A 102,468-nucleotide genomic window follows, 5' to 3' on the forward strand; every position below is an offset into this window, starting at 1 on the left:
TGTCGCAGCTCCGCGGACGAGGCTGCCGGGTGTCTCGGGGGCGGAGCGTATCCATCCCCTCTCTGTTCGCTGAAACGGTGAAGCTGCTGTGAAGGTTCCGGCCGGATTACGCCTTCCGGCGTAGCCGCGAGGTGAGGATTGCGGAGAGGCCGACCGGGGCCGGCCCCATGGGATCGACCCCGACATCGTACTGCTTCGGCAGCGGCTTGAGCTTGCCGTGGCTGTGCCCGTGCAAGCTGATCGAGCCTCGGCCCATCCCGTTCCACGTGCGGAACGCATAGTGGCACAGCACCACCATCCGGTCCTCGACCAGAAGTTCGGCGTAGTGGCGCACGGAGGCCCAGCCTGGAGCCCCGAGGGTGTCGGGGCCGTCGTTGTTGCCGACGATCAGGTGCTTGTCGCCGTTGAGCCCGTCGAGGATCTCGCGGATCCGCGATCCGCTCGGGCCGAGGGCGAAATCCCCGAGGTGCCAGACGGTATCGCCCGGGGCGACCGCGCCGTTCCACGCGGCGATCAGGCCAGCATCGTGAGCGTCGAGGTCCGGGTAGGGTCGGTGGTCGAAACGCAGGGCGCGCGGGTCGCCAAAATGGGTATCGCCCGTAAAGAAGGTGGCCACAGGCCCGCTCCGTGGAATGTTCGACTCGCTCTCGAGCCCGTGAGCTAGAGCGCCGGGCACCGAAGGGGATGCCGGTCCGCTGATCGGGCGTGCGGATCTGGTGGGCCCCGAAATGCCGATGCGATCGCAAACGGCTGGTGCCTCGGCCCGTGCACGGGCATCCATCGGCTCGGTGCGATGTCGCGATGATGTTTCGCCGCACCTCAAGCAATCATTGTAAAAAATGTACATTCATATGATAGCGACAGCTAAATATATTTGGTCGTAAGAATTTTACATTGCAGCGCGCCGGCGCAGACATTAGCGAGACATGTCGTCAGCTTCGTTCAGGGCGTTGATAACCGAGGGAGCGCGTGTGCTCTCTCCCGCTAAGCATGAGTATCCGTGGCACATCTCCGTCAGGCAGACCTACGCAATCGCCTCCTCCGCGCCCTCGAACCGGAGGATTTCGAGGCCCTGCAGGATGCACTGCGGCCGGAAGACATGCTCCTGCGGCAGCAGTTGATCTCCCCGCACACGAAGATCGAGACGGTCTATTTCGTGGAAGCGGGCATCGTCTCCGTGACGAATGATGGGGCGAGCGGCCGGGTGGAGATCGGGCTGATCGGCCGCGAAGGTTTGGTCGGTGGCAGCTCCATCCTGCTTGGAGACGACCGCACCCCCTACACGCACTTCGTCCAGGCGGCCGGGCGGATGCTGGCGATCGACGCGCAGGTGCTGCTCGCGGTCGCGGAAGCCCGCTCGACCATTCGCTTCCTGCTTCTCCGCTACATCCACACCCATTTCGCGCAGACCGCGCAGACCGCGTTCGCCAACGCGCGCGGCAACACCGCGATGCGGCTGGCCCGCTGGTTGCTGATGTATCACGACCGAAGCGATGGGGACGCCGTCACGGTCACGCATGAATTCATGTCGCTGATGCTGGGCGTCGAACGGCCGGGCGTGACCCGGGCCCTGAGAGTGCTGGAACGGGACGGCCTCGTGCGCACGTATCGCGGGCTCGTCGAGATCATCGACCGAAACGGGCTGCTCAGCCTCGTGGGCGACAGTTACGGCACGGCAGAGGCCGAGTACGACCGTTTGATCGGCGGGCTCGTCGCACCGACCGCCTGACGGTCGCGGACGCCGGGACCGCGCCGCCGCCTCACACCGACCGCGCCATCCGGCCGGAGGACGCAGGCGTAGCCGTCTCCAGGTGATCGCCGCCGCGATGGTCTCCTCTTGCTGCGCCGTACCACACCGATCGGGCGGGGCGACGGGCGGCGCAGGTTTCGATCTCAGGCGCAGTCGTGCCGTGATTGAACGAGACGTGGGATTCCCTCTCCGGAGCGGGAGAGCGTCTGTCGTGCGCCCGGGACGGCGGCGCTGAGAGGCCCGCGCCCGGGTCGCCAGGCTAGGCCGTGTCCGCTCCCGGTCGGCGGCTGGACGAGGCCCCGGTTGACGCCGACTGCCCCCGGGGCAAAGCCTGCGAACCAACAATAGAACGGCGGAGGATCGGGCGATGCTGGGGATTGTCGGATTCGCCTTCCTGGCGGGGCTGCTGTCGGTGCTCTCGCCCTGCGTCCTGCCGCTTGTGCCGATCGTCCTCGGGACCGCAGCTTCGGAGCATCGGTTCGGGCCTGTCGCGCTGGCGCTCGGCCTGGCCTTGTCCTTCACCGCCATCGGGTTGTTCGTGGCGACGATCGGTTTTTCCATCGGGCTCGACGGCGACGTGTTCCGCAGCGCCGGGGCGGTGCTGTTGTTGATCCTCGGCGTCGTGCTGATGCTGCCGCGGCTCCAGGCCCGGTTCGCCACCGCGACCGGGCCGGTGGGGGCCTGGGCGGAAGAGCGCTTCGGCGGGTTCGGGTCCGGGGGATTGTCGGGCCAGTTCGGCGTCGGCCTGCTGCTCGGCGCGGCCTGGAGTCCCTGCGTCGGGCCGACGCTCGGGGCCGCCTCGCTGCTGGCCGCCCGGGGCGAGCACCTGTGGAGCGTCGCCCTGACCATGCTGGCCTTCGGGATCGGGGCCGCCGCACCCTTGATGCTGCTCGGCTTCGTGTCCCGCGAGGCGCTGATACGTTGGCGGGGCGGGCTCGCAGCGGCGGGCAAGGGCGTCAAGGTCGCCCTGGGGCTGGTGATGGTGGCGCTCGGCCTGCTGATCCTCACCGGATCCGACAAGCGGGTCGAGGCCGCGGCGGTCGCCGCCGCGCCGGACTGGCTCAATGCCGTGACCACGCGTTACTGATCTCCAAAACGGAGTCCCGCGATGACCGACGCCCCCCGCCTCACCAGTCTCGCCCATGGCGGCGGCTGCGGCTGCAAGCTCGATCCGGCGATCCTGCGCCGTCTGCTCGCCGAGCAGCCGGCCGCCGGCCCGTTCGAGCGGCTGCTCGTCGGCAACGAGACCTCCGACGACGCGGCGGTCTGGGAACTCGACGACGGCACCTGCGTGATCGCCACCACCGACTTCTTCACCCCGATGGTGGACGATCCTGTCGAGTTCGGGCGGATCGCCGCGACCAACGCGATCTCGGACGTCTACGCCATGGGCGGGCGGCCGATCTTCGCCCTGGCGATCCTTGGCATGCCGGTGGGCAAGATCGAACCCGAAGTCGTCGCCCGAATCCTGCGCGGCGGCGCGGAAAAATGCGCCGAGGCCGGGATCCCGGTGGCCGGCGGCCATTCCATCGACACGCCGGAGCCGATCTACGGCCTCGCGGTGATCGGCACCTGCCGCCGGGAGGCGGTGCGGCGCAACGCCGACGCGCTGGCCGGGGACGCGGTGATCCTCACGAAGCCCCTCGGCGTCGGGGTCTATTCGGCGGCGATCAAGCGCGAGGCTTTGGACGCGGTCGATTACCGCGATTTCGTCGCCACCACCACGCGGCTCAACACGATCGGCATCGCGCTGGCCGCCGAGCCGGCCGTCCACGCGCTCACCGACGTGACTGGCTTCAGCATCCTGGGCCACGGGCTCGAGATCGCCCGCGGTGCCGGCCTCACCTTCGCGCTCGAGGCCGACGCGCTGCCGTTCCTGCCCCGCGCCGAGGCGCTGGTGCAGGAGGGCTTCGTCACCGGCGCCTCGCACCGCAACTGGAACGCCTTCGGGGCCGAGGTCGATCTGCCCGTGGACTTCCCCGACTGGCGCCGCCACCTGCTCACCGACCCGCAGACCTCCGGCGGCTTGCTGGTGACCTGCGCGGCTTCTCAAGCGGATGCGATCCTCGCGCACATCCGGGCGGCCGGCTACAGCGCCGCGAACCGGATCGGCCATATGGAGACCGGCCCGGCCCGGGTCCGCGTGGGCGGCTGATGACGCGCGCGGCCCGAGAGGCAATGTTCACCCTTCGCGGCCAGACTGCCTGCCCGGCCCGACCCGCGAAAAGCCCTTGACCGACGCCGTCCCCCCATCAATGCCCGCCCATGGCGTCGCCGGCTGGCCGTTCGGAGCCGCCGCCTTGGGCGCGGCGCGGCCGCTCGCGCTGCCGGACGGACGGCCTTGGCCGCGGATCCGCGTCGTCACGCTGGTGCCTGCCGGCATCGACCTGCGCGAGACCATCGCCTCGGTGCTGCGCCAGGATTACCCCGAGGTCCGACACGACCTCGTACCGCCGGGTTTTTCGGGGCGTGCCCAAGTCGAGACGCTGCTGGTCGAGCCCGGATGCGACGCGCTCCTGTGGTTGCGCGCCGGCGATCTCCTCGCCCCTGGGGCGCTGACCGCCCTGGCCCTGGAAGCCGCCCTGACCGGCGCGGTGGCGGTGGCGGGGCTGCGGATCCTGTTCGCCAACAGGGTTCTGGCACTCGACATTCCCGGGCTGGCGGCCTCGGACACGCCCGACGGCGTGCCGTTCACCGGCGGCGAGGTGCTGTGGATACGCGACGCCTTGCAGGCGCACGCGATGCTCGACGCCGAGGGTCGCCTGGACGCGGGAGCCGCTTGGTCGGCGCTACCCGCCGCATCACGCAGGCGCATCGGCCGCCCCGTGCTGCTGCAACGGGTCAGCACGGCGCCGACGGAAAAACTCGATGGTCTGTCGATCGTCTCGCTCACCGGCACCGGCACGCAGGGCGGCGCCGGCATCGCCCAGAGGCGGCTCTCCGACGCGCTGGCGCTGGCGGGCCATCGCGTGACGAGCCTCGCGCTGAGCGACCGGCCGGAAGCCGCCGAATGGACCGACCGGTTCCCGCAGGCCGAGGCGGCGATCGCGGCCGCCGCACCCGACCTCGTGCTCGCCGGCAACCTGCACGGCGCCACCCGCAGCCTCGATGTGGTCGGGCGTCTCGCCCGGCGCGGCCCGGTGGCTTTGGTGCTGCACGACCTGTTCCCGCTTACCGGCCGCTGCGGCCACCCGCGCGACTGCACACGCGCCGCCATCGGCTGCGATGCCGCCTGCCCGGGGCCGGACGAGTATCCGCAGCTCGCCCCCGGGCGGATCGCCGGGATGCATGCCCGCAAGCGCGCCGTGCTGGCCGGTCCCGCCGTGCCGTGGCTGCTCGCCAATTCCGACTGGACCCTGGCGCGCGCCCGGGACCTGGCACCGTCCGGCACCGTGGCGGAGCGGGTCCGGCTGGCCTTCCCGACCGCCGCGTTCCGGCCGGGCGACCGCGCCGCCCTGCGCCGCCGGCTCGGCCTGCCTGCGGGTGACGTGCTGATCCTGATCTCGGCGGTGATCGTCGACGGTCCCGACAAGGGATTTTCGGATCTGCGCGCCGCGCTTCGAGCCGTGGCGCGGCCGGGGGTCGGTGTCGTGGCGATCGGCCGGCTCGACGATCCGGCCCGGCTCGGCGTGCCGAACCTGTTCGCGCCGGGGCTGATCGCCGACGAGGAGACCTTGGCCGCGTGGTATGGCGCCTGCGATCTCCACGTCACCGCGAGCCGCCACGAGACCCTCGGTCAGACCCCGATCGAGGCCGGCTTGTGCGGCGTGCCAACGCTCGCTTACCGCACCTCCGGGTTGACCTCCGCGGTGATCGACGGCGTGTCCGGCCGCCTCGTGCCGGTGAAGCCCGGCGCCCTGGCGCAGGCGCTCACCGAGCTGGTCGAGGACAAAGAGACCCGGGGGCGGCTCGGGGCCTTCGCGCGGATCGCTCTGGAGAGCCGCCACAGCCCCGCCGCCGCCGCCCTGTCGCTAGACGTTCTTTTTCGGTCTCGCGGGCTCCTCTCCCACACCGCGCGGCTGAGCTTCGCCCCCACGATGCTCGGCCATTTCCCGTTCGCGGCCGAGCGCCTGCCGGGCGCGATCGGCACCGTGCCGGCGGCCTCGCGCCCCCTGGTGCGGCGGCTGCGGCGGGCCAAGCAGATGATGCTCGGCCGGCGCATGCCTTTGTTCGTGCGCCGCTGCCTGTACTTCGCCGGCACCCTGCGCCGGAGCGTGCCGTGAAGCCCGGCACCAAGCGGATCTATCTCGACCAGACCCATCTGCGGTCCCACGTCACCGGGATCGAGCGGATCACCCTCGACCTGTTCGCCCCCGACCGGCTGGCACCGCACGATGTCCGCCCGATCACCAGCGGCTCGCTGCCCGGGATGATCGGCCAGCAGCAAGTCAGCCTGCCGCTGCGGATGCTCCGAGACCGGGACGCGCTGTTCCTGTTCCCGGGCTTTCCGCCGGGGCCGCTCTGCGCGGTCGCGGCCGAGCGTTGCCTGTTCTATGTCCACGATACCTTTCTGCTCGACCGACCGGAGGATCTGAGCCTCAAGAGCCGGCTCTACATGAGTCCGAGCTTCGCGCGGGCGCTGCTCTGGTGCCCGAACCTGTTCGTGAACAGCCGCACCACCGGCGCGGCCGTGCGAGCCGTCTGCACGCCCAAGGCCCGGGTCGCCCTGCTGCGCCCGTCCGTGCGCGACGCCTTCGGCCTCGGTGACCTGCCGGGACCGGCTCCCTACGCCCCGGGGGCGCCGTTACGGATGCTGGCGATCGGCACGATCGAGCCGCGCAAAGATTACCCGGCCGCACTCGCGCTGACGGCGGCGCTCAACCGGGCCGGGATGCCGGCGGAGCTGCATCTGGTCGGCCGGGTCGGCTGGGGCCGCCACGTCTTCCTGGACGACCCGCCGCCGTTCCTGCACCGGTACGGCTACCTGTCCGACGCCGAGTTGCGGGATCTGGCCGGTTCCTGCCATCTGCTGCTCTCGACCTCGAAGGCCGAGGGGCTCGGCCTGCCGCTGCTGGAGGTCCAGCATGGCGGCCTTCCGGTGGTGGCCCCGGACGCGCCGGTCTTCCGTGAGGTGCTGGGCACGTCGGGCCTGCTGATCCGCCCCGAAGCGCCCGACGCCGCCGCCGCCGCGCTCGCGGCCTGGATCGACGAGAACGGCCTGGCCCGAGCCGCCGCGGCCAGTCGCGACAACGTGGAGCGCTGGAACGATGCGGCGACCGAGGACCGTGTGCGCTTCCAGAACTTCCTCGCGGGCGAGTCCGCGGCCTACGCGGTAGCGGGTGCGACGATTCTCGCGTGAATCCGTTTACGTAGTCCCCAACAATTCCTGGCCTATCGGCGCCACAAAATCGTGACAGAGCGCCCTAGTTCTGTAAGCAAGATCTACAGGAATCCTGCTGTAGGGTCTGGTTCAAGGCGAGAGTACTGCTTCGGTATGCCGATTGCTGCAGTGTCTGAGAAGACACCGCCTCGGTCGAGGCTCTGTCCCGGATCGGCACGGAGGTGACCGAAACGGGGACGGGCGCAGGAGTGCGGTGGAGGGCGGCACCGGCCGCACTCCGACAGGTCAGGGAGCGTGGCGCATGTTCGACTTCTCGACGCGCATGAGTGGTGAGCAGCCGATCCGCATGGTGCTGCCGCAGGTCGATCCCCGTGAGGAGAGCCGACCTGAGGCGCGCGTGATCCTGCGCCGGCTGTGGCGGGGCAGCGGGTTCATCGTGCTGGGCGGCCTGTTCATGGTGGCGGTCGCGGTGGCGCTGCTCGGCCTGATCCCGCCGCGCTACACCTCGGCAATCCAGGTGCTGGTCGATCCGAGCGACCTGCGGGTGGTCGAGAACGACGTGAACGCCCGGCAGCCCCAGGCCGATAGCGGCGTCTCCATCGCCGAGAGCCAGGTGCGGGTGATCCAGTCGGACAACGTCCTGCGCCGGGTGATCGCCAATCTGCATCTCGACCAGGACGACGAGTTCGTGCTGCCGGACGGCAACAACCCGACGCTGGCCTGGATCAAGGGGGCGCTCGGCATGCTGCCCCCGGCCGCGAGCCGCGACCCGGTCAACATCGCCCTCGACACGCTCCAGACCAAGCTCAGCGTCCGCCGGGCCGAGCGGACCTTCGTGATCGACGTGTCCGTGCAGTCGCGCGATCCCGAGAAGGCCGCCCGGATCGCCAACGCCATCGGCGACGCCTACTTCGCCGAGGAGAGCGCCGCCCGTACCGACACCGCGCGACGCGCCTTCGACGCGCTGACCGGACGGCTCGGCAACCTGAAGCGCGATGTCGAGCAGGCGGAGGGCGAGGTGGTACGCTACCGCGAGGCCCACAAGCTCGTGGCCTCGAGCGGCCGCCTTCTGACCGACCAGCAGCTCGGCGACCTGAACCAGCAGCTCGTCACGGCCTCGATCAAGACCGCGGAGGCGAAGTCGCGCCTGGATCAGGCCCGCAAGATGCGCACGTCGGACCCGAGCACCGCCCTGCCGGAGATGCTGCAATCGCTCGAGATGCAGGCGCTGCGGCAGCAATACGCCACGCTCTCGCGCAATACCGCCGAGCTCGCCACCCGCCTCGGTGAGCGCCACCCGGCCATGGCCGAGCAATACGCCCAGCAGCGCGACCTCCAGCGCCTGATCCAGCGCGAGAAGGAACGGATCATCGACACGACCCAGAAGGATTACGACCGGGCCGCGGCCAGCGAGGCGGCGATCCGCTCGAGTCTCGACCGGGTGAAGACCGAGACCGTGAGCAGCGACCGGGCCTATGTCGGCCTGCGCGAGCTGGAGCGCACGCTTGAGTCCCGCCGGGGCGTGTACGAGGCCTATCTGAAGCGCGCTCGCGAGGCGAGCGAGCAGGAGCGGCTCAATACCACCAACGTCCGGATCATCTCGGTGGCGACCCCGGCGCGCCAGCGGACCTTCCCGCCCTCGCCGAAGATCGTGCTGCCGGTCGCCCTGGTGCTCGGCCTGCTGCTCGGCGGCGCCATCGCCCTGGCGCTCGGCGCCGACAGCGACCGCCGGCGGATCCGCCGCGCCGCAATCCGCCCCGGGACCAGCTTCCGGGCCGCCGATGCGTGATGTCGAGGCCCCGGTTCCGATAGATTCCGCGGCGGTCTGGCTGGACCATGCCGTCCCGGCGCCGTCAGCGGCGACGACCGTCCGGCTGTTCGGCTACAGTTTCCACACCGGCACGGCGGCCGCGATCGTCGAAGCGGTGGCGGCGCGGCACGCGGACGGGCCGCGGACAATCGTCACCGCCAATGTCGACCACGTCGTCCAGCTGGCCGAGGATGCGGATTTCCGGGGCGCCTACACGCGTGCCGCCGCCCGGACGCTGGACGGCATGCCGCTGGTCTGGCTCGCCCGGGCGGCGAGCCGTCGGCCGGCCGAACGGATCACCGGGCACGACCTGCTGGCCTGCGTGCTGGCCGACCCACCGCCCTTCGCCCGGAGGGTGTTCTTCGTCGCGGCCCGCCAGGATGCCGCCGACACGCTGACCACGCGCCTCCAGGCCGCCGGCCTCCCGGACGGCGCCGTGGCGAGCGCGGTCCCACCCTTCGGCTTCGAAGACGACGAATCCTACGGCCGCGCCCTCGCCGAGCAAATCCGCGCCCACGGCACCACCCTGCTGGTGATGGGCGTCGGCGCCCCGAAATCGGAGATCTGGGTCGATCGCCAGGGCAAGGTGCTCGGAAGCCCTGTGGTGTTCTGCGTGGGTGACGCGCTGTCGGTGGCGGCGGGCTACGTGCCCCGTGCCCCGTGGCTGATGCAGCGGCTCGGCCTCGAATGGGTCTTCCGGTTCCTGTGCGCGCCGCGGCGGCTGTTCCGGCGCTATTTCATCGAGTCGTGGCGCTTCATCGGCATCGCGATGCGCGACCGGGCTTCGGGACGGCGGGATTGAGGGGGCGGGCCGGCGCCCGGTGCACCCGTTTCATCCCGTCCACGCCCGCAACCGTCATTGCGAGCGGCGCGAAGCAACCCAGGGAAACACCACATTCCGAGATCGCACGCTGCCCTAGGTTGCTTCGCTGCGCTCGCAATGACGGCGAGAGGCGTATTCCGTCATTCCAAGGCGTTGCAGGCGAGCTACGCAAACAGTCCCGGCCGCCGCAATTGCAGTGCGAACAGCAGCAAAAGCGACTTCATGTCGGTGAGCGCGCCGCGGCGGGTCATCGCAACCAGCTCCGAAAGCGGGATCTCGTGGACGGCGACCGCCTCGCCCTCGGCCGCCAAGCCGCCGCCGGCGCCCGTGCGGTCGGATTCGGCGTAGGCCGCCAGGAACAGGTCCATCCGCTCGGTGGAGATGCCCGGCATGGTCCAGGCGCTCGCCACGAGATCGAGTTCGCCGAGGCGCAAACCCGTCTCCTCGGCGGCCTCGCGCCGGACCTCGTCCTCCGGGGCACCGTCGTCGAGGAGGCCCGCCGGCACCTCGACATGGCTCGGCGGCCCGCCGGAATAGAGTACCGGCGCCCGGAACTGCGAGACCAGGGTCGCGACCCGCCGGACTGGGTCGTAGGGCAGCACCGCGACGGCCCGGCCGTGATCTTCCATCTCGCGGGTGATGCGCGAGCCGTCGTCCTGCATCACCTCGGCCACGAGGTACCGGGCCCACCCCTCGTGCACGAGGCGCACGCCCCCGATCCGCGGTGCCATGCCGTCTCCGCCTCATCCCTGGGAACGGGACCGATCGCTCAGGAATGCGGCGGCTTCACGGAGGTTCTCATGCGGAAGCACAGGCGATCACCGTCCCGCTCGGCCGCATCGAGCCGGGCGCCCTCCTCCCGCACGAGGTTGGGGATGTCGATCATCGCCATCGGATCGGTGCAGGTGACCACCAGGACCCGCCCGGCGCCGAGCGCGCGCAGGGCCTTGCGGGTGCGCAGGACCGGGAGCGGGCATTTCAGCCCCGTGAGGTCGAGCTCGACACGATCCGGTTCGTCGTCCCGCAAACGGATGGCTCCCGAGCCGGCCCCGCTACCATTCGTGATAGCCGAGGAGCGGACCGCGATACGTGTCCGGCGCGAACACATAATAGGTCGGGCCGTAATAGCCGTATTCCATATTGCGGCCCGGGGTCGGCGCATAGGCGTAGCCGTAACCGAACGGCAGCGGATAGCCGTACTCGCCATAATAACTGTATTCCGGCCGGACGACCCGCGCCTCGGCGGCGATCCTAGGACCTACGGACGGGCGCGAGACAGGAGCGCGATACGGGCCGAGATCCGCGGCAGAACAGGCTCCGCCGGCGGTCGCGGCGGATACGATGCCGGCCACGAGAGCGGCGGTGAAGCGGGTCATGGCCGCGATCTCCTCGACTCGGCGATTCGGCCTCGGAGGGATCCGATGACATGGCCTGCATCCGATAAGCCTCACCGGCCTTGTTCGAAGCTTGCGGCGCACGTTTAACGTGAAGCGGTTCGCGGGCCCTAGACGCAGCGGCCACACCCGAAAATCGGCAAACAAAAGCTCCCGGCCTCGTGAAGACCGGGCGCCTTCGAGGCGATCCGGATCAGGCCTTACCAGCCGTAATCGTCATAGCCGTAGGCCGGGTAGCCATAGGCCGGATACGCGTAGCTGCGGACCGGGGCGTAGCCGTAGCCATAGGCCGGGTAGCCGTAGCCGCCGTAATAGCCGTAGCGGGGGGCGGCGCTCGCGGCGAGCGCACCGCCGATGATGCCGAGGGCCGCACCAGCAGCCACCGCACCGGCAACCCGGCCGCCATAGCCGCGACGGTAGCCGTAGCCGCCACCATAATAGCCGCGGCGCCAGCCGACATTGTCGACGGTCGCGTTCTGGCCACCGACCTGCACCGCGCTCTGCGCCGGAAGCGGAGCCGCTTCGGCGGCGGTGAACGAACCGGCGATCATGGCCAGGGCCGAGGCGCCGGCGACGACGGATGTGGTGATGCGGGACATGGACATCTCCTCCACGCGCTGAACGATCGGCGTGAGAACCGTCAGGTATCGCACTTCGTTCCAGGCTACGGTGTGCGGCCGCACGGCGCTCCAGGTCGGCGGGTCAGAACACGCATTCCGTGAAGGCCGGGCGCACGCAGGCGCCCCAGCGGCCCTCGTAAGCGGCGAGGAGGTCGTCGGCCCGGGTGCGCCCGGCGGTGACGATCGCCTCGAGGGGCTGGAGGTAGAGGGTTTCGTCGTGGCCCTCGGCGTCGCAACGGGCCCGGGCGCGCAGGCCCGCGCGGGCGATGGCGAGCGCTTCCGCGGCGACCGCGCCGAGCGTGGTGTTGGCGACCGGAGTGGCGAGGCCAAGGCGCGGGGCGGTGGCCCGGGCCGCCTCCCGGTTGGCCGGGCTCCAGCCCTTCACCAGGTCGAGGGCGGCATCGAGCGCCGATTCGTCGTAGAGCAGCCCCGCCCAGAAGGCGGCCTGGGCGGCGATCATGCCGGAATCGCCGACATCGGCGCCGCGCATCTCCAGGAAGCGCTTGAGCCGGACTTCGGGGAAGGCCGTCGAGGCGTGGTTGGCCCAGTCGGCGACCGTCGCGTACTCACCCGGGAGCTGCGCGAGCTTGCCGGCCATCAGGTCGCGGAACGAGGCGCCCGAGACGTCGTGGTAGATGTCTCCGCGCTTGACGAAGTACATCGGCATGTCGAGCAGCCAATCGACATAGGCCTCGTAGCCGAAGCCGGTGTCGAACGCGAAGGGCAGCATGCCGGTGCGGTGGGGATCGGTGTCGCGCCAGATCTCGGAGCGCCGGGACAGGAAGCCGTTGGGCCGCCCGTCGGTGAACGGCGAGTTGGCGAACAAGGCCGTCGCCACCGGCTGGAGCGCCAGGGACGCGCGCAGCTTGCGCACCATGTCGGCCTCGGAGGCGAAGTCGAGATTGACCTGCACGGTGGCGGTGCGCAGCATCATGTCGAGGCCGAGCGCGCCGACCTTCGGCATGTAGCCGGCCATGATCTTGTAGCGGCTCTTGGGCATGACCGGCGTCTCGTCCCGGCGCCAGCGCGGGCTCATGCCGAGCGTCAGGAAGCCGATATCGAGGGAATCGGCCACGCGCTTGGTCGCCGCGAGATGGGTGGCGAGCTCGGCCGCGGTCCCGTGCACGTCCGGCAGCGCCGCACCGGACAGCTCGAACTGCCCGCCCGGCTCGATCGAGATCGCCCCGCCCTCCTCGGCCGACAGGCCGATGATGTTGCCCAGATCGAGGATCGGCTCCCAGCCGGTCTCGCGGGCCAGCCCCTCCAGCAGGGCGCGGATGCCGCGCTCGCCGTCATAGGGCACGGGCTCGCGGCTCGCCCGGTAGAACGGGATCTTCTCGTGCTCCGTACCGATGGCGAATCGCGCGCGCGGTTTCTCGCCGGCGGCGAACCACTCGATCAGTTCGGCGCGCGTGGTGAGCGGCGTCGTGTCGTTGCTGTCGCGCGCCATGCGCTGCCTACTCGTGCCTGTGAACTATGCTTGGGATGGGAGCGCACCGGACTGCTCCAGCGTGTCCGTCCGGTTCGACCTCGTCCCGCGCCCATCCAGCGGGCGGAGTCCGGATGGACACCCGCGCCGGCCTCCGAGGAGCGCGGCGCGGGTGTCCATCCGCTCCGGGACATAATCGAGGCGCCCGGAACCGACAACGCGGCGCCGTGGACCGGGGCACCCGTTCGCCCCGGTTCGGCGGTACAATCCCGCGGCGCACCGCTCCGATGTGCGCCGGCACACATGCACCCAGACGGCACCGGCCTCAGCGCGCGTCGCCGAGCACCGCCTGGACCAGGGTCAGCACCGCCACCGCGGCGGTGTCGGCGCGCAGGATGCGCGGCCCGAGGGACAGGGCGACGGTGTTAGGGCGTGCCCGGATTGCAGCCCGCTCCTCCTCGGAGAAGCCGCCCTCCGGGCCGACCAGGACGGCGAGCGGCGGTGTGGCGGCGGGATCGGCCGCCTCCCGCAGGGCCCGCACCGGGTCACTGACGGAGGCGTCCTCATCGCAGAACACCAGCAGCCGCTCGGGCGCGAGACTCGCCAAGGCCGGGGCAAGCTTCTCGGGCTCGGGACAATCCGGGATCGCCAGGATGCCGCATTGCTCGGCCGCCTCGACGGCGTTGGCGCGCAGGCGGTCCATGTTGATCCGCTCGCCCTGCGTATAGCGGGTGATGACCGGGCGGATCGTACCGGCCCCCATCTCGACCGCCTTCTGCGCGAGATAATCCAGGCGTGCGCTCTTCAGGGGCGCGAACAGGTAATGCAGGTCAGCGCGCGGCGTCTGCGCACGGGTGCGCTCGGCGACGTGGAGGTCCGCCCCCTTGCGGCCGGTCTGCACGAGGTGGGCGCGCCATTCGCCGTCCCGTCCGTTGAACACCAGCACGGGATCGTCCGGCCCCCGGCGCAGGACGTTGAGCAGGTAATTCGCCTGGGCGCGGTCGAGCGGCAGGACGGTTCCCGCGGCGAGATCCGATTCGACGTGGAGGCGCGGGGCGGTGAAGTCGTAGGCCGGCATGGCCGGGTGGTCGCGCGGCCGGGCGAGGCTGTCAACGCGCGCCGGCAGGCCACGCGCCCCGCAAACCTGTTGCTCAAAGGTTACGGACGCCGGTTTTTGGCACTTCCCCCACACCAGCATCGCCTCGCCGGTTTGCCGCTCGATTGACGCCACATTCCTATGGCGAACCCAGGGGAACGAAGGGAGCCGGCGGCGCGCAGGTTCCGGCACGGCGTCGAGGGAGTCGCGGGATGGCAAACAGGAGCTTCAGTCTGGGGGCGGCGGCACTCGTCGGCAGCCTACTGTTCGGAACGGCGGCCTTCGCGCAGGGCGCGGCGCCGGAATGCGGCACGATCCAGAAGACCCTGGCCGAGCGCAAGGCGCTGGTCTCCCGCGCCAACGCGGCCTCGAACAGCAAGAAGAAGATGACCCCGCAGGAGGCCTGCGCGCTGTTCGGGAAGCTGCAGTCCAACGGCGCCGAAGGCATAAAGTGGATCACCGCCAATAAGGAATGGTGCTCGATCCCGGATTCCTTCGCCGAAGGCTTCAAGGCCGACCACCTCAAGGTCAGCGGCATCCGCACCAAGATCTGCGGCGTCGCGGCCCAGGCGACCAAGATGGAGGCGCAGGCCCGCGCCCAGGCGCAGAATGGCGCCAGCAGCGGCCTGCTCGGCGGCCCGGGCTTGACCGGCAGCTTCAAGCTGCCGCAAGGCGCCCTGTAAGGCCGTCCGGGAGGATCGCGGGTCCGGCGCGGCCCCCCTCTGAAACGGGGGGATGCGCGCGTGGAGCGACCGGAGATCCGACCGATGAGCGGGACGGCAGCGGAGGATGGCCGTCCGGCCGACGCGGTGACCGGACACTGGGTCGAGCGCGCGGCGCCGCGGCCCTGGCGGCCGTATCTGCGCCTGGCGCGCATCGACCGGCCGATCGGCTGGTGGCTTCTGCTCCTGCCCTGCTGGTGGTCGTCCGCCCTGGCGGCGATCAAGGCCGACCTGTCCATCCCCGATCCCTGGCACTGCCTGCTGTTCCTGATCGGGGCGGTGGCGATGCGCGGGGCGGGCTCGACCTACAACGACATCGCCGACCGCGATCTCGACGCTCAGGTCGAGCGCACCCGCCAGCGCCCCCTCCCCTCCGGGCAGGTCCGGCCGCGCCACGCCGCCCTGTTCCTGCTGGCCCAGTTGTTGATCGGGCTGGCGGTGCTGCTGCAGTTCAACGAGCCGGCGGTGCTCGTCGGGCTGTGCTCCCTGCTGCCGGTGGCGATCTACCCGTTCATGAAGCGGGTGATGCCGATGCCGCAGGCGGTGCTGGGCCTGGCTTTCGCCTGGGGTGCGCTGATGGGCTGGGCGGGCCTGTTCGCCCGCCTCGATGCCCCGGCGCTGCTGCTTTACGCGGGCACGATCTGCTGGGTGGTGGGCTACGACACGATCTATGCGGTCCAGGACATCGAGGACGACGAGATCGCCGGGATCCACTCCTCGGCCCGCCTGTTCGGCCGGCACGTGCGGGGCGCCGTGGCCCTGTGCTACGCGCTCGCCGCGCTGTTCATCGCGCTGGCGGCCCGGGGCGCGGGCGCGGGGCTCGTGGGGTCGCTCGGGGTGGCGGCCTTCGCCGCGCATCTCGGGTGGCAGGTCCTGTCCCTGCGGGAGCGTGACGGGCGCGGTGCGCTGACCCTGTTCCGCTCGAACCGGGATGCCGGCCTGATCCTGTTCGTGGGCCTCTCGGCGGACGCGCTGCTGCGGAGCCTGTCCTGAAGCGTTTCAGGTGCGGGCGATGATCTCGTTCTCACCGCGGAAGATCTGCGGCCGGGCCGGAAGCCGGCCGGTCTTGCGGCGGGCCAGGAAGCGCGGACGGCGGGCGCCGAGCCCGGCATGCCGGCGGCGGATCCGGACGCGCCCGAGGATCAGCCGGCCGATCTGCTCGGAAACCGGCACCAGCGCGCCGTCCTCACGGACGATCATCCGGACCAGGCCGGCCCGGGCGGCGATATCGCGCCACACGGCGACGACATCGTCCTCGTCGAAGCAACCGAGGCGGTGAAGCTCGTCGTTCTCGGCATCCACCAGGATAAGGCTGAACCGGTCGGCGCCGCAGATTTCGGCCTCCTCGGTAGCGTAGGCCAAGGCGATCCCGGCGGCCTTGCGGGCGCCGGAGACCCGGCCGATCACCGGAAGCGGCGACGGGGCGAAGGCGGAAGCGGCCACAGCTGCGACCCCTTGGGCATCCATGGAAGATCCTTCGCGGCGTTCGTCGGTGAACGAGGAAGTGTTCATCTGTCCGAGTCCCTGGAGCAAGTGGCGACCCGTGTCGGGCCGTCCGTTATGCCAAGCAAAATCGCACCCGAACTCCTCCGCACAGCTTAAGCACCGTCGTTAAGCGATTCTGGACGGCGATGTCATTTGAGGAATGCTCAATGCTTCCTTGAATGCTCAACACTTCCTTGCGAAGATCGATCACTCTCGATCGATCCCGGTGGCAGAGTGCGGATCCTTGTGGCCGTGCCGGTGGCGCCCTACAACGGGAGCGACCGGGCGGCGCGGCCCTCCGGTGTTTCAGATCTCCTTCCGATCCGGCTCTGCGCGTCCGACCAGCCGGGCAGAGGCCCCGACGTGGCCCGATCCGGGCCTGACGCTATCCCCCCGGAGCGCGATGCCCGAGCCCATCACCGACGCGGCCGTCTCCGCCCTGATGCCGGACCTGCGCGCGGTCATGCGTGAAGCCGCCGAGATCGCGCGCCCGTATTTCAAGCTCGGCGGCCAGACCTCGGCGCGGATCTGGTCGAAGGCCGGCGGCTCCCCGGTGACGGAGGCCGACGTCGCGGTCGACACCTTCCTGAAGATCCGCCTGAGTGCCCTGGTGCCGGCGGCGGCATGGTTGTCGGAGGAGACCGCCGACGATCCGGCACGGATCGGGCATGACCTCGTCTGGATCGTCGATCCGATCGACGGCACCCGGGCGTTCCTGTCGGGCCATCCCGATTGGTCGATCGCAGTCGCGCTCCTGGCGGGTGGCCAGCCGCGGATCGGGTTCGTCCACGCCCCCGTCGGCAACGCCGATTACGAGGCGGTGCTCGGACGCGGCGCGACCCGGAACGGTGAAGCGATCCGGGTGGATGCCAAGGAGACCCTGCCGGGCGCGCGCATCACTGGGCCCAAGCCGATGCTGGACCGCCTGTCCCGGGGGGCCGGCACGGATGTGAATTTCGAGCGGATCGACCGCATCCCGTCGCTCGCCCTGCGGCTGGCCCGGGTGGCTGAAGGGTCGGTCGATGTCGGGCTGATTTCTGGCAATGCCCGCGATTGGGACATCGCGGCCGCCGACCTGATCCTGCGCGAGGCGGGCGGCGTCGTCTGCGACCTCAAGGGACAGGCGACGACCTACAATCGGGCGGATCCGGTCCACGGCGAATTGCTGGCGACACCGGTCGCCCTGCGGGACCCGGTCCTGACGGCCTGGGATCGGTAAGGTACGCCGCGCGGCTCACAGCGCGCGGCGCCTTTTCCCGGACACCTGGAACGCCAGTGGAAGGTGATCCGGGACCCAGCAGGCAAAGCACCGCGCAGCGGCACGGTCGGAGAGCCAACGATGCCGCTGCGCGGTGTTGTGTGCTGGATCCCGGGTCGCATTCCGCTGGCGCTGCATGCACCCGGGAAAGGGGCGGCGCGGACTTGGCGCCGTCTGCGAGATCAACGACGCACAAGAGCCGCGCCCGATCTGAGATCGAACGCGGCTCCATACGTCATGAGCGTCTAGAGAACCTCGAACGGAACGTCGGCCCTCAGGCCGCCGCCGCCTCGCGGATGACCACCGCGTTGGGCGCAAGGCCGAGACGCTCGGCGATATGCCAGTGCAGTTCCCGCGGGGAATGGTAGTTGTAGGACCGGTCGATCAGGTTGCTGAGATCGGCCGCGGTCTCGGTCGCGGAATTGGCCCGCGCCAGCCGCCCGACCCGGAAGGTCGGCGCATCGGTGACGGGGGAGCGGACGCCGCGGCGCCGCGTATATTCGAACATCATTATCGCGTGTGTCTTTTCTTTTCTGGACCGGACGTCTGTGCGCGTCCGGGGTCGTTTCTGATGGTTGCCTCCGACGCCACCTTGAGCCGGACGATCTCGTCGCGGTGGAAGCGTCGGAAGGGGGAGCCGCTGCGTGCGGCCGGTTCGATCCCTAATGCGGCCTCAGGCGGCCTGAAGGTTGCCGGCGGCGTCCTTGCCGCTGCGCTTGTCCGTCAGGACCTCGTACGAGAGCCGCTGGCCCTCGACCAAGTTCCGCATGCCAGCCTGCTCTACGGCAGAGATATGAACGAAAACGTCCTTGCCGCCGTCATCAGGCTGAATGAAGCCGTAGCCCTTGGTCTCGTTATACCACTTCACAGTGCCGGTATTCACGTAGGGTACCTCGTTCGTCCATAGGGCGAGCGCGCGGCGAAGAAGCCGCGTCCTGCACCACAGTCTTGCTGGGTTGGCCAGTTTGGCAGGGCGCGAGACGCTGGGCGCTGAAACGCTCCGGTCTCGGTGGAAATGCCCCCCGAGGCTCTATTTAGGCGCTGGCTGCGGCAGCAACAAGGCACCTCCGGCGCGGCGTCTCCGTCGCAGGCCACGCAGCGCACTCGCGGCGGCGCGGCGCCCCCTGTGCTTTCCGGCAATCTCGTTGCATATACGGAACACGGACAGACAGTTAAGGCGCGTGGCTCCCGGACGATACATGGCAGGCATTTCGGTCTCGCTGGACGGTGCAAACATCCAGCTTTCCTTCCAGAAGGACGATCAGGCGACGGCGGTGGTGATGGATGCCCGCGCCGCCCGTGCCTTGGTGCGAGCCGTCGGCCAGTTGCTGACGGCGATCGACGACACCGACGAGCCCGACCTGTCCGATGGCCTGGGCGACGAGGAGGTCGCGATGCTCGACGTGACCTCCTCGGCGATCGAGGTCGGCACCGACGAGGAGGGCCAAGCCGTCGTCGCCCTGCAGGCCGGCGCGTTGCCGCCGTTCCAGCTGCGCCTGACGGACGAAGAGGCCCGCCACGTGGTGACGAGCCTCTCCGAAATCCTCAGCGCGCCGCGCGACGTGCGCACCTCGCACGGCGGCCACTGATCTTACATCCGCGTGCCGGGATCGGTCGGCGTACCGGGGAAGATGTCGGGCTCGGAACCCGGTCCGCCCGGCTCGCCGATGCCCGGATCGTTCACCGGATAGGGAGTGCGCGGCCCGGTCGGCCCGATATCGGGCTCCTCCTCGGGCGGAAGCGGCGGAAGCGGCAGATCGCCGGGCGTAGGCTCGGGTAGGCCAGGATTGGCCATGGCGGTCTCCTGATGGTTTTCGGGATGCCGGATCAACGGGCCGCCCTTCCGTGGGTTCCGCGCGCCGGCCTGCCATGTCGCTCGCCTCGGAACAGCACGAACAGGCCTCCGTTGACCGGGCAGACCCCCAACAAGGAGGCCCGCCATGCCCGATATCCGCCAAGCCAAGATCCTGATCCTCGCCACCGACGGCTTCGAGGAAAGCGAACTGACCGTACCGCAGGCCAAGCTCGCCGAGGCCGGCGCCACCGTGACCGTCGCCGCCCCGCAATCGCGCGCGAGCAAGGGCACGATCCGCGGCTGGGACAAGACCGACTGGGGCAAGGAGGTCGCGGTCGACATCGATCTCGATCGCGTCGATCCTGCGGCCTACGACGCCCTGGTCCTGCCGGGCGGCCAGATCAACCCGGATAAGCTCCGGCTCGAGCCGAAGGCGCTCGCGGTGATCAAGAGCTTCCTCACCTCCGGCAAGGTGGTGGCCGCGATCTGCCACGCGCCGTGGCTGCTGATCGAGGCCGGCGCGGCCAAGGGCCGCGACCTGACCTCGTTCGCGTCGATCCGCACCGACGTGATCAATGCCGGCGGTCGCTGGCACGACAAGGAAGTGGTGACCGACCAGGGCATCGTCACCAGCCGCAACCCCGGCGATCTCGACGCCTTCTGCGCCAAGATCGTCGAGGAGATCCAGGAAGGCGGCCACGGCAGCCGCCAGCTCGCCGCCTGACATCCTGTCCCCACATGCGCCCCGGATCGGCTCCACCCGGTTCGGGGCGTGCCCGGCATTTAACTATTCCTGCCGGAGAGCCGGGCTCGATAGACCAGATCTCGACAAGCTTTACGCTTCGTGCGCCGGCACGAACGATGCCGCCATCTTCGGACACGTCTTCTTTACACGGGCCAGCGATGCTCACGGCAGCGCATCCCGGCTTCAGCCTTTGTACGAGGGTCCCTCTTGTCTGGCAGGAATGAACGCCGGGATCGGTGCGCCGACCTGGATGCGTTCAAGACGCTTCTCGTCGTGGGGATGATCCTCGCCCACGTCGTCCAGATCGTTCAGGCCCCGATCGACACGCTGGCGGGGTGCCTGTCGAACTTGGTCAATCTCATCAGTTTTTCGGGATTTCTGTTCGCGTTCGGCTGGGGAACGGCCCTGTCCTGCTGTACGGCTCGGGTCAGGACGCTCTGGGACAGGCTCAAGGGGCCTGCGAAGATCCTGCTTGCGTTCTACTTGTCGGGGATCGCGCATCTGGTGCTAATCGACGGAAACGGGTTGTCCGCCGCGAGGATCCTAAGCGTGGTGACGCTGGCAGACCTGCCAGGCCACAGCGAATTCCTCGCCTCGTTCTTCGTTCTGAGCCTCGCGATGGTCGGGCTCGGGCAATGGCTCGGACCCGTCGCCAAGAAGCCGCCCTTTCTATTGCTGGGCCTCGCCATGTCGGCCCTGTTCGGGTGCGTGCAGGTGAACACCCTCGATCTGCCTTGGCTGAGGATCCTCTTCGGCGCTCCGAACAACATGTATTTCCCGCTCGCCCCCTATGCGATGTGGTTGTTCCTTGGAGCGTATCATGCCGGGAAACCGGAATCGTTCGACCGGATCGCGCTGTATGTCGCCGCCCTGGCGACCTGGGGGTTTCTGGCCGTCGCGATGATGGCAGGGCATCCGCCCTCCCGCTTCCCGCCCTCCACCCTGTGGGTCATGGGATCGGCCCTGTTCCTCTTGCTCTATCGGGCGGCCAGCATGTCGATCGTCAGGCGCTTCGCACTCCCTCACCTCCTGACGAGCCCGGGGCGGCATATCCTGATCTACCTGGTGGCCTCGAACCTGGCCCTGTTCGCATGTCAAAATCTGTTCGGCCACGTCATCCAGAACCTGTGGCAGGCAGCACTCGTGACCGCGGCCATGCTGATCATGATCGCGGCAGCGATCGAAGCGGTTTCGACCGCGACGCGGACGTCGCGGTCGCTCGCACCGGCAGCACAGACGTAAACCGTCAGCCGCGCGCGCCGTCGCCGGTGACTTCGAGCACCGCGCAGGACCGGATCGGCCGTCCGTACTCGTCCGTCCCCTCCACGGTGACTCGGTGAGCACCGGGCAGGAGATCGTCCGGCAGGCGGGCGGTCCAGATATGGGTCGAGGGCGTGGCCTGGACCCAGCTCTTCTTGGTCTCCGGATAGCGGGCGTAGAGTTCGGTCACGAACGGGTCGAGCCGCCGGGTCCGCGTCATGGGCTCCGGCGCCCGCTCGCCGATCCGCACGGCCAGGCTGGTGCGCGGGCCGCCGTCGAACACGTTGACCACGAGGTTGGTCGAGGCCAGCGCCTCCTGCGGGACCGGCGTCCGCAAGCCCTGCATCGGGTGGCTCGCCCGGATCGTCTCCGGGGCAGCGGGACGCAACTCGCTCTCGAAGGCGATGCGCATGGTCGCGTCCGGCTCGCCCTGCGCGGGGACGAAGCGGGTGGTGTAATCGATGCCGCGGATCGAGAGGACGTGGAAGCCGTTCGGCGTGCCGTCGCGGCTGTCGGCCGAGGGGATGCCGGTGCGGGTATCCGGCCCGCTCCACCACGAGCCCGACACGGCGGTCATCACGTGGTGATGGTGCCCGTCGGCCAGGTCGTGATGCTCGGTGGTGTGGGTGTGGCCGGCGAGGCTCAGCACCTTGCGCCCCGCCAGGACATCGAGGAGCGCGGTCCGGTCGATCGTCGCGCTGCGCGGGTCGTCACCCGTATCCGTGACCAGGGGAATGTGGGTCGCCAGCACGATAAGGTCATCCGGCGGGATCTCGGCCAGGAGGTTCTTGAGGAAGGCGAGGGTCCGTTCACCGATATGGCCCCGGTAGGTGTTGGCCCCCACCGGGACCGGCGGCCCCAGCCACTCGACATTGTCGAGCATCACGAACAGCGTGCGCCCGTGCCGGAACGCGTAGGTCGGCGCCCCGAACACCCGCTTCCAGGTCTCGCGGCTGTAGCGGGCATCCGGGGCCTGCATGTTGAGATCGTGGTTGCCCGGCAGGCTGTACCAGGGCAGCCCGATCCGCCCGACGATGCGATTGGAGCGGCCGTAGAGCGAGAGATCGTCGAACAGCACGTCGCCGGTGGTGAGGCCAAAGGCCGCCGGGATCGCCATGGCCCGGGCGACCGCGGTGTCGCGCACGTGGTCGAGCTCGAACCGGCTCTCGGGCTGCGGATCGGTGAACAGGATCACGTCGAAATCCGCGGGCTCGTCGACCTTCGTCAGGATGAAGTCGATGGACGCCGGCAGCGGGCCGGTGGGTGCGAGGCCTTTGTAGCGCAGGCCCAGGCTCGCGGGCGTGCCGCCGGGCTGGTGGATGTAGGAGTGCCGGGGTACGTTGTCGGCATCGCGCGGCAGGGCGTAGCCCGGCGGCTTGATCACGAAGACCGCGCCGTCCCCGGGCATCGGCAGGCGGTAGCGCCCCTGCCCGTCGGTGCGCACGACCTCACGGCCGTTGGAGACCAGCACCCCGGGCAGCGGCGCGCGCTCGGCGTCAATCGCCTGGACGGCGTAGACGATGCCCGTGGCCTCCCCGGAATCTTGCCCGGATTCCTGCGCCCCGGCGCGTCCGGCCACGAGCCCGAGGGCGGCGGCGCCGGCCACGGTCTCCCGGCGGGTGAGGCGTCCGGTTGCGGGGATGGAATCAGGCGTCATCGGAAGCTCCTGCTCGGCGGCAAAGGCCAAGCAGAGGCGTTTGACCGCCCGATGACACTGCCCCCCAAACGCGCGAGGCCCGCACCCCGGATCGGGGTGCGGGCCTCGGAGGAAACCGCAGGCGTGAAGCGCGGCGACCTTACTCTTCGTCGCCGGGCTCGAAGGTCTGGGGCAGCGGCTCGGCGCTGGCGACCGGGGTCGGGCCCCCGATCGTCGACGGCACGTTCACGCCGTCGCGCTTGTAGATGTCGTCGCGGAACTGCACGAGGCCGTCCGGGGTCGCCCAGGCCGTGATGTAGGTCCAGTAGACCGGCACCGGCTGGGCGATGTTCGCGTCGACGCGCTTGCCGCTCTCGATCGCCTGCTCGACCTGCTCGCGGCCCCAGCCGGGCGTGTCCTTCAGGAGCCACGTGATGTACTCGCGCACGTTCTGCACGCGCACGCAGCCCGAGGAGATGAAGCGGAAATCGTCGCCGAACACGCCCTTGGTGTTCGTGTCGTGCATGAACACGCCGTAGGGGTTCGGGATGTTGATGCGGACGATGCCCATCGAGTTGAAGTCGGCCCCCGATTCCTGCCGGTAGGTGAAGCGGGTACCCTCATCCGAGTTCCAGTTGATCGAGCGCGGCGAGACCTCGCCGTTGCCCGACAGGATGTGGATCTTGTTGTCGGTGAGGTAGTTCGGGTCCTTCTGCATCTTCGGGATCAGGTCCTTCTTCACGATGGAAGCCGGGACCGTCCAGGTCGGGTTGAAATTGATCTGGGTCGCCTTGGTGTTCATGATCGGCGACTGGCGGTCGATCTTGCCGACGCCGGCGGCGTGCAGCGTGACGACCTGGCCGTTCTCCACGGTCTCCACCAGGGCGGCCGGGATGTTCATGATCACGAAGCGCCGGCCGAGATCGCCCGAATAGGAGCGCAGCCGGACGACGTTGGTCTCGAGCTGGTGCAGGCGCACATCGGCGGGCACGTTCATCGCCTGCTGGGTGGCGAGGCTCATGGCGCCGGTCTGGCTGAGGCCGTGCCGGGCCTGGAACCGCTTCACGCCGGCCGCGACGTAGGAATCGTACACGCCCGAACCGCCGGCGGCCGGATCGAGGTCGCCGGTGACGATCAGGCGCTGGCGCACCGCCGACACCGCCGGGCCCTTGGCGCCGACGCGGAGGCGATCGGCGCCGGAGACCGGACGCCAGCCGCCGCGGTTGACGATGTCGCGATAGCGCTCGACCATCTGCTCGGTGGCCGACACGGTCTGGGCCGACAGGATCGGCACGGTCTCGCGCTGCACCTGCATGCCGGCGGGCGAGGCGTAATCCTGCGCCCACTCGGCCTGAGCGTAGTTGCCCTGGTCACGGGCCTCGGCGGCACTGAGGCCGAGCGTGCCGAGCGCGGCGACGCCCAGCAGGGCCGTGAACCGGTTTGTTGCCTTGATGCGCATCAGTCGCTGGCTCTTGTCCGGAGTTCGTCAGATCATGGCGAGAGCGGGTGTACTCGGTCGCCACGGTGTCGGGATGGCCTTAAGACTCCCTATCGAAGGGGCCGGATTGTGGCATCGGCGTGCGGCAACGCACGTCGCGTTTGCTTGCGGCATGGCGACGACTGTCACGGGCCGGCCGGTGTGGCAGAGATGCCACCGCCGGGCTGGCCGCACCGGGATCCGCCGGCCCGGGCATCACGCCGCCGAAGCCCCTTGCCCCCTCGAGAAAATTCAGGACGGAAGCATGCCGATGAAGATGTTGTGCGCGGCCCTTTTCGGCCTCGGCCTGTTCGCTGGCGCGGCCCAGGCGGACCCGATCAAGGCCGGCGATCTCACGATCGAGACGCCCTGGCTGCGGGCTACGCCGAACGGCGCCAAGGTCGCCGGCGGCTACGTGACGATCGTCAACACTGGCACCACCCCGGACACGCTGACGGGCGCCGCTGTGCCGTTCGCCACGTCCGGCGAGATCCACTCCATGTCGATGGATGGCGGCGTGATGAAGATGGCCGCGGTCCCCGGCGGCCTGACGATCAAGCCCGGCGAGACCGTGGAGTTGAAGCCCGGCGGCTATCACCTGATGTTCGAGGGCCTGTCCGGCGCCCCGAAGGCCGGCGACACCGTCTCCGGGACGCTGACCTTCCAGCGCGCCGGCGCGGTGCCGGTCACGTTCTCGGTAGCGCCGGTCGGCGCGAGCGCGCCGGGCGGCGGCCACCAGCATCAGCACCAGCATTAGCCCACGGCCCGGTTCGTGGATCGGCCGGATCCACACGTTGCACGTGTCTCGAGAGGGGCCGCGCAACTGAATATCGTGCCGTCGAACCCGGCGTTCGGGGCGCGAAGAACTTGCGCGCGGGGTCGGTTCCACGCCCGGTTGAAGGCAGCGCGTATTCGCCGGTGTCCAGATCTCCTTTCGAATGCTTGCACGCGGCGGCGCGCGCCATATCTTAACCATCGGCCGGCTCATTAAGGTTAAGAAAGATCTAACCCTGATGCTGCCGCGGTTCGGCGCTAGGATTGCTGCGTCGCCCGAGAGCCATGGCCGGAATGTCCCGGTCCGGGACGGCTTGGCCCGTCGGCGGCACAGGAGAGGCAGCATGAACGGCTTCGATGTCACGTTCCGGGACGATCGGGACTGGGTCGACTTCGGCAAGACCTACGTCAATTCCGTGGCGTTCAAGACGCTGTTCCGCGACGGTATGCTGCTCGTGGAGGAGACGGCCGCCTATCTCGATGGCGAGGGCCGCGACGAGTCGCGCCTCGTCTCGCGGGACGCCACGTTGAGCTATGCCGCCGAAAGCATGCGCCTCACCACACTGCTGATGCAGATCGCGTCCTGGCTGCTGGTACAGCGCGCGGTCGCCGAGGGCGAGATGACCCCGGCGGAGGCCCTTCAGGAGAAGCACCGGGTCAAGCTCGGCAGCACCGAGCCGCCGAAGCAGGCGGATTTCTCCCTGCTGCCGGTGCGCCTGCAGCAGCTGATCCTGCGGGCGCGTCGCCTGCACGCCCGCATCCTGCATCTGGATTCCCTGATCACCGACGACCGGCCGACACCGATGCCGGTAGAGAGCCCGGTGGCAGCCCAGCACGGGCTGCTGCGCATGGCGTTCCGGTTTCGGGAAGGGTGAGAATCGCCGCGCGTTCGGAGGACGAAGCCTCCACCCGCGCGGCGCCTGCCTTAGAGCCGTTCCCGATCGCGCTGCAATCGAGCTCGACTCTAAGTCCCTGATTTCACGCGCTCGCTGACGCCGAACCGGTCTCCACTTCGGCGGCGAGCACTCTAGAAGGCCGGCAATTCTCCGGGGCGCTTGTCCTTGATGTATGTCCGGATCGTGTCGTTCTGGTAGGCGCGGACGAGCTTGGGCACCCAGGGGGCGTTCTTGTCCTTCTCCCGCACTGCGATGAAGTTGTTGTACGGGTTGTTGACCGACGACTCGATCGCGATGGAATCCTTGCCCGGCTTCAGGCCGGCTTCGACGGCGTAATTCGTGTTGATCACCGCGGCGTCGACATCGTCGAGGCTGCGCTGCAGCTGGGCCGCGTCGATCTCGCGGAACTGAAACTTTTTCGGATTGTCGATCACGTCGAGCACGGTGGGCAGGATGCCGACGCCGTCCTTCAGCTTGATCTGCTTCTGCGCCTGCAGCAGCAGGGCGCGGCCGCCGTTGGACGGATCGTTCGGGATGCCGATCGACGCGCCGGTCTTCAGCTCGCCGAGGCTTTTCACCTTTTTGGAATAGAGGCCGATCGGCGAGACGATCGTGTCACCGACCGGCACGATCTTGTAGCCCTTGGACTTGTTCTGGTTCTCCAGGAAGGGCTTGTGCTGGAAGGCGTTAGCCTGAAGGTCGCCGGCGTCCAGGGCCGCGTTCGGCAGAAGGTAGTCGGAGAACACGACCAGATCGAGGTCGAGCCCGTCCTTGGCGGCGATGTCCTTCACCTTCGCCCATACATCCTCGGAATCGCTGAAGATGCCGACCTTGACTTTCTCGCCGGCGAAGGCCGGGGCGGCGAAGGTCAACAGGATGGCGAGGACGGAAAACAGCCAGCGTTTCATGGATGACGACCCCGAAAACGTCGCTCGCAGCTTTCGAGCGCGTGAAATGATGTGTTGGTTTTTCTCAATGGCCTAAGAACGTGCCGAGCGATGATCCCGCCGGAAACAACAGCAGCCTTCAGATCTCTCCGAGATCGCGATCGCCGAAGATCGCTTGCCGGTCAGATCATCGACAGCATCAGACATTACGACGGCTTGGCTTGGCCGGAAAAGAGGCCGCGGAGATCATGCCTACCGGCCGACGCGATGGGCAGCCGCTCTGAGAGAAGAAAATTTTCCCTCTCTGACGCAGGTGAAGATCAAACTCACGAGCCGCTCAGAAAAATCGCGACAGAATTTCGCTGAAAAATCCGCATCGTGCCCTGCTGAGACACGGTGCGCGCCAAAAAAAACGGGCGGCCCCGCGAGGGACCGCCCGTTCTGATTCGTGCCGGCGCGATCCGCGAGGGATCAGCGCTTGCCGAGGTTGCCGAACCGCGAGTTGAAGCGCGAGACGCGGCCGGCGCGATCGAGCATCTTCTGCTCGCCGCCGGTCCAGGCCGGGTGGGTGAGCGGATCGATGTCGAGGTTGAGGGTGTCGCCCTCCTTGCCGTAGGTCGAACGGGTCCGGTACTCGGTGCCGTCCGTCATCACGACCTTGATGAAGTGGTAGTCGGGGTGCTCGGTCCCCTTGGCCTTTGCGGCCGCGTCCTTCGCCATGACCTGTCGTTCCTGTTCTGGCACGCCGGCGGGGAGCGCAGGAGGCGCCACCCGGCCCGGAATGCGGAAGGTGTCACCGGTTGCACCGAACCGCAGGTTCGTGGCAACGGCACGTCCAAGCCGACCGTGGTGGCGGCCCGCGGCCATTGAACACGCGCAATCGGATGAGGGGCGGCGTATATCGCAGCCTCTCTCCGGGAACAAGCGCCATGGACCGGATGGGAAGAGACGCGTGAGGCGTGATGGCCCGTAAGACGAAAGCGGCCGCGGCCGGCCGGCCGAAGGCGCCCTTGAGCGCGCTCCGGCCCCTGCTGCCCTTCGCCCTGCGTTACCGCGGGCGGATCGCCGCCGGTATCCTCGCCCTGATCTGCGCCTCGGCCTCGACCCTGGTGGTGCCGATCGCCATGCGCCGCGTGATCGACCACGGCTTCACCGCCGATGGTGCAAACGTCATCGACGCCTATTTCCTGGCCCTGCTCGGTGTGGTGGCGGCTTTCGCGCTGTCGAGCGCGGCCCGGGTCTATACCGTGGTCACGTTGGGCGAGCGCGTGGTGGCGGATCTGCGCAGCGCCGTCTTTGCCCGGCTGACGATCCTCGATCCCGCCTTCTTCGACCGCTCGCAATCCGGCGAGATCGTCTCCCGGCTCACCGCCGACGCGACGCAGATCAAGTCGGCCTTCGGCGTCTCGATCTCGATCCTGCTGCGCAACCTGTTCCTGTTCGTGGGCGCGACCGCCATGATGGTGATCACCAGCCCGCGCCTCTCCGTGATGGTGCTGGCCGCCATCCCGGTCATCGTGTTCCCGCTGATCCTTTCCGGCCGCGGCGTGCGCCGGCGCTCCCGGGCCGCGCAGGACCGGCTGGCGGATGCCTCGGCCTACGCCGCGGAGGCGGTTGGGGCCGTGCGGACCATGCAGGCCTTCGGGCGCTCGGGCACGGCCGCGGCGAAATTCGCCGCCGCCTCCGAGGAGGCCTATGGCGCCGCGCGCGATTCGATCCGGGCCCGGGCCCTGCTCACCGGTGTGGCGATCTTCCTGATCTCCGCCTCGGTGGTCGGGGTGATGTGGTACGGCGCGCAGGGCGTCCTCAACCACACCATGACCGGCGGCGAGCTCTCGCAATTCGTGCTCTACGCGGTGTTCGGCGCCGGCGCGCTGGGCCAGCTCTCCGAGGTCTACGGCGACCTCGCCATGTCGGCCGGTGCGGCCGAGCGGCTCACTGAGATCCTGGCGGCCGAACCGGCGATCCGCGCGCCCTCCCCGGCCCTGCCCCTGCCCGAGCCGGCACGCGGCGCCGTGAATTTCGATTCCGTGCGCTTCGCCTATCCGACCCGCCCCGGTCACGCCGCCCTCGACGGGCTGACCTTCGCGGCCGCTCCGGGCGAGCGCATCGCCATCGTGGGGCCGTCGGGCGCCGGCAAGTCGACGGTGCTGCAGTTGCTCCTGCGCTTCTACGACCCGCAGGGCGGCCGCGTGCTCGTCGACGGCATCGATATCGCCCAGGTCGATCCGGAGGCCCTGCGCGCCCGCATCGCCCTGGTCCCACAGGACCCGGTGGTGTTCTCCGGGACCGTCTCCGAGAACATCCGCTACGGACGCCCCGAGGCCGGCGAGGCCGAGGTGCGGCGCGCCGCCGAACTCGCCAACGCCCACGTCTTCGTCACGGCCCTGCCGCAGGGCTACGACACCCAGGTCGGCGAGCGCGGCGTGACCTTGTCCGGCGGCCAGCGCCAGCGCATCGCCATCGCCCGGGCGATCCTCAAGGATTCGCCGATCCTGCTCCTCGACGAGGCGACCTCGGCGCTCGACGCGGAATCCGAGCGCGCCGTCCAGGCCGCCCTCGACACCTTGATGCACGGGCGCACCACCCTGGTGATCGCCCACCGGCTCGCCACCATCCGCGCCGCCGACCGCATCCTGGTCCTCGACGACGGCCGCATCGTCGAGACCGGCACCCACGAGAGCCTGCTGGCGCAAGGCGCGCTCTACGCCCAGCTCGCCAGCCTGCAATTCACCGACGCCCTGGACGAGACCGCCCGCGGCAAGGGTCTTCGAACCCGCGGCGAGCGCATCCCCGCCGCCGAGTAATTTTGGGACTTGGCCGCGCAGGGTTCGGGGATGGAAGGCGTCTGTCCGTTGCCCGGAGCCGGGACAGGAGCGGTCTTGCGGTGTAAAAACCCGCGATGATTCGCCTCGACCTCGCCCGCTTCCCCCGCCTGCCGTTCCTCGCGCAGCCGACCCCGATCGAGCCCCTGGACGGGCTGACGCGCCATCTCGGCGCGGCCCTGAACGGCGTGCGGATCTTCGTGAAGCGGGACGATGTCGCCGGGATCGGGCTCGGCGGCAACAAGCTGCGCAAGCTCGAATACCTGCTCGGCGCCGCCAGGGCCGAGGGCGCCGATACCGCCATCACCGTCGGCGCCATCCAGTCGAACCACGCCAGACTCACCGCCGCGGCCTCGGCGCAAGCGGGGCTCGCCTGCGAGCTGTTCCTCACCCGCAGCGTGCCGCGCCAGGACCCGGATTATACCGGGAACGGCAACCGCCTGCTCGACGACGTGTTCGGCGCCACCGTCCACGAGCTGCCGGGCGACGCCGATTCCCTGGCGGCCGCGGAGGCCCGGGCGGGCGAGCTGAAGGCGGAAGGCCGGCGCGCCTACGTCTTCCCCTCCGGCGGATCGAGCCCGACCGGATGTCTCGGCTACGCCAATGCCGCGTCCGAGATCCTCGCCCAGGCGGACGCGATGGGCCTCACCTTCGCGCAGATCATCACCGCCAACGGCAGCGCCGGCACCCATGCGGGCCTCGTGGCCGGCCTCGCCGCGATGGGCCTCGACCCGGTCCTGGCGAAATCCTTCGCGGTGCTCGCCGAGGAGGACCGCGCCCGGGCCGAGGTGCTGGAGAAGGCCAACGCCACCCTGGCCCTGATCGGCGCCGAGCGGCGGGTCTCGCCAGCCGACATCAACCTCGACGGACGCCATCGTGGCCCCGGCTACGGCATCCCGACGGAGGGCATGCTGGAGGCGGTCCGGCTGATGGCGCGCACCGAGGGCAAGCTGCTCGACCCGGTCTATAGCGGCAAGGCCTTCGCGGGCCTGCTCCACGACGTTCGCGCCGGGCTCTATCCGACGGGCTCATCGGTGCTGTTCCTGATGACCGGCGGCACGCCCGGCATCTTCGCCTACAAGGAAACGCTGGCCGTACGGTAGCTCAATTGGTCACCATCGACGAACGAGCGACCAGCCGACCCTTGCGCCGCCTATTTGCGTTGCAATCGGCGCCCATTGAGGCCGACATAGCTCATGATGTCGGTTTTTCTCAAAAGCCATGCCGTCATGACAACCATCGACAGCGATGCCACGACGATACTGGCGAGGAGATTCATTGCGACGAACGTGGCGACGAACGACGATGCGATCACGAGCCCGGGAACGATGGCCACGTTCAGATCCGCAAGTTTCATTTCGCTGAAACGCGTCTGCAGGAGCAAGTCCACCAGGACACGCACACACCACGCGACCGCCGCTCCAGCGAGGCCGAACAAGGATATTAAGGCCAGAAGCAGAGCGACAAACGGCAAGAGCTCCAAAGCATGGATCTTCGCGACCGTGTCTGGACGGCCTCTGGCTTGCAAAAGCGTCCAGGGAATGTAGCCGATGCTATTGATCCACATTCCGACGAGCAGGATCGATGCGGCCAGATGTGAGTGGCTCGCGATTTCAGCGTTAATCCAGAAGGCCAGAGCTGGTTCCGCCAGAACGATGGCGGGCGCGCATGTCAGGGCCATCACGCCCGATATGATTTGAAGGGATTTCTCGCTGACCCGCCGCGCATTGTCCTTGTCGAGCGTGGCCAGACGCGGAAACACCGCCCGGTTTAGGGACGCCGGTATGATCAGAACTTTCGACGCCATGCTGAAGGGAACGGAGTAATACGCCGTCGCCTTCGGTCCGAGCGTTGCGCCGATGATCATTTGGTCAAGACCATTCAAGATCGGCGAGATCATATCCGAGATGGTTATCCATCCGCCGTAACGGAACAGTCCTCGGATATATGCGGGGCGGAAGATAGGCCGACCGGCCGGATACATCCATTTCACGCAGACCACCCCAAGCCAGAAGACGTTGAACGCCCTAGCTATGACGGCTCCGAGGATGGCTGATGGCAGATCCTGATATCCGTAATAGAAAAACAGCAACGGAAGGGTTTGAAGAACGATCGACCCCACGGATTGCTGAACGTTCAGTTCGAGGAACATCTCCTGGGATTGCAAGCATCCAGCGAAGACGCCGCCCAGCAAACCGACTGGGAAGAACAGCGCCACCCATGGCAGGGAGCGTACGATCTCGCTCTGAAGTTCGATGTTGTCGGCGAAATGGGCTGCTGAAGCTGACGATACCACATAAAAACAGATGGCCGACAGAAGCCCTAAGCCTAAATTCAATCCGCACGCGGTATAAAAAACACTGGTTCTAATAGCCAGCGGCTGATCGTTGAGTGACGACAACCTGTAAGCAGTTGCACGCGATAACCCAAGATCAAAAACTCCGAAATAACCGAACGCCAGCCAAATGAGCGAGATCAAACCATACCGCGCCTCGCCGACCAATTTGATATAGATCGGGACCGTCAGGAAGGCGATGACGATCGGAGCAACGCTTCCGGCCAAATTGTACATTGCATTGTGGTGTATCTTCTTGCCGGCCATTAATTTTTTGCCATCCGTCGCCTGATTTGGAAAACCCCGAACAGTATGTCCTTCATAAAGAGGCGCCAGCTCAAGCCGCCTTGGCGATAGGATCGATAGCCACCTTCACGCAGAAGCTTCAGGCACAGTGCGAGGCGGCTGAGTATGCAATCGTGGGTGTAGAAGGTGATTCGATCCGCCTCAAACCGTGCAATCTCGGCCCAGTATCTTGACGCGGCCCCGGCCTGATCGCGCAATCGTGACGGAGAAGCCGATTTAGCCAGATCCTTCAGTATTTTTGAACGGTGTGCCGCCACGGAATCACGCCGAAGGTTCTCATGAGCTGCCACACCCAAAAACTTCGAGATCTTTCGTACAATATTGCCTTTCAGGTCCGGAGTCTCGTTTTTATCATGACGACGATACAAAACCAATGGCTGCGGATCAACAATTACTCGGCCCAAACTAGAGGCTATAAAGTAGATCCATAGATCGTGTGACAGCGATCCGGTGAATTCGAATGTGTGCCCCCCACGGTCGTCCGCGGGTATGATGTCGAAGACGTCCCTGCGAAATACCATTGAGAAGCCGTAGAAGACGCCCCACGGCGGGAGGGTCAGCGGAGCCAGGACGGCCCTCTTCCGGATGCCCTGAGTAAATTGCCCCCCTGTAGTGCCGATCGCGTCGACGATCGTCGCTCCATGGACGTAGAGATCGCCGTCGAACGCTTCAATGGCTCTCAGCGACACCTCGATTTTATTGGGAAGCCAGACATCGTCTTGATCGCAAAACGATAAGTATGCGCCACTCGCATGTTTCGTTGCGCTCAGGAAATTACTACCGTACCCGAGCCGCTTCTCGTTCTCGACAATCTTGACTGGGAACGGAGCTGTCGTCGCAAAATTTCTGACGATCTTGATCGTCTCGTCGGTCGACGCGTCATCCGAGACGATCAACTCGGTGGGAGGATGCGTCTGCCTGGCGATGCTGTCCAGCTGCTCAGCGATAAATTGTCCACCGTTGAAAGTGGCCATTACCACCGAAACGCTGAACTTGGTGTCCATTGACAAATCCAGAGGGTTTTTTAGATAAAATTGCAGCGGCTTTCATATCTGAACGGCTATTAAACATTGTTACTAAGGAGTCAACACGAACCACGATCGGTTTACGGCGACCGACTGCCCGGCATGCTTGTTCGGCCGTCAGCCGGGCGAGAAGATGGATTTTAGTGCAGCCGCTGAAGACTCGCCCGGACTTGACACTTGGCGCGGTCCGGTCGAACGGGCAATCAACCCCTATCGCTCCGTGAGCTTCATCTCGATCCGGCGGTTCTTCGCGTAGGCCTCCTCGGTGGTGCCGGCGTCGAGGGGCTGGAACTCGCCGAAGGCACCGGCCAGCAGGTGCTGGGGCGAGATGCCCTTGCCGGCGAGGTACTGCACCACCGCGATGGCCCGGGCGGCGGAGAGCGCCCAGTTCGACGGGAATTGCGCGGTGGTGATCGGCCGCGCGTCGGTATGGCCGTCGACGCGCAGGACCCAGGGGAGATCCGCCGGGATCTGCTTGGCGAGGTCGGCGATGGCCCCGGCGATCCGGTCGAGCTCGGGGCCGGCCTCGGGCTTCAGGGTCGCCGAGCCGCCGGGGAACAGCACCTCGGATTGCAGCACGAAGCGGTCGCCGACCACGCGGATGTCCGGACGGTTGCCGAGGATCTGGCGTAGGCGCCCAAAGAAGTCCGAGCGGTAGCGGGCCAGTTCCTGGACCTTCTGGGCCAGGGCGACGTTCAGCCGGCTGCCGAGCTCGGCGATGCGGACCTGCGATTCCCGGTCGCGGGTCTCCGAGGCGGCCAGCGCATCCTCAAGCGCCGCGAGCTGGCGGCGCATGGCGCTGATCTGCTCGTTCAGCAAATCGACCTGGGACAGGGCCCGCTTGGTCGCGCCCCGCTCCTCCTCGATCTGCTTGTCGAGGGCACCGGCGGCGCCCTGGCTGACGGTCGCGGCCTCGGCCTGGGTTTTGGCTTGGTCCCGCTCGGCCTCGACTCCGACGAGCGTGGTGCGAAGGTTGCGCACCTCGTCCTCCTGGCTGCGGCGGTTCGAGCGCTCCAGGGCCAGAAGATCGGTGAGGTCGGCGATCTGGCGGTTGAGCTTGACCAGCGTGGCGTCCCGTCCGGTCAGCTCCTGCGACAGGAAGAACTGCCCGACCACGAACACCGTGAGCAAGAAGACCACCGCCAGCAGCAGCGTCGCCAGGGCGTCGACGTAGCCGGGCCAGACGTTGAGGGGGCGTCGGGAACGGGCTGCGGTCGAGGCCACTACACCCGCTCCCGGCCCAGCCGGTCGAGCACCTGCTTCAGCTCGCGTTCGCGGCTCGCCTGGGCCTCGACCCAGTCGCGGATCATCTGCTGCTCCGCACGCATGTGCTGGACGAGCCCCTGGATGCCCTCGGCGAGGTTGGTCATGGCGAGCGTGGCGGTCCGGCCGCCGCCGCCCTCGGAGACGATCGCGGTCAGCCGCTCGATCGCCTCCTTGAGGTCCTGCGTGCCGGCAGCCGGCCGAATCGCGACCGGCCCCGCGCTCTCGGCGACCGCCTGGCCGGAGAGCAGCCAGTCCTGAAATTCGTTGTGGAAACGCGCATGGGCCTGGCCGGCCTGGAGCTCCAGGAAGCCGGTGATCAGCGATGAGGCGAGGCCGAACAGCGAGGCCGAGAAGGCGAGGCCGATGCCCGAGAGCGGCACCGCGAGGCCGGATTTCAGCTCGTCGAACATCACACCGGCATCGCCGCCGCCGCGCATGCCCTTGATCACCCCGCCCACCGCCGAAAGGGTGTCGATCAGGCCCCAGAACGTGCCGAGCAGGCCGAGCAGGATCAGGATGCCGGCGATGTAGCGCAGGATCTCGCGATCCTCGTCGAGGCGGGCCGCGATCGTGTCGAGATAGCCGGAAGTCCCCGGCAGGAGCGTCCCGGTCGTCCGGGCGGCGATCATCGGCACCATCGGGGCCAGCAGCGCCGGCGGCTTCTTGGCCTGGCCGCCACTCGCCACCGCGTCGACGTAGCCGACCTCGCGGTAGAGCCGGACGACCTGCCCGAAGGCGATCAGCACCGCGATCAGCAGCACCCCGAGGATCAGGCCGTTGAGCCCCGGATTGGCCAGGAAGGCCGGGGTGATCTGCCTGAACAGGATGAAGGCCAGGAAGCCGACCAGGATCAGGAAGATCACCATCCGCCCGAGATAAATCCCGGGCCGTGCCAGCGGCTGTATTTTATTCTCGTTGTCGTCGCGGGCGGCCATCGGTCGCTCTAGCCTGGTCTCACCATGAAGCCGCCGGCGGGCGGGATCCGTCGGGGCCACTGTGGGGGCAGCCCCGCACGCGATCAAGTCTCGCCACGGACACGCTTGTGTGGCGATCGCGAGGTTTGGAGTCGATCACGGCCGTGCGAGGGCGGATGGCGCACGCGCGATACAACCGGGCCTACGGAAATTATTGCTGCCGTCCGGAAGCGGTACCTACCGATGCTGATAGTAATCCCAGACCAGAAAGGCCGGGAATGGAATCATGATGGCGAAGAAAATCCAGTCGAACATCTGAGGCATGGCGAGATCCGTTCATTTGGGGGTCTCTGCAATCTACGGATGCGACCAGCCGAAGTTCCTGGCACGGGCACTTGTCTGCCGGGCTAATCCCAGAACCGGGGCCAGCTCTCTTCAAGGTTCGGCCCGAGGCGGACCGCTGCGACCTTGGTCGCGAGGCCGTCCGCCTGGATCTCGACGGCGACGCCGCACAGCGTCGCCTCGCCCCCGGCCACCTCCCAGCGGGAGCCCGGCGTCTTCTGGATCATCCGGCGGATCGGCTCGTCCTTCTGCATGCCGATGACCGAATCGTAGTCGCCGCACATGCCGGCATCGGACATGTAGGCGGTGCCGCCGGGCAGGATCCGGTGGTCGGCCGTCGGGGTGTGGGTGTGGGTCCCGACCACGAGGCTGGCGCGGCCGTCGAGGTAGTGGCCGAAGGCCTGCTTCTCGCTGGTCGCCTCCGCGTGCACGTCGACCACCACGGCGTCGGCGGCGGCCCCGAGGGGGCAGGCGGAGAGCTCGCGCTCCACGGCCGTGAACGGGTCGTCCATGGCGTCGAGGAAGACCCGGCCCATCACGTTGACCACCAGAACCCGGGCGCCGCCCTGCGTCTCCACCACGGTCGCGCCCCGGCCGGGCGTGCCGGGCGGGTAGTTCGCCGGCCGCACCAGGCGCGGCTGGCGGGCGATGAACACCAGGGCCTCGCGCTGGTCGAAGCTGTGGTTGCCGAGGGTCACGGCATCGGCGCCGGCCTGGATCAGCTCGTCGCAGATCGACTCGGAGATGCCGAAACCGCCGGCGGAATTCTCGCCGTTGACCACGACGCAGTCGAGCCGCCAGCGCTCCCGCAGCTTGGGCAGGCGCTCGCAGACGACGGTACGGCCCGGGCGACCGATGACGTCGCCGAGAAAAAGCAGCCGCATGGCTCAGGACTTCCTGTCGAACCGGATCACGTCCGATTCGGTAATCACGAACTGGAGCGGCCGGTCATGCGGCTCGGCCGGGACGCGATCAACCCGCTGGACGGCGAATCCGACCCCGACGGTGAGAACGGGCCGCGTGCGGGACAGGCGCGCGATCGCGCCGTCATAATAGCCGCGCCCGTAGCCGATGCGCTGGCCGGCCCCGTCGAAGGCGGCGAGCGGCACGATCAGGGCGTCGGGCTCCACGGGCGGCAGGGACGGATCCGGCTCGCTCAGGCCGAAACGGCCGGCGACCAGCACATCCCCGGCCCGCCATTCGCGGAAGACCAGTCCCTCGGGGGTGACGTGGGGCAGCGCGACCCTCTGGCCCCGCGCGAGGAGGCCCTCGGCGGCGGGGCGCGGATCGACCTCGCTGCGGATCGGCCAGTAGGCGCCGACCAGCCGGGCCTCGGCGAGCTCCGGCAGGGCGAGGAGCGCCTGGACGATGCGGGCGGAGGCGTCATGTCGAACCGCCTGCTCCAGCGCGTCACGGGCGGCGAGCGCGGCACCGCGCAACTGGGACTTGAGCGCCGCGTCGGTCTGGGCAGGGTCGGTTTCAGGAGAAGGTAAGTGCGGAGCCACGTGAGCCGTTGGAGGATCGATCCCGGGAAACCTACAGAGTAGGTGGGCGCCGTGTTGGCCAAGTCCAGGGACGAGGCCAGGGACAGCTCCCGAGGGAGTCGATAAGGCCCCGGGGAAAGTGCTCCTGACGAACTCTGCAGCCCCGCCTTCGCAATGTAGCGATCTCGCGGGGCTCCCGCCAGGGCCGGACCCGGCAAAATATCGATGCGGCCGGGATCAGGGCTGCGGCATTCGGTGCTGTCCGGATTTGTCAGCGCGACCGGCCATTCGTCCCGGCGACCACGGCACGGGTGCCGGCCAGGATCTCGGCCCGCATGGTCTCGGTGGCGGCCGAGTCCCAGAGCCGGATCAGCTCGACCAGCCCGGATTGCGGCGCCGGTGCGGATTCGGAAAAGAACGCCTCGATCGGGACACCGGCCACCGCGGCGATCTGCGCGAGCCTGGCATTCAGACCGCTCCGCGCAGGCGTATTCGGCTGAATCGTCTCGCTCGCACTCATGAAACAGCCTTCCCGGTGGATCGAAAGCCCTCGTTACCAGACATCCTCACGGCAAAATACAATCTATGCAATTAGTCCAAGCGAATTAAAGCACGCGCAAGTTGCGTTATCCACCAATGAGGTATCGGCCCGGTGACGGGATACCGTGTTGGTCCGCGAAGGGCTGGTCAGTCCGGGTTGAAACGCCGGAGCTTGCGGCGTGGGTCAGATCACCTCGTGAGGGCGACCCGGCGCATCGGGACGAGGGGCGGTTTTTCCGACGCCCCGTTGCGCCTCAAATCCAACGCTCAATCCGCGCTGATTGCGCCTGCGTCCGGCGAACGGGACGCTCGAAGCCTTGGATGCGACGGCCCCGGTGCGCGGTCAGACGCGGCCGGGAAACCGGATTCGCGGCGCCCGGGCCGACCCGTCGATGCATTCGATGCCGCCGCCCGTATTCACCGTATGAAGGCGGTTCCCGGCCCAGGCGGGGCCGGGTTCGATGCGGCCGATCAGGGTCTGCGCAAAGCCCTCCGGATCGAGGCGGTCGATCCGCGCCAGCCCCAGGGCGCGGCCGTAGCCCTGCATGCAATCTTGGACCGGGCGGATCAGGCGGCCGCCGCGTTCGACGATGCGCCCGGCGGGCCGCGCGGTCGCGGGATCGATCAGCACCGGATTGGCCGGATGCGGCGTGTAGGGACCGCGGAAATCGGGGGCCGACCAGAGGCAGAGCGCATCGTGGTAGGAACCGCACCCGGCGGGCGCGTCGGGCGCGGCGTCGCGCACGGTCGCGAAGATCCACCAGCGGCCGTCCCGTTCGAGGAGCGTCGCGTCGCTGGCGACGACACCCGAGAGCAGCGTCGCCTCCTTCACCCAGCCGCCGGGGTAGCGGGTCGCCCGGTAGAGATCGACTGTGCCGGAGGCGGAACTCTCCGGCACCATCCAGGCCTCGCCGTCGCGCTCGAACACGAACGGGTAGGACAGGTGATGGGGCTCCTCCAGCACTGGAACCGGCGTTCCCTCGGGGCCGTCCGGCCCGAACCGGACCGCCGAGATGATCGCCTTGCCGGTGGCGTGCGGGAAGTCCTCGACGAAGACGTGCGTGCTCCCGGCGAAGGCGAGCGGGAACGGGTCGGCGTAGAAGCGGCGGCCGTCATCCGGCAGCGTGATCCAGCCGCTGTCGGGGTGGCGCCCGAGATCGATCAGATCCGGCCCGTCGAGGCGCCGCCAGCCGCAGCGCCAGTGCGGGGCGCGATAGCAGAGACGGTACAGGCGGTGGATGACGGCGCCGGCCAGCATCCGCGCCGCCCGGATCCCGAGTTCGCCGCCCGACAGGGTCCGCGTCGGCTCGGAGGACGGCGTCGGTTCGGCCGCCAGCGCGTCGCCGCGTCCGACGACGCGCCGGCCGAGGGCAGCCGCAACCAGCGTCACCGTCCGGGCGAGGGCGTCGTCCATGCCGGCCAGCAGAATGCCCGGCCGGTCGGTGCCGAGCCGTCCCTCCGCGACGATGCGGCCGGCCTCCATCAGCGTCAGCCGTGGAGCGGCGCCGGCAAGCAGACTGGCCGGCAAGGCGCCGTCGCCGAGCCGTCCGTCATAGGCGAGGTGCCAGATAGCCGGGCCGGCCGGGAGATCGCCACACAGGTCGAGCACGAGATCCGGCGTTGCGCCGGGCCGACGCCAGGGATCGAGGGCAGTCGGCGGCAGGCGCTCCGAACCGATACGTTGCAGGCCGTGGATCAGCGCCTCAAGCCGGAACAGCAGTTCGAGATTGTCCGGCCACCCATCCGGGACCGAGGCGGCATCGACGCTGACCGCCCGGATGCCGGGTGTGCCGGCGATCCGGTGCAGCAGCGTGATCTGCCAGCGGCGCGGCGCGGCGCCGTCCAGACGAACTCTCACATGCATGATGAGCGCACTCGCCCAACTGGAGCGCTCGCCGCCGAAGTGGATGCCGGTTCGCGGCAGGCGAGCACGTCAAATCAAGGACTTGGTACCGTTCCCGGATGCAAGGCAATCGGGGACGGCTCCAGACGATCCGCAGGATAACGGCCGCAGATCCGATCTAATTCCCAAACGGTAACGGGAACGATAACTCTAGAGGCAGCCGGTTTTGTCGGAGGGCGTTTACCAGACGCCGAGTAATCCGTGCCGGCAGCCACGTCCCTCGGCAGTCTTCAGGGATTGTCAGCAGTCTGCGCGGCTCTTGCAGTAGGAGATGGAGCCCGCGAGGGACCGACCGAGTTCGAGACGATGGTGACCGATCGTGGCACAGATCGACCGTAACATTGCCGTCGCGACCTGGCTCGCGCCGGTCCATTCGGCACAACCGGAGCGGCCGGGCCCGACCCGGCCCGAGACCACCGCCGAGTTCGGCGACCTGTGGCGCATCCTGTGGCGGCGCAAGCGCACCGTGCTGGGCACCGCCCTGGTGCTCGGCCTGCTGGTCCTGGCCTATGCCCTGATCACGCCGTCCCTCTACACCGCCACTGCGCAGATCCTGATCGACCCGCGCGACCGGCAGGTGGTGCTGAACGACGTCAATCCCGGCGCCCTCTCGCCGGATGGCGGCATCGCCCAGGTCGAGAGCCAAGTGAAGGTGATCGAGTCGGACGCCGTCCTCGGCCGGGCCGTGACGCAGGCGCACCTGGAGACCGAGCCGGGATTCGGTGTCGCCCAGGAAGGCCTGATCTCCCGCACCGTCGCGTCGCTGCGCGAGATGGTGCTCGGGCCCAAGCCCGAGCGGCCGGTGGATTCGCGCGGCCGCGCCCTCGACCAGCTGCGGCGCAAGCTCGCGGTCAAGCGTGCCGACAAGGTGTTCGTGATCGACGTGGTCGTCACCACGGTAGACTCGGATCTCTCGGCGCGGATCGTCAACGCCATCGCCAATGCCTACCTGGCGGACCTGACCGAGGCGCGCTCCGACGCGGCCAAGCGCGCCACCGGCGACCTGCGCGGGCGCCTCGACGAGTTGCGCGCCGCCGTCAACGCCGCCGACAAGAAGCTCGAAGACTACAAGGCCCGCAACGGCCTGATCGCGTCGAGCGGCCGGCTCGTGAACGAGCAGCAGCTCACGGATTCGAACGCCAGGCTGGTGGCGGCCCGCGGCCGCACCGCAGAGGCGAAGGCGCGCCTGCAGGGCATCAAGGATGCGCGCGGCCAGGCGGTCGGGTCCGGGGCGATGCCGGAGGCCGTCCAGTCCTCGGCGGTCGACCGGCTGCGCGGGCAATACGCCGAGCTTGCCGCGAAGGAAGCGGATCTGCGCACCAATCTCGGCGAGCGCCACCCCTACATCGCCGCCGTGCGCACGCAGATGCAGGATGTCCGACGGCTGATCGACGCCGAATTGAACCGCATCGCCGGCGCCGCCGAGACCGAGTACCAGCGCGCGCTGGCCAACGAGAAGTCGATCGCGGCCGACTTGGAGAAGCTGCAGAAGCAATCGGCGGTGACCGCGCAATCCTCGGTCCAGCTGCGCGAGCTGGAGCGGGAGGTCGAGGCGGCGCGAACGGTCTACAACACGTTCCTGGTCCGCACCCGCGAGATCAAGGAGCAGTCGGCCATCGACAGCTCGAACGCCCGCATCATCACCTCGGCCCGGCCGCCGCAGGATGCGAGCTGGCCGCCGCGGCTGATCCTGGTCGCCGCGGCCCTCGCGGGCGGCCTCGGGCTGGGCGCCGGCCTCGCGCTGACCCGGGAATACCTGGAGCCGACGGTGCTGTCGCCGCGCCAGCTCGAGCGTCTGTCGAACGCGCCCGTGGTCGCGGTGATCCCGGGGCTGCAGCCGGGCGGGGCCAGCACCGCGGCCGCGCACTTCACCCTGGACCACCTCGCCAGCGACGCGGGAACGCGCAGCCGCTCGCTGGTGCTGCTGGTCACCTCCGGCGAGGCCGAGGCGTCCGAGCGCCGGGCCGTGATCGGGCTGCTCGCCTCGGTGGCGGTGGCCCGCGGCGACCGGGTGCTGCTGATCGATGCGGACCTGCGCGCCGACGGCGCCGGTGCGGCCGGCCTCCTCGACGTCCTGCGCGGCGAACAGAGCCTCAACGCGGTGACGCAGGTCGATCCGAAGACCGGCGCCCGGAGGATCGGGCTCGGCGATACCCAGAAGCCGATCCGCGACGCGCTCGTGCCTGCCCATATCGAGCGCTTCCTGGCGGGCGTGAAGGGCAGATTCGAGCTGGTGATCGTCGATGGCGGTGTGCTGTCGGAAAACCTGCGGCTCGGCCCGATCGCCGCGGCGGCCGACCGGCTGCTGCTCGTCGTCTGCAACGGCGCCACCCGCCAGCGCGACCTGATCGACCTCGTCGACACCTCCGAAGCCCTGGGCCGGCCGGTCTCGGGCTCCCTGCTGCTCGACCGGCGCAGCGCGTGAACACGGCGCGGCCGGCGGGTTTCGCGCACCGGCAGGCGGCGCGGACGCGGCCCGGCGCCGGCCTGGCCCGGGTGGAGTCGCTGGCCTTCGTGCTGCTGACCGTGGTGCTGGTCGGCGTGTCGGGCGGCCTGCTCTGGGCGCTCGGGCTCAACTACGATGGGATCAGCGGCTCCGCGCCTTCGAAGATCCATCCGGCGACCTACATGGCGGTCGCGCTGGTCGGCTGGACGATGCTGCGGGCCGGCAACCCGGTGATCCCGGTGGCCCAGGCGCTCAACCGCCGGCCCGCCTCCGTGCTGCTCGCCACCTGCGGCGTGCTGCTCCTCGTGCTGATCGCGGCCCGCGGCGGCACGGGCCTAGCCGGCTCGATCGACACCTTCGTGCTGTCCGGCCTGATCCCGATCCTGCTCATGGACCGCGACGCCGCGACCCTGCGGCGGGTCGAGACCGTTTTCCACCTGATGATGCTCGCCAACGCGCTGCTCGGCCTGTTCGAGTTCGCCAGCGGTCAGCGCTTCTTCCCGTTCCGGTTCGACGGCATGGCGTTCGAGACCGACACGCGCTCGGCCGCGCTCCAGGGCCACCCGCTGGTCAACGCGACGCTCACCGCGTGCTACATCCTGGCACTCGCGAACGGCGGCGGCCGGCTGAGTCCGGCGCTGCGGGCCGGAATGATCGCCGTGCAGCTCGTGGCGCTCGTGACGTTCGGCGGCCGGTCGGCCACGGTGACCACCTTGGCGCTCGGCGGGATGGTCGGGCTGTTCGCCCTCAACCGGACCCTGCGGAGCAACCGGATCCCCCTGATCGGGGCGGCCTGCGCGTGCTTCGTCCTGACGGCTCTGCCGGTGATGGTCGCGGTGCTCGCGGCGGTGGGCTTCTTCGACACACTGCTCAGCCGGTTCGTTTCCGACGGCGGCAGTGCCCAGGCCCGGGTCGACATGCTGGCGATCTTCGACGCGATCCCGTTCCGGCAATTGCTGCTCGCCCCCGACCTCCTGCAGGTGAGCACCCTGCGGCGGATCTACGGCCTGGAATGGGGCATCGAGAACTCGATCATCTCCGACGTGCTCTACCACGGCATCCTTGTGACGACGCTGCTGGTGGTTGCGGTGGGGCTCTATCTCGGCGAGATCGCCCGCACCTGCCGGCGCGGCGTCTGGCTGCCGATCCTCACCTTCGTCATCCTGATCAACACCTTCGAGGGCTTGGCGGGAAAGACCACCATGCTCGCTAAGTTCGCGATGATGCTGATCGTGCTGTTTCCGCCGGGTGCCCCTCGGGAGCGGGGCTGACGCTTCGGTCGGCTCCTCGGCTTCTCCCACCCATGCCCTCATCCTGAGGTGCGGCCGCGAAGCGGGCGCCTCGAAGGAGCCCTCCAGGGATCACGCGGCTGGCTGGAGGGCTCCTTCGAGGCCTTCGCTTCGCTCCGTCGCCTCAGGATGAGGTGGAGGGTGGGAGGAGCCCCCCGGGGCGAACTTGCTTATCGGCCCCCTCCAAGTCCAAGCGCCGCCACCAGCGCCGGGTCGATGACGTGGGCGTCGTCCATCAGCCCCAGCCCGTCGAACAGGTTCCAGAACGACCAGGCGAAGCCCGCCTGTTCCGCCGCGCGCCGCACGTCGCCGAGATAGGCTGCGCGGTCCGCCGCCCTGGAGGCCGTGTAGCGGGCATCGGTGCGCAATGCCCCGAACTCCCCCATCAATACGTGGCGGGCCGGGATCCCGTAGAGGTCGGCCCAGGCCGAGACCGGGGCCAATTCCTTCGCCAGATAGGCCGGCCCCGGCTCGGCCTCGCCATACTCGCGCAGCTTCGCCTCGATCACCGCGAGATCCCGGGCCTTCTCGGCTTGCGGGATCTTGGGGTCGGCCGCCATGCGGGCGCGGATCGCGGCGAAGGTCTCAGGCAGGCGCGCCGGATTGCCCGGCCAGGGCACGGCGTTCAGCCAGCGGTAGAACGGCTCCTCGGTGAGCCAGGTCGCGCCCTGGTGGGAGAACAGGTACGGCTCGTAGAAGTGGAAGGTGTAGAGCAGCGGCGCGAACCGGGCGAGATTTGCCGGGTCGAGGGCCGTCAGACCGGAGACGAGGCTGCCGCAGGCGCCGGTCGCTATCAATGTCAGGTCCCGCGCAGCCTCCCGGGCGGCGGTGAGGAGCCCCGCCTGGACGCGGTTCCAGGCGCCGGCCCCGCAGGCCTGCGGCGGCTCGTTGACTGGCTCCAGCGCCACCCGGCCGCTGCCCTTCCGGGCGCAGAGCCCGGCCAGCTCGGCGATCAGGTCGCGATAGGCCGGATAGAGCGGCGCCCGATCGGAGCCGTAGAAGGCGTCCGGCGTGTAGTGGTGCGTGGCGGCGTTCGCCTGGACGTTGACGAGGACGCGCATCCCGGTCGCCAGCACGGCGTCGATCGCGGCCGAGAGTGTGCCGAGGAGCTCGGTGCGGCGGGTGCCGGTGAAGGCCACGAACGGTCCGGGATCCAGGGGCAGCCGCGCGAAGTCGAAGCCCAGCCCGGCCAGACGGCGCAGGTCGTCCCGGGTCGGCACGGGGCGGTCGGCCTGGAACGGCGGCCAGGCATAGTCGGTCCGCGGGGCCGGGAACTCGGTGGTAAGCGAGAACCACGGCCACAGGGCGATGCCGCGGCGGAGCGGCAGCGGCTCGGGGGCGGACGCGGCCGGGAGCGCGCCGGTGCTCGCGACAGCGAGCCCGCCGGCCAGGATCTCCCGCCGGCTCGCCCTCATCCGTCGATCCCGGCCGTGGCCCGGGCGGGGCTCGCCTCCACGCCGGAACGCGAGCGTGGCAGCCGAGGGTAGCCGCCGACCCGGCGCAGCTCGTCTTCGTAGGCGGCGAGAATATCGTCCCAGCGAAAGCGCTCGGCCTGCGCGCGCGCCGCCTCGCGAGCGGCCACCACCGCGTCGTCGTCGGCGAGAACCCGCTCGATCGCGGCGGCGCAGCTGTCGCCGTCGGTGAAATAGAACTGACCGTCGCCGGCCGTGCCGCGGTTGAACGGGTTGTCGTGGGCGATCACGGCGTTGCCGGCCCACAGCGCTTCCACCAGCGACGGGTTGGTGCCGCCGACCGTGTGGCCGTGGAGATAGGCGCGGGCGTGGACCCGCAGGCTCTGGACCAGGTCCGGCTCGTAGATTGCCCCCGGCATCAACACCTCCAGCCCGGCGGCGTCCTCGACCGCGCGGTGATAGGCGTTGCCGACCTTCAACGTTCCGAGCACCACGAGCCGCATGCCCCGCGGCTTGCGTGAGAACGCCTCGACGAGGGTCAAGATGTTGTTGTCGGGCTCAATGCGGGCGATCGAGACCAGGTAGCGGCCGGGGGCGAGCCCGAGGGGCGGCGGCCCGAGATCCGGCGGCGGCGGATCGCCCCCGTAGGGAATCGTCGCGATGGCGCTGCGCGGGCGACGCCGGGCGAGATGATCGGCAATGGCCGGGTGATCGGCGACGAGCCGCTGCGACGACCAGGCCGCGATCCACTCGCTCAGGTAGAAGAACGCCCGCACCGGCAGCGGCCATTTCGGCCGGCGCCACTCGATCCCGTCCATGTTGATCAGGATCTTGGCGCCGCGCGCCCGCAGGTAGGGCAGGAACGCCGCGCCGTTATAGCCGAGCACCAGGCAGACGCCGCCCCGAGCCGCCGCGTCGTGCACGCAGATCGCGTCGAAAGCCAAGGTCGCGGCCGGACCGCGTAGCGCAACTTCCACGGTGATCAGGTCGATGCCGTTCCAGGTCCGGGTCGAGACCCGGTTCCGCACCCGCTCGACCTCCGCCTGACAATACACGCCGACCCGCCATCCGCGACCGGCGAGATAGAGCGCGAGTCGTTCGGCGAAAGTCTCGAAGCCGCCATGGGCGGCCGGAATCCCGCGTGTCCCAAGGATAAGTAGTGTGGGCGCATCGACGGGCACAGCTCTTCCTTTCTTGTTAGCGGCTCATATTGTACGGAGACAGGAATAACGGTCGCCTAAACAGGCGATACAACTCACAGTTGTTATAGCCTGATAAGTATTCATCTTATGGTAGATAGCTCGATACTCGCGACATCATCTAGCCCAGTTGGCGCTCGTGGGGCATCGCATCCGTTCGGTTTTGGGCCGGAGACGACGCAGACCCTGCAGCGTGATGCGGTCACCGCCGCACCGGGAGCCACCGGGGCCGCGGGCTCGTTCGCCTTCGGGCGTGCACACGGAAGCGCGCCGGTCACCCGCATCACCTGCGTGCACCAGGGTTTCGAGCTCTACGGTTCGGATCGCTGCTTCATCGAGACGGTGCGGACCATCCGGGCCGCCCATCCGGCGGCGCGAATCGACGTGGTCCTGCCCCGGCGCGGCCCGATCGTCGCGGCGCTCGAGCCCTATGCCAGCGCCATCGTGATCGAGCCGCTGTGGATCCTGCGGCGCAAGAACCTCGCCCGGCTCGCCACACTGGGGATGATGGCGCTGCCCTTCGCTATGGCCCGGGCGCTTCGGCGCCTCCGCGACAGCGACCTGGTCTACGTCAACACCACCGTGGTGGCCGATTACCTGCTCGCCGCGCGTCTTCTGCCGGGCCGCAGCATCGTGCATGTCCACGAGATCCCGGAAGGCGCCGTGCTGAAGGTGCTGCGCGGGCTGATCCGCTGGAGCGGCGCGAACGTGGTGTTCAACTCGCGCGCCACCGAGCGTGCCTACGCGTTGCCCGCCGAGGCGACGGCGCGCGTGGTCTACAACGGCATCGCCGGGCCGGCCGAACCGAACGATCGGGCCTATGACGGGACACGGCCCCTGCGGGTGCTGATGCTCGGCCGAATCAGCCGGATCAAGGGTCAGGACGTGCTGGTCGAGGCGCTGGCCTCCCTGCCGGAGGCGGTTCGCAGACGGATCGAGCTCAAGATCGTCGGCAGCGCCTTCGAGGACGCGGCGCGCGAGGAAGCGCTGGACGCCCGGATCGCCGAGACCGGCCTGTCGAAGCAGGTCACGCTCCAGCCGTTCGTGGACGACCCGTCGTCGCTCTACCGCTGGGCCGACGTGGTGACGATGCCGTCGCAGCGTCCGGAATCGCTCGGCCGGGTTGCGATCGAGGCGATGTCCTATGGCGTGCCGCCGCTGGTCACCGATATTGGCGGCCTCCCGGAGGTCGTGGCCGACGGCAAGACCGGCTGGATCGTGCCCCCCGGCGGCCCGGAGCCGATCGCCGTATTGCTCGCCCGCATCGCCACGGATCCGGCCAGCTGGAGCGGCTTCGGCGCGGCGGCCCGGGCACGCTACGAGACCCTATTCTCGGAAGCCTCGGCCGCCGAGGGGATCGACAGCATGGTCCGGGCGACCCTGCGGGGCGTGCGCAACTCGGACACGGCAGTGACGGCGGAACGGACCGCGCGTCCGACGGCCTGAGCGGCGAGCCTCCGGTCTTCTAAATGCGGCCCAGGAACCGGAATTCGCCTTTGAGCGATCTTCGGTGGACAATCACCGGTGCTGTCAAATTCGGTAAGTACCGTTCGCCGATAATGGTCTCTGCGCAGATCGTTGGCGGTTCGGCGGGTCTCGAAGCGGCGGCTCGACACGGCGCGCCCCGCCCGCCGCGCGCGTTGGGCGTCTGAGGGTAGCCGGCGGTCTTCCGTCGGCGTGCAAGCCGGACCGGCGGAGGGAACGCCTCGTCATGGATGTCGTCGGGTTCATCACGCAGATCATCGACCGGGTCTCGGCCCAGAACCTGGTCGCTGCGGGGCTGCTGTTCGCCACCGCGTTCGGCTGCGCCCTGATCGCCTACCTGCGCACCGCCGAGCGCTACTCATTCGCCGAGTTCTTCGAATTCGCGCTGCCGCACGAGGTGATGACCCACCCGTCCGCCCGGGCCGACCTGCTGTTCTACGTCACCCGCAAGGCGATCATGCCGTTCCTGCTGATCCCGGCCGGCGTGACCTTCGTGGTGGCTGTCGGCTACGCAACCAACCGGCTGCTGGGCAGCATCTTCGGGATCGACCAACCGGTGTTCGGCGAACCCGGGCCGGTGACCGTGGTGCTGTTCACCCTCACCATGCTGCTCGCCTACGACCTGTCCTACTACCTCTACCACACGGCCCAGCACCGCTACCCGTTCCTGTGGGAGCTGCATAAGGTCCATCACTCCGCCGAGGTGATGGTCGGCATCACCAAGGATCGGGTCCACCCGCTCGACGAGCTGATGAACCGCGCCTGGGACGGGGTGATCCCCGGGATCTGCTTCGGGATCTGGAGCCTGCTGGCCCTGAACCCGGTCGAGCTGACGGTGTTCGGGATCAACGTCTACATCATGCGCAACATCCTGATGATGGATTTCGTGCGCCACACCCATTTCAAGATCTCGTTCGGGAGGCTCAATGCGGTGATCCTCTGCCCGCACTGGCACCAGCTCCACCATTCGACGGCGCCCCAGCATTACGACAAGAACTTCGGCCTGCTGTTCTCGTTCTGGGACCGCCTGTTCGGAACCCTGCACGTGCCCGATCCGAACGAGGACTTCACCTTCGGCCTGGTCGATCGGGATGTCGCCGATTATCAATCCCTATCGGGGCTCTACGTGCTGCCTCTCAAGAAGATGGGCCGGCGGATCGCCCGGCAGGTCCGCCGCCTGCGCGGCCTCCCCGCCCAGCCCCGCTCCGGCGCCTGACCATGTCCCCTGAACGCTTCGAGATCGTCCGCAGCGCCGAGCGGCTCGCCGCCATCAGACCGGCCTGGACGGATTTGTGGGCCCGCAGCGGCGCCCTGGTGTTCCAGAGTCACGCCTGGATCTCGGCCTGGTGGGCCAGCGCCCCGGACCGGGATCGCCGAGCGCTGGCGATCGTGCTGGCCTGGCGCGGCGACACCCTGGTCGGCATCCTGCCGCTGGCCACGGTGCGGCGAAAAGGGTTCCGCGTGCTCGAATGGGCCGCCAAGGACTGCTCCGATTTCGGCGACGCCGTGCTGGCGGACCGCACGAATGCCGGGCTCGTCCGGCGGATGTGGCAGCAGGCCAGCCGGGCCGGCGGCTTCGACCTCGCCTACCTGAACCGGCTCCTGCCCGACGCCGCCGCGCGGGCGCTGCTCACACCGATCGCCGGGAGCACGCGCCTACGCCTCAATCACCGGGACGAGGCGAACTGGCGGGTGCGCGGACCCTGGCCGACCGGGCAGGCCTGGTTCGATGCGCAATCGAAGAAGACCCGCCAGAACTATCGCCGAGGCCAGAAATCCATGGGCGAGCACGGCCCGCTGACGTTCCGGCTGCTCGGCCCCGAGGAACCGCTCGGACCAGTGCTCGACACGCTCACCCAATTCAAGCGGGCGTGGCTCGCGACCCACAACCTGCCCTCCACGGCCTTCTACGATGAGGGCTCGCAAGCGCTGCCCGCCATGGTCAAAGTGCTGGCCGAGACCGGGCTGCTGCACGCCTTCGTGCTCGAATGCGGCGGCGCGCTCGTCGCCGTCTCGATCAACTTCGTCCAGGCCGGCACGATGATGGCCTTCGTCACCACCTACGACCCGGCCTTCGAGCGCGGCTCGCCCGGGATGGTCCTGATGATGGACTACATCATGTGGTCGATCGACCGCGGGCTGCACACGGTGGATTTCCTGTGCGGCGACGAGGGCTTCAAGGGCCGCTTCGGGACCGAGAGCCTGACCCTGGCCTCGATGATGGGCGGACGCACGCCGCAAGGCACGGCAGCGCATCTGGTCGACCGCACGCGGCACGCGCTGGAGCAGCGCTTCGGAAAGTCGGAGACGGCGGAGGCTGAGGCTGCAGCGTGAACGGGTGAAGCGTCTCAGGTGAAGCGGATGCTGAGCCGTCTCTGGAAGGGGCCTCCCAACAGGGGTACCGGGCGGTCGCGCTAGGGCGATTCCGGAGCCGCAGCTTCTTCAGCCCGCGGCCCCCCCGCCAAGCGGCGAAACGCGCCCACCGACCACACAAGCGTCGCGATTTCGGAGGCCAGAAGCCCGAGGAGCGCAGTCGCCGGCGGCAGCAGGAGCAGCAGCGGCACCATGAGGGCGAAGCCCAGAGCGGCGCTCGCAACCGCCCCGGCGGTGATCGTCCGGAAAGCCGCGGAGGCTTCGAGATAGGCGCGCGGAATCGCGTAGAGCAGCGACGTCGTCACGACGGCCCAGACGCCGAGGCCGATCCAGCCCATGGCCTCGCCCGCGAAGCGCCCCTTGAACAGCACCTGCTCGATCAGCGGCAGGGTGGCGGCCATCACCAGGCCGTAGACGAGGCAGGCGCAGGCGATCAGCAGGACGTGGCGCATCACCAGCCGCCGGGCGGCCTGGACCTGCCCGGCGGCCAGCAGGCCGCTGATCTCGGGCAGGACCATGTTCATCAGGGCGCTCGTGGGGATGCGCAGCGGCGCGTACAGCACCAGCGTCGCGGCGATCGGCGCATAGGCGGCCGGCCCGGCCAGCAGGGCGAATAGGAGCGTCAGGCCCTGGCCCTGGACGGTGAGGCTGGTGACGCCGGCAAGCGACCAGGCGAGGGTCCGCCAGATCGCCCGATAGCGCGCCCGGGCCCGGGCGTGGAGCGAGACGCGCAGGCGCCGGCGCAACGCTGTGTAGGCCACCGCGATGGCGATGGCGTGCGCCAGGGCAATGGCGAGGAATGCCCGGTCGAGCAGGGCCGTGCCCTCGCCGCTCAGCCCCCACCAGACGAACAGGCCGCCGCAGATCGCGTAGACGAGGTCGCTCAGGCCCGCGATCCGCGGCCGCCCCTGGGCCAGCAGCACGATCCGCAGGTAGCTGCGGAAGCCGTAGAGACCCACGAACGCCCCGGCCGCCAGGGCGCCGAGGCCGATTACCGGGACCAGGGCCACGCCGGTGGCGAGCGCCATCAGCACGGAGACCAGGGCCGCGCCGGAGCCGAACATCACGTCGTAGCCGAGCGCCGCCGGCCGGCCGAGGCTCCGGGCGAGGTGGAGCGTCGCCGGCACCGCAACCAGGGCGCGGATATAGGTGATGCCGACCGCCCCGACCGTGAACACGATCGCGAACAGGCCGTAATCGTGCGCGCCGAGTTCGCGCACCAACAGGATGTTCAGCGCGAAGTGGAACAGGCTCTGGATCAACTCGCCGGAGAGGATCACGGCGAAGCGTCCGGACAAGCCGGCGCGCAATGTCGTGGCGAGGCGCAGGCTGCGGGCCGGCATGGGGATGGTCTCACCGGGTCGCGGCATGAATCTCGGCATGATGGTGAGGGCGGTATCCCTCCGGGGATTACGGCCGCGCTTCGACCCGATGATCTAGGCGCGGCCCCCGGCGCGGCATCCGCATTCGCCCGACGGACGCACGGAAACTATCACCCGATCGCTTCCGTTCGGTTTCCGGCGCCGCGGCCGACGAGCAGGCGTTCGAGCGCAGCGAGACAGCGTGCGACATCGTCCTCGTCAGCCCAGACATGCGGGCTCAGGCGAAGCGCCCCAGACCGGTCGCTCGCGAAAACGTTGGCCTCCCGCAGGCGATCCACGAAGTTTTCGGATAAGCCGCCAAGCGCACGCGCGCCGACGATGTGGCCTGCTCGCAGATGCCGCGGCGCGACGGCGAGGCCCAGCGCCGCGACGCCTTCGGCCAGATGGTCGGTGAGCCCACGCAGCCGCGCCGCGACGGACGGGACGCCCCACCCTTCGATCAGTTCGAGGCCGGTCGCCGCCATGGACAGGGAAACGGGATCGTTCACTTCGCCGCGGTCGTAACGCCGGGCGCCGGCCACGGGTGCGCGGTTCCCGGTATGCTCCTCGATCGGCATCCCGTCCTGCCGATGGCGCGCGGCATACAGGAACGCGACGCCGTAGGGGCCGAGCGCCCATTTGTAGGTCGGGAAGGCGAGGAAATCGGGCCGCCAGCGCGCGACCTCCACGGGCATCGCCCCTACGGCCTGCGTCGCGTCGATCACCAGGGCAGCGCCGGCGTCGTGCACCGCCGGGGCGAGCCGGTCGAGGTCGATCAGGCCGCCATCGGTCCAGTGCAGCGGCGTCAGGGTAGCGACCGCGAGGGGCTTTGCCCCCGGACGCCGAATCGCCTCCAGCAGAGCGGCCGTCCAGTCTCCGTCCGCCGGCCGGGCGACCGCCTCGATGGTGAGATCATAGGTGGCCGCCAACCGGTCGAAGGCATAGCGCAGGGACGGGAACTCGTCCTCCACCCGCAACAGGCGCCCGCCCCGTGCGGGGACGAGGTTGCGCGCGGCCGTCGCCATGGCGTGGCTCACGGAGCCCACGATCGCGATATCGTCGGTGGCCGCCCCGATCAGTCGCGCCGCCGCCCCGCGGGTCCGTTCGGCGAGGGCCGGAATCTCCAGCCGGGAAAACGTCCAGGGCTGGCTCTTCACAAGGATGCCGGCCTCGCCGGCCGCCCGAACGGTGCGCGGCAACGGCGACCACGCCGCAGCATCCAGGTAGCTGACATCCGCCGGCACCTCGAACAGGTGACGTTGGCAGGGAATCGCATCGACAGTCGGCATGATGGCGGCGAGCGTAGAGGATCGTCCGCACCGCCGCCATGGTCCGGGCTTGATCGGTCAGCCCCGATGCCGCAAGCCGGCAGGCGACAGCCCCGCGAGGCAACCGTGCCGATCCGCTCCCTGCCCAAGACCGCCACCGCGTCCCGATGGGACGCCTGAGCCGCGATTGCTTCGACGCCGGACCCGAGCCGATGCGGGTCGCCGAGGCGGTGGCGCTGCTGCGCGCTCGGCTGCCGGTCCTGTCGGGAATCGAATCGGTCTCCGTCGATCGGACCGACGGACGTGTCCTGGCGGAGGACCTGATCGCCCCGATCGATCTTCCCCCGTTCGATAATTCGGCGGTCGATGGCTACGCCGTGCGGGCCGACGACCTCGCACCCGCGGGCGAGACGCGTTTGCCGCTCGGCGGCCGCGTCCCGGCCGGCTACGCCCCGGCCGATCCCGGGCCGGGCTTCGCGGTGCGGATCTTCACCGGCGCGCCGATGCCGCCTGGGACCGACACGGTGGCGATGCAGGAGGATGTCCGGATCGACGGTGATGCCGTCATCCTGCCGGCCGACCTCGCCCCGGGAGCCAATCGGCGCCGGGCCGGGGAGGATGTCGCGCGCGGCAGCCGCGCGATCCCGGCCGGCACCCGGCTGGGTCCGCGCCATCTGGCGCTCGCCGCGGCGCTCGGCCCGGCGGGGTTGCGGGTGCGGGTGCCGCTCAGGGTCGCCTTGTTCTCCACCGGCGACGAGCTGACTCCGCCGGGCCACAAGCTGCCGCCCGCCGGCATCCACGACGCCAACCGGCCGATGCTGGCGGCTCTGCTGCGCAGACTTGGCGCCGAACCCGTCGACCTCGGCATCCTCCGCGACGCGCCAGGCCCACTGCGCCAACGCCTCGAAGCGGCTGCCGCCGCGCACGACCTCATCCTCACCTCCGGGGGCGTCTCGGTGGGCGAGGAGGATCACGTCCGCACCGCCGTGGAAGCCTCGGGCGCGCTGACCTTCTGGCGGCTGGCGATCAAGCCGGGCCGGCCGGTGGCCTTGGGCCAGGTGGCCGGTACGCCCTTCGCCGGCCTGCCGGGCAACCCGGCTGCCGCCTACGTGACCGCCCTGGCCGTGCTCCGGCCGCTGGTCCTGCACCTGTCGGGGGCGTACGACACGGCGCCGACGCTGACCGTCCGCAGCGGCTTCGCCCGGGAGAAGCGCCCGGGCCGGCGGGAATACCTCCGCGTCTGCCTGCAGACCGGCGCCGACGGCGTGCTCGAGGCGGTGCCGGCCCCCGGCGGCGCGCTGTCGGGTCTGTCGGCCAGCGACGGGCTGGTGGAGTTGGCGGAGGATCTCACCGCGATCCGGGTCGGCGATGCCCTGCCCTACCGGTCGCATGGGGATCTGGGGTGAACTGTTGTTCCAGCCCATGAGCCTGTAGAGCGTCAGCCCCGTCCACACCCGATCTGTTCGAGACACCGTGCCCCTGCTCGCCGACCGCGCCCCCGCCAAAGTCAACCTGACGCTCCACGTGCTCGGGCGCCGGGCCGGAGACGGCTACCATGAGCTGGAAAGCTTGGTGGCCTTCGCGGGCACGGCAGACCGGCTGACCCTCGACCCCGACGCGCCGTTCGGCCTCACCGTTAGCGGCCCGACCGCGGGTCCCGCCGGACCGACACAGGACAACCTCGTCCTGCGCGCCGCCCGCGGGCTGGCGGCGCGGGTGCCGTCGCTGCGGATGGGGGCGTTCCATCTGGTCAAGCGCCTGCCGGTCGCCGCCGGGATCGGCGGAGGCTCCTCCGATGCCGCCGCCGGCCTGCGGCTGCTGGCGCGGCTCAACGAGCTGCCGCTCGATCATCCGGCCATGGTCGCCGCCGCCCGCGAGACCGGGGCCGACGTGCCGGTCTGCCTCGACCCGCGCGCCCGGATGATGCGCGGCGCCGGGGAGGAGATCGGCCCGGTGCTCGGCCTGACGCCGCTGCCGGCGGTGCTGATCAATCCCGGCGTGCCGGTGCCGACCGCCCCGGTTTTCAAAGCTTTGGGCCTCGCGGTCGGGCAGAAACGCGACGGCGCCCCGCATCCCACCATCGCCGGGGGGCTCGACGCCGACGCCCTCGTGACGACAATCACCCCGGCCCGGAACGATCTGGAGGCGCCGGCGCTGACGGTCGCCCCGGTGATCGGCGAGGCCCTGGCGGCTCTGCGCGACCAGGCCGGCTGCCGCCTGGCGCGGATGTCGGGCTCGGGGGCGACGGTGTTCGCCCTGTTCACCGACCGGCGCGCTGCCGTTCGCGCCGCCGCAGCCCTGCGGGCCGCCCATCGGGGCTGGTGGGTGGCGCCGACCTTCCTGCGCTGACCGACGCCGCGCCTCCTCTCAAACCCCGATCGCCCTCACGCGCTCGCGGCCCCGCCGGAAATAGGCCCGGCGCTCGGCCTCCGCGCGGACCGTGGAGGCACGGACCTGCAGCAGGTCCTTGCGGGTGAGCAACCCGACCAGAGCCCCGCTCGCCGGATCGGTGACCGGAAGGCGCCCCTGCCCGGCCGAGAGCATCACGTCGAGGGCGTGCGAAACCACGTCGCCCGGATGAACGACCGCGAGGTCGGCATCCGAGACGCGTTCTGCGAGGGTGCCATCGGTCCCGGCGCCCTCCCCCGTCTCCATGGTCCAGCGCAAGGCATCGTCGCGCGTGACCAATCCCACCGGCCGGTGGGCGCCGTCGAGCACCGGATAGGCGTGATGGGCGCCGGCGGTGATCGCCGCGAGCGCCTCGGCGAGCGGCAGGTCCGCGTCCAGGGTCGCGACCTCGCGGGTCATCACCGCCTCGACCCGGGCGAGGTCGTAGGGATCGATGCCGTATTCCCGGGTCACGTGCTGGCCGCGCCGGGCGATCTTTTCGGTGAGGATCGAGCGCTTGAGCAGCAGCACGGTCACCACGTAGGCCGCCATCGTGGCAGCGAGCAGCGGCGCCAGGGCGGCGACGTCGCCGGTCACCTCGACGGCGAACACCACCCCGGTGAGCGGGGCCGGAAGCGTCCCGCCGAGCAGTGCCGCCATGCCGAGCAGCGCCCAGAAGCCGTGCGCCCCCGGGAGGACGAGACCGATCAGCCAGCCGATCGCGCCGCCCAGGATCAGCAAAGGCGCCAGCACGCCCCCGGACGTGCCCGAGGACAGCGCCGCGAGCCAGATCACCGCCTTCACGACGAGGATCGTCAGCACGGTGCCGGCCAGCAGATGCCCGGAAAGCAGGTCGCGGATCACGTCGTAGCCGACGCCGAGCGCCCGCGGCTCCACGAGACCGCCAAGGCCGACCGCGAGGGCGCCGAGGGCCGGCCACCACATCCAGTGGATCGGCAGGCGGCCGAACCCGTCCTCCAGCGCGTAAAGGGCCCGGGTCAGGACGCCCGAGATCAGCCCGCAGGCGATCCCGAGCAGGGCGCAGGCGGGCAGGCCCCACCACGGCAGGGACGGGTTGTCGGTAAACGGGAACAGCGGCCCGGCCTCGAACAGGGCGGGGCGCCAGCACGCAGCGGTCACCGCCCCGACCGTCACCGGCACGAGGCTACGCGGCCGCCACTCGAATAGCAGCACCTCGACGGCAAGCAGCACCGCAGCCACCGGCGTCCCGAAGATCGCCGTCATGCCGGCCGCGGCGCCAGCCACCAGCAGGGCTTTTCGCTCGGCCGCGCTGAGATGGAAGAACTGCGCGAACAGCGAGCCCACCGCGCCTCCGGTGACGATGATCGGTCCCTCGGCGCCGAACGGGCCGCCGGTGCCGATCGCCACCGCCGAAGAGAGCGGCTTGAGCACGGCCACCTTGGGCGACATCCGGCTGCCGCCGATCAGGATCGCCTCCATGGCCTCCGGGATGCCGTGACCGCGGATCTTTTCCGAGCCGTAGCGCGCCATGGCACCGACGATCAGCGCGCCGATCACCGGGATCGCGATCATCCACGGCCCGGGCGTGGTGCCGGCCAGGGAGGTCAGCGCGGTATCGAGCCGGCCGTACCAGACGGCGTTGGTCACAAGGCCGATCAGGGTGAGCAGGATCCAGGCGGTGCCGGTAGCGGCCGTTCCGGTGATCACCGCCAGTCCGGCAAGCGTCAGCACCCGCCGGTCGGCGCTGAAATCGCCGAGCGCACGCCGCAACGGCCTGTCGCCGCCGCGCTCTTTATCCGGTCCGCCGTCCATAAGGTCCTCCCTTTACCCGCTGTCAATTGTATCGTGATACGATATGTTCAATAGCGGGACGACGGGAGCGTATTGGTGCGGCAGGGTCGGCGAGGCCCTATGGTTGCCGGGCTTGGTGGTGACGAACGCCCAGGACCAGCATCAGGGAGGTCGCTGTGGACACCGACGAGCCCGAGACGGAACCGCTCTCCCGAGAGCAATACGCCGCGCTGGCGGAGTTCCGGTACCGGCTGCGGCGCTTCCTGGCGTTCAGCGAAGCGGCCGCGGCGCGGGCCGGCATCCCGCCGCAGCAGCATCAGGCGCTTCTGGCCCTGGCCGGCCATGCCGGGCGCGCGCCACCGACGGTCGGATTGCTGGCCGAGCAGCTCCTGATCGCCCCGCACAGCGCGGCCGAGCTGGTCGCCCGCATGGTCGAGGGCGGCCTGCTGACCAAGGCGCGGGCCGCGGAGGATCGCCGGCGCAGCGAGCTCGCCCTGACGCCCCGGGCCGAAGCGCTGCTGCGGTCCCTGACCGCGACACATCTGGAGGAGTTGCGCGGGCTCGCGCCGGCACTGGCAGGAGCGCTCAAGCCTGCGGCGTCTTGACGCGCCGCGAAGCCGCTGATCTGTTCCCCCCGGGGGGTGACGGGATGGCGGATCAAGACGGTTCGGAAGCGCGCAGCACCAAGCTCCGTGGCTTCTTCGCAGCCCTGGTCGCGAACCGGAATGCGGCCGACCCGCGCATCGAGGCGGCCTTCGCGGCGGTTCCGCGCGAGCCGTTCGCCGGCCCCGGCCCCTGGTCGATCCTGGCCTCCAACGTCTGGCGATCGCGGGATCGCGGGCCGCTCTACGTGTCCACCCCCGACGACGATCCGGCCTTCCTCTATCAGGACGTGCTGGTCGCCCTCGACGCCGCCCGCGGCATCAACATCGGCCAGCCGAGCCTGCATGCCCTCTGCCTGGACGCCCTTGCGCCCCAGCCCGGGGAGACGGTGATCCAGGTGGGCACCGGCAGCGGGTACTACACGGCCCTGCTCGCCCAGCTGGTCGGGCCGGAGGGCCGGGTTCACGGCCGCGAGATCGATCCCGAACTCGCCGAGCGAACGGCACGCAATCTCGCCCCCTGGCCCTGGGCTCAGGTCGAGGCGCGCTCCGGCGTGGCGGATCGGCTGCCGGCGGCCGACGCGGTCTACGTCAATGCCGGCGGGCCGCGCCCGGCCCAGGCCTGGCTCGAAGCCCTGCGGCCGGAGGGAAGGCTGCTGTTCCCACTCCAGTCCGGCAAGAGCCGGGGCGGCATGCTGCTGATCCGTAGGGGCGCGGATTCCACCGCTTGGCCCGCCCGGTTCGTCTCACCGTCGGTCTTCATCCCCCTCCAAGGCCTGCCGGAAGACGAGGGCGGCGGCTTGTCGAAGGCCTTCGCGCAGGGGCAGATCACGGCGGTCCGCGCGATCCGCTTCGGCGAGCAGCCGGATGCGAGCTGCTGGTACGATGGCGGCGATTGGTGGCTCTCCACGCGGGAGCCGTAGCTTCAGCGCGCCCGGGCGACACAGAACTCCACCGCGCCGTTGAGCGCGTCCTTCACCGACCCGTCTGGAAAGATGTCGAGGGCGGCACGGGCCTGGGCGCCGTAATGGTGGGCGCGGGCCACTGTCTCCTCTAGGGCGCCGTGGCGCTGGAGCAGGTCGAGGGCGGTGCCGAGGTCGTCCTCGCCGATCTCGCCCTGCTGCAGGGTCCGTCGCCAGAAGCCGCGCTCGCCCTCGCTCCCCCGCCGGTAGGCCAGCACGATCGGCAGGGTGATCTTGCCCTCGCGAAAGTCGTCGCCGACGTTCTTGCCGAGCTCGGCCGAGGTGCCGCCGTAATCGAGCACGTCGTCGATCAGCTGGAAGGCGATGCCGAGATTCATCCCGTAAGCGCGGGCGGCTGCCTGTTCCGCCTCGGGCCGGCCGGCCAGCACCGGCCCGACCTCGCAGGCGGCGGCGAACAATTCGGCGGTCTTACCGCGGATCACCGCCAGATAGGCGGCCTCGTCGGTCTCGAGGTTCTTGGCGTTGGTGAGCTGCATCACCTCGCCCTCGGCGATCACCGTGGCGGCGGCGGACAGGATGTCGAGCGCCCGCAGGGAGCCGACCTCGACCATCATCCGGAAGGCCTGGCCGAGCAGGAAGTCGCCGACCAGCACCGAGGCCTCGTTGCCCCACTTGATCCGGGCGGCGACGCGGCCGCGGCGCATGTCGCTCTCGTCGACGACGTCGTCGTGCAGCAGGGTCGCGGTGTGCATGAACTCGACGCTGGCGGCGAGCTTCACGGCGCCGGAGGCCGCGCCGTCGTAGCCGCAGAGCTTGGCGCAGGCGAGCGTCAGGATCGGGCGCAGGCGCTTGCCGCCGCTGGCGATCAGGTGGTTGGCCACCTCGGGGATCATCGCCACGTCGGAGCCGGTGCGCGACAGGATCGTGGTGTTGACCCGCGCCATGCCGTCCGCCACCAGCGCGACGAGGTCGTTCAGCCCCGCCTCGGCCTCGGGCTTCGGATTCTCGATGGAGAGGGCCATACCCAAGATCCGCGACCTCCAGACCGGTTCCCCCGCAGGGAGCGGGCGATCCCTTCGCACGCGCCTCGCGGCGCCGCAACATCGGCGCCACGAAGATATGGTGCGAAGAGAATGCGCGGCGAACGCGACGAATGCGCCGGACGACCGGCATTGCGTCGAAGAATTGCGATGATCGTCCTGATTTCCGCGAATGATCCGGTGCTGATCGGATTCGCCCGCTCGGTGCTCGAGGCGGCCGAGATCCCAGTTCTGGTGGCCGACAGCCACATGAGCGTGATGGAAGGCTCGATCGGGGCGTTCGGTCAGCGCCTGATGGTGCCGGGGGATTGGGCGCCCCAGGGCCGCCGGTTGCTCAAGGATGCCGGGCTAGCGCACGAGTTGCGCGACCCGTGAGCGCGGAGCCGGACGCGTTCCTGGGCGGGATCCTGCGCCTGCACCAGCCGCCCCGGGGGGCGCACCGGGCCGGAACCGATGCGGTGCTGCTCGCCCGGCTGCTGTCCCCGGCGCCGGGGGACCGGCTCTGCGATGTCGGCGCTGGCACCGGCGCGGTGGGCCTGGCCTGCGCAGCGCTCCACCCCGGCACCCGCGCGACCCTGGTGGAGCGCGACCCGGTGCTGGCCGAGTTGATCCGGGCCAACGCCGCCCTCAACCGCATCGACGCGGCGGTGATCGAGGCCGACGTGCTTGCCCCCGGGGCCGCGCGCCGCGCGGCCGGGCTGGTGCCGGACAGCTTCGATCTCGTCCTGACCAACCCACCGTTCTTCATTGCGGGCCGCCACCGCCCCTCGCCGCATCCCGGCAAGGCGACGGCGCACACGTTTCCCGAGACCAGCCTGGACCTCTGGATCCGCGCCTGCACGGCGATCCTGCGACCCGGGGGCCGGCTCGGGCTCATCCACCGGGCCGACGCCCTGCCGGCCTGCCTCGACGCGCTCAAAGGCCGCTACGGCGGACTCGCGATCCGCCCGGTCCAGGCCAAAGCCGAGGCCCCGGCGATCCGGGTTCTGATCGCCGCGACGCGGGGCAGCCGGGCGGCGCTCAGCCTGCTGCCGCCCCTGGTGCTGCATGGCCAGGACTCGAAAACGTTCACTCTGGAAGCCGAGGCGCTCCACCGGGGCGCCCCCTGGCCGCCGGCCTGATCAGGCCGCGAGCGCGGTCGGCGCCACGTCGCGGATCCCCAAGAACCGCTCGACGGCGGGCAAGTCCGAAAACCCCAAAAATTCCGGGCGGAGCGGCTCGGGCAGGCCATCGAAGTTGAGCCCCGGGAAGGTGTCGGGATGCGGGTAGAGCTGCCACTCGGCCCCGGGCTCCACCGGCGGGAACAGGATCGCAACCTTTTCCGCGCCCAACCGGACGATCCGGGTCGGGCTGTACGACAGGGTCTCGATGGTCCAGCCCCGATGGTGGTCCCGGCGGGCCTTCAGGGTCCGGTTGCGCGTCGCGCGATGCATGGCGGTCTCCTGCGGTTGGGGGAATGGTGTGAGGGTCAGGCGGCGCTGCGGCGGCCGGCGCGCTTGGGCCAGCCGAGCGCCACGAGGCGCGCCTTGGCGTAGTCGCGGACCTCGTCGCGGGTGCCGGGCGGCATTGCGGCCAGGATCGCCTGGGTGGCGCCGTCGAGCATCAGGTCGGTCACGTCGTTGATGGTCGCGGCCTCGTCGATCCGCCGTTTGAGGTCGCCCTCGGCCTCGGTGACCTCGTCGAAGGGCTGGGCCTCCTCGAAATCCTCGTCCACCGCCCGGACCGTGGGCAGCTGCGACCGGAACTCGTCGGCCTCCTCCTCGGAATAGACCAAGCCGTGGAGCTCGATCAGCTTGAGGATGACGCGGTCCTTCCCGCGCTTCTCGGCCATAGCGTAGACGTAGGCCGCCTGCTTGCCCGAGACGCGGTAGTTCACGTTGACCAGCGCTTCGCCCATCGACCACTCGATCCGATCGGCGGCCGGCTTTGCGCCGGCCTTGGCCCCAGGCAGGCGCCCGGTCACGAGCAGCACGGCCTCGTCCCGCTCGGCCCGGATGATGGTCGGCGGCTCGAACACGATCCCGGCCTGCGCCGCGATGCGCTCCAGGGTCTTGTGGTAGATCACAGCGGTGCCCTGGACGCGCCAGACGTTGCCCCCGAAGGGCTCCCCGTAGCGCACCAGGATGTCGGCGATCTGCTTGTCGGCGGTTCGCATGCGGGCTCATTCCGGTGAGAGACGGCTGCGTCATCCACAGCTTTCTACGGCGACGCTCTTTGTTCCTGTTTTGTTTCATCGTATATGCTTGATCGTGGTGGTGTGTGCAAGGGTCGGGGCGGGCTGACCTCGGCGATTGAGGCAGGCTGTGTTAGGAAGTCCTGCTCTAACCGGTCGGTCAGCCGAGCCAGCGCGATGTGGCGCTGGGTCTGCCGCTCCAGGCAGCGGCTCGACGGGATGCGGTCGAGGCAGCCGGACAGGTAGATCTTGAGCAACGTCGCCGGATGGTAGGCCGGACACCGACGGCACCGTACTTGCTAAGCCGAGCGTCGTCAGATCAAATTCGTCAACCAACACTTCGGCGAGGTGGCCCGGATGGTCCGAGGTTACGTCGTCGTCCAGACGATGAGGAAGGAACTGGGTCTGACGACCATCCTCGCCTACGATGAAACGCTTCATCGCGACTTCCACAAATTGGAAATTACTTTACCAGATCAGAATATTTTTACACACCTGTACTCATTGTAAAAATTGGGAACGTCTGCCTTCAGACGCTTGGTGACCCAAGGCTAAGCCACCGATACGTCTGAACTTTTGTCGAAAAATCTTCAAGAAAGGCGTACGTAAAAGTAATTTTATGCGCCATATCCCAACAATGATCTCAATTATATACTAATATACGGATCAAAACCCCCACAAATCAATATCAATAATTTGAAAATAGGAAATACTCCTTATCAGCGCCTGCCCATCCCGCATCGCCGCCCTTGTAAGCGATCAGGCGGCATATTTTGTCCTGTAAGCCAGCGATGCACGCCCTGGACTGTAAGCGCATATTGAGCAGCATCTATATTTGGTTGCGTTCGGATCAATATGCATTATAAGCTTGTAGAGACCGCAATAAGCAATAAAAGATGTATTGACAAAGGTATTACAAGTACTAAAAATTTTAAATCCAGAATTTTGCGCTGGTGGATATGGGGATGATCTATGGACGACGAAAGGCATCAAGCAGCCCTCGACGGCGTCCGTGGTTTTGCAGCCTTTTCAGTTGTATTATTCCACATCGGGCACTGGCTTGATGCCCCATTGGCATCCAATAGTTTTTTAGCAGTCGATCTATTTTTCCTCCTAAGCGGTTATGTGCTGACTCTCGCTTACGATGGCCGGCTCGCATTTGATTTGCCGGTCGGCCATTTTATCGTTCTTCGCCTCGTGCGTCTGATGCCGCTCGTTATACTTGGAACAATGATGAGCGCTGTCTATGTAATACTACGCATTCACGTAAAGCACGATGACTTGTCCATATCGGATCTCGCAACAGCAGTCGTACTCGGCGCCGTCGACCTGCCGTACTTGACAGCGCCCCTCGTGATCGGCGGAAATCAGGCATTTCCACTCAATGGTCCTCAGTTTTCGCTGTTTCTCGAAGTCGTCATCAACATTGTTTGGGCCAGTTCAGCCTTCCTTCGAAATAAGTGGGTGGCCTGTTTTATTGCGATTGTCTGCTTCGGCGCCCTCGCGACGATAGGACATCTTGGGGGAGATACGCCTGAAACGTTTATCAGCGGCTTCCCGCGGGTCGGGGCTTCATTCCTGGGCGGGATCGCGATCTTTCACCTTGATCGTGCTTTGGCACCCTCGCGTTGGTGGTCGACGACATTCTGGATTTGCTGCGTCGTCACCCTTGCAACGTTCTACGCCCCGAAGCTGCCGACGGCCTACCAAATCACCTGGATCGCGACTGTTTCGCCTCTCTTGGTGCTATCCGGCGCACGCACCATTTTACGCGGGCGAATTCGCAGTGCAGCCCTCTTCGGCGGTCGATTATCATATCCAATTTATATCCTTCATTATCCTGTATTTGTTTGGATAAATGGTGTCTATCAAATTATCATAAAGCGGCGAGATATTGCAATCGAAGGCGCCGCCCTGATGCTTATTATCACTTTAGTCTCATTCGTTGTTTTAAAAATCTATGACGAACCGGTGCGGAACAGGATCAATAAGTGGCTCAAGCAATCCACCGCCAGCAGGATTTTTCGAACGGCGGATTAAGTCCCGTGTCCAGCTCGACTGGAACCGGGCCTAACTAAGGTCCGCTTGGAGACGGTCATCTGGGTGAATGGAACGCCCAGTGGAGTCGAGATCAGAACGTCTGCTTCGCGGCAAAGAGCCAGGGTCTGGTGCCGCCCTTTTCGAACATGTGGCCTTCAGGCCTTGCCGTAGCAACCGGATCACGTCACGGCACGCGCGCAATCACGAGGCGGGACGAGCGGACCGCCTCAGAAACCTGGTCTCGGTCAGTTCGACGGATAACGCCCACAACCGCTCGGCCTCTCCAGGATCCACCGCGTACGCCTTCACGCCCACGAACGGCTCATCCGCCGCTTCGGCCCGCACGGCCACGTCGCAATCCTCGCAATAGAGGCCGCCCAGCCCGTCGAGCTGCGGCGCGGTCGCCGCCCAGACCTGTGTGGCGGCGCCCTGGGCCGGCGTCTTGAAGGTCGGGTCCGCCGGTGCGCCGGACGCGTCGAGCCAGCCCTCCGCGATCATCTCGGCCTGCGTCAGGTGGCGCTGGAGCGGCGTGAAGATCTTGCCCGGATGCAACGAGAAGGCGCGGATGCCCCGGTCCCGTCCCAGCCGGTCGAGATGCACCGCAAACAGGGCGTTGGCGGTCTTCGCTTGGCCGTAGGCGCGCCACTTGTCGTAAGCAGACGTGAACTGGAGGTCGTCCCAGCGGATCGGCGAGAGGTGGTGCCCGGCCGAGGACACCGCGATCACCCGGGCGCCGGCCCCGAGCAGCGGCAGGAGGCGGTTGGTCAGGGCGAAATGGCCGAGATGGTTGGTAGCGAACTGCGCCTCCCAGCCCGGGCCGACCCGGCTCTCCGGGCAGGCCATGAGGCCGGCATTGTTGATAAGCCAGTCGATCGGCCGGCCGGCGGCCAGGACGCCTTCGGCGAAACGCCGGACGCTGGTGAGGTCCGACAGGTCGAGGGCTTCGACCGTGACCCCGCGAATGTCTCGGGTCGCGGTCCGGGCGGCATCCGGATCGCGGGCGCCAACCAGGATTGTCGCGCCCGCTCCCGCGAGCGCCCGGGTGGTCTCGAGGCCCAGGCCCGAATGACCCCCGGTGATGAGGGCGCGCCGCCCCGTCAGGTCCCGCCCGGCGAGGACATCGGCGGCGGTGCTGCGGGCGCTGAAGCCCGATCCGAGCGGTTTCTGGTGATCGGTCATCATCCTGCTCCGAGGCGGTCAAGATGCGCCGCCGTATCGCCGCGAGGATCGACCCGACGCACCGGACGCCCCATGCTGCGCCGTCCGCGAATCCTGCGCGGGCGTCCGGCTCGTGCCATGGATCCGCTCTCCGATGTGCTGTCGCTGCTCCGACCCCGCAGCGCCCTCAGCGCCGGCCTCGATGCCGGCGGGGACTGGGCGATCCGCTTCCCCGCACATGACGGGATCAAGTTCAACGCGGTGATGCGGGGCGCCTGCTGGGTGGCGGTCGAGGGCGAGGCCGAGCCGGTCGAGATCGCGGCCGGCGACTGCTTCCTGCTGACCCGGGGCCGGCCGTTCCGGCTCGCCACCAATCCCGGATTGTCGGCGATCGATTCCGCCACAATCTACGACCGAGCGGCGGACAATGTCGCGACCTGCAACGGCGGCGGCGATTTTTTCCTGGTCGGTGGGCGGTTCTTCTTCGCGGGCGATGCGGCCGGCCTGCTGTTCGATGCGCTGCCGGCGATCGTGCCGATCCGGGATGCCTCGAACCAGGCGGCGATCCTGCGCTGGGCGCTGGACCAGCTGGCCGTGGAGCTGCGCCAGGGCGCGCCCGGCGGCGCCCTGATGGCCGACCATCTCGCGCAGATCATGCTGCTGCAGGTGCTGCGGCTCTGGCTCGCCTCGAAGCGGCCGACCGGGTGGCTCGGGGCGCTCGCCGATCCCCGGCTGGCCCGGGCGCTCACGGCCCTGCACGCCGCGCCGGCGCGGCGCTGGACGCTGGCGGAGCTGGCCGGGCGCGCCGGCATGTCGCGCACGACGTTTGCGGAACGATTCCGGGCGGTGGTCGGGCAGCCGCCGCTGGCCTATCTCGCGGGCTGGCGGATGCAGCTCGCTGCCGACCGGCTGCGGCGCTCGGACGAGGGCGTCGCGTCCATCGCGTATTCCGTCGGCTACGAATCCGAGACCGCGTTCCGCACCGCCTTTAGTCGGCGGATGCTGTGCACGCCGATGCAGTATCGGCGGAGAATGGCCGCATTGTTGCTGCACCGCACCCTGCGCTAAAGCTCATCCGGAAAGGTGGATGCCGGCTTTCGGACGCGATGATGCGAGACCGAAACCGGACCGCCGGGACGCTGTCCGAGACCGAGCCGCGATGACGCCTTCCCTCTGGACCCGCCTGTCGAACCCGAGCCACTTCATGCGCTGGTCCGGCGCCCTGGTGCCGTGGCTCGCCGTCCTGTCGGTGGGCCTCGTCGGACTGGGGCTGTACCTGACCTTCTTCGCCGTCCCGCCCGACTACCAGCAGGGCGAGACCGTCCGGATCATGTACATCCATGTCCCGGCGGCCTGGCTCGGGGTGTTCTTCTACGGCGCCATGAGCCTGTCGGCGATCGGTACCCTGGTCTGGCGCCATCCCCTGGCCGACGTCGCCCAGCGCGCCGCCGCGCCGATCGGGGCGGCGTTCACGCTGATCTGCCTCGTCACCGGCTCGCTCTGGGGCAAGCCGATGTGGGGCACCTACTGGGTCTGGGACGCGCGCCTGACCTCGATGCTGATCCTGCTGCTGATCTATTGCGGCATCATCGCCCTGTGGCGCACCCTCGAGGAGCCGAACCGGGCCGCCCGCGCCGTGGCGATCCTGACCCTCGTCGGCGCCGTGAACCTGCCGATCATCAAGTTCTCGGTGAACTGGTGGTCGACCCTGCATCAGCCGGCCTCAATCCTGCGCATGGGCGGCTCCAGCATCGACCCGTCGATGCTCTACCCGCTGCTGATCATGATCGGCGCCGCCACGCTCGGCGGCACGACGCTGCATCTCTACGCCATGCGCACCGAGATCATGCGCCGCCGGGTGCGGACACTGACGATCCGCGAGGCCGAGCGCCTCGACCGGACCCAGCCTCGCCTCACGCCGAAGCCCGCCGGGATGCCGGTCGGGCAGCCGGTCTAGGATTTTTCAGATGGATCTCGGGTCTCACGGCGGCTTCATCGTCGCCGCCTACGCCTTTACGGCCCTGGTCATGGCCGGCCTGATCGGCAACGCGCTCCGCGACCGGCGGGCGCAGCTGCGCGCCCTCAAGGGTTTCGGGGAGGACCGGCGGTGACCGGCGACGAGACCCTGGACCGGCCGCCCCCGGTCCGCCGCTCGCTGCTGCTGATCATCCCGGTCCTGGCGTTCGCCATGCTGGCCGCGGTGCTGTTCCTGCGCCTGCGCTCGGGCGCCGACCCGGCAGCGCTGCCCTCCGCGATGATCGGCAAGCCGGTGCCGAGCTTCAGCCTGCCGGCGGTGCCCGGGCTCAAGGCCGGCGACGTCCCGGTGCCGGGCCTGTCGAGCACCGACCTGAAGGGCCAGATCACGGTGATCAACGTGTTCGCCTCGTGGTGCGCGCCCTGCCAGGTCGAGCACCCGATGCTGATGCGGCTCGCCCGAGAGCCCGGGATCCGGCTGGTCGGCATCGACTACAAGGAGCCGAACCCGGCCGCCGGCCAGCGCTTCCTGGCCCGGCACGGTGTGCCGTTCGCCGCCGTCGGGGCCGATGCCGACGGGCGTGCGGCGATCGATTTCGGCGTCTACGGCGTGCCCGAGACCTTCGTGATCGGGCCGGACGGCGTGATCCGCGACAAGCTCGTCGGCATCCTCACCCCGGACAATTACACCAGCGTGCTGACGCGGATCCGGGCGGCCGGGAAAGTCGCCGACGCGCGCTGAACCTTACTCGCCCGGCTGCGGCTCCTTGCGCTCGTAGCGGGTGAGCAGTGGCGTCTGCGCCAGCGCGAACACCACGGTGAGCGGCATGATGCCGAACACCTTGAAGTTGACCCAAAAATCCTCGGTCTGAGTCCGCCACACGACCTCGTTCAAGGCTGCGAGAACAAAAAAGAAAAGCCCCCAGCGGAAGGTGAGCTTGCGCCAGCCCTCCTCGGTGAGGCTGAACATCGAATCGAGCACCACCGACAGCAGCGAGCGCCCGAAGGCGAGCCCGCCGAGCAGCACGGTGCCGAACAGCGCGTTCACGATGGTCGGCTTGACCATGATGAAGGTCTTGTCCTGCAGCGCCAGCGTCAGGCCGCCGAACACCACCACGACGACGCCGGAGACAAGCGGCATGATCGGCAGGCGCCGCACCAGCACGAAGTGAACCGCCAGCGCCACCACGGTCGCCGCGATGAACACGCCGGTGGCCACGAACAGCTTCTGGTCGGGGGCGACGCCGAACTTCTCCGAATAGGCGTTGCCCAGGAAGAAGATGACGAGCGGCCCGAGTTCCAGCGCCAGCTTCACGAGCGGCGGCAGGTGGCGGCGTGGGGGGATGGATTCGATCTGCATGCGCTCGGTTGGCTCGAATGCGGCACTCGCGCTAGGCTGGAGGCCGGGCTGGCTGTGTGTAACGCGGGGCTTGCGATGTCCATCACGATCGACAACGCCGAGGTCGAGGCCCTGCTCGCCGACCTCACAGCGACGACCCACCGCGCCGCGCCGGATTTGTTGCTGGAGTTGCTCAGGCGGGAACGGGCGCGGGTGGAAGACGAGGCGGAGCGCTGCATCGCCGAGGACCTCGCGGCCGATGAAGCAATGCGGCGGCGCTTCAGCGGGAGTCCGAACGTCGATGCGCGGACAATCGAAGAGATCCTCGCCTACGACGAGAACGGCCTGCCGGTATGAGCGCTACGGCGGTCATTGAAGGTTCCAGCATCTCGCCCGTCATTCCGGGGCGCCGTAGGCGAACCCGGAATCCAGAGCCGCCGACGATACCATACCTTGATCTGCTGATGTTTCTGGATTCCGGGCTCCGCTTCGCGGCCCCGGAATGACGGTGTGATCGATAGCGCGGCTTCTGGAAAGCCTCGGCACATTCAGCAAGCGGTGTAGTCCGGGTCGAACACTTTGAAGGGGCTGCCGACAACCGCTATTTCTGACGCTGCTCTAATCCTTCTCCAGCCCGGCGATCGCCCGGGCGAAGTCTCGGGCCGCGAACGGCTCCAGATCCTCCACGCCCTCGCCGACGCCGATGAAGTGCACCGGCAGGCTGAACTTGGCGGCGAGCGCCACCAGGATGCCGCCGCGCGCGGTGCCGTCGAGCTTGGTCATCACCAAGCCCGAGACCGGTGCCGCCTGGGAAAACAGCTCGACCTGCGAAATCGCGTTCTGGCCGACCGTAGCGTCGAGAACGAGGAGCGTCGCGTGCGGCGCGTCCGGATCCTGCTTGCGCAGCACGCGGACGATTTTTTCCAGTTCCGCCATCAGCCCGGCCTTGTTCTGGAGCCGACCGGCGGTGTCGATCAGCAGCACGTCGGTCCCGGCGGCGGTCGCCTGCTTCAGGGCATCGAAGGCGAGCCCGGCCGCGTCGGCACCCTCGCCGCCGCTCACCACCGGGGTGCCGGTGCGCGCGCCCCAGACCTTGAGCTGCTCCACCGCCGCCGCCCGGAACGTGTCGCCAGCCGCCAGCATCACGGTCCGGCCCTCCGCGCGCAGCTTCGAGGCGAGCTTGCCCAAGGTCGTCGTCTTGCCGGCGCCGTTGACGCCCACGGTCAGGATCACGAACGGCTTCTTCGTCGCGTCGATGGAAAGCGGCACCGCCACGGGCGCCAGCGCGCGCTCGACCTCGGTGGCCAGGATCGCCCGGACCTCGTCGGGCGAGATCCCCTTCTCGTAGCGGCCCTTGCCCACGGCGTCCGAGATCCGCGTCGCGGTCTCCAGGCCGAAATCGGCCTGGATCAGAGCATCCTCCAGATCCTCCAGGGTGTTGGCGTCGAGCTTGCGCTTGGTGAACAGGCCGGTCACCCGGTCGGACAGGGCCGTCGAGGTCCGCTTCATCCCGGAGGTGAGCCGGGTCCACCAGCCCTTGGCCTCGGGCTCCCGATCCGGCCCGGCGCCGGCATCGTGGGCCAGCGCCGCAGCGGAATCGACCGGCTGGATGTCGGGTGCCGGCTCGACCACCGGCTCCCGGTTCGCGTCCCCGGTATCGACCGGGTCGGCGCCGTGCGCGGGGTCGTCCCCGGCCGTGCCGGCGGGCGGCCGCTCGGGCTCGCCCGCGATCGGCAGCAGGTCCGCCCCCTCGATCACGTCGGCGACGGGGGCTTCCGTCTCCTCGGGCGGCAGCGGGATATGGGCAACGTCCTCGGCCCCGGTGGCGTAGTCGGGCTGACCTTTGGAGGGCGAGGCCGGCGCGTCTGCGGGCAGTTCCGTCTCCGCGTTGTCCTCGGCCGTGCCTTCGCCCGTGCCCTGGCCCTTGCGCCCGAACAGGCGCCCGAACCAGCCGGGCTTGTCCTCGCTCGCCATGAAATCGCGTCCTCGCCCCACCTTGCTCACCCGATGAGGAGCTATTAGCCCGACCGGATGTCACTCACCTTCGACATAGGTGCCCGCCTCCTCTACCGCGATGCCCTGCTGCTCGTCATCGACAAGCCGCCGGGTCTTCCGGTCCATCCCGGCCCCCGCGGCGGCGAAACCCTCACCGACCATCTCGATGGCCTCCGGTTCGGCCTGCCGCGCCGCCCCGAGGCCGCGCACCGGCTCGACCGCGACACCTCCGGCTGCCTGGCGCTCGGCCGCCACGCCAAGGCGCTGGCGCGGCTGGGAAAACTGTTTGCCGGCAGCGCCGTGGACAAGACCTACTGGGCGGTGGTCAAGGGCGGCCCCGACGCGGAATCCGGCCGGATCGACCTGGCCTTGGCGCGCCGCTCCGACGATCCGCGCTCCTGGTGGATGAAGGCCGACCCGTCGGGCGACCCGGCCCTGACCCATTGGCGCGTCCTCGGCCGGGCCGGCGGCCGCACCTGGCTGGAGCTGAAGCCGGTCACCGGCCGCACACACCAGCTCCGGGTCCATTGCGCCGCCTCCGGCTGGCCGATTTTGGGAGACGCGATCTACGGCAGCGGCCCCCGCGGTGGCAGCCTGCACCTGCACGCGCGGACGCTGACGATCCCGCTCTACCCGAAGCGCGACGCGATCAGCATTGAGGCGCCACCGCCGGCGCATATCGCTGACGCCGTGACGCGAATGGGCGCCTAGACCGGTATTAGGTTTCTGGTGACAGTTTCGCAGCGTCAGCCGTCATTGCGAGCGTAGCGAAGCAACCTAGGGATACGCCTCGTTCGTAAACCGTGCGGTGCACTGGGTTGCTTCGCTGCGCTCGCAATGACGGTGCGGATAAGAATGCTGCGGTTTGAGGGACTTCAGGCAGCGATCAGCCGCGTCCCGTCATGTCCCGCGATCATGACCGCGTGGAACGTCCCCGCCTCGACCTCTCCCGCCAATCGCACCATCGTGAAATCCGCGCTGCGGCCGATGCCGCCACGCTCCGCAAGGACGGTCAGCGTGCGCCCGATCTGGCCGTCGAGGTGCCGGCGCAGGGCGTCGGCGCCGGCCGCGCGCAGGCGGGCGGCGCGGTCGCGGATCGCGTCGGCTGCCACCGGGGGCATGCGGGCCGCCGGCGTCCCGGGGCGGGGCGAGTACGGGAAGACGTGGAGATGCGTCAGCCCGCATTCGGCCACGAGATCGAGGGAGCGGTTGAACTGGTCCTCGGTCTCGGTGGGGAAGCCCGCGATCAGGTCGGCGCCGAACACCACGTCCGGGCGCATGGCTCTCACGGTCTCGCAGAAGCGGATCGCGTCGGCGCGGCTGTGCCGGCGCTTCATCCGCTTGAGGATCAGGTCGTCGCCGGCCTGGAGCGACAGGTGCAGGTGCGGCATCAACCGCTCCTCCTCGGCGAGCGCCGCCAGCAGCGCGTCGTCCGCTTCCACGGAGTCGATCGAGGAGACGCGCAGGCGCGCGAGCTGTGGCACGCCCTTCAGGATCGCCCTCACCAAGCTCCCGAGAGATAGTGCCGGCCCGGAGAGGTCGCGGCCATAGGCCGTGAGGTCGACGCCGGTGAGCACCACCTCGCGGCCGCCATGGGCCACGATGGCCTCGACCTGGGCGATGACGTCGGCGACCGGCACCGAGCGCGACATGCCGCGGCCGAACGGGATGATGCAGAAGGTGCAGCGATGGTCGCAGCCGTTCTGCACCGGCACGAACGCCCGCGTGTGGCCAGCGACGGAGTCGATCCGCGTCGGCGCGACCGTGCGGGCCTCCATCACGGCGCCCGGGCCGGTGCCGGCGGGCGACCAACCGGCTGCGCTGAGCTTCTCCGTGTTACCGACGAGGCGCGCTACCTCCGGCATCGCCGCGTAGGCTTCGGTCTCGACCTCGGCGCCGCAGCCGGTGACGACGATCTCGGTCCCGGGCCGCTCCCGCGCGATCCGGCGGATCGCCTTGCGGGCCTGGCGGCCGGCTTCCTGGGTCACAGCACAGGTGTTGACCACCACCCGGTCGCGCCCGTCGGCCGCCGCGTGGACGCGCAGGGCCTCCGACTCGACCGTGTTGAGCCGGCACCCGAAGGTGAGGGTCTCGACGCCCATCAGGCGGCGCCGGAAAACAGCTCCGGCGCCAGGGTACCCTCGGCGACGAGCGCGACCGGGCCGGTCATCAGGACATGGTCGTCGGCGCGCCATTCCACGAACAGCTCGCCTCCGGGCAGCCGGACGGTGGCCTGCCGGCCGATCATCCGCAGGCGCGAGGCCGCCACCACGGTGGCGCAGGCGGCGGTGCCGCAGGCGAGCGTCAGCCCGGCGCCGCGCTCCCAGACCCGCAGGGTGATCGCCTCGCGCTCGGTCACTTGCGCGATCGAGATGTTGGCCCGCTCCGGGAAGAGCGGGTGGTTCTCCAGCATCGACCCGATCCGGGCGAGGTCGTAGGAGGCGGGATCCCGGTCGACGAAGAACACCGCGTGCGGGTTGCCCATGTTCACGGCGCCCGGCGAGTGCAGGATCGGATCGTCGATCGGGCCGATCTGCAATTCGATCCGCCGCGTGTCGGGGAACGGCTCGGAGAGCGGGATCTCGTCCCAGGCGAGCTTCGGCCGGCCCATATCGACCGTGAAGGCACGCTCCGAGACCCGGCGCACGCCCACGCGGCCGGCCGAGGTCTCCAGGACCAGCCGTCCGCCCTCGGCGGGGCGGGCCATGGCCGGGTCGTCGAGCATCGCGTAGGCGACGCAGCGGGTGCCGTTGCCGCAGGCGCCGGCTTCCGAGCCGTCGGTGTTGTAGATCCGCATGAACGCGTCGGTGCCGGCGCTCACGGGATCGTGCAAGACCATCAGCTGGTCGAAGCGCGAGCCGGGATCCTGCGCGATCGCCCGGGCCTCCTCGGGCCGGACCTTGGCCACCGAGCCGCGCAGGTCCAGCACCACGATCGCGTTGCCGGCGCCGTGCATCTTCAGGAAGCGTCTATGGGCGAGTGCGCTCATGCAGCCAGAGGGGTTGAGGGGATCGGCCAGCTATATGGCAAAACGCTCTGCCGGACGCGAGGGGGCCCAGCGGCGTGGCAGATGCGCCGCACCCGCGGCTCTCGTAGCGCGTGCCCTCGCGGGCGGGCCGGATCGCCACTAGGTTAGCCGGCGGGAGCCCACGCGACGATCCGCCGGGACCCGACCGGAGCGCCACCCGTGATCCGCCTTCGTTCCTTCGTCGCCCTCTCGACCATCCTGGCCCTCGCCGCCGGCGGCCCCGTCGCGGCGCAGCAGCAGCCCGCGCCCCCGCCCTCCACCGCGCCGGCGCCCGCCCAGACCAGCCCGCTGCCGACCACCACGGCCCCCAACCCGGTCGCCGACCCGACCAAGAGCGCGGCTCCGGCGCCCCAGCAGGCGATTGCGCCGCCCCCCGCCGGCCAGGCGGCCGTGGGGACACCCGCGCGCCCGACGCTCATCGAGAAGCCGGGCGAGCCCGGCGACGTCGACGAGGTGACCCTGCCGGCCAAGCCCGCCGCGATCGTCTCGGGCAAGACCAAGTGGGAGGAGGCCATCGTCAACCTGCGGCAGGCTTTCGCGCGGATCGAGACAGACCTCGCCAAGATCGGTGTCGCGCCCGCGGGCCGGCCGCTGGCGGTGTTCACCCGCACTGACGATGACGGCTTCGAGTTCGAGGCGATGATCCCGGTGGCCGCCGCCCCGAACCCGGCGCCCGCGGAAGCCGACGGCCTGCGCTTCGGCACGACCCCGTCCGGCAAGGCCCTGCGCTTCCCCCACCGGGGCTCCTACGAGTCGATCGACGGCACCTACGAGACCCTGACGGCCTATCTCGACGCCAAGGACATCGTCGTCCAGGACCGCTTCGTCGAGGAATACGCCACCGACCTCAAGGACGGCACCGACGACAACCTCGACGTGAACATCTTTGCGTTGGTGAAGTAGGCTGCCGGAAACGGTCGCAAAAAGAATTTTTGTTTTCTTCTTTGGACGAAACCTCGCCGTGAGCTTGATCATCCGCCCTGTCATCCCGGGGCCGCGAAACGGAGCCCGGGATCCATAACCGCCGGCAGCCCAAGGGCTTGCCTGATCGGCGGCTCCGGATTCCGGATTCGCCTGCGGCGCTCCGGAATGACAAAGCGATCCCTTCGGTCATCCGGCTATCGCGGATCGAAGAACGGATTTGGGCGACGGCGCGCTGCGTCGGAAAACTCTTCCCTCGCGCGATGATCCAGTAACCACCCGCGAACGTCGCGCCGTCTTGACCGAAGGGACAGATCGCCGCTGTATTGAGCGACCCGGAACAGCGGCGGCAGCTCGCGGATTCGTCGTGCATGTCGACTTCCCTGTTCCCGACCACCTCCGCACCGCTGTCGCGCCGCCGGGCCGCCGCGTCGCCGGCCGATCCGGCTTTCGCCGACAAAGCACTCGCGGTCCATGCCCGGCTCTGCCCGGTCTATGGCTGCCCGATCCCGTATTTCCACAGCCTCGACCCGGTGAGCGAGCTGGTCTCGTCGCTGCTGTCGCACCGGACCCGCAACGCCGAATCCGGCCGGGCCTTCAAGGCCCTGCGTGCCCGCTTCCCGGACTGGGAGGCGGTGATCGACGCGGAGGTGCCGGAGATCCAGGCGGCGATCGCCGGAGTGACCTGGCCGGAGCTCAAGGCGCCGCGGATCCGCGAGGTGCTCCTCGCCGTGCGCGAACGCTGCGGCAGCCTCGATCTCGCCTTCCTGGCCGACATGGAGGTCGCGGCGGCCCGGGCCTGGTTGGAGGCGATCCCCGGGATCGGGCCGAAGACCAGCGCGGCGGTGCTGTCGTTCTCGAGCCTGCGGATGCCGGCCCTGCCGGTGGACAGCCACCACCACCGGGTCGCCCAGCGCCTCGGCCTGATCGGGCCGCGGGTCGATGTCGGGCCCTCGCACGCGATCCTGCGGGCGCAGCTGCCCGCCGATTGGAGCGCTCAGGATCTCTACGACAATCACGAGATCCTGATGCTGCACGGCCAGCAGGTCTGCCATCATCGCCGCCCGGCCTGCGGGCGCTGCGTCTTAGTCGATCTCTGCCCGAGTGCGGCCGCGGGCGCGCGGGAGCCGTAAGGCGATCCTTGACCGGTCCGGGCCGCGGGTGCGAGTAACCCGGCGCCCGGCAGGCGCAGAGCCCCGGCAATGTACTGCTCAGGATCGGCGCCGATGGCCGCGTTCACCGAATTGGTCTTCTCGGGCGTCCAGCCCACCGGCAACCTGCATCTCGGCAACTACCTCGGGGCTGTGAAGCGCTTCGTGGAGATGCAGGATCGCGACGCGCAGTGCCTGTACTGCGTGGTCGATCTGCACGCGATCACCGTCTGGCAGGACCCGGAGGCCCTGCGCGGTCAGATCCGCGAGGTCACGGCCGCGTTCCTGGCCGCCGGCATCGATCCCAAACGTGCGATCGTGTTCAACCAGAGCCAGGTGTCCCAGCACGCCGAGCTCGCCTGGGTGTTCAATTGCGTCGCGCGGCTGGGCTGGCTGAACCGCATGACCCAGTTCAAGGAGAAGGCCGGCAAGGACCGGGAGAACGCCTCGATCGGGCTCTACGATTACCCGGTGCTGATGGCGGCCGACATCCTGGCCTATCGCGCCACCCACGTCCCCGTCGGCGAGGACCAGAAGCAGCACCTGGAACTGACCCGCGACATCGCCCAGAAGTTCAACACCGATTTTTCGGGCTCGATCGCGGCGCACGGCCACGGCGAGGCGTTCTTCCCGATCACCGAGCCGCTGATCGGCGGGCCGGCGGCGCGCGTCATGTCGCTTCGGGATGGATCCAAAAAAATGTCGAAGTCGGACCCGTCCGACAACGCGCGCATCAACCTGACCGACGAAGCCGACACCATCGCCCAGAAGATCCGGCGGGCGAAGACCGATTCCGAGCCGCTGCCCTCCGAACTCGCGGGGCTCAAGGAGCGCCCGGAGGCGGACAACCTCGTCGGGATCTACGCGGCGCTCGCCGGCATCAGCCGCGAGGCGGTGCTGCGCGATTTCGGCGGGGCGCAGTTCTCGACCTTCAAGCCGGCTCTGGCCGACCTCGCCGTGACGAACCTCGCGCCGATCGCCGGGGAGATGCGCCGGCTGACGGCCGATCCCGGCCATATCGACGCCGTGCTGGCCGACGGCGCCGGGCGGGCCGAGACGATCGCGGCCCAGACGCTCGACGCGGTCAAGGACATCATCGGCTTCGTGCGCCGGAGCCCGAACCTCCAGGCGGTGCGGTGACGATCCGGGCGCTCGTCTTCGACGTCTTCGGGACGCTCGTCGACTGGCGCTCCGGGGTCGCCCGGGAGGCCGCGCGCCTCCTCGCGCCATACGCGCCGGCGCTCGATGCCGGCGCCTTCGCGGATGCCGATTCTTTCGCGGATGCTTGGCGCAGCCGCTACAACCCCGCGATGGAGACCGTGCGTTCCGGCGCCCGGTCGTTCGTCGATCTCGACATCCTGCAGACGGAATCGCTGCCCGACGTGCTGGCGCAGTTCGGCATCGTGGGCGTGCCCGAGGACGTGCGGCGGGAGCTGGTCCTGGCCTGGCACCGGCTCGACGCCTGGCCCGAGGTGCCGGACGCGATGCGTCGGCTGCGGGAGCGGCACCTCCTGGCGCCGAACTCCAACGGCCATGTCCGGCTGATGGCCGACCTCGCCCGGCGCAACGGCTTCATCTTCGACGCGATCCTGGGCGCCGGCTATTCCCGCGATTACAAACCGAAGCCGGCGCTCTACCGCGACGCGGTGGCGGCCTTCGGCTTCGCCCCGGCGGAGACCCTGATGGTCGCCGCCCATTCGAACGATCTCGCGGTGGCGGCGAGCCACGGCCTGTCCACCGCCCACATCGCCCGGCCCCACGAGCACGGACCGGCCGGCGGCGAGACTGCGCCGACCGTCCCGGTCACCCATGCGGCCCGGGACCTGGCGGACCTGGCCGATCAGCTCGGCTGCTGACGACGGAGCAAAGGGGGGCACGATGGCCGATTGGAACCCCGCCCTCTACACCCGCTTCGAGGACGAGCGCACCCGCCCGGCGGCCGAGTTGCTGGCGCGGGTGCCCCTCGACGCCCCGCGCCTCGCCTACGATCTCGGTTGCGGCCCGGGCAACTCCACGGCTCTGATCGCGGCGCGCTTCCCCGAGGCGGAGGTGATCGGCCTCGACACCTCACCGGCGATGCTGGAGAGCGCCCGGGCTCGCCTGCCCGGCTTGGCCTTCGCGCTGGCCGACGCCGCGACCTGGACACCGGAGCGGGCGCCGGACCTGATCTACGCCAACGCCGTGCTGCAATGGCTTCCCGACCATCCGGTGCTGCTGCCCCGGCTGTTCGGTCTGCTGGCGCCCGGCGGCGTGCTGGCGGTGCAGACGCCCGACAACCTCGCCGAACCCTCGCACCGCCTGATGCGCGAGACCGCGTCCGCCGGCCCCTGGGCCAAGGCGATCGGCGATCCGGCAGTCGCCGGGCGTCTCGGGCGGATGCTGGACCCGGCCGGCTATTACGACCTGCTGGCGCCGCTGGCCGCCGACGTGGATGTCTGGCGCACCGCCTATCACCACCCGATGGCGGATGCCGCGGCCATCGTCTCCTGGGTCCGGGCCACCGGGCTGCGCCCGTTCCTCGATCCGCTGGACCCGGACCAGACGGCCGGGTTCCTGGCTGCCTACGAGGCCGCGATCGACACCGGCTACCCGCGCCGCGGCGACGGGCGGCGCCTGCTCGCCTTCCCGCGGGTGTTCATCGTCGCGCGGGCTCCCTAAAGCGCGGCTCAGGCCTCGCCGCGGGCGACGAGCGCCTCATACTCGGCCACCTCCAGTTTGCCCTCTCGCGCGACCCGGGCCTTGTCGGCGTCGCTGATCACGTCGCCGGCGAGGTCGAGGCGCTTCCAGGCGGCGAGCGGGGTCTCGCGGCCGGGGGTCGGGACGTACTTGTTCTGCTCGAGCTTCTGGTACTTGTGGATGTAGCGCGGGCAGTTGACCCAGATCTTCTTCACCGCGACCTTCACCAGGTACTTGGCCTCGGTGTACTCGGCCATCAGGGCGTCGTCGCGCAGCAGCGTCGCATGGCCCTGCACGCGGATCCGGTGCGGCGTCTCGAAATCGATGAACAGCAGGCCGACCTTGGCCTGCCCCTCGATATTGCCCATCGAGTAGAACATGCCGTTGCCGTCGAAGCCCGGGAACACGAGGGTGTTCTCGTCGAGCACCCTCACGAAGCCCTGCGGGCCGCCCTTGTAGGAGACGGTCGGCATCCCGTCGGGATCGACGGTGGACAGGAAGAACATGTCCCGGGAGCCGATGAAGGCGCCTTCGTCCGGGCGGATGCTCTCGTGGACCCAATCCTCGTCCAGGCGCACGGCGAGCTTCGTGGTGCCGAATTCGGTCTGCAGCGCCCGGTGAGCGTCCGAATAGAGCGATGCCATGGCGTGTCCTCTCCAACCCTCGCCGGTCCTCATGCAGACGGGACCGCTGGGGCGTTTATCGCCGGGAACGACCGCGCTCGGCAACCGGCAATAGAAAAGGCCGGCCTCGCTTTCGCGTGACCGGCCATCGCAGGTGCAGCCGAGCAAAGCCCGGCCGCGAGATCCCAAAAAAATCAGTTGCGGGTCTTGTCGACCAGCGCCTTCTCGGAGATCCACGGCATCATGGCGCGGAGCTTGGTGCCGACTTCCTCGATCGGGTGGGTGGCGAGCTTGGCGCGGGTCGCCTTGAACGAAGTCTGGTTGACCTTGTTCTCCAGCATCCAGTTGCGGGTGAAGGTGCCCGACTGGATGTCGTTGAGCACGCGCTTCATCTCGGCCTTGGTCTCAGGCGTGACGATGCGCGGGCCGGTGACATACTCGCCGTACTCGGCCGTGTTGGAGATCGAGTAGTTCATGTTGGCGATGCCGCCCTCGTAGATGAGGTCGACGATCAGCTTCACCTCGTGCAGGCACTCGAAATAGGCCATCTCGGGGGCGTAGCCCGCCTCGACCAGGGTCTCGAAGCCGGCCTTGATCAGTTCGACCAGGCCGCCGCAGAGCACGGCCTGCTCGCCGAACAGATCGGTCTCGCACTCTTCCTTGAAGGTGGTCTCGATGATGCCGGCGCGGCCGCCGCCATTGGCCGAGGCGTAGGACAGGCCGAGATCGTGGGCGTTGCCGGAGGCGTCCTGGGCGATGGCGATCAAGGTCGGCACGCCGCCGCCGCGCAGGTACTCGGAGCGCACGGTGTGGCCGGGGCCCTTCGGGGCGACCATCAGGACGTCGAGGTCCTTGCGCGGCTCGATCAGGTTGAAGTGGACGTTGAGGCCGTGGGCGAACAGGAGGGCGGCGCCTTCCTTCATGTTCGTCTCCAGGGACTCCCGGTAGATGTCGCCCTGCAGCTCGTCCGGGGTGAGCATCATCACCACGTCGGCCCACTTGGCGGCCTCGGCCACCGACAGGACCTTGAAGCCCTCGTGCTCGGCCTTCTTGGCCGTGGCGGAGCCTTCGCGCAACGCGATGACGATGTCCTTCACGCCGGAATCGCGCAGGTTGAGCGCGTGGGCATGGCCCTGGCTGCCGTAGCCGACGATGGCGACCTTCTTGCCCTTGATCAGGTTCAGGTCGGCGTCGCGATCGTAATAAACCCGCATGTCGGTTTCCTCTTCGGGGTTGGTTTCGGGTTGGGTTAGGCTTTCGCCTGGCCGTACAGGGCCAGGAACTGGTCCACGGCGCGGCCCGCATCGCGCCGGATCTCGTCTGCGTCGAGGTCGAGCGCCTCGCCGAGCAGCAATCGAATCTGAATATCCCGGCCGACGAGGCCGAAGAAGGTCCGAAACGCCGCCTCGCTGTCGGCAAAGGCGAGCAGCCCGGCAGCGCGCCCGGCCTCCAGCACCGGCTTGACCCGCTCGCCGATGGCGAAGCGGCCGTTCGCGAGCACGATGCCGCCGAGATTGCTCTTGCGCGAGCCCGCATGGGCCACGGCGATCCGGTTCAGCGCCACCGAGGTGCGGCTGGTAATCACCGTGAGCCACGAGACCGCGAAGTCCTGAAGATGCTCCCGCAGGGTCGTCCCGTCCAGCGCCTGCACGGCCTCGCGGCCGGCATGGACCCGGGAGGCCTGCCACTGCACCGTCGCGGTGAGCAGGCCGTCGCGGTCGCCATACCACTTGTACAGCGTCTCCTTGGAGCAGCTCGCCCGGCGGGCCACCGCGTCCATGGTGAGTTGCTCCCCCCCTTCGACCATGAGGGCAAGCACGGCATCGAGCACCGCCTGCTGGCGCACGGACGGCGGCTGCAGCGCTGCGGCGCCCGCCTCCATCGTCTCCTGCTGCTCTGCGAGGCTCGACCGCATCGTATCCAGTACCGTACCGTACGGTACGCTCGATAGAGCGATTCGTTGGGCACCGCAAGGGGCCCGGCGAGGCTTAGTTCAGGCCGGCAGGCTCAGCCCCTCGCGAGCGAACACCGCCTGGACCGCCGGCCGCTCGGCGACCCGGCGGGCATGGGCGTTCCAGGCCGGGAAGCGCTCGGCCATGTCGAACTTGAGCGACGCACCGGAGGCCCAGACCCAGAATACCATCAGGTAGGTGTCGACCACGCTGTACCGGTTACCGACCGCCCAGTCGCCATTCGAGAGATGGACCTCGGTCATGGTGCAGAGATCGCCGTAGGTGTCGGCGGCCTTGTCGCGGATGCCCGGAAAGGCGTCCTCGTCGGCGGTGTAGCGCTCCGGCCGGCGGACATGCGCGTAGGTGACGTGGTGGTTGGCGGCGAGCCAGCCGAGCCACTCGTCGGCTCGGGCCTGCTCACGCAGGTCGGCGGGCCAGAAGCCCTTCTCGGGCACGGTGCGGGCGACGTGGCGCAGGATTGCCGCGCATTCGGTCAGCACCCAGCCGTCCTCGACCAAAGCCGGCACCCGGCCGCGCTCGTTGATCGCGAGGTATTCCGGCGCGCGCTGGTCCCCCGCTGCCAGGTTGAGCTTGACGCCCTCGAACGGCAGCCCGGATTCCTCCAGGATGATGTGAGCGGCGAGCGAGCAGGCGCCGGGGGCGTAGTAGAGGGTGCGGGTGGTCATTCGGAGTTTTTACCGTTGCTGCACTGAGGGGGCGTCCGAACCGTCGAAAGTCAGGCCGAGAAGACTGCGCAACTTGCCGCGCACTTCGGCGACAACATCGTCCGGTGCCGACCCAAGGCTTCTGAGGATCCGGGTCGCCCGGTCGATCGAACGGACTTGATCGACCAACACCGCGCCTTCGACGATAAGACCGGCCGGCAGGAAGACCTTGGTCGGCCATGGATGCGGGTTACGCGTGATCGGGCATATGATCACCCGGCGCGTCAGGTGGTTCATGTCCGGGTCCGATACGACGAGCGCCGGCCGGATACCATTCTGCTCGGTGCCACGGACCGGTTCGAGATCGATCAGAAGCAATTCGCCAGGATGCGGCTGCCAATCAGTACGGGTCGTTGGCGTCATCGATGATCTCGGAACCGCGATTGGGGCCCCAATCGACAGCCTCAGGCTCCGCCTCCGGCCCCAGACGCCGCGCCTCAGAAATCATCTCGGCCAACGTATAAACGGGCAACCCGTCGACGTACCGACGCACGGTCCATTGCCTGGGCTCGACCTCCGGCCGCCCCTTCGAGACGATCTCGACGGTCTCCCCCTCGCGAATGCCGAGTTCCTCGGCCTCCACACTGCTAAGCCGCACGGCGAGATCATCGCCCCAGCGAATCACCTTGGCTTCCATCGCTCCGCCTCCCGCGAGGATGGCGGAGCATAGCAGATCCGAGCCGCCGGATCCTACAGCGGTTCCGATCCGCGCCCCATGGCGCTGATGCCGGTGCGGCAGATCTCGACCAGACCGATCACACTCATCAGCCGCACGAACCGGTCGATCTCCTCGGTGGCGCCGGTCAGCTCGAACACGAAGGAGTTGAGCGTGGCGTCCAGCGTCTTGGCGCCGAAGGCGGCGGCCAGCCGCAGGGCCTCGCTGCGGTGCTCGCCCTCGCCCTTGACCTTCACCAGGCAGATCTCGCGCTCGAGCGCGTTACCCTGAAGCGTCAGGTCCACGACCCGGTGGACCGGCACCAGCCGATCGAGCTGGGCCTTGATCTGCTCGATCACGGCGTTCGTACCGGTCGTGACGATGGTGATGCGCGAGATATGGCGCGCCTCCTCGGTCTCGGAGACGGTGAGGCTCTCGATGTTGTAGCCGCGACCGGAGAACATGCCGGAGATGCGGGCGAGCACGCCGGGCTCGTTGTCGACGATCACCGCGAGCGTGTGCCGGTTCACCGGCTCGACGCGGCCGGCATCGGGGTAGTGGGTGTTCATCGCGTTCATCGCCGGCTTCGTCCTCGTCCAGTCCTGCTCATGGCGGCGATCCGAGCGCACCTTGCGCGAGGCAAGCGCGACTGCGCGCCGCCGCCCATACGGCGGGCAGCGGCCCCGAAAGGGCCGCCGCCAAACCCATCACACCAGCATCTTGCCTTCCTCGGAGATCACGTCGCCGAGTTCGACGCCGGTCTCGCCGAGGTAATCGGACAGGAGCATCTCGTTATGCGCCTTGCCCGAGGGGATCATCGGGAAGCAGTTCTCGGTCTTGTCGACGATGCAGTCGAACAGAACCGGCCCATCATAGGCCAGCATCTCCGCGATCGCGCCGTCGAGGTCGCCCGGCTTGTCGCAGCGCATACCCTTGGCGCCGTAGGCCTCCGCCAGCTTGACGAAGTCCGGCAGGCTCTCGGAATAGCTCTGCGAGTAGCGCGAGCCGTGCAGCAGTTCCTGCCACTGCCGGACCATGCCCATGTACTCGTTGTTCAGGATGAACACCTTGACCGGCAGCCGATACTGAACCGCCGTCGAGAGTTCCTGCATGTTCATCAGGATCGAGGCCTCGCCGGCGATGTCGATCACCAGCCCCTTCGGGTGGGCGAGCTGCGTGCCGATCGCCGCCGGCAGGCCGTAGCCCATGGTGCCGAGGCCGCCCGACGTCATCCAGCGGTTCGGCTCGTCGTACTTGAAGTACTGGGCCGCCCACATCTGATGCTGGCCGACCTCCGTGGTGATGTAGGTATCGCGGTCCTTGCAGGCCTCGTAGAGGCGCTGCACGGCGTATTGCGGCTTGATGATCGTCCCCGACGGCCAGTAGGCGAGGCAGTCGCGGGCCTTCCAGGCGCCGATCTTCTGGAACCACGGATCGAGGTTGGACTTTTCGGGCCGCGACGGCAGGGCGCGCCAAGCCTCCAGCATGTCGGCGAGCACCGAGGCGCAATCGCCGACGATCCCGACATCGACCTTGACGACCTTGTTGATCGAGGAGGCGTCGACGTCGATGTGGATCTTCTTGGAGAACGGCGAGAACGCGTCGAGCCGACCGGTGATCCGGTCGTCGAACCGGGCGCCGACGCAGATCATCACGTCGCACTCGTGCATCGCCAGGTTGGCCTCGTAGGTCCCGTGCATGCCGAGCATGCCCAGAAACTTCGCGTCCGTGCCTGGATAGGCGCCGAGCCCCATCAGGGTCGAGGTGACCGGGAAGCCGGTCTCGGCGACCAGCTCGCGCAGGAGCCGCGAAGCCTCCGGGCCGGAATTGATCACGCCGCCGCCGGTGTAGAAGACCGGACGGCGGGCGGTCGCCATCAGCTCGACTGCCGCGCGGATCCGGTCGCCGTCGCCCTTGACGGCCGGGCGATAGGTCTTGTGGCTCGCGATCTCCGGGCGCTCGTAGAGGCCGGAGGCGAACTGGATGTCCTTGGGCAGGTCGATGACGACCGGGCCGGGCCGGCCGTTCGCGGCCACGTAGAACGCCTCGTGCAGGATCCGCGGCAGGTCCTCGATCGATTTGACCAAGTAATTGTGCTTCGTGCAGTGGCGCGTGATGCCGACCGTGTCGCATTCCTGGAAGGCGTCGGTGCCGATCAGATGGGTCGGAACCTGCCCGGTGATGCAGACCAGCGGGATCGAGTCGAGCAGCGCGTCGGTGAGGCCGGTGACGATGTTGGTGGCGCCGGGACCCGACGTGACCAGCACGCAGCCAACCTTGCCGGACGAGCGCGCATAGCCCTCGGCCGCGTGGACGGCGCCCTGCTCGTGGCGGACGAGCACGTGCTTCACCGCGTTCTGGTGGAACAGGGCGTCGTAGATCGGAAGTACGGCACCGCCCGGATAGCCGAACAGCGTGTCCACGCCCTGATCCCGGAATGCCCGGATGACCATCTCGGCCCCGGTCATGACCTCGCCGCCCATGCTCTCCTCCTCCGCTCCCCGGATCGTCAGCGGCGATCCTGCGCCGCCGGACGGACCGGTTCCTTTCGTCCTGCACTCTCGTCACGCGAGGCGGCATCCGCCTCGCTCGAAAGTACTGTGTTCGTCGGTATCTCGAACGCGTGGATCTCGTTGGCCGTGATGCGTCACTGGGCAGCGGGCAATAAAAAAGGGTCCCGAGGGACCCTGCATGCGCCACCGCTCGGATTGCAGCCCTGATCTAGGGCCGCCCCGTCGGTGACGCTTCCGCTACAATAAGAACCGTGTTCATCGGATATCCGAGCCTGCCTCGCGGCGACCGACAAATCCGGGAGCGGATTCATGCGAGTCGCGCGTGCAGTGTCGAGCCTCATACCGGAGCCCCGGGGACCGGTCAACGCGTTTGCTGAGGATCGGAGGCGCGCTCAGTGCACGGGCGGCGGCCGGCGGCGGACCCAGTTGCTGGCCGCATCGTAGGCGGCGCCGAGCTGGAGGCAGGCGAGTTCGCCGTGGTTGCGGGCGACGATCTGGATGCCGGTCGGCAAACCGGCCTCTCCGAAGCCCGCCGGGACATCGAGCGCCGGCAGACCGGACATGGTCACCGGGATCACGGTCTGCATCCACCGATGGTAGGTGTCCATCGGGCGACCGCCAACCTCCTGGGGCCAACGCAAGCTCTTGTCGAACGGAAAGACCTGCGCGCTCGGCATGATCAGGTAATCGTAGTTGTCCATGAAGCGGCGCACGGTCTCGTACCAGCGGGTGCGTCCCTCCAGGGCGGCGGTGAGCCGGTCGACCGTGAGCTCGAGCCCACGCTCGGCCTCCCAGATCGCCTCGGGCTTCATCTGTTCCCGGTGGGCGGGCTCATCGTAGAGCGGCCGGAGCACCGGGGCGACCATCAAGGCACGCAACGTTAGAAAATCGCGCCAGAGCTGCTCCATGTCGAACCGCGGCGCGGCTTCCTCGACCACGCAGCCGATCTCCGCGAAGGTCGCCAGCGCGGCGCGGCCGAGTTCGAGCACGCCGGGATCGAACGGGATCTGGCCGTCGAAATCGCCTAGCCAGGCGATCCGGGTCCCGCGGAAATCCCGGGCCAGCGGGCTCGCGAAGGCCGACGGGTCCTGGCGGATCGTGTTCGGGCAGCGCGGATCGTAGCCGGCCTGGACCGAGAGCATCAGGCCGATATCGGCCGGGCTGCGCCCGACGGCGCCGAGCACCGACAGGCCGGGGCTGAACACGTCCTTGGTCTCGACCGGGATCCGGCCCCAACTCGGACGCAGGCCGTAGCAATTGTTGAAGGCGGGCGGGTTGCGCAGCGAGCCGCCGAAGTCACTGCCATCGGCCACCGGCTGCAGCTTCAGGGCGACCGCGACCGCGGCGCCGCCGCTCGACCCGCCGGCGGTCTTTTCCGGATCGTAGGCGTTCCCGGTGGCGCCGTAGACCGGGTTGAAGCTGTGCGAGCCGAGCCCGAATTCGGGAATATTGGTCTTGCCGATGAAGATCGCCCCGGCGGCGCGCAGCCGGGCGACCATGATCGTGTCCGTTTGCGCGATCCGATCGGCGAAGATCGGCGACCCCTGCGTGAACGGCAGCCCGCGCACCGCATCGAGATCCTTCACGGCGAGCGGAAACCCGTGCAGTGGCCCCACGGCCTCGCCGCGGGCGAGCGCGGCATCCCGGGCCTCGGCCTCCTGGAGGAGCGCGGCATCGTCCTGGAGCCCGACGATGGCGTTGTAACGCGGGTTAAGCCGGTGGATCCGCTCGAGATAGGCGCGCATCACCTCGGCGCAGGAGACGATCCGGCCGCGGATGGCGGCCGCGAGATCCACGGCGCCGAGCGCCGTGATGCCGTCCTGTCGCTCATCCTGCATAGTCTGGCCTCCAAATCGGTAGTCGGCTTACCGAATGTCTGCGCGTTGGAAAACCGTCTGCCGTCTCGTAAATTACGGGTCACCGTCGAGGGGCGCGCGCGTCATGCCGATTCGCTCAAATTCCGCATCCACGCGCCTCAAGGCGCGCAATTATCGTGCGCAACTCCGCGCTCAAGGGCTGAGACTCATTCAGATCTGGGTGCCTGACGTCAGGACCCCTGCGTTCAAAGCCGAGGCTCATCGCCAATCGCTTGCGGTTGCCGACAGTGCTGGTGACGCTGAAGATCAAGCTTTCATCGATGCCGTATCCGCCTTGAATGACGAATGAGACGCGGAGAAATCTGGACCGTTTCCGGCGGAAAAACCTACGCTGGGAAACCGCGCCCGACCGTCATCGTCCAGGATGATAGCTTCGTTGCGACGGATTCCATCACGATCTGTGCCTTCACGTCGAACGAGCAGGATGCGCCGCTTTTTCGAATTCCCATCCTGCCGTCTGAGCGAAACGGGTTGCGAACCCCATCGCGCCTGATGGTCGACAAGATTACGACAGTTCCGAAGACCAAGATGGGGGGCCTGATCGGACGCCTTGATGACGAGGACATGCTGCGGCTCAACCGAGCGATTCTCGTCTTTCTCGGATTGGCTGCGTCTGCGAAACAGAGCCGATTGCCCTGAGGGCGATCAATACCGACGCATCGTGCTCGACCCCCGTTACCGTAGGAGGCCCAGTACGGAGGCGTGCCGTGAACGGGGTCCGTTCCCGCCTCTATGCCACCACCGCCCAGGGCAGCGTCTCATCCCCGCGGAACACCACCACGGCGGTGTCCTCCACGGCCACCGCCTCGATCACGCGGCTCTCCCGCCGCTCGAGGGTGACGGTCGCCGCGTTCGGCTCCAGCCCGTGGAAGCGCGCCCCGTTCAGCGACGCGAACGCCTCGAACCGGTCGAGCGCGCCCTCCTCGTCGAAGACCTGCACGTAGGTCTGCAGGGCGGTCGGGCCGCAGAACACACCCGCGCAGCCACAGGAGGCCTCCTTGGCGCCGCGGACATGCGGGGCGGTGTCGGTGCCGAGGAAGAAGCAGACCTCGCCCGAGGTCGCGGCCGCACGCAGGGCCCGGCGGTGACGCTCGCGCTTGGCCACCGGCAGGCAGTAGAGGTGCGGGCGCAGGCCGCCCTGGAAGATGTGGGTGCGGTTGATGACGAGGTGGTGGGGCGTGATCGTCGCCGCCACCCGGGTCCGGTTGGCCCGGACCACGTCGAGGATTTCGGCTGTGGTGGCGTGCTCGACGGTGACCTTCAGGCCCTGGTGCCGGGCGAGCAGCGGGATCAGGCTGCCCTCCATGAAGGCGGCCTCGCGGTCGAAGATGTCGATCTCCGGGTCGGTCGCCTCGCCGTGGATCAGGAGCGGCATGCCGATCCGTTCCATCCGCTCCAGCACGGGCGCGAGCCCGATCAGGTCGGTGACGCCCGCATGCGAGTTCGTCGTGGCGCCGGCCGGGTAGAGCTTGGCCGCGATCCAGACCTTTTCAGCAAAACCCCGCTCGATCTCGTCCGGGTCGGTATCGTCCCGCAGGTAGCAAGTCATTAGCGGGGTGAAGTCCATCCCGTCCGGCAGCGCGGCCAGGATCCGCTCGCGATAGGCGCGCGCGGCCGCCACGGTCGTCACCGGCGGCACCAGGTTCGGCATGATGATGCCCCGGGCGAACTGGGCCGCCGTGTAGGGCAACACCGCCTTCAGCATCGCGCCGTCGCGCAGGTGGATGTGCCAGTCGTCCGGCCGGCGGATCGTGATCCGGTCGGCCGGCTTCGCCTCCTGGCGCTCGGCGGGGAACAGCTCGGCGACGCCCATCTCGGAAAACTCCTCAGGACTGCCCGAAGGACGCGATGCCGCCATGGGCCGCCGACCAGTCCGCCGGCGCGTTGAGGAAGCGCTCGACCTCGGCCAGGGTGTTGGCGTCGAAGGTGCCCATCTCCTTGGCCACCGCCAGCACGTCCCACCAGGTGGTGAGGTAGTGCAGCTTGATGCCGATCTCCTGCATCAGGGCGGCGCTGCCGGGGAAGATGTCGTAGTAGAACAGCACGAAGCAGTGATCGACCTGGGCGCCGGCGTCGCGCAGGGCCTGGCAGAAATTGACCTTGCTGCGCCCGTCGGTGGCGAGATCCTCGACCAGCAGGGTCCGGGCGCCCTCGACCACCTCGCCCTCGATCTGGGCGTTGCGGCCGAAGCCCTTGGGCTTCTTGCGCACATACTGCATCGGCAGCATCAGCCGGTCGGCGATCCAGGCGGCGAACGGGATGCCGGCGGTCTCGCCGCCGGCGATATGGGTGAGCGACTCGTAGCCGATCTCGCGCACGATCGTGGAGGCGGCGAAGTCGATCAGTGTCGAGCGCAGGCGCGGGAACGAGATGATCTTGCGACAGTCGATATAGACCGGGCTGGCCCAGCCGGAGGTGAACTTGAACGGCTCGTCCTTGTAGAAATGGACGGCCTGGATCTCGAGGAACATCTTGGCCGCCTCGCGGGCGATCAGCGTCCGGTCGATGGGCAGGAACGACGTGGTCATGCGGCGTGCGCGCTCCGCTGGGGCACTCTCCGCCGGGGCCGGCCTGGAAGAGCGCGAGGATGGGAAGGCCTGACCGGTCTCCTCCGCCCTGTCTCCGCCAGCGTCAACCCTGAAGCTGACGCTATCCGCCGCTCAGGCCGCGCCGGCCCTGGCCCGAAGCTCCGCCAGATGCCGGATCGCCAGGGCGTAGCCCTGCGTGCCGAAGCCGGCCAGCACTGCGGTCGCGGCGAGAGACACGTAGGAGTGATGGCGAAACGCCTCGCGCCGGTGGACGTTCGAGATATGGCACTCGATCACCGGCACCTCGCAGGTGTTGAGCGCGTCGAGGATCGCCACCGAGGTGTGGGTGTAGGCCCCGGCATTGATCACGATGCCGGCGGACTCGACCCGGAAGGCGTGGATCGCGTCGATCAGCGCGTGCTCGGCATTGCTCTGGCGGAAATCCACATCGAGCCCGAAGCCGGCGGCGGTCTCGCGGCACAGGGCCTCGACATCGGCCAGGGTCTCGCGCCCGTAGATCTCCGGCTGCCGCTTGCCGAGGAGGTTCAGGTTCGGCCCGTTCAGGACCAGGATCGTGTCGTTCATCGCGTTCCTCGCCGCCCGATACGGCCGGCCTCAAAAGCCTCAATGCGCTGAGACCTTCGCTCGCTTGCCCCCACCCGCCGCCTCATCCTGAGGCTGCGGGTGGGTTCGCCCCGTTGTGGCTGTGCGCGGGGCGAGGGTCAAACACCGCGGCGCTCACCCTGTCACCCGGCCGGAGATGTCCCGCGCCGAGGCCTCTGTATTCGCCCGGACGGTTCAGTTTCCCTGCGCGCGGCGTTATCCCGGGCACGGACGAGACGAACCATCAGGGAGAAGACGCGATGGCAGGATCCCACAGCGAAGCGCCCGTGGTGATCGCGGTGGCGATCACCGGCTCGGTGCCGCGCAAAAAGGACAACCCGGCCGTACCGGTCACCGTGGCCGAGCAGATCGAGTCGACCCGGGAGGCTTTCGAGGCCGGCGCGACGCTGGCCCATATCCACGTGCGCAACGACGACGAATCGCCCTCCTCGGACCCGGACAAGTTCGCCGCCGTGCAGGAGGGGCTGCGCAAGCACTGCCCCGGGATGATCGTGCAGTTCTCCACCGGCGGGCGCGGGCGCGATCCCGCCGCTCGGGGACTCTCGCTCAAGCACCGGCCCGACATGGCCTCGCTCTCCACCGGCTCGGTCAACTTCCCGACCATCGTGTACGAGAACGGCGCCGGCCTGGTGACCGACCTCGCCGGCCAGATGAAGCAGTACAGCGTGCGGCCCGAGATCGAGATCTTCGACCTGTCGCACCTGCACGGGGCCAAACGCCTGGTGGAGGCGGGCCTGATCGACGCGCGCCCGCACGTGCAGTTCGTGATGGGCGTCCAGAACGCGATGCCGGCCGAGGCGCACCTGTTGGACATCCTGCTCGCCGAGACCCGGCGGATCCTGCCCGAGGCGACCTGGACCGCCGCCGGGATCGGCCGCAACCAGGCGGTGGTGATGGAGTGGGCGCTCGCCCGCGGCGCCGACGCGGTCCGCACCGGCCTGGAGGACAACATCCGGGTGACGAAGGACAGGCTGGCGGGGAGCAACGCCGAATTGGTCACCCTCGCCGCCGAGGCGGTCCGCCGCCACGGCCGCCGGGTCGCCAGCCCGGCCGAGGCGCGGGCCGCGCTGGGACTGGCCTGAGACCGACTTCTCACGGGCCGGACGGCGTGCTAACGGTCCGCCCGCGCGGGTGTAGCTCAATGGTAGAGCAGCAGCCTTCCAAGCTGAATACCCGGGTTCGATTCCCGGTACCCGCTCCACGCCTGCTCCAGAGCAGCTCGGCCAAGCGCCGCATCGCCCGCCCGGTCAGGTGTCCTCCATCCAGTTCGAGTCCCTCGCCCTGCCGAACACGGCGCGCCCGGGCTCCTTGGGAAGCATCGCCATGAAGGTATCCGCCGATCTGTGCATCGTGCCGATGGGCGTCGGCCCGTCGGTCTCGCCCTACGTGCGCGAGATCAAGGCGATCATCGAGGCGAGCGGCCTGACCGCCACGATGCATCCCAACGGCACCAACATCGAGGCCGAGTTGTCGGAGGTCTGCGCCCTTGCTGAGCGCTGCGAGGCCCGGCTCGCCGAGCTCGGCGTCGAGCGGACCTTCTTCACGCTGATCTTCTCGACCCGCCGGGACAAAGAGCAGTCCATGGCCGACAAGCTCGCCGCCGTCTCCTGAGCGATGGCCGGCCGGGGAGCCGCGGTGACGCGCCCCCGATCCGACCCGCATCCTCGCGCGTTCCCCCCGGTCCGGACGCGAAGGTGCCGGCAGGAGGACGGCATGACCGAGCAGAACACCGGCGACGTACGGATCGAACCCTACGACGGCCCGGCAGGCGGCTGGGGCTCGGCTCGCTCCCTCGTGGAGATCCTGACCCGCGAGGGCGTCCCGGTCACCGGCTCGGCCATGCTGGTGAAGCAGAACAAGCCGGACGGGTTCATGTGCGTGTCCTGCGCCTGGGCGAAGCCGGCCAAGCCGCTCGCCTTCGAGTATTGCGAGAACGGCGCCAAGGCCACCGCCTGGGAGCAGACCCGGCGGCGGGCAACCCCCGACTTCTTCGCCGCCCACACGGTCACCGAGCTGCTCGGCTGGAGCGACTACGCCCTCGAAGAACAGGGCCGGCTCACCCACCCCATGCGCTACGATCCCGAGACCGACCGGTACCGGCCGGTCTCCTGGAGCGAGGCGTTTGCCGAGATCGGGCGGGAGTTGAAGGCGCTGCGCGAGGAGGACCCGAAATCGGCGGTGTTCTACGCCTCGGGCCGGGCCTCGCTGGAGACCAGCTACATGTGGGCGCTGCTGGCGCGCCTCTACGGCAACAACAACCTGCCGGATTCCTCCAACATGTGCCACGAGCCGACCTCGGTGGCGCTGCCGCAATCGATCGGCGCGCCGGTCGGCACGGTGCTGCTCGAGGATTTCGAGACCACCGACCTGATCTTCTTCTTCGGCCAGAATGTCGGCTCGAACGCGCCGCGGATGCTCCACCCGCTCCAGGAAGCGCGGCGCCGGGGGGCGCAGATCATCACCTTCAACCCGCTGCGCGAGCGCGGGCTCGAACGCTTCACCAACCCGCAATCGCCGGTGGAGATGCTGACGCGATCGGCGACCAAGATCTCGACGCAGTATCACCAGGTCAAGGCCGGGGGCGACCTCGCGGCGATCACCGGGTTGTGCAAGTCGCTGCTCGCCATGGACCGGGACGCCACCGCGTCGGGCAAGCCCGCCATCCTCGACCACGCCTTCATCGCCGAGCACACCCATGGCTTCGACGCGTTCGTGGCGTTCTGCGATCGCGCGGATTGGGCGGCGATCGAGCGGCGTTCCGGCCTCACCCGCCCGGCCCTCGAAGCCGCGGCCGGGGCCTATGCCCGCGCCAAGGCGGTGATCGGCATCTACGGGATGGGCCTGACCCAGCACCGCAAGGGCACCGAGACCGTGCGGATGCTGGTGAACCTGATGCTCCTGCGCGGCAATATCGGCAAGCCCGGCGCCGGGATCTGCCCGGTGCGCGGCCACTCGAACGTCCAGGGCCAGCGCACGGTCGGCATCACCGAGAAGCCGGAGCTGGCGCCCCTCGACAAGCTGAAGGAACTCTACGATTTCGAGCCGCCGCGGGAGAAGGGCCTGAACACGGTCGAGACTTGCGAGGGCATCCTCGACGGCAGTGTCCGGGCCTTCGTCAGCCTCGGCGGCAATTTCCTGCGCGCGATCCCCGATACCGGGCGGATGGAGCCAGCCTGGCGGCGGCAGCGCCTGACGGTGCAGATCTCGACCAAGCTCAACCGCTCGCATCTGGTGAACGGCACGGTGGCCTACATGCTGCCATGCCTCGGCCGCATCGAGATCGACCAGCAGGCGAGCGGGCCGCAATCCGTCTCGATGGAGGACTCCACCGCGCGCTTCCACGGCTCCCGGGGCGTCGCCGACCCGGTCGGCCCCGAGGTGCGCTCCGAGCCGTGGATCGTCGCCGAGATCGCCAAGGCGGCGCTGCCGCATAACCCGCGGATCGACTGGGATGCCTGGGTCGCCGATTACGCCCGGGTCCGCGACGCGATCGAGGCGACCTACCCGAAGGTGTTCCACGACTTGAACGGGCAGATGTTCCGGCCCGGCGGCATCACCAAGCCGCTCGGCGCCCGCGATCGGAAATGGGAGACGGACACCGGCAGGGCGAACTTTTCGGTGCCGGAGGGGCTGGAGGCCGATCCCGACCTGCCGGCGCACGGCCCGGACGTGCTCGACCTGATCACCCTGCGCTCGAACGACCAGTTCAACACCACGGTCTACGGCTACGACGACCGTTTCCGCGGCGTGAAGGGCACCCGCGACATCCTGTTCATGAACCGGGGGGACATCGCCCGGCTCGGGCTCAAGGATGGCGGCTCCGTCGATGTCGAGGCGGTGGCGGGCGATCGGATCAAGCGGCGCGTCGGCGGCCTGCGGGTGATCGCCTACGACATCCCGCAGGGCAATTGCGGCGGCTACTACCCCGAGCTGAACGTCCTGCTGCCGCTCTGGCATCACGACGAGCAGTCCAAGACGCCGGCCGCGAAGGCCATCACCGTGCGGGTGAGCGCCGCGGCGACCTGAGCCGAGGGCTCTGGCGCGCCGCCGCTCTCTCCGGCAAAGAGCCAGGATGGATCAGGTCAGCCCTCGATACGTGGAGCCGCGCCTGCGCGGCCTCCTGGACCTGATCGCGGCCGGCACGCCCGTCCGCGAGCCGGGCCTCGACCTCGCGCATGTCGCGGCCGGCAGCACCGCCCTGGTGGCCCTCGGGTCGGCGCCCGTGGATCCGGAATCGGGCGGCCTCACCCTGGCCGGCGCCGACCTGTCGCGCGCGCGGATGGAAGAAGCCGACTTCTCCGGGGCGAACCTGCGCCGGGCCAGCCTCACCGGGGCGGTCGGGCGCTCGACCCGCTTCGCCGGGGCGATCCTGGAGGAGGCCGACCTGTCCGAGGCCGACCTATCGGGGGCGGACTTCACCGGCATCGTGGCGGGACAGGTCAAGCTAGCCGCCGCCATGCTGGAGGATGCGCGCTTCGGACACGCCGCGATGCGGTTCGCGGACCTGTCCGGCGCGCTGCTGGACGGGGCGAATTTCGCCGACGCCGACTTGTGGGGTGCAGATTTCTCCGGGGCCGACGCCGACGACACCGTGTTCCGCAACGCGCGGCTCGACGAGGCCAAGCTCGCTGACGCCAACCTGACCCATGCAGATTTCGAGGGCGCCAGCCTGACCAAGGCGTCGTTGGCCGGCTCGCGCCTGCGCGGCGCCAAGTTCACAGGGGCTAAGCTCGACGGCGCCGACCTGTCCGGCGCCGACCTGTCGGATACCGACCTCGTCCGGCTCAACCTCGCCACCTGCCGGCTGCGGCACGCCCGCTTCGCAGGCGCTTGGCTCAACGGTACCCGGATGAGCGTCGAGCAACTCGGCGGCGCCGTCGGCGAGGAGGTGTCCTGTGCCTACGAGCCGGCGCAGGCGAGCTACCTCGCCCTGGAACAGAACTGGAAGAGCATCGGCAGCCACGATGCGGCGAGCTGGGCCTACAAGCGCGGCCGGCGGATGGGCCGCTTCCATGCCGGGCAGCAAGCGCGCGAGGCTTGGGCCAGGCGCGACGGGGCCGGGATCCTGCGCCACGGCTACCGCTGGAGCGCCGACCGTTTCGTCGAGTGGCTGTGCGATTACGGGGAGAGCCTGTCGCGCATCGCCCGCGCCTTCGCGCTTCTGATCGTCGTGTTCGCCGGGCTCTACGGGCTCACCGGCGGCCTGATCGTGCTGGAAGGCCCCGAGGCCGGACCGACCTACAATCCCATCGACCTGATGAGCTACAGCGCGCTCAACATGATGACCGCCAACCCGCCGGACATCGGCCTCAAGCCGACCGGGCGGGTCACCAACCTGCTGGTCGGCCTGGAAGGCGCGGTCGGCATCATCCTGATGGGGCTCTACGGCTTCGTCCTGGGCAACCGTCTGCGGCGGTGAGATCCGTCAGTCGTTCCCGTTCACGCTCAGCCGCTCGATCAGCACGCCGAGATCCTTGCGCAAAGCCCGGATCTCCGGCTCGCTGAGTTCCAGCTGGCACATCACGCTCTCGCGCACCGTCACAGCCTCCGAGCGCAGAGCGGCCCCCTGGGGCGTCAGGGCGATCTCGACCTCGCGCTCGTCGGACTGGCGCCGGGTCCGGACCAGGAAGCCCGCGCTCTCCAGGCGCTTCAGCACCGGCGTCAGCGTGCCGGAATCGAGCCGCAGGCGCCGGCCGATCTCCGAGACCGTCACGCCGTCCTGCTCCCACAGCACCAGCAGGACGAGATATTGCGGATAGGTCAGGCCGAGCCGCTCCAGGAGCGGTCGGTAAGACTTCGTCATCCGATGCGCGGCAGCGTAGAGTGCATAGCAAAGCTGGTTATCGAGGAGGAGCGGATCCGTCGCCTGCTCCGTCTCGACCGTGTCCACTGGATACGACATGTTTCTCGCCCATCGCGGTCCGAGGGCCGCCTGTCTCGCACCGCGACCGCGGGTCGGTCATCCTTAACACAACACGCTCGATAGGCGTGCAAGCGCCTGCTCGACCAGACCTTTCTCAACAACCCCGGTGATCCTGCGCTCCGTCACCTGCAGTTGACAAGTTCGATAGGCTGTCCAGGAGCCCGGCTTCGTCTTCCAGCGTACGGAGGTCGAGCATGACCGCATCGCCGCTGATGCGGCCGATCACCGGCACCGGCAATCCGCGCAGGCGTTCGGCCAGGCGCTTGCAGCGCCCCCCGGCTCCGCGGCGACCGCCCTCCCCGGTGGGCACCAGCACCAGAGCGGCGCTGGGCAGGGTCTCCACCGGCAGCGCGCCGGAGCCGATCTGGCTGATGCATTCGGCGACCGTGACCGTGGCCCAGCCGGTAAGCCGTTCCGCCACGGCGGACGCGATGGCCCGGGCCTGCGCATCGATCGCCGCCTGCGGGCGGGTAAGGAGGCGCAGGGTCGGCAGCTCCTCGGCGAGCCGCTCGGGGTGGAGGTACAGACGCAGCACCGCCTCCAGGGCCGCGTAGGTCATCTTGTCGACCCGCAGTGCCCGCTTCAGCGGGTTCCTGCGCACCCGGGCGATCAGGTCCTTCCGCCCGGCCACGATCCCGCACTGGACCGCGCCGAGCAGCTTGTCGCCGCTGAAGGTCACCACGTCCGCCCGGGCCAGGGCCGCCCGGACGGTGGGCTCGGGGGGCAGGCCGTAGGCGGCGAGATCGACCAGACTGCCGCTGCCGAGATCCTCCGCCAGGGGCACGCCGTGCTCCCGGCAGAGAACATGGAGTGCGATCGGATCCGCCTCGGCGGTGAAGCCGGTGATCGCGTAGTTGCTCGGATGCACCTTCATGACCAGCCCGGTGCGCGGCCCGAGGGCCTCGGCGAAGTCGCGCAGATGGGTGCGGTTGGTAGTGCCGACCTCGCGCAGCCGGCAGCCGGCCCGGGCCATCACGTCGGGCACCCGGAACGAGCCGCCGATCTCCACCAATTCGCCGCGGGAGACGACGACCTCCTTGCGCATCGCCAGGGCGTTCAGCACCAGCAGGACCGCGGCGGCGTTGTTGTTGACGACGATGGCGGCTTCCGCCCCGGTCAGGCGGCAGATCAGGCCCTCGACGTGGTCGTCGCGCTCGCCCCGTGCGCCAGTGGCGAGATCGAATTCGAGGTTGCTCGCCTGGACCATCACGGCGGACACCGCGGCAGCGGCGGAGCGCGGCAGCAGCGCCCGGCCGAGATTGGTGTGCAGCACCGTTCCGGTGAGGTTGAACACCGGTCGCAGCGACGGCCGACGCTCGGCGGCGAGCATTTCGACGGCCGCGGAGCGGATCGCCGCCGCGTCCGGCACCGGCCCGCCCGCCGCCCGGATCCCGGCCAGCACCGCCCGGACCGCATCGGTGACGGCCGTGCGCCCATAGGCGGCGAGGACTTCCTCCGCAGCGCCGCCGACGAGATGCTCCACCGAGGGGATCCGGCGCGGGGCCTGCGCGGCATCGTCGGGAATCGAGCGGGGTGCTGCTGAGCGTGTCATGTGCCGCTGAGAGATAACCACGCCTGCGCGCAGGACCAGCCCGGCGCAGGTGGCGAAAGCGCCTGCGACGTGATCACCCGCGGCCGATCCGGAACCGGGCGGCCCGTCGCGGGACTACCCCTTAGCGTGAACGCGACGGCCCGGCCGCCTGCGGTGATCGCGGATGTGGGGAAGACCGATGAAGCACAAGCCGCTCAGCGAGCAGGTCGTGGTGATCACCGGCGCATCGTCCGGCATCGGTTTGGCGACCGCCCGGATGGCGGCCGAGCGCGGCGCCCGGGTGGTGCTGGCCGCGCGCAGCGGCGACGCCTTGGCCAAGATCCAGGCCGAGATCGAGGGCGTCGGCGGCAAGGCGCTCCACGTGGTCGCCGATGTCGGCAGCCGTGCCGACGTCCAGGCGGTGGCCGACCGGGCGATCGCGACGTTCGGCGGCTTCGACACCTGGGTCAACGTTGCGGGCGCCTCGATCTACGGGCGCCTGCGCGAGATCAGCGACGCGGATCACCAGCGCCTGATCCAGACCAATCTCTGGGGCACGATCTACGGGTCGCTGGTCGCCGTCGAGCACCTGCACAAGCAGGGCGGCGCGCTGATCAATGTCGGCAGCATCGCCTCCGACCTCGCCTTCCCGTTCCAGGGCATGTACGCGGCCTCGAAGCACGCCGTGAAAGGGTTTACCGACGCCCTGCGCATGGAGCTGATGGACGAGGACGCGCCGATCTCGGTGACCCTGGTTAAGCCCGCCTCGATCGACACGCCCCTGCCCCAGCGCGCGCGCAACTACATGGATCGCGAGCCGAGCCTGCCGCCGCCGATCTATCCGCCCGAGGAGGTCGCCAACGCGATCCTGCACGCGGCCGTGCACCCGCAGCGCGACATCTTCGTCGGGGGCGCCGGAAAAGCCTTCGTGGCCGGCAAGCAATTCGCCCCCGGGGCCTACGATTATCTGGCCCCGGCCATTATCGCGATGCAGAAGCGCGGCTTCCCGCCCCGCGACCCAGCAGGGGCCCTGCATGCGCCGGTGTCGGCCGGCGCAACCCGGGGCGACCCGCCCGTCTACGTGATGCGCACCAGTGCGTACACGCGGGCGAGCCTGCACCCCCTCGCCACGACGGCCGGGCTGCTCGGTGTCGGCGCGGTCGCGGCCCTGGCCTTGATCGGGACCGCCCCCAGCCGCAGGAAGCGGCTGTAATTGGCCGTCGCCGCGCGCTCCCTCCCGGGTCCCGCCCATCCGCCGCAGGATGGCAAGCTCGATCCGCGCATCGTGCCGCGCCGGCTTGTCCACCTCCCGGACGACCGGACCATCGCGTATGCCGAGACGGGATCGGGCCCCGATCTCGTGGCGATCCACGGCACGCTGATGTGCCTCGAGGACCAATGGCTCGGCCCGGTGCCGGCTTTGGCCGAGCATTTCCGGGTGATCGCGGTGGACCGTCCCGGGCATGGCTTCAGCGTGCGGCCGCGGGGCCGCGGCGCCGATGTCTGGGACCAGGCCGCCTGCATCCGGGATGCGGTTCGGCAACTCGGTCTGGAGAGGCCGGTGATCCTCGGCCACTCGTTCGGCGGTGCGGTCGCCCTGGCCTACGGAATGCTCTACCCGGACGAAATAGCCGGGATCGTCTCCCTGGCGCCGGTCTGCTTTCCGGAATTGCGCCTGGAGCACCTGCTGTTCGGCCCGCGGGCGCTGCCGCTTAGCGGCGATCTTCTGACCTGGATCCTGCACGCCTCGAGCGATCCGGCCCTGCTGCCGCTGCTCTGGAACGCGATGTTCCTGCCCCAGGCGATGCCCGCGCACTTTCGCCAGGACTTCCCGTTCGCCCTCGCCGGCCGCGCCGCACAGATCACCGCCGAGGGCGAGGATGCCGGCTCGCTCTGGCCGGCGCTGACGCGCAGCGCGCTGCGTTATCCCAACCTCCGGGTGCCCACCCGCATCCTGTGCGGTGGCGCCGACATCGTGGTGAACTCCTATCTCCACGGCGTCCTGGCGGCCCGGATGATCCCGGGCGCGACCCTCGCGATGCTGCCCGGGGCCGGGCACATGTTCCCGCACTTCCACGCCGACGCGGTCGTGCGGGCGGCTCTATCGATCGGGCGCTAACGCATCGTGCCGGATATCAGAGCCGGCACGATGCGTTAGGTCTTTGATTGTGCATCGCCATTTTCCGAAAGCCGGCAACCACCTTTCGGGGCGGTGCTCTCGTCGCCCGGATCCAGGCGGGGCTCGGGCAGCCAGCGTTCGTCGATCTCGGTGGCGTTGCGGTCAGCCAGCGGCTGCGTCTCGTCACCCTCGGCGAAGATCACCACGTCGCCCGGCCCGACATCGCGGCTGGCATAGAAATCCCAGCACCGATGGATCACCCGTGGGCCTCCGAACAGACGAACTGCGTTCCAATAGCGGTCGTCCCGGAAGCCGACATAATGGACCGACGGTGCGGACGGGCGCTCACCCAAGCCAGAGGACCTTGCGAGCCTCGGCCAGCAGGACGGCGTGCTGTACCGAAGCCGGCCCGGCATTCGGGATCGCGCTGCCGGCCTCGGCGATCAGCCGCCGAAACTTCTTCCGGTCGAGCCCACGCCAGCTCTGGCAGGCAAGGACGGCGGCCAGCACGGTCTGGACCGCCTCCGTCCGGTAATTCGCCTCCGCCAGGGCGAGGTGGCCGCCGCTCGGCCGGACCTTGCCATCGGCCGGATGCGCTTTCTCACGCGCCAGGCCGGGATCGGACCCGTCATCGGGGATCAGATTGATGTCCCAGGTCACGTTCTCCCGCACGACCCGGGCGGGCGACCCATACGCCAAGGTGTTGCCCGGGATCACGCCGCTGACGATCGACTGAGCTCCGATGATCGCGCCATCGCCGATATGCGCGCCCTTGAATACGCTGACATTGCGGCCGAGCCAGACCCGGTGACCGACATGGATCGGCCTCGACGGATTGATCCGGCGGCCGGATTCGAGGTCGACGATCGAAGGGGCATCGCTCACTCAGAAATTGCCCCCTTCCGAGATCAGGCAATTGTGCCCGATGGTGATCGGCTTCGTCTCGTGCACGAAGATCTGGCCCTCGTTGGCGAAGGCGCTGTGATGCCCGATCAGCAGCTTCGTATGCGGGCACACGTAGATCTGCGCGGAGGCCAGCCGCACACCGTGGCTGATATGCACGGTCGAACTCGGCCCGCAGGTGAGCGACATCCGCTCGAACGCATTGGCCCCGTCCCCGATCAGGACATGACTGCCATCGCCGTTGATGGTGATCGTCCCATCCGAAGTGTCGAGAAAATCCTGCGCGATCTGGATCTTGTTGTTGCCGTTGTTCAGCAGACGCACAGGCACACGACATCTCCGGCCACCACCACGCGAGCCCAGGTATGTAGTGTTGGGGCGGCGCGGATCGACCGGGCGTGAGGAATGCGGGTGCAGCGGCCCGGCGTCGGTCAGCCGCCGCAGGCGCGCGCGCCGACGATCCGCTCGGCCATCGCCGCCCGATCGGATCCGCGCACGAGATATGGTTTCTGGAAACTATTTGGGGAGGCGAGGCCCTCCGAAGGCCGGTACCCCGGTGAAGTCCTTGCCGACGCTGGTGGGCGGTGAGGGACTCGAACCCCCGACCCTCTCCGTGTAAATGCGATTCGGAGCGGAATCGCGGGGCGCCGGAAGGCATCATTAGGGATTGTTTATCAATTACTTCGGCGGCATACCCTCTTTCCGATGTGACCGGGCAACAGCGCTGGGAAGCAAAGGCTACGCTTCCCCGCCGCTTCCCGGCAGAGGGTCCCATGCGGTTAACGCGCGCAAACATCGCTACCTTGGAAATCCTGCCCGGGAAAACCGAGCGGATCGTCTTCGATGAGGGGCTTCCCGGCTTCGGCATCCGCCTAAGGGCTGGCGGCAAGCGCTCGTGGATCGTGCAATATCGGGTCGGCGCGAAGCACCGGCGGGTGACGCTGGCAAACGTAGCGGTTCTTGACCCCGAGGCGGCCCGAAAGCGCGCAAAGGAAATTCTCGCCAAGGCGCAGCTCGGCGGCGATCCGCAGACAGAAAAGATGGAAGCCCGCGCCCGCGCAGCCATCACCCTATCCACTGTCGCAACCGAATACCTCAAGCAGGCGGAAATCCGCTTGCGCCCGCGATCGTATGTCGAGGCCGAGCGATACCTGAACCGCTACCTGGTGCCGCTGCACGAAATGCCGGCCCACACCGTTGCGCGGCGCGACGTGGCGACCTGGCTCAATGACGTGGCAGAGAAGCACGGTCCCCACGCGGCCAATCGCGGTCGCACCTGCGTCTCGGCCCTTTTCACCTGGGCGATGCGCCAGGGCTTGGTTGAGGCGAATCCGGTTATCGCCACCGGGAAGGCCGTCGAGGAAACCAGCCGCACCCGCGTGCTAACTCGGACGGAAATAGGCGAGGTTTGGACAGCCTGCCGAGACGACGACCACGGCCGCATCATTCGCTTGCTGCTTTTGACGGGGCAGCGCCGCAACGAGGTTGGCGGCATGCGTTGGTCGGAAATCGACCGAGCCACGAATTTCTGGCGCTTGCCGGCCGAGCGCACCAAGAATGGGCTTCCGCACGACGTGCCGCTCTCGGCAGGTGCACTCGCCATTCTCAACAGCGTGCCGGTCAGACTGGGGCGAGACTGCATTTTTGGCGATGCGGATGGCCCTTTTCAGGGCTGGTCACGGTGCAAAACTTCTCTCGACAACCGCATAAACGAATCTCGAATTTGGTTTTTCGGGGAGAACGCACCCGGTATTCAGCCCTGGCGCATCCACGATTTGCGCCGCACCGTCGTAACTCACATGAATGAGCATCTTGGAATTCTGCCACATGTGGTCGAGGCTGTGGTCAACCACATAACCCGTCCTTCGAAAATGGGTGTTGCGGGAGTTTATAACAGGGCAGTGTACAACAAAGAAAAGAAAAGCGCCTTATCTGATTGGTCTGAATACGTCGATGGCGCTGCCAAGGAATTTCGCAAACGCTAAAATCATTTTAACCCACCTATCGACGAAAGATATTCCATAATGCAGCTTGATCTACCAGATATACCGAAATTATTGCGATTAAATGATCATCAAAGATCGGACCTGACCATTTTTGACATTACCAATGCTGTGCATAATTCGCTACTGTCTTGATAACACCGCTCATGGTCACGTATAATCCGCGTTGCGTTGCCGATACGCAGCGCATTGGAGCGAGCAAATGGCTCACAACTACCTCGAAAGCCTGCCGGCGGACCTTGCTTCCCAGATCGCCCTTAGAGTCCGTCCGAGAAGTCAGGGCGATCGGGCGAGGCGTCTGACGAGGATCATGATGGCTGCGGCGTAGAGGAAGGCTCTGGCGGAGGCGAGGGTCGCTTCCGCATCCTTCCAGAGGCGCCGGTTGCGGCTGATCCAGGCG

At 68.8% G+C, this 102,468-nt stretch carries 102 protein-coding genes, 1 tRNA gene, 1 other RNA gene and 2 pseudogenes; 50 read left to right on the forward strand and 56 right to left on the reverse strand.

Features of this window, described 5'->3' with window-relative positions:
* Positions 1-106: 106 nt before the first annotated feature.
* Positions 107-616 (reverse strand): metallophosphoesterase, encoded by a 510-nt coding sequence (locus MKL09_RS16980; RefSeq protein ID WP_244021997.1) that lies wholly within the window; start codon positions 614-616, stop codon positions 107-109.
* Positions 617-1,000: 384 nt separating this feature from the next.
* Here MKL09_RS16980 and MKL09_RS32230 point away from each other — a divergent pair, with 384 nt between their 5' ends.
* The 7 genes from MKL09_RS32230 to MKL09_RS17015 all read left to right on the forward strand — a co-directional run bounded on the left by MKL09_RS32230 (position 1,001) and on the right by MKL09_RS17015 (position 9,643).
* The gene (locus MKL09_RS32230) at positions 1,001-1,729 is read left to right on the forward strand and encodes a Crp/Fnr family transcriptional regulator (protein ID WP_244021998.1); all 729 of its coding nucleotides are present in this window, start codon (positions 1,001-1,003) and stop codon (positions 1,727-1,729) included.
* Between the two features lie 388 nt (positions 1,730-2,117).
* The gene (locus MKL09_RS16990; RefSeq protein WP_244021999.1) at positions 2,118-2,837 is read left to right on the forward strand and encodes a cytochrome c biogenesis CcdA family protein; all 720 of its coding nucleotides are present in this window, start codon (positions 2,118-2,120) and stop codon (positions 2,835-2,837) included.
* Between the two features lie 21 nt (positions 2,838-2,858).
* Entirely contained in the window at positions 2,859-3,905 is a 1,047-nt protein-coding gene (selD, locus tag MKL09_RS16995; RefSeq protein ID WP_244022001.1) for a selenide, water dikinase SelD, read from the forward strand.
* 76 nt (positions 3,906-3,981) lie between these two features.
* Positions 3,982-5,973 carry a glycosyltransferase gene (locus tag MKL09_RS17000; RefSeq protein ID WP_244022009.1) on the forward strand — a complete coding sequence of 664 codons (1,992 nt, stop codon included), beginning with the start codon at positions 3,982-3,984 and terminating at the stop codon, positions 5,971-5,973.
* Positions 5,970-7,049 (forward strand): glycosyltransferase, encoded by a 1,080-nt coding sequence (locus MKL09_RS17005; protein ID WP_244022011.1) that lies wholly within the window; start codon positions 5,970-5,972, stop codon positions 7,047-7,049. The genes MKL09_RS17000 and MKL09_RS17005 overlap by 4 nt, the downstream gene beginning before the upstream one ends.
* Positions 7,050-7,332: 283 nt before the next feature.
* On the forward strand, positions 7,333-8,820 hold the full coding sequence (locus MKL09_RS17010; RefSeq protein ID WP_244022014.1) for a GumC family protein: 1,488 nt from the start codon (positions 7,333-7,335) through the stop codon (positions 8,818-8,820).
* Positions 8,813-9,643, forward strand: a complete 831-nt coding sequence (locus MKL09_RS17015) for a WecB/TagA/CpsF family glycosyltransferase (protein ID WP_244022016.1) — start codon at positions 8,813-8,815, stop codon at positions 9,641-9,643. The genes MKL09_RS17010 and MKL09_RS17015 overlap by 8 nt, the downstream gene beginning before the upstream one ends.
* Before the next feature lie 185 nt (positions 9,644-9,828).
* Here MKL09_RS17015 and MKL09_RS17020 read toward each other — a convergent pair whose 3' ends face one another.
* The 6 genes from MKL09_RS17020 to MKL09_RS17045 all read right to left on the reverse strand — a co-directional run bounded on the left by MKL09_RS17020 (position 9,829) and on the right by MKL09_RS17045 (position 14,185).
* Positions 9,829-10,395: an NUDIX domain-containing protein gene (locus MKL09_RS17020; protein WP_244022018.1), complete on the reverse strand. Its 567-nt coding sequence runs from the start codon at positions 10,393-10,395 to the stop codon at positions 9,829-9,831.
* Between the two features lie 38 nt (positions 10,396-10,433).
* Positions 10,434-10,691, reverse strand: a complete 258-nt coding sequence (locus tag MKL09_RS17025) for a sulfurtransferase TusA family protein (protein ID WP_244022020.1) — start codon at positions 10,689-10,691, stop codon at positions 10,434-10,436.
* Positions 10,692-10,716: 25 nt separating this feature from the next.
* Complete coding sequence (locus MKL09_RS17030) at positions 10,717-11,040, reverse strand: hypothetical protein (protein WP_244022022.1); 324 nt, start codon at positions 11,038-11,040, stop codon at positions 10,717-10,719.
* A gap of 218 nt (positions 11,041-11,258) precedes the next feature.
* On the reverse strand, positions 11,259-11,657 hold the full coding sequence (locus MKL09_RS17035; RefSeq protein WP_244022024.1) for a hypothetical protein: 399 nt from the start codon (positions 11,655-11,657) through the stop codon (positions 11,259-11,261).
* A gap of 103 nt (positions 11,658-11,760) precedes the next feature.
* Positions 11,761-13,128, reverse strand: a complete 1,368-nt coding sequence (locus MKL09_RS17040) for a glutamate--cysteine ligase (RefSeq protein ID WP_244022026.1) — start codon at positions 13,126-13,128, stop codon at positions 11,761-11,763.
* 304 nt (positions 13,129-13,432) lie between these two features.
* Positions 13,433-14,185 (reverse strand): 16S rRNA (uracil(1498)-N(3))-methyltransferase, encoded by a 753-nt coding sequence (locus MKL09_RS17045; RefSeq protein WP_244022030.1) that lies wholly within the window; start codon positions 14,183-14,185, stop codon positions 13,433-13,435.
* A gap of 230 nt (positions 14,186-14,415) precedes the next feature.
* Between MKL09_RS17045 and MKL09_RS17050 the strand changes: the two genes are divergently transcribed.
* Together MKL09_RS17050 and ubiA are read left to right on the forward strand one after the other, a co-directional pair.
* Positions 14,416-14,886: a hypothetical protein gene (locus tag MKL09_RS17050; protein WP_244022032.1), complete on the forward strand. Its 471-nt coding sequence runs from the start codon at positions 14,416-14,418 to the stop codon at positions 14,884-14,886.
* Positions 14,887-14,970: 84 nt separating this feature from the next.
* Positions 14,971-15,918, forward strand: a complete 948-nt coding sequence (ubiA, locus tag MKL09_RS17055) for a 4-hydroxybenzoate octaprenyltransferase (protein ID WP_244022034.1) — start codon at positions 14,971-14,973, stop codon at positions 15,916-15,918.
* Positions 15,919-15,924: 6 nt separating this feature from the next.
* Here the strand turns inward: ubiA and MKL09_RS17060 are convergent, their stop codons facing one another.
* Positions 15,925-16,392 (reverse strand): DUF6101 family protein, encoded by a 468-nt coding sequence (locus MKL09_RS17060; RefSeq protein ID WP_244022036.1) that lies wholly within the window; start codon positions 16,390-16,392, stop codon positions 15,925-15,927.
* Positions 16,393-16,813: 421 nt separating this feature from the next.
* Here MKL09_RS17060 and MKL09_RS17065 point away from each other — a divergent pair, with 421 nt between their 5' ends.
* A complete protein-coding gene (locus MKL09_RS17065) occupies positions 16,814-17,629 on the forward strand; it encodes an inositol monophosphatase family protein (RefSeq protein ID WP_244022038.1) in 816 nt (271 codons plus the stop codon).
* Between the two features lie 313 nt (positions 17,630-17,942).
* On the opposite strand, the gene MKL09_RS17070 is transcribed toward MKL09_RS17065, so the two are convergent.
* Together MKL09_RS17070 and MKL09_RS17075 are read right to left on the reverse strand one after the other, a co-directional pair.
* Positions 17,943-18,179 carry an AsnC family transcriptional regulator gene (locus tag MKL09_RS17070; RefSeq protein WP_244022040.1) on the reverse strand — a complete coding sequence of 79 codons (237 nt, stop codon included), beginning with the start codon at positions 18,177-18,179 and terminating at the stop codon, positions 17,943-17,945.
* Positions 18,180-18,341: 162 nt separating this feature from the next.
* The gene (locus tag MKL09_RS17075) at positions 18,342-18,551 is read right to left on the reverse strand and encodes a cold-shock protein (protein WP_244022041.1); all 210 of its coding nucleotides are present in this window, start codon (positions 18,549-18,551) and stop codon (positions 18,342-18,344) included.
* 316 nt (positions 18,552-18,867) lie between these two features.
* On the opposite strand from MKL09_RS17075, the gene MKL09_RS17080 reads away from it, so the two are divergent.
* Positions 18,868-19,257, forward strand: coding sequence for a hypothetical protein (locus tag MKL09_RS17080; RefSeq protein WP_244022043.1), 390 nt, complete (start codon positions 18,868-18,870; stop codon positions 19,255-19,257).
* 2 nt (positions 19,258-19,259) lie between these two features.
* On the opposite strand, the gene MKL09_RS17085 is transcribed toward MKL09_RS17080, so the two are convergent.
* Positions 19,260-19,463: a hypothetical protein gene (locus MKL09_RS17085; RefSeq protein ID WP_244022044.1), complete on the reverse strand. Its 204-nt coding sequence runs from the start codon at positions 19,461-19,463 to the stop codon at positions 19,260-19,262.
* A gap of 145 nt (positions 19,464-19,608) precedes the next feature.
* On the opposite strand from MKL09_RS17085, the gene MKL09_RS17090 reads away from it, so the two are divergent.
* Both MKL09_RS17090 and MKL09_RS17095 read left to right on the forward strand, forming a co-directional pair.
* Positions 19,609-20,187, forward strand: coding sequence for a type 1 glutamine amidotransferase domain-containing protein (locus MKL09_RS17090; RefSeq protein WP_244022045.1), 579 nt, complete (start codon positions 19,609-19,611; stop codon positions 20,185-20,187).
* Between the two features lie 228 nt (positions 20,188-20,415).
* Positions 20,416-21,450 (forward strand): hypothetical protein, encoded by a 1,035-nt coding sequence (locus tag MKL09_RS17095; protein ID WP_244022046.1) that lies wholly within the window; start codon positions 20,416-20,418, stop codon positions 21,448-21,450.
* 4 nt (positions 21,451-21,454) lie between these two features.
* Here MKL09_RS17095 and MKL09_RS17100 read toward each other — a convergent pair whose 3' ends face one another.
* The gene (locus tag MKL09_RS17100) at positions 21,455-23,125 is read right to left on the reverse strand and encodes a calcineurin-like phosphoesterase C-terminal domain-containing protein (RefSeq protein ID WP_244022047.1); all 1,671 of its coding nucleotides are present in this window, start codon (positions 23,123-23,125) and stop codon (positions 21,455-21,457) included.
* Between the two features lie 139 nt (positions 23,126-23,264).
* Complete coding sequence (locus tag MKL09_RS17105; RefSeq protein WP_244022050.1) at positions 23,265-24,563, reverse strand: murein L,D-transpeptidase; 1,299 nt, start codon at positions 24,561-24,563, stop codon at positions 23,265-23,267.
* A 337-nt stretch (positions 24,564-24,900) separates the two neighbouring features.
* On the opposite strand from MKL09_RS17105, the pseudogene MKL09_RS17110 reads away from it, so the two are divergent.
* Both MKL09_RS17110 and MKL09_RS17115 read left to right on the forward strand, forming a co-directional pair.
* Positions 24,901-25,338: pseudogene (locus MKL09_RS17110) on the forward strand (copper chaperone PCu(A)C); the annotation flags it as partial.
* 361 nt (positions 25,339-25,699) lie between these two features.
* Entirely contained in the window at positions 25,700-26,230 is a 531-nt protein-coding gene (locus MKL09_RS17115; protein WP_244022052.1) for a DUF1465 family protein, read from the forward strand.
* A 152-nt stretch (positions 26,231-26,382) separates the two neighbouring features.
* Here MKL09_RS17115 and MKL09_RS17120 read toward each other — a convergent pair whose 3' ends face one another.
* Both MKL09_RS17120 and rpmE read right to left on the reverse strand, forming a co-directional pair.
* On the reverse strand, positions 26,383-27,159 hold the full coding sequence (locus MKL09_RS17120; protein WP_244022054.1) for a MetQ/NlpA family ABC transporter substrate-binding protein: 777 nt from the start codon (positions 27,157-27,159) through the stop codon (positions 26,383-26,385).
* Between the two features lie 450 nt (positions 27,160-27,609).
* Positions 27,610-27,858, reverse strand: coding sequence for a 50S ribosomal protein L31 (rpmE, locus tag MKL09_RS17125; RefSeq protein ID WP_007565880.1), 249 nt, complete (start codon positions 27,856-27,858; stop codon positions 27,610-27,612).
* A 242-nt stretch (positions 27,859-28,100) separates the two neighbouring features.
* Between rpmE and MKL09_RS17130 the strand changes: the two genes are divergently transcribed.
* Together MKL09_RS17130 and MKL09_RS17135 are read left to right on the forward strand one after the other, a co-directional pair.
* On the forward strand, positions 28,101-29,945 hold the full coding sequence (locus MKL09_RS17130; protein WP_244022056.1) for an ABC transporter transmembrane domain-containing protein: 1,845 nt from the start codon (positions 28,101-28,103) through the stop codon (positions 29,943-29,945).
* A gap of 95 nt (positions 29,946-30,040) precedes the next feature.
* Positions 30,041-31,066 (forward strand): D-cysteine desulfhydrase family protein, encoded by a 1,026-nt coding sequence (locus MKL09_RS17135; RefSeq protein ID WP_244022058.1) that lies wholly within the window; start codon positions 30,041-30,043, stop codon positions 31,064-31,066.
* A 50-nt stretch (positions 31,067-31,116) separates the two neighbouring features.
* Here MKL09_RS17135 and MKL09_RS17140 read toward each other — a convergent pair whose 3' ends face one another.
* The 9 genes from MKL09_RS17140 to MKL09_RS17180 form a co-directional block, all read right to left on the reverse strand.
* Positions 31,117-32,565, reverse strand: coding sequence for a flippase (locus tag MKL09_RS17140; protein ID WP_244022060.1), 1,449 nt, complete (start codon positions 32,563-32,565; stop codon positions 31,117-31,119).
* The gene (locus MKL09_RS17145; RefSeq protein WP_244022062.1) at positions 32,565-33,608 is read right to left on the reverse strand and encodes a glycosyltransferase family 2 protein; all 1,044 of its coding nucleotides are present in this window, start codon (positions 33,606-33,608) and stop codon (positions 32,565-32,567) included. The genes MKL09_RS17140 and MKL09_RS17145 overlap by 1 nt, the downstream gene beginning before the upstream one ends.
* A gap of 231 nt (positions 33,609-33,839) precedes the next feature.
* Positions 33,840-34,853 carry a peptidoglycan -binding protein gene (locus tag MKL09_RS17150; RefSeq protein WP_244022063.1) on the reverse strand — a complete coding sequence of 338 codons (1,014 nt, stop codon included), beginning with the start codon at positions 34,851-34,853 and terminating at the stop codon, positions 33,840-33,842.
* Entirely contained in the window at positions 34,853-35,830 is a 978-nt protein-coding gene (locus tag MKL09_RS17155) for a MotA/TolQ/ExbB proton channel family protein (RefSeq protein WP_244022064.1), read from the reverse strand. Before MKL09_RS17155 ends, MKL09_RS17150 begins: the two co-directional genes overlap by 1 nt.
* A gap of 386 nt (positions 35,831-36,216) precedes the next feature.
* Positions 36,217-37,035 carry a TIGR00282 family metallophosphoesterase gene (locus MKL09_RS17160; RefSeq protein ID WP_244022066.1) on the reverse strand — a complete coding sequence of 273 codons (819 nt, stop codon included), beginning with the start codon at positions 37,033-37,035 and terminating at the stop codon, positions 36,217-36,219.
* Between the two features lie 3 nt (positions 37,036-37,038).
* A complete protein-coding gene (locus MKL09_RS17165; protein WP_244022068.1) occupies positions 37,039-37,656 on the reverse strand; it encodes a 5-formyltetrahydrofolate cyclo-ligase in 618 nt (205 codons plus the stop codon).
* Positions 37,646-37,802, reverse strand: a non-coding RNA gene (gene ssrS, locus MKL09_RS17170) — 6S RNA. The genes MKL09_RS17165 and ssrS overlap by 11 nt, the downstream gene beginning before the upstream one ends.
* Positions 37,803-37,906: 104 nt before the next feature.
* Positions 37,907-38,155: a hypothetical protein gene (locus MKL09_RS17175; RefSeq protein WP_244022070.1), complete on the reverse strand. Its 249-nt coding sequence runs from the start codon at positions 38,153-38,155 to the stop codon at positions 37,907-37,909.
* 363 nt (positions 38,156-38,518) lie between these two features.
* Positions 38,519-40,039, reverse strand: a complete 1,521-nt coding sequence (locus MKL09_RS17180) for a formyl transferase (protein WP_244022072.1) — start codon at positions 40,037-40,039, stop codon at positions 38,519-38,521.
* 358 nt (positions 40,040-40,397) lie between these two features.
* Here MKL09_RS17180 and MKL09_RS17185 point away from each other — a divergent pair, with 358 nt between their 5' ends.
* Both MKL09_RS17185 and MKL09_RS17190 read left to right on the forward strand, forming a co-directional pair.
* A complete protein-coding gene (locus tag MKL09_RS17185) occupies positions 40,398-42,503 on the forward strand; it encodes a GumC family protein (RefSeq protein WP_244022073.1) in 2,106 nt (701 codons plus the stop codon).
* Positions 42,500-43,795 carry a VpsF family polysaccharide biosynthesis protein gene (locus MKL09_RS17190; RefSeq protein WP_244022075.1) on the forward strand — a complete coding sequence of 432 codons (1,296 nt, stop codon included), beginning with the start codon at positions 42,500-42,502 and terminating at the stop codon, positions 43,793-43,795. Before MKL09_RS17185 ends, MKL09_RS17190 begins: the two co-directional genes overlap by 4 nt.
* Positions 43,796-43,983: 188 nt before the next feature.
* Here MKL09_RS17190 and MKL09_RS17195 read toward each other — a convergent pair whose 3' ends face one another.
* Together MKL09_RS17195 and MKL09_RS17200 are read right to left on the reverse strand one after the other, a co-directional pair.
* Positions 43,984-45,228: a glycoside hydrolase family 5 protein gene (locus MKL09_RS17195; RefSeq protein ID WP_244022077.1), complete on the reverse strand. Its 1,245-nt coding sequence runs from the start codon at positions 45,226-45,228 to the stop codon at positions 43,984-43,986.
* Positions 45,225-46,406 (reverse strand): DUF1972 domain-containing protein, encoded by a 1,182-nt coding sequence (locus tag MKL09_RS17200; RefSeq protein WP_244022079.1) that lies wholly within the window; start codon positions 46,404-46,406, stop codon positions 45,225-45,227. Before MKL09_RS17200 ends, MKL09_RS17195 begins: the two co-directional genes overlap by 4 nt.
* Positions 46,407-46,715: 309 nt before the next feature.
* Here MKL09_RS17200 and MKL09_RS17205 point away from each other — a divergent pair, with 309 nt between their 5' ends.
* From MKL09_RS17205 to MKL09_RS17215, 3 genes are all read left to right on the forward strand, one after another.
* The gene (locus tag MKL09_RS17205) at positions 46,716-47,870 is read left to right on the forward strand and encodes a glycosyltransferase family 4 protein (protein ID WP_409566942.1); all 1,155 of its coding nucleotides are present in this window, start codon (positions 46,716-46,718) and stop codon (positions 47,868-47,870) included.
* Positions 47,871-48,135: 265 nt separating this feature from the next.
* The gene (locus tag MKL09_RS17210; RefSeq protein ID WP_244022080.1) at positions 48,136-49,125 is read left to right on the forward strand and encodes a sterol desaturase family protein; all 990 of its coding nucleotides are present in this window, start codon (positions 48,136-48,138) and stop codon (positions 49,123-49,125) included.
* A 2-nt stretch (positions 49,126-49,127) separates the two neighbouring features.
* Positions 49,128-50,243 carry a GNAT family N-acetyltransferase gene (locus MKL09_RS17215; protein WP_244022081.1) on the forward strand — a complete coding sequence of 372 codons (1,116 nt, stop codon included), beginning with the start codon at positions 49,128-49,130 and terminating at the stop codon, positions 50,241-50,243.
* A gap of 80 nt (positions 50,244-50,323) precedes the next feature.
* On the opposite strand, the gene MKL09_RS17220 is transcribed toward MKL09_RS17215, so the two are convergent.
* Both MKL09_RS17220 and MKL09_RS17225 read right to left on the reverse strand, forming a co-directional pair.
* Entirely contained in the window at positions 50,324-51,652 is a 1,329-nt protein-coding gene (locus tag MKL09_RS17220; protein ID WP_244022082.1) for a hypothetical protein, read from the reverse strand.
* Between the two features lie 122 nt (positions 51,653-51,774).
* Positions 51,775-52,932: an aminotransferase class V-fold PLP-dependent enzyme gene (locus MKL09_RS17225; RefSeq protein WP_244022083.1), complete on the reverse strand. Its 1,158-nt coding sequence runs from the start codon at positions 52,930-52,932 to the stop codon at positions 51,775-51,777.
* A gap of 146 nt (positions 52,933-53,078) precedes the next feature.
* Here MKL09_RS17225 and glp point away from each other — a divergent pair, with 146 nt between their 5' ends.
* Together glp and MKL09_RS17235 are read left to right on the forward strand one after the other, a co-directional pair.
* A complete protein-coding gene (gene glp, locus MKL09_RS17230; protein ID WP_244022084.1) occupies positions 53,079-54,317 on the forward strand; it encodes a gephyrin-like molybdotransferase Glp in 1,239 nt (412 codons plus the stop codon).
* Between the two features lie 67 nt (positions 54,318-54,384).
* Positions 54,385-55,260, forward strand: coding sequence for a 4-(cytidine 5'-diphospho)-2-C-methyl-D-erythritol kinase (locus MKL09_RS17235; RefSeq protein WP_244022085.1), 876 nt, complete (start codon positions 54,385-54,387; stop codon positions 55,258-55,260).
* 18 nt (positions 55,261-55,278) lie between these two features.
* Here MKL09_RS17235 and MKL09_RS17240 read toward each other — a convergent pair whose 3' ends face one another.
* Positions 55,279-57,093, reverse strand: a complete 1,815-nt coding sequence (locus tag MKL09_RS17240; RefSeq protein ID WP_244022086.1) for a chloride channel protein — start codon at positions 57,091-57,093, stop codon at positions 55,279-55,281.
* Between the two features lie 155 nt (positions 57,094-57,248).
* On the opposite strand from MKL09_RS17240, the gene MKL09_RS17245 reads away from it, so the two are divergent.
* Positions 57,249-57,677: a MarR family winged helix-turn-helix transcriptional regulator gene (locus tag MKL09_RS17245; RefSeq protein ID WP_244022087.1), complete on the forward strand. Its 429-nt coding sequence runs from the start codon at positions 57,249-57,251 to the stop codon at positions 57,675-57,677.
* A 44-nt stretch (positions 57,678-57,721) separates the two neighbouring features.
* Positions 57,722-58,597, forward strand: coding sequence for a protein-L-isoaspartate O-methyltransferase family protein (locus MKL09_RS17250; protein WP_244022089.1), 876 nt, complete (start codon positions 57,722-57,724; stop codon positions 58,595-58,597).
* A gap of 2 nt (positions 58,598-58,599) precedes the next feature.
* Here the strand turns inward: MKL09_RS17250 and MKL09_RS17255 are convergent, their stop codons facing one another.
* Positions 58,600-59,619, reverse strand: a complete 1,020-nt coding sequence (locus MKL09_RS17255) for a polyprenyl synthetase family protein (protein ID WP_244022090.1) — start codon at positions 59,617-59,619, stop codon at positions 58,600-58,602.
* Between the two features lie 168 nt (positions 59,620-59,787).
* On the opposite strand from MKL09_RS17255, the gene MKL09_RS17260 reads away from it, so the two are divergent.
* Positions 59,788-60,012, forward strand: coding sequence for a DUF2007 domain-containing protein (locus tag MKL09_RS17260; RefSeq protein WP_244022091.1), 225 nt, complete (start codon positions 59,788-59,790; stop codon positions 60,010-60,012).
* Positions 60,009-60,758: a tRNA1(Val) (adenine(37)-N6)-methyltransferase gene (locus tag MKL09_RS17265; protein ID WP_244022092.1), complete on the forward strand. Its 750-nt coding sequence runs from the start codon at positions 60,009-60,011 to the stop codon at positions 60,756-60,758. The genes MKL09_RS17260 and MKL09_RS17265 overlap by 4 nt, the downstream gene beginning before the upstream one ends.
* Here MKL09_RS17265 and MKL09_RS17270 read toward each other — a convergent pair whose 3' ends face one another.
* From MKL09_RS17270 to MKL09_RS32365, 3 genes are read right to left on the reverse strand one after another with little or no spacing between them, the layout of a single operon-like run.
* Positions 60,759-61,070, reverse strand: coding sequence for a hypothetical protein (locus MKL09_RS17270; protein WP_244022093.1), 312 nt, complete (start codon positions 61,068-61,070; stop codon positions 60,759-60,761).
* A gap of 35 nt (positions 61,071-61,105) precedes the next feature.
* The gene (locus tag MKL09_RS17275; protein WP_244022094.1) at positions 61,106-61,792 is read right to left on the reverse strand and encodes a trna delta -isopentenylpyrophosphate transferase; all 687 of its coding nucleotides are present in this window, start codon (positions 61,790-61,792) and stop codon (positions 61,106-61,108) included.
* Between the two features lie 44 nt (positions 61,793-61,836).
* Positions 61,837-62,067 (reverse strand): hypothetical protein, encoded by a 231-nt coding sequence (locus MKL09_RS32365; RefSeq protein ID WP_409566943.1) that lies wholly within the window; start codon positions 62,065-62,067, stop codon positions 61,837-61,839.
* Positions 62,068-62,782: 715 nt separating this feature from the next.
* Between MKL09_RS32365 and MKL09_RS17280 the strand changes: the two genes are divergently transcribed.
* Positions 62,783-63,850, forward strand: coding sequence for an acyltransferase family protein (locus MKL09_RS17280; protein WP_244022095.1), 1,068 nt, complete (start codon positions 62,783-62,785; stop codon positions 63,848-63,850).
* A 201-nt stretch (positions 63,851-64,051) separates the two neighbouring features.
* Here MKL09_RS17280 and MKL09_RS17285 read toward each other — a convergent pair whose 3' ends face one another.
* Positions 64,052-65,029: an SDR family NAD(P)-dependent oxidoreductase gene (locus MKL09_RS17285; protein ID WP_244022150.1), complete on the reverse strand. Its 978-nt coding sequence runs from the start codon at positions 65,027-65,029 to the stop codon at positions 64,052-64,054.
* A gap of 117 nt (positions 65,030-65,146) precedes the next feature.
* Between MKL09_RS17285 and MKL09_RS17290 the strand changes: the two genes are divergently transcribed.
* The 4 genes from MKL09_RS17290 (at position 65,147) to MKL09_RS17305 (ending at position 67,724) form a co-directional block, all read left to right on the forward strand.
* Positions 65,147-66,076 carry an AraC family transcriptional regulator gene (locus tag MKL09_RS17290; RefSeq protein ID WP_244022152.1) on the forward strand — a complete coding sequence of 310 codons (930 nt, stop codon included), beginning with the start codon at positions 65,147-65,149 and terminating at the stop codon, positions 66,074-66,076.
* A 91-nt stretch (positions 66,077-66,167) separates the two neighbouring features.
* Positions 66,168-66,965 (forward strand): heme ABC transporter permease, encoded by a 798-nt coding sequence (locus tag MKL09_RS17295; protein ID WP_244022097.1) that lies wholly within the window; start codon positions 66,168-66,170, stop codon positions 66,963-66,965.
* Positions 66,966-66,975: 10 nt separating this feature from the next.
* Entirely contained in the window at positions 66,976-67,119 is a 144-nt protein-coding gene (ccmD, locus tag MKL09_RS17300; RefSeq protein ID WP_058193846.1) for a heme exporter protein CcmD, read from the forward strand.
* Positions 67,116-67,724 (forward strand): DsbE family thiol:disulfide interchange protein, encoded by a 609-nt coding sequence (locus MKL09_RS17305; RefSeq protein WP_244022098.1) that lies wholly within the window; start codon positions 67,116-67,118, stop codon positions 67,722-67,724. Before ccmD ends, MKL09_RS17305 begins: the two co-directional genes overlap by 4 nt.
* A 3-nt stretch (positions 67,725-67,727) precedes the next feature.
* On the opposite strand, the gene MKL09_RS17310 is transcribed toward MKL09_RS17305, so the two are convergent.
* A complete protein-coding gene (locus MKL09_RS17310) occupies positions 67,728-68,342 on the reverse strand; it encodes a septation protein A (protein ID WP_244022099.1) in 615 nt (204 codons plus the stop codon).
* A gap of 75 nt (positions 68,343-68,417) precedes the next feature.
* On the opposite strand from MKL09_RS17310, the gene MKL09_RS17315 reads away from it, so the two are divergent.
* Positions 68,418-68,678 carry a type II toxin-antitoxin system VapB family antitoxin gene (locus MKL09_RS17315; RefSeq protein WP_244022100.1) on the forward strand — a complete coding sequence of 87 codons (261 nt, stop codon included), beginning with the start codon at positions 68,418-68,420 and terminating at the stop codon, positions 68,676-68,678.
* Positions 68,679-68,939: 261 nt separating this feature from the next.
* On the opposite strand, the gene ftsY is transcribed toward MKL09_RS17315, so the two are convergent.
* Positions 68,940-70,295, reverse strand: coding sequence for a signal recognition particle-docking protein FtsY (gene ftsY, locus MKL09_RS17320; RefSeq protein WP_244022101.1), 1,356 nt, complete (start codon positions 70,293-70,295; stop codon positions 68,940-68,942).
* 57 nt (positions 70,296-70,352) lie between these two features.
* Here ftsY and MKL09_RS17325 point away from each other — a divergent pair, with 57 nt between their 5' ends.
* Positions 70,353-71,027: an RluA family pseudouridine synthase gene (locus tag MKL09_RS17325; RefSeq protein ID WP_244022102.1), complete on the forward strand. Its 675-nt coding sequence runs from the start codon at positions 70,353-70,355 to the stop codon at positions 71,025-71,027.
* Positions 71,028-71,191: 164 nt separating this feature from the next.
* Here MKL09_RS17325 and mtaB read toward each other — a convergent pair whose 3' ends face one another.
* Both mtaB and dapF read right to left on the reverse strand, forming a co-directional pair.
* Positions 71,192-72,418, reverse strand: coding sequence for a tRNA (N(6)-L-threonylcarbamoyladenosine(37)-C(2))-methylthiotransferase MtaB (gene mtaB / locus MKL09_RS17330; protein ID WP_244022103.1), 1,227 nt, complete (start codon positions 72,416-72,418; stop codon positions 71,192-71,194).
* Positions 72,418-73,305, reverse strand: a complete 888-nt coding sequence (dapF, locus tag MKL09_RS17335; RefSeq protein WP_244022104.1) for a diaminopimelate epimerase — start codon at positions 73,303-73,305, stop codon at positions 72,418-72,420. The genes mtaB and dapF overlap by 1 nt, the downstream gene beginning before the upstream one ends.
* A 198-nt stretch (positions 73,306-73,503) precedes the next feature.
* On the opposite strand from dapF, the gene MKL09_RS17340 reads away from it, so the two are divergent.
* The 5 genes from MKL09_RS17340 to tam all read left to right on the forward strand — a co-directional run bounded on the left by MKL09_RS17340 (position 73,504) and on the right by tam (position 78,074).
* A complete protein-coding gene (locus MKL09_RS17340; RefSeq protein WP_244022105.1) occupies positions 73,504-74,247 on the forward strand; it encodes a GyrI-like domain-containing protein in 744 nt (247 codons plus the stop codon).
* Positions 74,248-74,636: 389 nt separating this feature from the next.
* On the forward strand, positions 74,637-75,398 hold the full coding sequence (nth, locus tag MKL09_RS17345) for an endonuclease III domain-containing protein (RefSeq protein WP_244022107.1): 762 nt from the start codon (positions 74,637-74,639) through the stop codon (positions 75,396-75,398).
* A 93-nt stretch (positions 75,399-75,491) separates the two neighbouring features.
* On the forward strand, positions 75,492-76,556 hold the full coding sequence (gene trpS, locus MKL09_RS17350) for a tryptophan--tRNA ligase (protein ID WP_244022108.1): 1,065 nt from the start codon (positions 75,492-75,494) through the stop codon (positions 76,554-76,556).
* Positions 76,553-77,272 carry a haloacid dehalogenase type II gene (locus MKL09_RS17355; protein ID WP_244022110.1) on the forward strand — a complete coding sequence of 240 codons (720 nt, stop codon included), beginning with the start codon at positions 76,553-76,555 and terminating at the stop codon, positions 77,270-77,272. The genes trpS and MKL09_RS17355 overlap by 4 nt, the downstream gene beginning before the upstream one ends.
* A 22-nt stretch (positions 77,273-77,294) precedes the next feature.
* A complete protein-coding gene (tam, locus tag MKL09_RS17360) occupies positions 77,295-78,074 on the forward strand; it encodes a trans-aconitate 2-methyltransferase (RefSeq protein WP_244022111.1) in 780 nt (259 codons plus the stop codon).
* 8 nt (positions 78,075-78,082) lie between these two features.
* Here tam and MKL09_RS17365 read toward each other — a convergent pair whose 3' ends face one another.
* The 9 genes from MKL09_RS17365 to MKL09_RS17405 all read right to left on the reverse strand — a co-directional run bounded on the left by MKL09_RS17365 (position 78,083) and on the right by MKL09_RS17405 (position 86,398).
* Positions 78,083-78,736: a pyridoxamine 5'-phosphate oxidase family protein gene (locus MKL09_RS17365; RefSeq protein ID WP_244022112.1), complete on the reverse strand. Its 654-nt coding sequence runs from the start codon at positions 78,734-78,736 to the stop codon at positions 78,083-78,085.
* A 173-nt stretch (positions 78,737-78,909) separates the two neighbouring features.
* On the reverse strand, positions 78,910-79,929 hold the full coding sequence (gene ilvC / locus MKL09_RS17370; protein WP_092043443.1) for a ketol-acid reductoisomerase: 1,020 nt from the start codon (positions 79,927-79,929) through the stop codon (positions 78,910-78,912).
* Between the two features lie 35 nt (positions 79,930-79,964).
* Positions 79,965-80,597 (reverse strand): TetR/AcrR family transcriptional regulator C-terminal domain-containing protein, encoded by a 633-nt coding sequence (locus tag MKL09_RS17375; RefSeq protein ID WP_244022153.1) that lies wholly within the window; start codon positions 80,595-80,597, stop codon positions 79,965-79,967.
* A gap of 111 nt (positions 80,598-80,708) precedes the next feature.
* Positions 80,709-81,353, reverse strand: coding sequence for a glutathione S-transferase family protein (locus MKL09_RS17380; protein WP_244022113.1), 645 nt, complete (start codon positions 81,351-81,353; stop codon positions 80,709-80,711).
* A 9-nt stretch (positions 81,354-81,362) separates the two neighbouring features.
* Positions 81,363-81,755 carry a type II toxin-antitoxin system PemK/MazF family toxin gene (locus tag MKL09_RS17385; protein ID WP_244022114.1) on the reverse strand — a complete coding sequence of 131 codons (393 nt, stop codon included), beginning with the start codon at positions 81,753-81,755 and terminating at the stop codon, positions 81,363-81,365.
* Positions 81,733-82,029, reverse strand: coding sequence for a MazF family transcriptional regulator (locus MKL09_RS17390; protein ID WP_244022115.1), 297 nt, complete (start codon positions 82,027-82,029; stop codon positions 81,733-81,735). The genes MKL09_RS17385 and MKL09_RS17390 overlap by 23 nt, the downstream gene beginning before the upstream one ends.
* A 53-nt stretch (positions 82,030-82,082) precedes the next feature.
* On the reverse strand, positions 82,083-82,625 hold the full coding sequence (gene ilvN, locus MKL09_RS17395) for an acetolactate synthase small subunit (protein WP_058193937.1): 543 nt from the start codon (positions 82,623-82,625) through the stop codon (positions 82,083-82,085).
* 129 nt (positions 82,626-82,754) lie between these two features.
* Complete coding sequence (locus MKL09_RS17400; RefSeq protein WP_244022116.1) at positions 82,755-84,530, reverse strand: acetolactate synthase 3 large subunit; 1,776 nt, start codon at positions 84,528-84,530, stop codon at positions 82,755-82,757.
* Between the two features lie 422 nt (positions 84,531-84,952).
* Positions 84,953-86,398, reverse strand: coding sequence for an amidase (locus MKL09_RS17405; RefSeq protein ID WP_244022117.1), 1,446 nt, complete (start codon positions 86,396-86,398; stop codon positions 84,953-84,955).
* A gap of 103 nt (positions 86,399-86,501) precedes the next feature.
* On the opposite strand from MKL09_RS17405, the gene MKL09_RS17410 reads away from it, so the two are divergent.
* Entirely contained in the window at positions 86,502-86,726 is a 225-nt protein-coding gene (locus MKL09_RS17410; RefSeq protein WP_244022118.1) for an antitoxin MazE family protein, read from the forward strand.
* Positions 86,723-87,076, forward strand: a complete 354-nt coding sequence (locus MKL09_RS17415; RefSeq protein WP_244022120.1) for a type II toxin-antitoxin system PemK/MazF family toxin — start codon at positions 86,723-86,725, stop codon at positions 87,074-87,076. The genes MKL09_RS17410 and MKL09_RS17415 overlap by 4 nt, the downstream gene beginning before the upstream one ends.
* A 91-nt stretch (positions 87,077-87,167) precedes the next feature.
* Here the strand turns inward: MKL09_RS17415 and pyrC are convergent, their stop codons facing one another.
* The 3 genes from pyrC to aroQ all read right to left on the reverse strand — a co-directional run bounded on the left by pyrC (position 87,168) and on the right by aroQ (position 89,550).
* Positions 87,168-88,250, reverse strand: a complete 1,083-nt coding sequence (pyrC, locus tag MKL09_RS17420; RefSeq protein WP_244022122.1) for a dihydroorotase — start codon at positions 88,248-88,250, stop codon at positions 87,168-87,170.
* Positions 88,251-88,263: 13 nt separating this feature from the next.
* Positions 88,264-88,965, reverse strand: coding sequence for an orotate phosphoribosyltransferase (locus MKL09_RS17425; RefSeq protein ID WP_244022124.1), 702 nt, complete (start codon positions 88,963-88,965; stop codon positions 88,264-88,266).
* 132 nt (positions 88,966-89,097) lie between these two features.
* The gene (gene aroQ / locus MKL09_RS17430) at positions 89,098-89,550 is read right to left on the reverse strand and encodes a type II 3-dehydroquinate dehydratase (RefSeq protein WP_244022126.1); all 453 of its coding nucleotides are present in this window, start codon (positions 89,548-89,550) and stop codon (positions 89,098-89,100) included.
* 278 nt (positions 89,551-89,828) lie between these two features.
* Between aroQ and MKL09_RS17435 the strand changes: the two genes are divergently transcribed.
* From MKL09_RS17435 to MKL09_RS17455, 5 genes are all read left to right on the forward strand, one after another.
* Complete coding sequence (locus MKL09_RS17435) at positions 89,829-90,671, forward strand: 3-keto-5-aminohexanoate cleavage protein (RefSeq protein WP_244022128.1); 843 nt, start codon at positions 89,829-89,831, stop codon at positions 90,669-90,671.
* A gap of 45 nt (positions 90,672-90,716) precedes the next feature.
* Positions 90,717-90,790 (forward strand) — tRNA-Gly (locus tag MKL09_RS17440).
* A 122-nt stretch (positions 90,791-90,912) separates the two neighbouring features.
* Positions 90,913-91,200: an MTH1187 family thiamine-binding protein gene (locus MKL09_RS17445; RefSeq protein ID WP_092043425.1), complete on the forward strand. Its 288-nt coding sequence runs from the start codon at positions 90,913-90,915 to the stop codon at positions 91,198-91,200.
* 102 nt (positions 91,201-91,302) lie between these two features.
* Positions 91,303-93,615, forward strand: coding sequence for an FdhF/YdeP family oxidoreductase (locus MKL09_RS17450; protein ID WP_244022130.1), 2,313 nt, complete (start codon positions 91,303-91,305; stop codon positions 93,613-93,615).
* A gap of 46 nt (positions 93,616-93,661) precedes the next feature.
* Entirely contained in the window at positions 93,662-95,008 is a 1,347-nt protein-coding gene (locus MKL09_RS17455; protein WP_244022132.1) for a pentapeptide repeat-containing protein, read from the forward strand.
* 6 nt (positions 95,009-95,014) lie between these two features.
* Here MKL09_RS17455 and MKL09_RS17460 read toward each other — a convergent pair whose 3' ends face one another.
* Positions 95,015-95,491, reverse strand: coding sequence for a MarR family winged helix-turn-helix transcriptional regulator (locus MKL09_RS17460; RefSeq protein WP_244022134.1), 477 nt, complete (start codon positions 95,489-95,491; stop codon positions 95,015-95,017).
* Positions 95,492-95,606: 115 nt separating this feature from the next.
* Entirely contained in the window at positions 95,607-97,064 is a 1,458-nt protein-coding gene (gene selA / locus MKL09_RS17465) for an L-seryl-tRNA(Sec) selenium transferase (RefSeq protein WP_244022136.1), read from the reverse strand.
* A gap of 178 nt (positions 97,065-97,242) precedes the next feature.
* Between selA and MKL09_RS17470 the strand changes: the two genes are divergently transcribed.
* Entirely contained in the window at positions 97,243-98,256 is a 1,014-nt protein-coding gene (locus MKL09_RS17470; RefSeq protein ID WP_244022138.1) for an SDR family oxidoreductase, read from the forward strand.
* On the forward strand, positions 98,257-99,162 hold the full coding sequence (locus MKL09_RS17475; protein ID WP_244022140.1) for an alpha/beta fold hydrolase: 906 nt from the start codon (positions 98,257-98,259) through the stop codon (positions 99,160-99,162).
* Between the two features lie 35 nt (positions 99,163-99,197).
* Here MKL09_RS17475 and MKL09_RS17480 read toward each other — a convergent pair whose 3' ends face one another.
* The 3 genes from MKL09_RS17480 to MKL09_RS17490 form a co-directional block, all read right to left on the reverse strand.
* Entirely contained in the window at positions 99,198-99,422 is a 225-nt protein-coding gene (locus MKL09_RS17480; RefSeq protein WP_244022142.1) for a hypothetical protein, read from the reverse strand.
* An 85-nt stretch (positions 99,423-99,507) separates the two neighbouring features.
* On the reverse strand, positions 99,508-100,047 hold the full coding sequence (locus tag MKL09_RS17485; RefSeq protein WP_244022144.1) for an acyltransferase: 540 nt from the start codon (positions 100,045-100,047) through the stop codon (positions 99,508-99,510).
* Entirely contained in the window at positions 100,048-100,395 is a 348-nt protein-coding gene (locus tag MKL09_RS17490) for a hypothetical protein (RefSeq protein ID WP_244022145.1), read from the reverse strand.
* 443 nt (positions 100,396-100,838) lie between these two features.
* Between MKL09_RS17490 and MKL09_RS17495 the strand changes: the two genes are divergently transcribed.
* Positions 100,839-102,050, forward strand: a complete 1,212-nt coding sequence (locus MKL09_RS17495; RefSeq protein WP_244022147.1) for a tyrosine-type recombinase/integrase — start codon at positions 100,839-100,841, stop codon at positions 102,048-102,050.
* A 294-nt stretch (positions 102,051-102,344) separates the two neighbouring features.
* Here the strand turns inward: MKL09_RS17495 and MKL09_RS17500 are convergent.
* Positions 102,345-102,468 (reverse strand): annotated as a pseudogene (locus tag MKL09_RS17500) (IS5/IS1182 family transposase); the annotation flags it as partial.

The sequence above is a fragment of the Methylobacterium sp. J-048 genome (genome assembly GCF_022829515.1).
Taxonomy (GTDB): domain Bacteria; phylum Pseudomonadota; class Alphaproteobacteria; order Rhizobiales; family Beijerinckiaceae; genus Methylobacterium.

Coding starts and splice junctions, on each gene's coding strand:
- MKL09_RS16990 (WP_244021999.1), top strand. CDS start 2,118: ATGCTGGGGATTGTCGGATTCGCCTTCCTGGCGGGGCTGCTGTCGGTG.
- selD (WP_244022001.1), top strand. CDS start 2,859: ATGACCGACGCCCCCCGCCTCACCAGTCTCGCCCATGGCGGCGGCTGC.
- MKL09_RS17010 (WP_244022014.1), top strand. CDS start 7,333: ATGTTCGACTTCTCGACGCGCATGAGTGGTGAGCAGCCGATCCGCATG.
- MKL09_RS17015 (WP_244022016.1), top strand. CDS start 8,813: ATGCGTGATGTCGAGGCCCCGGTTCCGATAGATTCCGCGGCGGTCTGG.
- MKL09_RS17020 (WP_244022018.1), bottom strand. CDS start 10,395: ATGGCACCGCGGATCGGGGGCGTGCGCCTCGTGCACGAGGGGTGGGCC.
- MKL09_RS17030 (WP_244022022.1), bottom strand. CDS start 11,040: ATGACCCGCTTCACCGCCGCTCTCGTGGCCGGCATCGTATCCGCCGCG.
- MKL09_RS17035 (WP_244022024.1), bottom strand. CDS start 11,657: ATGTCCCGCATCACCACATCCGTCGTCGCCGGCGCCTCGGCCCTGGCC.
- MKL09_RS17040 (WP_244022026.1), bottom strand. CDS start 13,128: ATGGCGCGCGACAGCAACGACACGACGCCGCTCACCACGCGCGCCGAA.
- MKL09_RS17045 (WP_244022030.1), bottom strand. CDS start 14,185: ATGCCGGCCTACGACTTCACCGCCCCGCGCCTCCACGTCGAATCGGAT.
- MKL09_RS17050 (WP_244022032.1), top strand. CDS start 14,416: ATGGCAAACAGGAGCTTCAGTCTGGGGGCGGCGGCACTCGTCGGCAGC.
- ubiA (WP_244022034.1), top strand. CDS start 14,971: ATGAGCGGGACGGCAGCGGAGGATGGCCGTCCGGCCGACGCGGTGACC.
- MKL09_RS17060 (WP_244022036.1), bottom strand. CDS start 16,392: ATGGATGCCCAAGGGGTCGCAGCTGTGGCCGCTTCCGCCTTCGCCCCG.
- MKL09_RS17065 (WP_244022038.1), top strand. CDS start 16,814: ATGCCCGAGCCCATCACCGACGCGGCCGTCTCCGCCCTGATGCCGGAC.
- MKL09_RS17070 (WP_244022040.1), bottom strand. CDS start 18,179: ATGATGTTCGAATATACGCGGCGCCGCGGCGTCCGCTCCCCCGTCACC.
- MKL09_RS17080 (WP_244022043.1), top strand. CDS start 18,868: ATGGCAGGCATTTCGGTCTCGCTGGACGGTGCAAACATCCAGCTTTCC.
- MKL09_RS17085 (WP_244022044.1), bottom strand. CDS start 19,463: ATGGCCAATCCTGGCCTACCCGAGCCTACGCCCGGCGATCTGCCGCTT.
- MKL09_RS17090 (WP_244022045.1), top strand. CDS start 19,609: ATGCCCGATATCCGCCAAGCCAAGATCCTGATCCTCGCCACCGACGGC.
- MKL09_RS17100 (WP_244022047.1), bottom strand. CDS start 23,125: ATGACGCCTGATTCCATCCCCGCAACCGGACGCCTCACCCGCCGGGAG.
- MKL09_RS17105 (WP_244022050.1), bottom strand. CDS start 24,563: ATGCGCATCAAGGCAACAAACCGGTTCACGGCCCTGCTGGGCGTCGCC.
- MKL09_RS17115 (WP_244022052.1), top strand. CDS start 25,700: ATGAACGGCTTCGATGTCACGTTCCGGGACGATCGGGACTGGGTCGAC.
- MKL09_RS17120 (WP_244022054.1), bottom strand. CDS start 27,159: ATGAAACGCTGGCTGTTTTCCGTCCTCGCCATCCTGTTGACCTTCGCC.
- rpmE (WP_007565880.1), bottom strand. CDS start 27,858: ATGGCGAAGGACGCGGCCGCAAAGGCCAAGGGGACCGAGCACCCCGAC.
- MKL09_RS17130 (WP_244022056.1), top strand. CDS start 28,101: ATGGCCCGTAAGACGAAAGCGGCCGCGGCCGGCCGGCCGAAGGCGCCC.
- MKL09_RS17135 (WP_244022058.1), top strand. CDS start 30,041: ATGATTCGCCTCGACCTCGCCCGCTTCCCCCGCCTGCCGTTCCTCGCG.
- MKL09_RS17140 (WP_244022060.1), bottom strand. CDS start 32,565: ATGGCCGGCAAGAAGATACACCACAATGCAATGTACAATTTGGCCGGA.
- MKL09_RS17145 (WP_244022062.1), bottom strand. CDS start 33,608: ATGGACACCAAGTTCAGCGTTTCGGTGGTAATGGCCACTTTCAACGGT.
- MKL09_RS17155 (WP_244022064.1), bottom strand. CDS start 35,830: ATGGCCGCCCGCGACGACAACGAGAATAAAATACAGCCGCTGGCACGG.
- MKL09_RS17160 (WP_244022066.1), bottom strand. CDS start 37,035: ATGCGGCTGCTTTTTCTCGGCGACGTCATCGGTCGCCCGGGCCGTACC.
- MKL09_RS17175 (WP_244022070.1), bottom strand. CDS start 38,155: ATGAGTGCGAGCGAGACGATTCAGCCGAATACGCCTGCGCGGAGCGGT.
- MKL09_RS17180 (WP_244022072.1), bottom strand. CDS start 40,039: ATGCATGTGAGAGTTCGTCTGGACGGCGCCGCGCCGCGCCGCTGGCAG.
- MKL09_RS17195 (WP_244022077.1), bottom strand. CDS start 45,228: ATGAGGGCGAGCCGGCGGGAGATCCTGGCCGGCGGGCTCGCTGTCGCG.
- MKL09_RS17210 (WP_244022080.1), top strand. CDS start 48,136: ATGGATGTCGTCGGGTTCATCACGCAGATCATCGACCGGGTCTCGGCC.
- MKL09_RS17215 (WP_244022081.1), top strand. CDS start 49,128: ATGTCCCCTGAACGCTTCGAGATCGTCCGCAGCGCCGAGCGGCTCGCC.
- MKL09_RS17220 (WP_244022082.1), bottom strand. CDS start 51,652: ATGCCGCGACCCGGTGAGACCATCCCCATGCCGGCCCGCAGCCTGCGC.
- MKL09_RS17225 (WP_244022083.1), bottom strand. CDS start 52,932: ATGCCGACTGTCGATGCGATTCCCTGCCAACGTCACCTGTTCGAGGTG.
- glp (WP_244022084.1), top strand. CDS start 53,079: ATGGGACGCCTGAGCCGCGATTGCTTCGACGCCGGACCCGAGCCGATG.
- MKL09_RS17240 (WP_244022086.1), bottom strand. CDS start 57,093: ATGGACGGCGGACCGGATAAAGAGCGCGGCGGCGACAGGCCGTTGCGG.
- MKL09_RS17250 (WP_244022089.1), top strand. CDS start 57,722: ATGGCGGATCAAGACGGTTCGGAAGCGCGCAGCACCAAGCTCCGTGGC.
- MKL09_RS17255 (WP_244022090.1), bottom strand. CDS start 59,619: ATGGCCCTCTCCATCGAGAATCCGAAGCCCGAGGCCGAGGCGGGGCTG.
- MKL09_RS17260 (WP_244022091.1), top strand. CDS start 59,788: ATGATCGTCCTGATTTCCGCGAATGATCCGGTGCTGATCGGATTCGCC.
- MKL09_RS17270 (WP_244022093.1), bottom strand. CDS start 61,070: ATGCATCGCGCGACGCGCAACCGGACCCTGAAGGCCCGCCGGGACCAC.
- MKL09_RS17275 (WP_244022094.1), bottom strand. CDS start 61,792: ATGCGAACCGCCGACAAGCAGATCGCCGACATCCTGGTGCGCTACGGG.
- MKL09_RS17280 (WP_244022095.1), top strand. CDS start 62,783: ATGGACGACGAAAGGCATCAAGCAGCCCTCGACGGCGTCCGTGGTTTT.
- MKL09_RS17285 (WP_244022150.1), bottom strand. CDS start 65,029: ATGACCGATCACCAGAAACCGCTCGGATCGGGCTTCAGCGCCCGCAGC.
- MKL09_RS17290 (WP_244022152.1), top strand. CDS start 65,147: ATGGATCCGCTCTCCGATGTGCTGTCGCTGCTCCGACCCCGCAGCGCC.
- MKL09_RS17295 (WP_244022097.1), top strand. CDS start 66,168: ATGACGCCTTCCCTCTGGACCCGCCTGTCGAACCCGAGCCACTTCATG.
- ccmD (WP_058193846.1), top strand. CDS start 66,976: ATGGATCTCGGGTCTCACGGCGGCTTCATCGTCGCCGCCTACGCCTTT.
- MKL09_RS17310 (WP_244022099.1), bottom strand. CDS start 68,342: ATGCAGATCGAATCCATCCCCCCACGCCGCCACCTGCCGCCGCTCGTG.
- MKL09_RS17315 (WP_244022100.1), top strand. CDS start 68,418: ATGTCCATCACGATCGACAACGCCGAGGTCGAGGCCCTGCTCGCCGAC.
- ftsY (WP_244022101.1), bottom strand. CDS start 70,295: ATGGCGAGCGAGGACAAGCCCGGCTGGTTCGGGCGCCTGTTCGGGCGC.
- MKL09_RS17325 (WP_244022102.1), top strand. CDS start 70,353: ATGTCACTCACCTTCGACATAGGTGCCCGCCTCCTCTACCGCGATGCC.
- mtaB (WP_244022103.1), bottom strand. CDS start 72,418: ATGGGCGTCGAGACCCTCACCTTCGGGTGCCGGCTCAACACGGTCGAG.
- dapF (WP_244022104.1), bottom strand. CDS start 73,305: ATGAGCGCACTCGCCCATAGACGCTTCCTGAAGATGCACGGCGCCGGC.
- nth (WP_244022107.1), top strand. CDS start 74,637: ATGTCGACTTCCCTGTTCCCGACCACCTCCGCACCGCTGTCGCGCCGC.
- trpS (WP_244022108.1), top strand. CDS start 75,492: ATGGCCGCGTTCACCGAATTGGTCTTCTCGGGCGTCCAGCCCACCGGC.
- tam (WP_244022111.1), top strand. CDS start 77,295: ATGGCCGATTGGAACCCCGCCCTCTACACCCGCTTCGAGGACGAGCGC.
- MKL09_RS17365 (WP_244022112.1), bottom strand. CDS start 78,736: ATGGCATCGCTCTATTCGGACGCTCACCGGGCGCTGCAGACCGAATTC.
- ilvC (WP_092043443.1), bottom strand. CDS start 79,929: ATGCGGGTTTATTACGATCGCGACGCCGACCTGAACCTGATCAAGGGC.
- MKL09_RS17375 (WP_244022153.1), bottom strand. CDS start 80,597: ATGGAGGCGGGCGCCGCAGCGCTGCAGCCGCCGTCCGTGCGCCAGCAG.
- MKL09_RS17380 (WP_244022113.1), bottom strand. CDS start 81,353: ATGACCACCCGCACCCTCTACTACGCCCCCGGCGCCTGCTCGCTCGCC.
- MKL09_RS17385 (WP_244022114.1), bottom strand. CDS start 81,755: ATGACGCCAACGACCCGTACTGATTGGCAGCCGCATCCTGGCGAATTG.
- MKL09_RS17390 (WP_244022115.1), bottom strand. CDS start 82,029: ATGGAAGCCAAGGTGATTCGCTGGGGCGATGATCTCGCCGTGCGGCTT.
- ilvN (WP_058193937.1), bottom strand. CDS start 82,625: ATGAACGCGATGAACACCCACTACCCCGATGCCGGCCGCGTCGAGCCG.
- MKL09_RS17400 (WP_244022116.1), bottom strand. CDS start 84,530: ATGGGCGGCGAGGTCATGACCGGGGCCGAGATGGTCATCCGGGCATTC.
- MKL09_RS17405 (WP_244022117.1), bottom strand. CDS start 86,398: ATGCAGGATGAGCGACAGGACGGCATCACGGCGCTCGGCGCCGTGGAT.
- MKL09_RS17410 (WP_244022118.1), top strand. CDS start 86,502: ATGCCGATTCGCTCAAATTCCGCATCCACGCGCCTCAAGGCGCGCAAT.
- MKL09_RS17415 (WP_244022120.1), top strand. CDS start 86,723: ATGAGACGCGGAGAAATCTGGACCGTTTCCGGCGGAAAAACCTACGCT.
- pyrC (WP_244022122.1), bottom strand. CDS start 88,250: ATGGGCGTCGCCGAGCTGTTCCCCGCCGAGCGCCAGGAGGCGAAGCCG.
- MKL09_RS17425 (WP_244022124.1), bottom strand. CDS start 88,965: ATGACCACGTCGTTCCTGCCCATCGACCGGACGCTGATCGCCCGCGAG.
- aroQ (WP_244022126.1), bottom strand. CDS start 89,550: ATGAACGACACGATCCTGGTCCTGAACGGGCCGAACCTGAACCTCCTC.
- MKL09_RS17435 (WP_244022128.1), top strand. CDS start 89,829: ATGGCAGGATCCCACAGCGAAGCGCCCGTGGTGATCGCGGTGGCGATC.
- MKL09_RS17445 (WP_092043425.1), top strand. CDS start 90,913: ATGAAGGTATCCGCCGATCTGTGCATCGTGCCGATGGGCGTCGGCCCG.
- MKL09_RS17450 (WP_244022130.1), top strand. CDS start 91,303: ATGACCGAGCAGAACACCGGCGACGTACGGATCGAACCCTACGACGGC.
- MKL09_RS17455 (WP_244022132.1), top strand. CDS start 93,662: ATGGATCAGGTCAGCCCTCGATACGTGGAGCCGCGCCTGCGCGGCCTC.
- MKL09_RS17460 (WP_244022134.1), bottom strand. CDS start 95,491: ATGTCGTATCCAGTGGACACGGTCGAGACGGAGCAGGCGACGGATCCG.
- selA (WP_244022136.1), bottom strand. CDS start 97,064: ATGACACGCTCAGCAGCACCCCGCTCGATTCCCGACGATGCCGCGCAG.
- MKL09_RS17470 (WP_244022138.1), top strand. CDS start 97,243: ATGAAGCACAAGCCGCTCAGCGAGCAGGTCGTGGTGATCACCGGCGCA.
- MKL09_RS17495 (WP_244022147.1), top strand. CDS start 100,839: ATGCGGTTAACGCGCGCAAACATCGCTACCTTGGAAATCCTGCCCGGG.